This is a genomic window from Candidatus Kryptoniota bacterium (assembly GCA_036567965.1).
Classification (GTDB): domain Bacteria; phylum Bacteroidota; class Ignavibacteria; order Kryptoniales; family JAKASW01; genus JAKASW01.
Genome location: DATCTN010000006.1, coordinates 57672 through 173014 on the forward strand (window position 1 = coordinate 57672; position 115343 = coordinate 173014).

At 50.3% G+C, this 115343-nt stretch carries 87 protein-coding genes and 3 tRNA genes (2 of these 90 cut by a window edge); 23 read left to right on the forward strand and 67 right to left on the reverse strand.

What is annotated here, in order from left to right; translation table 11 throughout:
• The 5 genes from VIS48_01030 to sdhC form a co-directional block, all read right to left on the reverse strand.
• On the reverse strand, positions 1-3230 hold the 5' portion of the coding sequence (locus VIS48_01030; GenBank protein ID HEY9164723.1) for a tetratricopeptide repeat protein. It extends 283 nt beyond the left edge of the window; 3230 of the gene's 3513 nt are visible here — the first part of the coding sequence; its start codon is at positions 3228-3230; its stop codon lies off the left edge, out of view.
• A gap of 150 nt (positions 3231-3380) precedes the next feature.
• Positions 3381-4088, reverse strand: coding sequence for a succinate dehydrogenase iron-sulfur subunit (locus VIS48_01035; protein ID HEY9164724.1), 708 nt, complete (start codon positions 4086-4088; stop codon positions 3381-3383).
• 32 nt (positions 4089-4120) lie between these two features.
• The gene (gene sdhA / locus VIS48_01040; GenBank protein ID HEY9164725.1) at positions 4121-5905 is read right to left on the reverse strand and encodes a succinate dehydrogenase flavoprotein subunit; all 1785 of its coding nucleotides are present in this window, start codon (positions 5903-5905) and stop codon (positions 4121-4123) included.
• An 18-nt stretch (positions 5906-5923) separates the two neighbouring features.
• Complete coding sequence (gene sdhD, locus VIS48_01045) at positions 5924-6274, reverse strand: succinate dehydrogenase, hydrophobic membrane anchor protein (protein HEY9164726.1); 351 nt, start codon at positions 6272-6274, stop codon at positions 5924-5926.
• Positions 6275-6277: 3 nt separating this feature from the next.
• On the reverse strand, positions 6278-6694 hold the full coding sequence (sdhC, locus tag VIS48_01050) for a succinate dehydrogenase, cytochrome b556 subunit (GenBank protein ID HEY9164727.1): 417 nt from the start codon (positions 6692-6694) through the stop codon (positions 6278-6280).
• 268 nt (positions 6695-6962) lie between these two features.
• On the opposite strand from sdhC, the gene VIS48_01055 reads away from it, so the two are divergent.
• Together VIS48_01055 and odhB are read left to right on the forward strand one after the other, a co-directional pair.
• Positions 6963-9755: a 2-oxoglutarate dehydrogenase E1 component gene (locus tag VIS48_01055; protein ID HEY9164728.1), complete on the forward strand. Its 2793-nt coding sequence runs from the start codon at positions 6963-6965 to the stop codon at positions 9753-9755.
• A gap of 22 nt (positions 9756-9777) precedes the next feature.
• Positions 9778-11037: a 2-oxoglutarate dehydrogenase complex dihydrolipoyllysine-residue succinyltransferase gene (gene odhB / locus VIS48_01060; protein HEY9164729.1), complete on the forward strand. Its 1260-nt coding sequence runs from the start codon at positions 9778-9780 to the stop codon at positions 11035-11037.
• A gap of 28 nt (positions 11038-11065) precedes the next feature.
• Here the strand turns inward: odhB and galT are convergent, their stop codons facing one another.
• The gene (gene galT, locus VIS48_01065) at positions 11066-12067 is read right to left on the reverse strand and encodes a galactose-1-phosphate uridylyltransferase (GenBank protein ID HEY9164730.1); all 1002 of its coding nucleotides are present in this window, start codon (positions 12065-12067) and stop codon (positions 11066-11068) included.
• Positions 12068-12187: 120 nt separating this feature from the next.
• Positions 12188-12874 carry a DNA alkylation repair protein gene (locus VIS48_01070; protein ID HEY9164731.1) on the reverse strand — a complete coding sequence of 229 codons (687 nt, stop codon included), beginning with the start codon at positions 12872-12874 and terminating at the stop codon, positions 12188-12190.
• Between the two features lie 219 nt (positions 12875-13093).
• Here VIS48_01070 and carB (VIS48_01075) point away from each other — a divergent pair, with 219 nt between their 5' ends.
• The 6 genes from carB (VIS48_01075) (at position 13094) to VIS48_01100 (ending at position 23941) form a co-directional block, all read left to right on the forward strand.
• A complete protein-coding gene (gene carB / locus VIS48_01075) occupies positions 13094-14575 on the forward strand; it encodes a carbamoyl-phosphate synthase large subunit (protein ID HEY9164732.1) in 1482 nt (493 codons plus the stop codon).
• 43 nt (positions 14576-14618) lie between these two features.
• Positions 14619-16415 carry a carbamoyl-phosphate synthase large subunit gene (carB, locus tag VIS48_01080; GenBank protein ID HEY9164733.1) on the forward strand — a complete coding sequence of 599 codons (1797 nt, stop codon included), beginning with the start codon at positions 14619-14621 and terminating at the stop codon, positions 16413-16415.
• Positions 16416-16475: 60 nt separating this feature from the next.
• A complete protein-coding gene (locus VIS48_01085) occupies positions 16476-18236 on the forward strand; it encodes a POTRA domain-containing protein (protein HEY9164734.1) in 1761 nt (586 codons plus the stop codon).
• Positions 18237-18254: 18 nt separating this feature from the next.
• Positions 18255-19076 (forward strand): geranylgeranylglycerol-phosphate geranylgeranyltransferase, encoded by an 822-nt coding sequence (locus VIS48_01090; protein ID HEY9164735.1) that lies wholly within the window; start codon positions 18255-18257, stop codon positions 19074-19076.
• Positions 19077-19118: 42 nt separating this feature from the next.
• Positions 19119-21539, forward strand: a complete 2421-nt coding sequence (locus VIS48_01095) for a M1 family aminopeptidase (GenBank protein HEY9164736.1) — start codon at positions 19119-19121, stop codon at positions 21537-21539.
• A gap of 161 nt (positions 21540-21700) precedes the next feature.
• Positions 21701-23941 (forward strand): DUF5916 domain-containing protein, encoded by a 2241-nt coding sequence (locus tag VIS48_01100; GenBank protein ID HEY9164737.1) that lies wholly within the window; start codon positions 21701-21703, stop codon positions 23939-23941.
• Between the two features lie 30 nt (positions 23942-23971).
• On the opposite strand, the gene VIS48_01105 is transcribed toward VIS48_01100, so the two are convergent.
• From VIS48_01105 to VIS48_01140, 8 genes are all read right to left on the reverse strand, one after another.
• The gene (locus tag VIS48_01105) at positions 23972-24169 is read right to left on the reverse strand and encodes a PspC domain-containing protein (GenBank protein HEY9164738.1); all 198 of its coding nucleotides are present in this window, start codon (positions 24167-24169) and stop codon (positions 23972-23974) included.
• Positions 24170-24329: 160 nt separating this feature from the next.
• On the reverse strand, positions 24330-26420 hold the full coding sequence (locus VIS48_01110; protein ID HEY9164739.1) for a response regulator: 2091 nt from the start codon (positions 26418-26420) through the stop codon (positions 24330-24332).
• Positions 26421-26555: 135 nt separating this feature from the next.
• A complete protein-coding gene (gene phoU, locus VIS48_01115; protein ID HEY9164740.1) occupies positions 26556-27221 on the reverse strand; it encodes a phosphate signaling complex protein PhoU in 666 nt (221 codons plus the stop codon).
• Between the two features lie 56 nt (positions 27222-27277).
• Positions 27278-28330 carry an ATP-binding protein gene (locus VIS48_01120; protein ID HEY9164741.1) on the reverse strand — a complete coding sequence of 351 codons (1053 nt, stop codon included), beginning with the start codon at positions 28328-28330 and terminating at the stop codon, positions 27278-27280.
• Complete coding sequence (locus tag VIS48_01125) at positions 28327-29010, reverse strand: response regulator (protein HEY9164742.1); 684 nt, start codon at positions 29008-29010, stop codon at positions 28327-28329. Before VIS48_01125 ends, VIS48_01120 begins: the two co-directional genes overlap by 4 nt.
• Positions 29011-29076: 66 nt before the next feature.
• Positions 29077-29149 (reverse strand) — tRNA-Cys (locus VIS48_01130).
• A 78-nt stretch (positions 29150-29227) separates the two neighbouring features.
• Positions 29228-29300 (reverse strand) — tRNA-Gly (locus tag VIS48_01135).
• Between the two features lie 352 nt (positions 29301-29652).
• Positions 29653-29727, reverse strand: a tRNA-Pro gene (locus VIS48_01140).
• Between the two features lie 167 nt (positions 29728-29894).
• Here VIS48_01140 and tilS point away from each other — a divergent pair.
• The 4 genes from tilS (at position 29895) to VIS48_01160 (ending at position 34602) form a co-directional block, all read left to right on the forward strand.
• Positions 29895-31271: a tRNA lysidine(34) synthetase TilS gene (gene tilS, locus VIS48_01145; protein ID HEY9164743.1), complete on the forward strand. Its 1377-nt coding sequence runs from the start codon at positions 29895-29897 to the stop codon at positions 31269-31271.
• Positions 31252-31815 (forward strand): hypoxanthine phosphoribosyltransferase, encoded by a 564-nt coding sequence (gene hpt / locus VIS48_01150; GenBank protein HEY9164744.1) that lies wholly within the window; start codon positions 31252-31254, stop codon positions 31813-31815. Before tilS ends, hpt begins: the two co-directional genes overlap by 20 nt.
• Positions 31816-31830: 15 nt before the next feature.
• Positions 31831-33849: an ATP-dependent zinc metalloprotease FtsH gene (gene ftsH / locus VIS48_01155; GenBank protein ID HEY9164745.1), complete on the forward strand. Its 2019-nt coding sequence runs from the start codon at positions 31831-31833 to the stop codon at positions 33847-33849.
• Between the two features lie 78 nt (positions 33850-33927).
• Positions 33928-34602 carry a dolichol kinase gene (locus VIS48_01160; GenBank protein ID HEY9164746.1) on the forward strand — a complete coding sequence of 225 codons (675 nt, stop codon included), beginning with the start codon at positions 33928-33930 and terminating at the stop codon, positions 34600-34602.
• Here the strand turns inward: VIS48_01160 and VIS48_01165 are convergent.
• The 8 genes from VIS48_01165 to VIS48_01200 form a co-directional block, all read right to left on the reverse strand.
• Entirely contained in the window at positions 34587-35228 is a 642-nt protein-coding gene (locus VIS48_01165) for a DNA-3-methyladenine glycosylase (protein HEY9164747.1), read from the reverse strand. The two genes, VIS48_01160 and VIS48_01165, sit on opposite strands and share 16 nt — an antisense overlap.
• A 45-nt stretch (positions 35229-35273) precedes the next feature.
• Positions 35274-36386: a Holliday junction branch migration DNA helicase RuvB gene (gene ruvB, locus VIS48_01170; GenBank protein ID HEY9164748.1), complete on the reverse strand. Its 1113-nt coding sequence runs from the start codon at positions 36384-36386 to the stop codon at positions 35274-35276.
• 62 nt (positions 36387-36448) lie between these two features.
• Complete coding sequence (locus VIS48_01175) at positions 36449-38650, reverse strand: adenylate/guanylate cyclase domain-containing protein (protein ID HEY9164749.1); 2202 nt, start codon at positions 38648-38650, stop codon at positions 36449-36451.
• 25 nt (positions 38651-38675) lie between these two features.
• Positions 38676-41108 (reverse strand): hypothetical protein, encoded by a 2433-nt coding sequence (locus tag VIS48_01180; protein ID HEY9164750.1) that lies wholly within the window; start codon positions 41106-41108, stop codon positions 38676-38678.
• 39 nt (positions 41109-41147) lie between these two features.
• Positions 41148-41837, reverse strand: a complete 690-nt coding sequence (locus tag VIS48_01185; GenBank protein HEY9164751.1) for a FecR family protein — start codon at positions 41835-41837, stop codon at positions 41148-41150.
• A gap of 10 nt (positions 41838-41847) precedes the next feature.
• Positions 41848-42951, reverse strand: a complete 1104-nt coding sequence (locus tag VIS48_01190; protein HEY9164752.1) for a hypothetical protein — start codon at positions 42949-42951, stop codon at positions 41848-41850.
• Between the two features lie 68 nt (positions 42952-43019).
• A complete protein-coding gene (gene rseP, locus VIS48_01195; protein ID HEY9164753.1) occupies positions 43020-44324 on the reverse strand; it encodes an RIP metalloprotease RseP in 1305 nt (434 codons plus the stop codon).
• A 22-nt stretch (positions 44325-44346) separates the two neighbouring features.
• Positions 44347-45522 carry a 1-deoxy-D-xylulose-5-phosphate reductoisomerase gene (locus tag VIS48_01200; protein ID HEY9164754.1) on the reverse strand — a complete coding sequence of 392 codons (1176 nt, stop codon included), beginning with the start codon at positions 45520-45522 and terminating at the stop codon, positions 44347-44349.
• A 217-nt stretch (positions 45523-45739) separates the two neighbouring features.
• Here VIS48_01200 and VIS48_01205 point away from each other — a divergent pair, with 217 nt between their 5' ends.
• From VIS48_01205 to VIS48_01220, 4 genes are all read left to right on the forward strand, one after another.
• Complete coding sequence (locus tag VIS48_01205; GenBank protein HEY9164755.1) at positions 45740-46414, forward strand: hypothetical protein; 675 nt, start codon at positions 45740-45742, stop codon at positions 46412-46414.
• Between the two features lie 4 nt (positions 46415-46418).
• Positions 46419-48080 (forward strand): methylmalonyl-CoA mutase family protein, encoded by a 1662-nt coding sequence (locus tag VIS48_01210; protein ID HEY9164756.1) that lies wholly within the window; start codon positions 46419-46421, stop codon positions 48078-48080.
• A 154-nt stretch (positions 48081-48234) separates the two neighbouring features.
• A complete protein-coding gene (locus tag VIS48_01215; protein HEY9164757.1) occupies positions 48235-50400 on the forward strand; it encodes a LysM peptidoglycan-binding domain-containing protein in 2166 nt (721 codons plus the stop codon).
• Between the two features lie 7 nt (positions 50401-50407).
• The gene (locus VIS48_01220) at positions 50408-50974 is read left to right on the forward strand and encodes an LOG family protein (protein ID HEY9164758.1); all 567 of its coding nucleotides are present in this window, start codon (positions 50408-50410) and stop codon (positions 50972-50974) included.
• Positions 50975-51010: 36 nt separating this feature from the next.
• Here VIS48_01220 and miaA read toward each other — a convergent pair whose 3' ends face one another.
• The 5 genes from miaA to folP form a co-directional block, all read right to left on the reverse strand.
• Positions 51011-51937 carry a tRNA (adenosine(37)-N6)-dimethylallyltransferase MiaA gene (gene miaA / locus VIS48_01225; GenBank protein ID HEY9164759.1) on the reverse strand — a complete coding sequence of 309 codons (927 nt, stop codon included), beginning with the start codon at positions 51935-51937 and terminating at the stop codon, positions 51011-51013.
• The gene (locus VIS48_01230) at positions 51930-52601 is read right to left on the reverse strand and encodes a protein-L-isoaspartate(D-aspartate) O-methyltransferase (GenBank protein ID HEY9164760.1); all 672 of its coding nucleotides are present in this window, start codon (positions 52599-52601) and stop codon (positions 51930-51932) included. Before VIS48_01230 ends, miaA begins: the two co-directional genes overlap by 8 nt.
• Positions 52594-53265, reverse strand: coding sequence for a glycosyltransferase family 2 protein (locus VIS48_01235; GenBank protein HEY9164761.1), 672 nt, complete (start codon positions 53263-53265; stop codon positions 52594-52596). The genes VIS48_01230 and VIS48_01235 overlap by 8 nt, the downstream gene beginning before the upstream one ends.
• On the reverse strand, positions 53258-54073 hold the full coding sequence (cdaA, locus tag VIS48_01240; protein ID HEY9164762.1) for a diadenylate cyclase CdaA: 816 nt from the start codon (positions 54071-54073) through the stop codon (positions 53258-53260). The genes VIS48_01235 and cdaA overlap by 8 nt, the downstream gene beginning before the upstream one ends.
• 79 nt (positions 54074-54152) lie before the next feature.
• The gene (folP, locus tag VIS48_01245; GenBank protein HEY9164763.1) at positions 54153-55010 is read right to left on the reverse strand and encodes a dihydropteroate synthase; all 858 of its coding nucleotides are present in this window, start codon (positions 55008-55010) and stop codon (positions 54153-54155) included.
• Positions 55011-55146: 136 nt separating this feature from the next.
• On the opposite strand from folP, the gene rpsU reads away from it, so the two are divergent.
• The gene (gene rpsU / locus VIS48_01250) at positions 55147-55341 is read left to right on the forward strand and encodes a 30S ribosomal protein S21 (protein HEY9164764.1); all 195 of its coding nucleotides are present in this window, start codon (positions 55147-55149) and stop codon (positions 55339-55341) included.
• A 193-nt stretch (positions 55342-55534) separates the two neighbouring features.
• Here rpsU and VIS48_01255 read toward each other — a convergent pair whose 3' ends face one another.
• From VIS48_01255 to VIS48_01410, 32 genes are all read right to left on the reverse strand, one after another.
• Entirely contained in the window at positions 55535-55819 is a 285-nt protein-coding gene (locus VIS48_01255; protein HEY9164765.1) for a hypothetical protein, read from the reverse strand.
• A 124-nt stretch (positions 55820-55943) separates the two neighbouring features.
• Positions 55944-57440, reverse strand: a complete 1497-nt coding sequence (locus tag VIS48_01260; protein ID HEY9164766.1) for an NADH-quinone oxidoreductase subunit N — start codon at positions 57438-57440, stop codon at positions 55944-55946.
• Positions 57441-57519: 79 nt separating this feature from the next.
• Complete coding sequence (locus tag VIS48_01265) at positions 57520-59124, reverse strand: NADH-quinone oxidoreductase subunit M (GenBank protein ID HEY9164767.1); 1605 nt, start codon at positions 59122-59124, stop codon at positions 57520-57522.
• 124 nt (positions 59125-59248) lie between these two features.
• A complete protein-coding gene (gene nuoL, locus VIS48_01270) occupies positions 59249-61345 on the reverse strand; it encodes an NADH-quinone oxidoreductase subunit L (GenBank protein ID HEY9164768.1) in 2097 nt (698 codons plus the stop codon).
• A gap of 111 nt (positions 61346-61456) precedes the next feature.
• Positions 61457-61771 (reverse strand): NADH-quinone oxidoreductase subunit NuoK, encoded by a 315-nt coding sequence (gene nuoK / locus VIS48_01275; GenBank protein HEY9164769.1) that lies wholly within the window; start codon positions 61769-61771, stop codon positions 61457-61459.
• Positions 61771-62298, reverse strand: coding sequence for an NADH-quinone oxidoreductase subunit J (locus tag VIS48_01280; protein ID HEY9164770.1), 528 nt, complete (start codon positions 62296-62298; stop codon positions 61771-61773). Before VIS48_01280 ends, nuoK begins: the two co-directional genes overlap by 1 nt.
• 1 nt (position 62299) lies before the next feature.
• Positions 62300-62971, reverse strand: a complete 672-nt coding sequence (locus tag VIS48_01285; GenBank protein HEY9164771.1) for an NADH-quinone oxidoreductase subunit I — start codon at positions 62969-62971, stop codon at positions 62300-62302.
• A 14-nt stretch (positions 62972-62985) separates the two neighbouring features.
• Positions 62986-64011, reverse strand: a complete 1026-nt coding sequence (gene nuoH, locus VIS48_01290; GenBank protein ID HEY9164772.1) for an NADH-quinone oxidoreductase subunit NuoH — start codon at positions 64009-64011, stop codon at positions 62986-62988.
• Positions 64012-64086: 75 nt separating this feature from the next.
• Positions 64087-65205 (reverse strand): NADH-quinone oxidoreductase subunit D, encoded by a 1119-nt coding sequence (locus tag VIS48_01295; protein ID HEY9164773.1) that lies wholly within the window; start codon positions 65203-65205, stop codon positions 64087-64089.
• 128 nt (positions 65206-65333) lie between these two features.
• A complete protein-coding gene (locus VIS48_01300; GenBank protein ID HEY9164774.1) occupies positions 65334-65813 on the reverse strand; it encodes an NADH-quinone oxidoreductase subunit C in 480 nt (159 codons plus the stop codon).
• Positions 65814-65817: 4 nt separating this feature from the next.
• Positions 65818-66336 carry an NADH-quinone oxidoreductase subunit NuoB gene (gene nuoB / locus VIS48_01305; GenBank protein HEY9164775.1) on the reverse strand — a complete coding sequence of 173 codons (519 nt, stop codon included), beginning with the start codon at positions 66334-66336 and terminating at the stop codon, positions 65818-65820.
• Positions 66336-66767, reverse strand: a complete 432-nt coding sequence (locus VIS48_01310) for an NADH-quinone oxidoreductase subunit A (protein HEY9164776.1) — start codon at positions 66765-66767, stop codon at positions 66336-66338. Before VIS48_01310 ends, nuoB begins: the two co-directional genes overlap by 1 nt.
• 445 nt (positions 66768-67212) lie before the next feature.
• Complete coding sequence (locus VIS48_01315) at positions 67213-68274, reverse strand: hypothetical protein (GenBank protein ID HEY9164777.1); 1062 nt, start codon at positions 68272-68274, stop codon at positions 67213-67215.
• Entirely contained in the window at positions 68271-70832 is a 2562-nt protein-coding gene (locus VIS48_01320; GenBank protein ID HEY9164778.1) for a hypothetical protein, read from the reverse strand. The genes VIS48_01315 and VIS48_01320 overlap by 4 nt, the downstream gene beginning before the upstream one ends.
• A gap of 6 nt (positions 70833-70838) precedes the next feature.
• Positions 70839-71951, reverse strand: coding sequence for a DNA methyltransferase (locus VIS48_01325; protein ID HEY9164779.1), 1113 nt, complete (start codon positions 71949-71951; stop codon positions 70839-70841).
• A gap of 725 nt (positions 71952-72676) precedes the next feature.
• Complete coding sequence (trpB, locus tag VIS48_01330; GenBank protein HEY9164780.1) at positions 72677-73900, reverse strand: tryptophan synthase subunit beta; 1224 nt, start codon at positions 73898-73900, stop codon at positions 72677-72679.
• 119 nt (positions 73901-74019) lie between these two features.
• The gene (locus tag VIS48_01335; GenBank protein HEY9164781.1) at positions 74020-74637 is read right to left on the reverse strand and encodes a phosphoribosylanthranilate isomerase; all 618 of its coding nucleotides are present in this window, start codon (positions 74635-74637) and stop codon (positions 74020-74022) included.
• 142 nt (positions 74638-74779) lie between these two features.
• Complete coding sequence (gene trpC, locus VIS48_01340) at positions 74780-75577, reverse strand: indole-3-glycerol phosphate synthase TrpC (protein HEY9164782.1); 798 nt, start codon at positions 75575-75577, stop codon at positions 74780-74782.
• Complete coding sequence (locus VIS48_01345) at positions 75574-76854, reverse strand: hemolysin family protein (protein HEY9164783.1); 1281 nt, start codon at positions 76852-76854, stop codon at positions 75574-75576. Before VIS48_01345 ends, trpC begins: the two co-directional genes overlap by 4 nt.
• Positions 76851-77864, reverse strand: a complete 1014-nt coding sequence (gene trpD, locus VIS48_01350; GenBank protein ID HEY9164784.1) for an anthranilate phosphoribosyltransferase — start codon at positions 77862-77864, stop codon at positions 76851-76853. The genes VIS48_01345 and trpD overlap by 4 nt, the downstream gene beginning before the upstream one ends.
• 1 nt (position 77865) lies before the next feature.
• The gene (gene bshC, locus VIS48_01355; GenBank protein HEY9164785.1) at positions 77866-79491 is read right to left on the reverse strand and encodes a bacillithiol biosynthesis cysteine-adding enzyme BshC; all 1626 of its coding nucleotides are present in this window, start codon (positions 79489-79491) and stop codon (positions 77866-77868) included.
• Position 79492: 1 nt separating this feature from the next.
• The gene (gene ugpC, locus VIS48_01360; GenBank protein ID HEY9164786.1) at positions 79493-80602 is read right to left on the reverse strand and encodes a sn-glycerol-3-phosphate ABC transporter ATP-binding protein UgpC; all 1110 of its coding nucleotides are present in this window, start codon (positions 80600-80602) and stop codon (positions 79493-79495) included.
• 2 nt (positions 80603-80604) lie between these two features.
• Positions 80605-81891, reverse strand: a complete 1287-nt coding sequence (aroA, locus tag VIS48_01365) for a 3-phosphoshikimate 1-carboxyvinyltransferase (GenBank protein HEY9164787.1) — start codon at positions 81889-81891, stop codon at positions 80605-80607.
• Positions 81892-82028: 137 nt separating this feature from the next.
• On the reverse strand, positions 82029-83132 hold the full coding sequence (locus tag VIS48_01370) for a hypothetical protein (GenBank protein ID HEY9164788.1): 1104 nt from the start codon (positions 83130-83132) through the stop codon (positions 82029-82031).
• Entirely contained in the window at positions 83116-84066 is a 951-nt protein-coding gene (locus tag VIS48_01375; GenBank protein ID HEY9164789.1) for a hypothetical protein, read from the reverse strand. Before VIS48_01375 ends, VIS48_01370 begins: the two co-directional genes overlap by 17 nt.
• A 33-nt stretch (positions 84067-84099) precedes the next feature.
• Positions 84100-85194, reverse strand: a complete 1095-nt coding sequence (locus VIS48_01380; protein ID HEY9164790.1) for a hypothetical protein — start codon at positions 85192-85194, stop codon at positions 84100-84102.
• Positions 85184-86125 (reverse strand): hypothetical protein, encoded by a 942-nt coding sequence (locus VIS48_01385; GenBank protein HEY9164791.1) that lies wholly within the window; start codon positions 86123-86125, stop codon positions 85184-85186. Before VIS48_01385 ends, VIS48_01380 begins: the two co-directional genes overlap by 11 nt.
• Before the next feature lie 117 nt (positions 86126-86242).
• Complete coding sequence (locus VIS48_01390) at positions 86243-87220, reverse strand: isoaspartyl peptidase/L-asparaginase (GenBank protein HEY9164792.1); 978 nt, start codon at positions 87218-87220, stop codon at positions 86243-86245.
• A 1-nt stretch (position 87221) separates the two neighbouring features.
• A complete protein-coding gene (locus VIS48_01395; protein HEY9164793.1) occupies positions 87222-88760 on the reverse strand; it encodes an amino acid permease in 1539 nt (512 codons plus the stop codon).
• A gap of 179 nt (positions 88761-88939) precedes the next feature.
• Positions 88940-91321, reverse strand: a complete 2382-nt coding sequence (locus tag VIS48_01400; GenBank protein HEY9164794.1) for a T9SS type A sorting domain-containing protein — start codon at positions 91319-91321, stop codon at positions 88940-88942.
• 60 nt (positions 91322-91381) lie between these two features.
• Positions 91382-94432 carry a TonB-dependent receptor gene (locus VIS48_01405; protein ID HEY9164795.1) on the reverse strand — a complete coding sequence of 1017 codons (3051 nt, stop codon included), beginning with the start codon at positions 94430-94432 and terminating at the stop codon, positions 91382-91384.
• 524 nt (positions 94433-94956) lie between these two features.
• A complete protein-coding gene (locus VIS48_01410; GenBank protein HEY9164796.1) occupies positions 94957-98208 on the reverse strand; it encodes a S41 family peptidase in 3252 nt (1083 codons plus the stop codon).
• A gap of 537 nt (positions 98209-98745) precedes the next feature.
• Here VIS48_01410 and VIS48_01415 point away from each other — a divergent pair.
• The gene (locus tag VIS48_01415) at positions 98746-99192 is read left to right on the forward strand and encodes a VOC family protein (protein HEY9164797.1); all 447 of its coding nucleotides are present in this window, start codon (positions 98746-98748) and stop codon (positions 99190-99192) included.
• Positions 99193-99253: 61 nt separating this feature from the next.
• Here VIS48_01415 and VIS48_01420 read toward each other — a convergent pair whose 3' ends face one another.
• The 3 genes from VIS48_01420 to VIS48_01430 form a co-directional block, all read right to left on the reverse strand.
• Complete coding sequence (locus VIS48_01420) at positions 99254-100618, reverse strand: alpha-L-fucosidase (protein HEY9164798.1); 1365 nt, start codon at positions 100616-100618, stop codon at positions 99254-99256.
• 128 nt (positions 100619-100746) lie between these two features.
• Complete coding sequence (locus VIS48_01425; GenBank protein HEY9164799.1) at positions 100747-101241, reverse strand: hypothetical protein; 495 nt, start codon at positions 101239-101241, stop codon at positions 100747-100749.
• A gap of 429 nt (positions 101242-101670) precedes the next feature.
• Entirely contained in the window at positions 101671-103896 is a 2226-nt protein-coding gene (locus VIS48_01430) for an aryl-sulfate sulfotransferase (GenBank protein HEY9164800.1), read from the reverse strand.
• Positions 103897-104343: 447 nt separating this feature from the next.
• Here VIS48_01430 and VIS48_01435 point away from each other — a divergent pair, with 447 nt between their 5' ends.
• Positions 104344-105894: a glycosyltransferase family 39 protein gene (locus VIS48_01435; protein ID HEY9164801.1), complete on the forward strand. Its 1551-nt coding sequence runs from the start codon at positions 104344-104346 to the stop codon at positions 105892-105894.
• Between the two features lie 319 nt (positions 105895-106213).
• Here the strand turns inward: VIS48_01435 and VIS48_01440 are convergent, their stop codons facing one another.
• The gene (locus VIS48_01440; protein HEY9164802.1) at positions 106214-106606 is read right to left on the reverse strand and encodes a helix-turn-helix transcriptional regulator; all 393 of its coding nucleotides are present in this window, start codon (positions 106604-106606) and stop codon (positions 106214-106216) included.
• Between the two features lie 461 nt (positions 106607-107067).
• Entirely contained in the window at positions 107068-107619 is a 552-nt protein-coding gene (locus VIS48_01445) for a carbonic anhydrase (protein HEY9164803.1), read from the reverse strand.
• A gap of 323 nt (positions 107620-107942) precedes the next feature.
• Between VIS48_01445 and VIS48_01450 the strand changes: the two genes are divergently transcribed.
• From VIS48_01450 to VIS48_01465, 4 genes are read left to right on the forward strand one after another with little or no spacing between them, the layout of a single operon-like run.
• Positions 107943-108368, forward strand: a complete 426-nt coding sequence (locus VIS48_01450; GenBank protein HEY9164804.1) for a rubrerythrin family protein — start codon at positions 107943-107945, stop codon at positions 108366-108368.
• 56 nt (positions 108369-108424) lie between these two features.
• The gene (locus VIS48_01455) at positions 108425-109693 is read left to right on the forward strand and encodes an anaerobic glycerol-3-phosphate dehydrogenase subunit C (protein ID HEY9164805.1); all 1269 of its coding nucleotides are present in this window, start codon (positions 108425-108427) and stop codon (positions 109691-109693) included.
• A gap of 42 nt (positions 109694-109735) precedes the next feature.
• Positions 109736-110341 carry a DUF3501 family protein gene (locus VIS48_01460; GenBank protein ID HEY9164806.1) on the forward strand — a complete coding sequence of 202 codons (606 nt, stop codon included), beginning with the start codon at positions 109736-109738 and terminating at the stop codon, positions 110339-110341.
• Positions 110342-110371: 30 nt separating this feature from the next.
• A complete protein-coding gene (locus VIS48_01465) occupies positions 110372-110764 on the forward strand; it encodes a transcriptional repressor (GenBank protein HEY9164807.1) in 393 nt (130 codons plus the stop codon).
• A 130-nt stretch (positions 110765-110894) separates the two neighbouring features.
• Here VIS48_01465 and VIS48_01470 read toward each other — a convergent pair whose 3' ends face one another.
• Together VIS48_01470 and VIS48_01475 are read right to left on the reverse strand one after the other, a co-directional pair.
• Positions 110895-112175: a glycosyltransferase gene (locus VIS48_01470; GenBank protein ID HEY9164808.1), complete on the reverse strand. Its 1281-nt coding sequence runs from the start codon at positions 112173-112175 to the stop codon at positions 110895-110897.
• Positions 112168-115343: the 3' portion of a polysaccharide deacetylase family protein gene (locus VIS48_01475; GenBank protein ID HEY9164809.1), read on the reverse strand. It continues 751 nt past the right edge of the window; only the last 3176 of its 3927 coding nucleotides appear in the window; its start codon lies off the right edge, out of view; it ends in the stop codon at positions 112168-112170. The genes VIS48_01470 and VIS48_01475 overlap by 8 nt, the downstream gene beginning before the upstream one ends.

Sequence of the window (115343 nt, forward strand, 5' to 3'; positions counted from 1 at the left end):
TGGTAGTCACGGTTAGCATCCTTTGCCAGATTCTGAAAAGTCAGCAGCGCCTGATCGAAATATTTCAGCTCCTCGTAGAGGATTCCGATCTTTATCCTCATATCCATTATCGACTTATCATCCGGGAACATTTTCACGAACTTGCGGCTTATTTCGAGCGCGCCGTCGAACAACCCCAGCGATTCGTAGGAACTTACCAGCCTGCTCATCGCGTCTCTGACCAGCCCGCGATCCGCGAGAGAGTCGAGATAGACCATCCTGAAATTGTCGGCCGCCTCCTGATATTTCTCCTTCGCATATAAAATGTTTCCAAGCTCAAGATGCCCCTCAAGGGCAGCGGCACTTGCTGGAAACTTTGTGAGAAGCTCCGTCAACGTCGCTTGAGCCTTGTCGAGGTCCTCCTTCTCAACGAAGACCCGCGCGTGATCAAGGAGGGAAACCGGATAGGCCTGCGTGTCTTCGTAATCGCTTTTAACATCGTCCAGAAGTTTTTCTGCTTCATCATACTTCTTGTTGTCAATCAAATATTCCGCCTTGTCCACCAGGAAACGGGCCAGGTACTCGCTGCTCCCGTCTTTGTATGATTTCCTGAACTTAGCGGCCTTCGAGTCCGCCGATTTTACATCTCCATCCTTGTAATCAATCTCGATGAGTCTTGCGACACAGTACTCTTTTACCGAATCACTCTTCGTGGAATTTTGGAGCTTACCGTATATTTCTTGCGCATTTTCGAAATCGCCCAGCTTGAAATACGTGTCACCGGCATTTACAAGCGCGCCCTCGTCGCCCGAGCCCGCCTTTTCATAAAAGGCGGCACTCATCTTGCTATCGCCAAGGTTCCTGTAAATACCTCCGAGTTGAAGAAAAGAATCATTTCTTAATGACGTGTCGGACGCTGTCGACGCAACTTGCTGGAACAAGTCCCTGGCGCTCTCAAGATCGCCTGTCTTCAACATGCAGTACGCCATTTTGTAATTAAGTTGTGAAGATGTCCGGTGCCAGAGCTCGTCCTTCCCGATCAGATCGTAAACAGAAAAAGCTGAATCGTATTTCTCCGTAGAGTAAAGGAAATCGGCGTATTGAGCAGCGACGTTGTCCTTGACCTTCGACGGAACGAGGTTATCCAGCAGGTCGATATAAGTCTCCCCCGCATCTGCATTCGTTCGTTTGAGGAGCCCGATATACACAAGCTCGCCGCGTATCAAGGATTCTTTGGGAGGATCGCTATTCATAAGATTCTCGAGAATCGATTTTGCATTATCAAGAGAGTCAAGGGCAATTTCCGACTTTGCAAGAATCAGCGCAGCCGCAGGGAGCGGGGTAGCCAGAGACGCCTGCGCGACTGCGTCATGGTACGCTCCTGAGTTGAAGAGTACGGTGGCGAGAAGACAACATGCTTCGGGCAGGCGAGGTGAGGCAGGAAAGCGTTTCACAAAACTTAATGCCGAATTCTCAGCCGCTACAGAATCACCAGACGATGCTTGCAGCTCCATGAGCTTGAAAAGTGATCTTTCTGCGATCGAGTCGGCGGCGGGTTCGGCAGAAAGCTGCTGATATATGTCGAATGCTTTTGAGTTCCTGTCTGTCTTCTCTTTCTCATTGTTTTCGAGCGCCGATGCGAGAAGATAATTTGCCAGACGCTGGTTGCTGCCGGTATCGGTGGAAGCCACTTCCTCGAATATCCTCGCAGCTTTCGAATGATCCTTCAAAATGTTTTCGTATAAATTCCCGAGACGCATCAGCGAGTTGGTTTTATCTGATGACGAGAGGCCCTGCTGCATGAGAATGTCGGCAAGCTCTACAACAGCGTCGCGATAATCGAACCCCTTTGAATCAGCTATGATATCAGACAAACTGTCGGCGGCGGAAAGATAGTCCGATTCGGGGAAACTCTTCTCGAGTTCCTCAAGTTTGTCGGACGCGTCGCCGTAATCCTCGGAAATTTCATCGTCTATCGCACCATAAAACAGGAGCGCGTCCGGCCTGTCCTTCAGGTAGTCGCGATAGCGCGCAAATGTCGCTCCGACTTTTTCACCGTCATTGAGGATCATTTTCTCGATATCAAGCAACTTCACTATAATTCTGGGATCCGGGCTCTTTGAATCCTGGATCGAGAGATGAAGCAGCGAATCGGCGAGACTCATTTTCCCTGCGCGATAGGCGAGCTCCGCATAAAGATCCAGAGCAGAACTATCGACACCCTTCGCCGGAAGATTCTTCATCACGGCCAGACCCTCGGAGTACTCGCCCTTAGTCTTTAGAAGCGAAGCAATCCTGATCCGACATTTCCAGGGCAGGACTTTTATTTTAGCGGCGTTCTTCCTATAAATCGAATTATTGCCGAGCGCAAGCTGCGCGTAGTTGATCTCGTAATCGAGCTGTTCTCTCTCCTCCGATGTAAGCTTCGAGGACTGAAGGCGGTTTGCGTCTTCGAACCCGTGCGAATAGTTACCCGCCTCGAGATCGATTTCAATTGTTTCGAGGACAGCATCTGTGCTTTGTGGGAAAATGCCTATCTTCGCTGCTTCTGCGAAATACTGCTCAGCCGATTGGATCGAGCCTGTCATCTTATTTAGTTTGCCGAGGGCGAGCAATCCCATCACCCGGACAGAATCGTTGTCCGAAGCGAGGAGCGCTTTGTATTGGTTTTCTGCTTTCTGAAGTCGGCCCGAATCGAAATACAGGTTGCCGAGCTGGAATGTCGCCTCAAAATAACTCGATGTAGAAGTATAATCCTGGACGATGGAGAGTAACGAAATCTCGGCCCGGGCAGTATCGCCCGACATGTTGAAGAATCGTGCGGCTTCCAGGAGCGCCGCAGGTGCTTGAGGATCCTTCGGATAAAAGACCTTCAGTCGTTCATATGACAAACCGGCGTTCGCGAAATCATTTCCCTTTGCGAAGGCGTCACCCGCATTCATCCAGGCAGAAGGCGCCTGCGGGTCGTTCGGATATTGGATTGCAAAAGTCTGGAAGTTTCCTGCGGCATCAGCATACTTCTTCTGGTCGAGCTGGGAGAGGGCGAGATAGTATCGCGCCTGTCCCGCGGACGGAGATGCCGGGTATTGCTGGAGAAATTTGTTGAACTGTTCTTCGGCAAGATCGTACATCTGATTCCTGAACAGCTCTATTCCGAACTTCAGGTCGGAGTCGACCTGAGTTTCCTGAGCAAAAAGTTTTACCGACGCGCAGAAGACTACCACGGATACTAACAAAATTCTTTTACGCATACTTAAATATAAAGTCTATTTGTCAAAGATTATGCGGATAAATCCCGAATAACCGGATTTGCTGCCTCACAGAACTCCACAAGCGGCCATCTAAACGCAAATGGCGGGCAATGCATCGCCCGCCATCCGTGGTCCAGATGAACCGGAAAACTAAATTTCCCTTTCGGAGAGGCGTTTCTTCAACTGGGATATGTGCCATGTAAGGTTGATTTCCTTCGGGCACGCCTCCACGCAGTTGAAGATTGTGTGGCATCGCCAGATGCCGTCGGGTGTATCGATAACGTCCAGGCGCTCATCCGCCGCGTCATCGCGAGTATCAAAGACAAATCTGTACGCCTTGAGCAGCGCCGCAGGCCCGATATAATTCTCGTCGGACCACGACGATGGGCATGACGTGGTGCAGCAGGCACAGAGGATGCACTTGGCTGACTCGAAAAGTTTTTCCGCATCGTCGTTGCTCTGGAGCCTTTCATGTTCCGGCGCCGGCGAGTTAGCGACAAGATATGGCTTAACCGCCTCGTACTTTTTGTAGAAATCCGACAAGTCTACAACCAAATCCTTCACGACCGGTAAAGAAGGAAGAGGCTCTATGACGATTGCCTTTTTGTAGTTCACATCCCTGAGAAGCGTCGAGCAGGCGAGCCTGTTCCTGCCGTTTATGCGTATTCCGTCCGATCCGCAAACCCCGTGAGCGCATGACCGGCGGAACGTAAGCGTGCCGTCGTACTTCCACTTCGCCTGGTGAAGAAGGTCAAGAATTCTTTCCTTGTCGTCACCCGCTTCCAGAATAAATTCCTGGTAATAAGGTTCGGTATCTCTTTCAGGATTATAGCGTTGTACTCGCAGAGTAACCTTCATTTATTCTCCTTTCCCGATGAATACGGGGTGGATCAATACTTTCTCTCTTTCGGTTGGAACCGCGTTATAGAAACCGGTTTAAAGTCGATCTTAGGTTCAGCTTTCCCTTTCGCTCCAGACCTGACACCGTCTGCCTTATAAATCAGTGTATGCTTGAGCCATTTTTTGTCGTCTCTCTTCGGGAAGTCTTCCCTGGAGTGAGCGCCCCTGGACTCTTCTCTTGCTAGGGCGCCGTAAATAATCGGCTCGGCGGTATCGATCAGGTTTCCAAGTTCGATCGCTTCCATGAGATCGGTGTTAAAAATTTTACCGTGATCGTCTATCGCGATGTCCTGATATCTTTCACGGAGAGTCCTTATTTCGGTGGTCATCTCTTTAAGATCTTTTTCGTTTCGGAAAATCCCGACCTTTTCCATCATCTTTTCCTGAAGCTCCACGCGGAGAGCGCCGACTCTTTCCTTTCCCCTGGAATTCATTATCCTGTCGATCTTCTCAAGCGAACGATCCGCTGCATCGGCCGGGAGAGGAGCTAACTCGGCGTCCTTAATGAAATTGGCGATGGCTTTTCCCCCTCTGCGTCCGAACACTATGAGGTCGAGAAGTGAATTAGTGCCGAGCCGGTTGGCGCCATGGACAGACACGCAGGCCGCTTCCCCAGCGGCGTATAGTCCGGGCACCACTGTGTTCTTTTTGTCTTTCGTTACTTCTGCATCTACCGTCGTCGGGATTCCGCCCATCGCGTAGTGACAGGTTGGTTGTATCGGGATGGGTTCTTTCGTGGGCTCCACGCCTAGATAAGTCCTGGCAAATCCCGTAATCTCCGGAAGCTTATCTTTGATGACCTCTTTTGACAGATGAGACACATCGAGGTGAACATAGTAAGTTCCGTCGCTTCCTTTGAACCCGCGGCCTTCCCTGATCTCGGTGAGAATCGCTCGCGATACCATGTCGCGCGGCGCAAGATCTTTCACAGTCGGGGCGTACCGTTCCATGAAGCGTTCGCCTTTGCTGTTCAGAAGTATTCCGCCTTCACCTCGCGCTGCCTCGGAGATTAAAATTCCGAGTTTCCAGAGACCGGTCGGATGGAATTGCACGAACTCCATGTCCTCAAGTGGAAGACCGTTGTTGTAGATGAAAGAAAATCCGTCCCCTGTCCCGACGTGAGCATTGGATGTTATCCTGTAGACTCTGCCGTAACCGCCGGTTGCCAGCATGACGGCTTTGGCATGGAAGACATGTACTTCACTTGTGGCAATATCGACGGCAACGATGCCGGAGCAAACTCCACCGCTCATCACCAGATCGGTGACGAAATATTCCGAGAAGAAGTGGACTTTCTGCTTGATGCAATTCTCATAGAGCGTATGGAGCATCACGTGCCCGGTCCTATCTGCCGAATAGCACGATCTACGAACGGCGACTCTTTTGGAATCCGGATCAGAAGGATTCTCGGGTCGTGTGTGTCCTCCGAAACGGCGTTGCGCGATCTTACCTTCATCGGTTCTTGAGAACGGCATTCCCATGTGCTCCAGCTCGATAACCGCCCTGATTGCGTCCTTAGTCATGATTTCTATAGCATCCTGGTCGCCGAGGTAATCGCTTCCCTTCACCGTGTCGAACATATGCCATTCCCAGCTGTCTTCCTCCTCGTTTCCGAGTGCGGCACCTATTCCACCTTGCGCGGCGCCCGTATGTGATCTGGTCGGAAAAACTTTTGAAAGGACGGCGCATGTAAATCCTTCCGGGACTTCAATGGCCGCGCGAAGGCCCGCTCCACCCGCTCCCACAATGATTACATCGTACTGATGCTTTACCATTCAGATTGCCTCTTCGATTTAGAAAGAAAGTATCGTGTTGACGCCGAGAACCCAGAAAGCAACTCCCGACATTATTATTATCCCGTATATCGTGAGACTGACGGCGGGTTTCATCTCATAGTCGCGGAAGATCCCCCACGTGCCGTTCAGTCCATGCCACAACCCGACAGTTATAAAAGTAAGGTCGAACATTTTCCAGAAGGGGTGATGCATTCTCTCAAGCACAGCAGCATATGAATGACCGCTCTCGGGATTTGCGTGCATGACAAAATAATGTGCGAGCAGGACGACTACGAGGAGGACTCCAGTAATTCTCTGGAGCACCCAACCTGGAGCGCCGCTGCCTCTAGAGCCCGAATGTTTATACATAGATCACCTCGATGAAGCAAACATGTTTGCGATTGGTTCACGGAACATCAGATATCCCATCGCGAAGAATAATATAATTCCGAGTATGTACACGGCTGACAAAATCTTCTTGTGGTACCTTGCACCGTTTGCCCAGTCCACGAGCACGATCCTGATCCCGTTGAAAGAATGATACAATACGAGGATGAAGAGAAGCCACTCGAGTATTCTGAAGACGGGAGACATGAATAGTTTCATCTCGTCGTCGAAAGCCTTCTCACCCTGGGTAAGCGTCGTCAACGCGTAGATGTGCAAAAATATGTACGCCGTCAATCCGAGTCCGGTAACGCGATGAAGAATCCACGCCCAGCTCCCGCTATGCTTGTAGTAATTCAGATTTGTCTTTAACCATCCCTCTGGTGGTTTGGGTTGGTAAGCCATGGTCATCTCCTATTGAAGATTAATGTACGAAATTTAAACAGGGGCGTGTTTTTATGCAATGTTAAAATCACAACACGCCCCATCCCTCCGTGAAAAAGTTGAGGTTTCTTGCTATTTTGTTTGCGGACGAAAGCGAATGGAACCGAAATCAGAGAACACCTGACCGATGTTTTGCGTTTAGTATTTGCGCCCATTTGTAAAACATCTCCGTCAAAGAGGTAAGGTGTGCTCGATCGGCCAATAAATGAACATCCAAATAAAATCTTAAATGAATACTATAAACGATTTCTTCGGACCAAACGCCGGCTACGTACTCGAGTTATACGATAGATTCCTGAGGGACCCTTCCTCAGTCGACGCCGTCACAAGAGATTTTTTCCGAAACTGGAAACCGGAGGGAGTTGAGACTCCTGTCATCGGCAACTGGGGAACGATTGTCGCAGCCGTGACTCTTGCCAGAAACCTGAGGCAGTCGGGTCATCTCGCCGCACATATCGATCCGCTCGGCTCACTCCCTTCGGGCGACGCGACATTGACTAAGGAGCATTACGGACTGACGGACGCTGTACTCGCAGAGCTCCCGGCAAGTGTGGTCGGTGGACCGCTGACAGAAGTAACCGGCTCTGCGCTGGAGGCGATCGGAGAGCTCGCGTCGATTTACATGTCAAGCATCGGTTTCGACTTCGAGCATGTTCATTCTCATGATGAAAGAGAATGGCTGCGCGACGTCATCGAGGGGAAACAGTTCATTCCCCCGAAGATGCCTTTCGACGACGAAGGGATTCTTGAAAAACTTACCGCGATCGAAGTCCTCGAACAATTTCTTCAGCGGTCGTTCCCGGGAAAATTCAGATTCTCGATCGAGGGCGTCGACATGCTTGTCCCCATGCTGAGCGAGCTGGTCGCACTCACTTCGAGGCTGTCGATGCGGTCGATCGTAATAGGAATGGCGCATCGTGGACGTTTGAACGTCCTTGCTCATATCCTGCAGCTTCCTTACCAGGCGATATTTGCGGAATTCAAGGATCCGGCCAGGAACAGGAATTCTCGTGCGGACCTCGACTGGACGGGAGACGTGAAATATCATAGAGGCGCATATAAGATACCGAGCACCGATTCGACGGAGGGACTGAGCATTTTCCTCGCGCCAAATCCAAGTCATCTCGAAGCCATCGGCCCCGTGATTGAAGGAATGGCACGCGCCGCGGGAACGTCTGTAGAGGGCGGTGGCAAACCCGGGTTCGATGCGGACGTAACGCTGCCGGTTCTTATCCACGGCGACGCTTCCTTCCCAGGCCAGGGAATTGTGGCAGAGACTCTGAACATGTCCAGGCTTGACGGGTATTCGACCGGCGGCACTATTCATATCATCACGAACAACCAACTCGGATACACGGCGGTGCCGCATGAAACGAGAAGCACCCGATACGCAAGCGATCTGGCAAAGGGATTCGAGGTCCCGGTCATTCATGTCAACGCCGATGATCCGGAAGCATGCATCGAGACGATAAGGATTGCGTCCGCATACCGTGCAAAGTTTCACAAAGATTTTTTGATCGACCTTGTCGGATACAGGCGTCACGGTCACAATGAGAGCGATGAGCCGACGTTCACTCAACCATTGATGTATGATCGGATCAATAAACTTCCGACGGTTCGGCAGAAATGGGCGGAGACCCTGGCCAGGCGGGGATTGATATCGCAAGCTAAGGCGGATGAACTCGTCGCTACAAACTTCGGGAAATTACAATCGGCATTGGCGTCGCTAGTCCCTGAAAACGCGCTAATTGAGCAGCGCGCCTCGGTTCCACCGTTCGGTGCGGCTAAGAAAGTCAAGACGAGCGTCGATGTTGATAAGCTGAGGAGCTTGAACGCAAAGCTTTTGTCGTTTCCTCAAGGCTTTTCCGTTCATCCGAAATTGGAACGAGTCGCCGAGAAGCGCAGACATGCCTTCGACAATCCCGACTCGGCTACCATCGATTGGGCCACAGCCGAAACGCTCGCCCTTGCTTCGGTCCTGGACCAGGGAATCCCTGTAAGGCTGACCGGCCAAGATTCGGACCGGGGTACATTCAGTCACAGGCATATTACCTATCACGATGTCGGGAACGGCAGTCAGTACACGCCACTTCAATCCATCACCGAATCTCAAGCCGCATTCGAGATCCACAACAGCCCGTTGACTGAGAACGCTGCAATCGGATTCGAGTACGGATACAATGTTCAAGAGCCAGAACGCCTCGTCATATGGGAGGCACAGTATGGAGATTTCATTAACAACGCACAGATCATGGTCGACGAATTTATAACATCGGCGCGGGCGAAATGGGGTCAGACTCCTTCTCTTGTTTTGCTCCTCCCCCACGCTTACGAAGGTCAGGGTCCCGATCATTCGAGCGGTAGGCTGGAACGTTTTCTCGAATTGGCAGCTGAAACAAACATAAGGATCGCTAACTGCACAACTGCCGCACAATATTTTCATCTTCTCAGGAGGCAAGCTCTTCTGCTGAAAACCGATCCGCTTCCTTTGATCGTAATGACACCCAAGGGACTTCTGAGGCATCCGCGCACTGCGTCCGTCCCTCGTGAACTGTTCGAGGGGAAATGGCAGCCAGTTATTGACGACCCGAAATCCGATTCGCTTACCAAGACCGCGGAACGCCTCATACTTTGCAGCGGAAAAATATTCGTCGATCTGATCGACAGCACATACAGGCAATCGAACGAATCGAACGCAATAATAAGAATTGAACAGCTCTATCCGTTCCCTGCGGAGGAACTGGAAGATCTTTTGACCAATTACCAGGGTATCAAGGAACTCAGATGGGTTCAGGAAGAGCCACTGAACATGGGTGCGTGGACATATGTGCAGCCTCGTCTCATCGAACTTGCGGGTGACGAGGTGCGAGTCACTTGCGTGGGACGTGAAGCGAATGCGAGTCCCGCCGAGGGATCCACCGCACTCCACGCCGCTCACCACGCGGAACTTGTCAGCAGAGCGTTTAAACTCGAAGGCAACATGGTACACGATACGACACTGAAATCCGAGGATAGCATATGAACACAAAGGATCTGGAGACGAGATGAAAAGCACGATAACCGTACCAACTCTCGGAGAGTCCGTGGTTGAAGCGAGGATTACCCGATGGTTGAAGAAAGAGGGCGACAGCGTCGAAATCGGCGACGGCCTCGTTGAGCTGGAGACTGAAAAAGTAAACGTCGATGTCTCAGCTCAATCGGCCGGAATTTTGAGCAGGATTTTGGTCGGCGAAGAACAAACTGTCCACATCGGAGACGTCATAGGAGAGATGGAGTCTTCACCGACGGCAGTGGTAGACACAACTGCCGAGAAAACCAAAAGCGAAGTGCTCCCTCAGGAAAAGGAGACAGATACAGCATCGCGTCCGATCGAAGAAGGAAGAGAACCGGAACTTCAAAGGCAGCAGCACGACAAGGCGACACCCGTGGCCAGGAAAGTTGCCGATTTGACCGGACTGAACGTATCGGAAGTCTCGGGAAGCGGGACAGGCGGGAGGGTTACGAAGCACGATGTAGAATCCTTTATTCGATCAAGGGATCGATCTCCGGAACCGGGCAACGGTAAATCGGCCGGCAACCAGCCGATATTTCACGGAAGAGACAGCCAGCGTCGTGAAGAGCGCATGAAGATGTCCCTTCGAAGAAAGACGATCGCGCGCAGGATGGTTGAAGCCCAACAGTCAGCTGCGATGCTTACAACATTTAACGAGATCGATATGAGCCGCGTAATGGAATTGAGAAAGAAGTACAAAGAGCGGTTCAACGAAAAATACGGGATTAACCTCGGCATCACTTCGTTTTTCGTGGAGGCGGCAGTCGGAGCATTGAAGGAATTCCCCCGCTTGAATGCCGAGATCGACGGCGACGACATTATCTACAAATACTACTACGACATCGGAGTCGCAATCGGCGCTGAGGAAGGACTGGTGGTGCCTGTAATTCGTGACGCGGAATCGCTATCGTTCGCGGAAATTGAATTGTCGATCAGAAACTTCGCAGATAAATCGAAGAACGGCACACTCACACTTGACGATCTTCGTGGCGGAACGTTCACGATAACGAACGGGGGAGTCTTCGGTTCGTTGATGAGCACTCCGATATTGAATCCGCCGCAGGTTGGGATCCTCGGTTTGCACAAAGTTGCTGACAGGGCCGTCGTTGAGGAAGGACAGGTCGTCGTGAAGCCTATGATGTACGTCGCGCTCACTTATGATCATAGAATTGTCGACGGCCGTGAGTCCGTGCAGTTTCTAACCAAGGTAAAGGAATTCATCGAAGACCCCGCTGCAATGGTGCTCGGCTAAGTCGAGACGATCGGTCGTTCTTCGCCTCTTATCCAGGCAGCGCTACATCTCTCAGGAACCCAGCACTCTCCTCCGGTAAGGCGGTGTTAACATACATTCCGCTTCCCAACTCAAACCCTGCGGTCTTTGTCACTCGCGGTATTATGGTCAGATACCAGTGAAAATACTCCACATGAAGCTCCCTGGTCGGAATTGACCTGATCGAGTAATTGTAGTCAGGATTTCGCAGTCCGTGATAAAGTTTCGCCAGGACTGTTCTCAAGCATCGCGCGAGGTCTTTCACCTCCACATCGGTTATCTCGTCGAATGACGATGCATGTCTCAGAGGAAATATCCATGTATGAAAGGGAGACAGCGCAGCATACGGAATGAACGCGACAAAATTTCTCGTCTGAAAGATTATTCTCTCTTTTGCTTTCAATTCGTCCTGGACGGTCCTGCAACACGCGCATTCCCCTGTGTCGTCAAAATACCTGATCGCTTCATCCATCCTTATCCTGACCTGCTGAGGCACGACAGGTGTCGCGACAAGCTGTGAATGCGGGTGAACGAGCGACGTCCCGGCACCTTCGCCATGGTTTTTAAAAATAATAATTGCCTCGACGCGGTCGTCTCTTCTTACGGTGCGGTATCTTTGCCGGTAGACTTTCAGGATGTCCGTAACCTGGTCGTCCGTCATGAGCGCCATGGTCATGTTGTGCGCCGGATGTTCCACAACGACCTCGTGAAACCCGACCGCTGTCATAGAACGATAGATGCCGTCTACTTTTCTTACCCTGTCACCAGATCCCGACAGGGCCGGAAATTTGTTCGCGATCACCCTGACACTCCACCCGTTGCCCGTCGAGACCCTGTAAGACTCGTCGAGAGTATACTTCTCATTCCCTGCACAGAACGGACAATCCGACACGTAATCCGGCATTCGAGGCCGCCGATCCTTCTCGCCGGCGAATTGATCCGGACGCTTTGACCTCTCTGGTGTGATGATTACCCACTCCCGGGTGATTACGTTTTGTCTAAGTTCCGCCATTGCTGCCTCCTGACTTTCGTTCTCGTCGGACCTCTCAAGGCGACGATTTCAGAAGAATATAATCACTAACCCCTCAAGAACTAACGACCTTCTCCGAGTTATCCGACTGATTTCTCTGAATCATTTCTTCAGTCTCGTCAGAACTGCTTCCCCCGTCAGTTCCCGCAGCGCGTCCGACGCGATCCACTTTGCGGACTTCGAATCCAACCGTTGAATTTCTTTTGCAGTCTTCACAGCGGCCCGGTTTAGCTTCAAGTTCCTCTTCCCTATCTGTCGAAGCGCCCAGTTGACTGCCTTCCTCACAAAATTCCTGTCGTCCGACGAACCGCGTTTGATGATCGGAAGAAATGAAAGAAAGAGTTTATCGTCAGCTTCTTTGTTATGCACAGCAAGTGCTGCCATGAGGACGAAACCCGCCCGTTTAACAAATTCTGCATCTTTCTTGCTCCACTCGATCACCTTCTTCGTTGCGAGTCTTGTCTCGTCGAAAAGACTGCTGCACACTTGATCGCAAACGTCCCAGGAGTCGAATGACTTCACCCACTTTTCCATCTGCGCGTTTGTAACCCGTTCGGGATCGTCGACGAATCCGGCCAGCAACCTCGCTTCATGAATCCCCGTCTCCCAGAGTTCGAGTGCCAGAGAATGATTGGTGCCGATCTTCCGGGCGACATCGCGTATGACAGGGATCGATACTCCGAGAGTGTTCGTTTTACTGATTCCAAATCGCGCCATGCCCGCCACATTTTCCGGACTTGAGAACCTCCTCAGGTAAGAAAGTATTTCACTCGCATTCGTCAAATCCATTTTCATTCCCCTAACCTGCACGTTCTTGGTTCAGCAAGAATATTTGACATTTGAAAACGGAAACATCTCAACATTCAAAAGTTAGTACATACAGGCGCATCGGACAATCAGACGCACGGTCGATGCAATTCATGTTAGCCCTTTAAACTTTTCATAAATGCTTGATTAGACCTCCGGTGAATGTTAACTTTTACCCCGACAAGTAATGAGCAGTCCTTATTGCCTAAGCGCACAGATATAAGATCCATCCTGATAATCGGGAGCGGTCCGATCGTAATCGGGCAGGCTTGTGAATTCGATTATTCCGGAACTCAGGCATGTAAAGTCCTCCGCAAACTCGGCTACAAAGTAATCCTCGTCAACAGTAATCCCGCGACCATCATGACAGATCCGGAACTTGCCGATGTCACGTACATCGAGCCGCTCACGCCTGAATTCGTTTCCAAAATTATTGTCAGAGAAAAACCCGACGCAGTCCTTCCCACGATGGGAGGTCAGACGGCGTTGAACATCGCCGTGAGTCTTGCAGAATCAGGCCTCTTGAAGGAGTATAATGTCGAGATGATCGGCGCTAATCTTGAAGCGATTAATAAGGCTGAAGACCGAGAGTTGTTCAAGAACACCGTTACTTCTGCCGGACTCGATGTGCCCCGGGGCGGATTTGTCAGGACAACGGAAGAAGCGATGGCAATCGTTGACCACGTGGGGTTCCCGGCGATAATCAGGCCGTCGTTCACACTGGGCGGCATGGGCGGCGGTGTAGCATACAATGTCGAGGAATACCGCGAAATTACAGAACATGGCCTATCAGTCAGCCCGATAAGCGAAATCCTGGTGGAAGAATCTGTTCTCGGTTGGAAGGAATTCGAGCTCGAAGTAATGAGAGACAAGAAGGACAATGTGGTCATTGTTTGTTCAATCGAGAATTTTGATCCGATGGGAGTCCACACCGGCGATTCGATAACCGTCGCGCCTGCACAGACACTGACCGATCGTGAATACCAGAAGATGAGAGATTGGGCAAAGAAGATAATCCGTGCGGTGGGAGTTGAGACCGGAGGATCGAACATACAATTTGCGGTCGATCCGCACAACGGGAGAATGGTTGTAATTGAGATGAACCCGCGGGTGTCGAGGTCCAGCGCCCTTGCATCGAAGGCAACGGGTTTCCCTATCGCGAAGATCGCGGCCATGCTCGCGGTCGGTTTCACGCTCGACGAGATTCCTAACGACATCACAAAGAAGACGCCCGCTTCTTTCGAGCCGGCAATAGATTACGTGGTCGTGAAGATTCCGCGGTGGGATTTTGAGAAGTTCAAGGGAGCCGACGATACGCTCGGTGTCCAGATGAAGTCCGTGGGCGAAGCTATGTCGATCGGAAGTACATTTAAAGAATCCCTGCAGAAAGCGCTGAGGTCATTGGAGCAGGGTCGTTTCGGACTTGGGAGTGACGGCAAAGATATTTACGATTTTTCACGGATGAAACCCGCAGCCCTGAACGAGGCCAAGCGAACGATCACAAATCGGCTCAAGAGACCCAAACCCGATAACATTTATTATCTCAGGTACGCCATGCAGGCCGGACTTTCGGTCGAAGAAATTCATGGGCTTACCAAAATCGATCTCTGGTTCCTTAAGAATCTGAAGGAGATCACAGATTTCGAACACGAACTCCGCGATGGATACTTCGTCGGGCCGTAAGGCTTATGAGAAAAAAGAAAATGGATTTTCGCGAAATAAATAGATGATGAAGAAGAAACAGCTTGACCGCGACACGCTGCTAAAAGCGAAGCAGCTCGGTTACTCCGACAGGCAGCTCGCCGACATATTTGGTAATACCGAATCGGCGATCCGCGAACTCAGGAAGAGGCTCGGAGTTGTGCCGGTTTACAAAACTGTCGATACGTGTTCCGCGGAATTCGAAGCTGAGACACCTTATCATTTTTCGACTTACCAGGAAGAAGATGAGGCGGTCCGCAGCGAAAAGAAGAAAGTGATAATTCTCGGAAGCGGACCCAACAGGATCGGCCAGGGTATCGAATTCGACTACTGTTGTGTACACGGAGTCATGGCTGCGCGTGAAGAGGGCTTCGAAGCAATTATGATCAACTGCAACCCCGAAACGGTCTCCACAGACTACGACACGGCAGACAAACTTTATTTTGAACCGCTGACTTTTGAAGACGTTATGAACGTGATTGAAGCTGAGCAGCCTCACGGCGTAATCGTGAGCTTTGGTGGGCAGACTCCTCTGAAACTCGCGAAACCACTTGAAGAGGCGGGCGTCAGGCTGCTCGGGACGAACTCAGAGGGAATTGATATAGCCGAAGATAGAAAGCGCTTTGGCGAGCTGTTAAGGAGATTGAAAATTCCCCATCCGGAATTCGGCACGGCTTATTCCGTCAATGAAGCGGTCGATGTGGCTTCGCTTATCAGATATCCCGTGCTCGTGCGGCCGTCTTACGTACTCGGCGGACGCGCGATGGAGATTTGCTACAATGAAGAATCGCTCAGCCATTACATGCAGACCGCAGCGGACGTTTCTCCCGACAAGCCGGTCCTTATCGATAGGTTTTTGGAAGACGCTTTCGAATTCGATGTCGACGCGGTTGCCGACGGAGACGACGTGGTGATCGGCGCGATCATGGAACACATCGAGGAAGCAGGGATTCATTCGGGTGACAGCGCAGCCGTTATTCCTCCGTATATGATTACCGAAAAGTGTCTGAAAGAGATCAAAGAATACACCGTCATGCTCGCAAAAGGTTTGAAGGTAGTCGGGCTGATGAATATCCAATTCGCGATGAAGGAAGATGTCGTTTATATTCTCGAGGTCAACCCTCGCGCCAGCAGGACCGTTCCGTTCGTCAGTAAAAGCATGGGGCTGCCGCTGGCAAAGATCGCCGCAAAGATCATGCTCGGAAAGAAGATCAAAGAGCTCAACCTCACTGGCGTGAACAACAACTTTCACCACATCGCGATTAAAGAAGCAGTGTTCCCGTTCAACAGGTTTTCCCGCGTGAAGGTATTCCTCGGACCGGAGATGCGTTCGACAGGGGAAGTGATGGGTATCGACTCCAACTTCGGTTCCGCTTACGCGAAATCGCAGGCCGCCGCCGGCAACCCCCTGCCGAAATCCGGAGGAGTTCTTTTCAGCGTGAACAACAACGATAAGAACAAGACGACACGCGATCTCGTCAAAGACTTCATCGACCTCGGATTCAGTATCATCGCAACAGAGGGAACGTCCAGATTCCTGACGGAAAACGGAATAGAGAACGAAAAAATATTCAAGGTTAGCGAAGGCAGGCCGAACATAGTCGATTACATAAAGAACGGCAAGATTCAATTCATCGTGAACACGCCGTACGGTGAAGAAGCGAGGTATGACGAATACGCGATCGGATGGGCCGCGATAGAACACAGAGTGTCGTTTGCCACGACTCTCTCCGCAGCATCGGCAGCGGTGAAGGCAATAAGAGAACTCCAGGCCGGCGAGATGGACGTCAAACCCCTTCAGGATTTTCACTCCACTCACTAACCCCCTGAACCGAAGAATTGCCTGTCTCTTCTCCCCCACAATTCTTATTTTTCATAAGCAATGAAGTCTCCATATTTCTTTCTCTTCATCCTGATTTTCATCGGAGAGTACGCGATAACGGATGCCCAGCCGAAAATATCGCGAATCAGGATCGTCGGTGCGGAGGCGTTCAGCGAAAACAACCTAACTGATAATTTCAAGCCTCTGGGTTATCAAATCGCCGATACCTCACGGATCAGCACCGGCATCTCGAACCTCGAGGAAGAATACTTCTCGCAAGGCTACTTCCTCATCAGGTTAGATTCCTCACGGATCCAGATAGACCCCGACTCATCGGAAGCAACCCTCATTCTGTTTCTGCACGAAGGTCCGCGGCTACTCGTCGGAGAAATCCTGACTGAAGGGAACGAGTTTTACAGCAGATCCGACTTGTTGAGCGATTTCAACACCATACCGGGCCGGACCTTCAACCAGGGCGAGCTCGAAGACGATATCAATTTTATCCTGAAGAAGTACAACGATAGCGGTTTCCCCCTTGCAAGGATCAGAATAGACAGTATATTTATTTACGGCGGCAATAATACGGATTCTCTCGGCGTTGCGTTGCGTATTGAAGAGGGAAAAAGAGTGAAGATTGAAGCCGTGCGCGTGGAAGGAAACACGAAGACTAAGGATTATGTTATCATTAGAGCGTTGAAAATCCCTGCGAATACTTATTACAGTGAAGATGAAATACAATCCGCCAGACAGCGTCTGCTCAAACTCGGTTTCTTTCAATCGGTCGACGAGCCGGAAATTTTTGCCAGCGGCGATACTACGGGGTTACTTGTGAAAGTTGCCGAAGGAAACACCAGTACATTTGATGGAGTAATCGGATACGTGCCGTCGCAGGTCGGACAATCAGGGTACTTTACAGGCATGATTGACATTTCAATATCAAATCTGTTCGGGACCGGTCGGAAATTCCGCGCGATGTGGCACCAGGAAACGAACCTCACACAAGAGCTTGAGGTCGGGTATGCCGAACCATACATATTTGATTCCCCGGTGAACGCGGAATTCGATTTTTCACAACGTCAGCAGGACACGACTTCAGTCACAAGAAATCTCGCAGCCACAGGCACGTTCACGTTCAGCGACAATTTCAACGCGAACCTTTCGGTCGGCAACTTATCGACCACTCCCCTTCTCAACGCGAACAACAACTACTTTGTTTACGAAAGCAGCATTCTGAATTTAGGTGCGGGGATAACATACGATACGCGGGATGATATCTACAGTCCGAGGTATGGCGTATTATACCAGACACAGTTTCAACTTGGACTGAAAAAGATTTATGGACCCGCTCAATTGATAAAGCAGAACACGAGACTCTCGAATTATACTCAACATCTAAGTGTGGATCTATCCTTCTTCCACGAACTGTTTCCGAGACAAATCGTTGCTCTGGGATTTCATGGCGCACAAGTTACCGGAACCGAGCTGGATCAGACGGATATGTACCGTCTCGGAGGCACCAATACTATACGAGGGTACATCGAGAATCAATTTATCGCCACCAGAGCCGCCTGGACAAGCATCGAATACAGGTTCGCGAGCGGGCGCGAATCCTATTTCTTCACCTTTCTGGACGCGGGATATATTTACCGACAAAGCGACCCGGTCGCCAACGTCCCCCAGATTATTCTCTCGGTCTATGGATATGGGGTCGGCGCGCAAGTCGAAACCGGAATAGGAATCCTGAAGGCAAGTTACGCACTGGGAAGAGGCGACTCGTTTGTCGAGGGAAAGATTCATTTCGGAATCGTGAACCAGTTTTGATACCAAATTGAAAATTAAATGAATGCATACCTGAGACTATCGAGAATCGGAAACGTAATCATCGCGTTCTTAAGCGTGGAATGCGCAGGCATATTGACTGGAGTAAACATCATTTCAAGCCTGCCGGTGTTTGCGGCCGCGATTGCCGCTTCATTAATAACGGCGGGAGGGAACGCGGTGAACGACCTGTACGATATCGACATTGACACAATCAACAGGCCTGAGCGGCCACTTGCTTCCGGAAGCCTGACCATAGTCGAGGCAAAGGCATTCTACATTGTGGTTACACTTGGCGGGCTCGTAATCTGCTTTTTCATCAACCTCAAAGTTCTCGCAATAGCTGTTGCAGCAGTTCTGCTAGTGTTTCTTTACAGTTTCAAATTCAAGAGAATGGTATTCGTCGGAAATTTCGTCGTCGCAATCGTCACCGGGCTGGCCTTTGTCTTTGGAGGTGCCGCGGTAAATAATTTCTCCGATGTTTACCCGGCAGCCATTTTCGCCTTCATCACAAATCTGATCCGCGAAATCATCAAAGATGCTGAAGATGTTAAGGGGGACGGGACAATCGGCATCCGAACCATTGCCACGAAGTTCGGAACACGAACTTCTGCCGGCATCTCGATCGCGCTGGCATTCGTACTTCTCGTTATGGTGAGTGGTGCTTACTTGCTTCACATCCTCCCGATACAGTTCCTCACTGTCTGCGGTTTGACGATCCTTCCGATAGGCGTCTACGTTACTTATCTTCTTATTTCGCGCCGGGGATTCTCCGAGGCAAGCTTCGGCTACAAACTCATGATGATCTTCGGTTTGATCGCCCTGATCGTCGGTAAAGTCTAGAACCTCCTCTAGTAATGAAATAGTAAAAGGAGATGTCATTAGATGAAGGCTCTTGTCTTCCCACTATTGTTGTTCTTCGGACTGATGGATGCGGATGCTCAGACTCCTCCCCCTTTGCGTCATGCGCCCGACAGAGAGTTCCATATGTCCAACATCGTACTGAACTTAAAATTCGATATTGCCGGCAAGACCGTCAGAGGTCAGGCAATAGAAACGATCATTCCGTTACGGGCCTCGTTGGACTCGCTTCATCTGGACGCGGTAGGTATGCAGATCGGCGGAGTCTCAATTGGCGGCAAAGCTGCGGGATACCGGTACGATGGCAGAATTCTGACCTTCGCACTCGACAAACACTACGGCCTGCAGGACAAAGTGACATTCACGATATCGTATTCCGCTCAACCATCACGCGGACTGTTTTTCATTTCGCCTGACAAGGCTTACCCTAAAAGAAATCCTGAAATTTGGAGCAATAATGAACCTGAAGACGCCCGGTACTGGTTCCCTTGCCACGATTATCCCGATGATTTCACGTCCAGCGAGATAATCGCGACAGTCCCGTCCAACTGGACCGTAATCTCAAACGGCGTCCTGAAGAGTACTGTTCCGTCTCCGAACGGACGGACTAAGAATTACGACTGGGTGGAATCTCAACCACATGTCGTCTATCTGATTTCCATTGTCGCGGGGATATTCAACTCGTTCCAGAGCAGCTACGGGAATATTCCGATTTACTATTATTCCGATCCATCTTTCCGAAACCAGATCAAGCAGAATCTTTCTGCCATGCCTGACATCCTGAAATTTTACTCCGACATCACCGGGCAGCAGTACCCATGGGAAAAACTCGCACTGACGACCGTTACCGATTTCACATGGGGCGGCGAGGAAAATGTTTCCGCCATCACCCTGACGGACCGAACGCTCCATGACGCGAACTCGGAACCTCAGGTGTCGAGTGTTGGTCTCATCGCGCACGAGACCGCGCACCAGTGGTTCGGAGATCTCCTGACCACGCGCAACTGGAACAACATATGGCTCAACGAAGGGTTTGCAACTTACTTCGAGGCACTCTACCGCGAACACGCTTACGGCGAATCTGAGTTTCAATTCGAGATGAGTCAAAATCATGCGGACGTTATCAAGGCAGACGACATTGAACGCCGTCCTACTGTGTATGATCGATATTATGATCCGGTCGAAATGTTCGGCGCATACGTTTACCCTCGCGGGGCTTCGGTGCTTCACATGCTAAGGTTCGTTCTGGGTGACGATGAGTTCGACAAAGCCATCCAACATTACGTCGCCGAGTTCACGCACAGTAACGTGGACACTCGCGATTTTTCAAACTCTGTCCGCGAAGCGACAGGCATTAACGTCGACCAATTCTTCAATGAATGGCTGTACATGGGCGGCCATCCTGATTTCAGAATAAGCTATCAATACGTCCCCACTGCACACAACTTGCTCCTTCACGTCGAGCAGACTCAAAAGGTCGACAGTCTCACGCCAGTGTACCATACGCCTGTAAACATTTACATAGTTACGCCGACAACCAAGGAAACAAAACGAATAACCATCGACTCAACTTCCGGTACCTTTTCAATTCCGGTGCCCGACAAACCGTTGATGGTCAATTTCGACGAAGGTCATTGGCTGCTTGACGAGGTTGATTTCAAAAAAACAATTGACGAGCTGGCTTACCAGCTTCAAAACGATCCTGATGTTGCAGGAAGGATCTGGGCAGCCCATCAACTCTCTGGCTCCAGCGATCAGGATGCGGAATCTTATATCATCTCCGGATTAACCCACGACTCTTTCTGGGGAGTCCGAGAGGAGTGCGCGAAGCTTCTTGGAAATTATTCAAATGAAGATTCGAAGAACTCGCTGGCGTCAGCCACTGACGACCGGGACAGTCGGGTCGCGACTGCGGCAATCCGGTCGCTTGGTAGATTCAAAAAGGACAAAAGTATCGAAAGACTCCTCACTCATATCTTCTATTCAAGGGCAAATTACTTTGTGAGGGCCGCCGCGGTCACGTCGCTCATCGATGTGGATTCGACGAAATCTGTTCATGTGCTGTACACGGCGCTGGACAGGAATTCATACAACGAGGTCCTGCGGACAGCAGCATTGAACGCGATGGCGAAAGCAAGACCTGCAATGGCTTATCGGATCGCAATGAATTATTCAAAGTACGGTCAGCCGGGAAATCTCAGGACTGCGGGCATTGCCGTGTTGGCAAAGCTGGATCAGGACAAGGATCAAACGATATCGGTCCTGACAAAATATTTGAAGGATCCGTATATCTGGGTCCGCGCAAGCGCGATAAACGCGCTAGGGAAAATCGGAGACAAAACAGTGCTCCCTCTTCTGGAGCAATGTGTAAAAAATGAGCCGGACGGCCGTCTCGTAGAGATGGCGAGGCGAGCTATGGAAACGATCACAAAAAGAAAAAGTTGACAAGTCCATTCGCGTCACAGGCGGACACCTCTGGATTTACCTTTGCCTAAGAGAGCAAATGCTGACCTGCGCGAAAAATGGGAAGCGTGAAATTCCGGGGTTGTAACCTGTAACGATTCTTCCACATCCCCGTATTTCAGTCGAAGAGATGGAGGAGCACATTGAATAACGCACTACAAGTTGTTGTCACAACCCTGACCCTCTTGCCCCAAGTTGCAGCCGCCGTTTCCGATTCCACAAACGCAACCAAGTACGTCATCAAAGCCGCGAAAATTCAGGGCGATATCTCCCTCACAGGGAAACTCTCGGATCCAAGGTGGGCACACGCCTCACCCGTTCATCTCGGATTCGAAGTGCAACCCGGCGACAACCTCCCTGCCACACAAAGAACTGACGTGCGTGTCCTTTACAATGATGAGACCTTGTATCTGGGGTTCATGTGTCATGATACAGACCCGAGCCGGATCAGAGCGCACATTGCAGACCGCGACAATATGTTCGATGACGACTACGTCGGAGTCATACTCGATACTTACTCAGATCACCAGCGAGCATACGAATTCTTCGCAAATCCATACGGCATACAAGGCGACGGCATTCGAGATGCGAACAACGAGGATATGAGCTGGGATGCAGTCTGGCATACGGCAAGTTCGATTATCGACAGCGGGTATATTGTCGAGATGGCGATCCCTTTCAAAAGCATCCGGTTCCCCGCACTGCCGATCGAGAATTGGAATCTGGATTTCCTGCGAAATCTGCCGCGGCAAAGCCGCTATCAGTATTCCTGGGTCAGACTTGATTTGAATGACCCATGCCTATTGTGCCAGGGCGGAACTCTCGAAGGACTGACGAGCATAGATCCGGCGGGGACATTCGGACTACTTCCATATGCAATGGCCCTAAAGAGCGATGGAAAAAGTGATCCCTCCGATCCAAACTCATCCTTTAGCAACGGTCGAGTCACGGGAAGACTCGGACTTGGGATTCAATACAATCCTAATCCGAGTCTCACAATCGAAGGAGTAGGAAATCCCGATTTCAGCCAGGTGGAATCCGATGCGGCACAGATAAGCGTCAACTCTTCATTCGCGCTCTTTTATCCGGAAAAGCGGCCGTTCTTCATGGAAGGTAACGATTTGCTGACGACCAAGACGCAAGCGTACTATTCACGCATGATAAACAATCCGTTGGGAGGAATGAAGCTCATGGAGAACAGCGGCGGATTTTCTCTCGGATACATTGGCGCCGAGGATAGGAACACACCTTTCATCGTAGCGGGCGAAGAAGCCAGCAGCACGTTAGCGAGTTCACATCAATCAGTCTCAAACATCCTCAGAGGAAAATACAATTTTGGGAATCAATCATTCGTTGGCTTTCTGGGAACGGCAAGGAATTTTTACAACGCACATAACTATGTCGAAGGCGTGGACTGGAATTATTTTTTCAGCGGCAATTATACGTTCGATGGGCAGGTGCTCTATTCCAACACTAAGGAACTAAACGATACCAATCTCATATCCGACACGTCGCATTTCGGAAGCACGAGATTCACTCGCGCTTTTGACGGCGAGGAATACGGAGGCATGGGATCGGTCGTGGAATTCCGCAGGGATGCGAGAATCTACAGCTTCCGCCTGACATACCGAGACTTCTCACCCACATTCCAGGCCCAGAACGGATTCGTGTTTCAGAACGACCTCCGAACTCTGGACATGGACCACAATGTGGAGTTTTATCCGAACACCGCTCTGATCGACTGGTGGGTCTTCGATGTAGAATCCTTCCTGCACTTCAATTATGACAACAAGCGAAAAGAGCGCTGGATCGTCCCCACTGTCGTCGCTCAACTGAAAGGGCAAACGCAGCTCCAGGCAACTTACTTACTTTTGAATGATGAGCTCTTCCGGTCCGTTGATTTTAGAGGCGTACATCGCTGGATCTTCAATATGTACGCGCGACCCTTCAGCGCAGTAACGTGCAGTCTCAACGTGCAAACCGGCAGGTTCATCTATCGCGCCGACACTGCGAGGCTCGGCACAGGGTATAACATCTCGGCCGAATTAGTTCTCAAGCCCACTGACAGATTATCTCTAACCGCCGACTACTCAGTGTCAAAACTTTTGGACATCGTCGGCGGGACTCTTTTTTATGATGGATATATCGGAAGACTTTCGACGATCTACCAAATCAACAAACGAATCTTCATAAGATTGATCGGACAGTACGACCAATTCAACCAGGCAATTGAGATCGATCCGCTTTTCAGTTATAAGCTTAATCCGTTCACAATCTTTTACGCCGGCTCAACACACAGCCTGACGGACTACGGTGAACCGTTTGGGATCGAACAGACATCGCGAGAGTTCTTCATTAAACTGCAATATCTCCTGAGGGATTAGGGGAATATCCCTAACCTGATTTCCGGAAAATCAGGCCTGTCCGTAGTTCGGCGGAACGACCCACCATGCGATAAGATACGTCACGACGACTGGGAACACTCCCGTTATGAAGCAAAGGAAAATGAGACCGAGCCGCACCAGCGTGGGATCTACATCGAGCATTTCTGCGACACCGCCACAGAGACCTGCAATCTTCTTTTCGCGCATCGACCTGTAGAACTTCTTCATGACTCCATCTCCTTTCATATGAAAGACGACGCATCGTTAACGCGTTAGTTACAACAGATTTTATGACGGGAAACTACATGAGCTGCATGAGCGCGCCGCGCACAAACCATTCCCGGGCTTACGTTTTGCAGACTTCAATAAGAGATATCCTAAGGGCGGGTTAATCACTCTCTCTGAGAGAGCGATATTTCTTCAGCTTGCCTTCGACAACGGCTGCAAGCATATCCGGGTCGACCGGTTTTGTGAGGTAGTCATCCACACCAAGCTGAATGCCCGTGCGGACAAAGAAACTCTCATGCATTCCACTCATCAGGATAAACGGGACCTTCTTCAGGTGCGGCACCTTCTGCACTTTCTCAAAGAAGGAGAATCCGTCACCTTCAGTTCCGGAAAACATGACATCGGAAATGATGAGATCGACGTGAGTGGTCTCGAGAAGTTTCAGACCATCTGACGGGCTGAGTTTGGTCAAAACGCTGTAGCCATATCCTTCCAGGACGGCGCGGACAGTCTCGAGAAACGACGGCTCGTCGTCCACCACCAATATTACAGCTTTCATTACCGCGCGCTGGAAAGCAGCGAGAATATGCGGCTCGAGTTTTGTCGACTCCTCCTGTGTTATCTGGAACCGATGCTTCAAATCCTCCAGGGCGCTCTGGTCGTTCGGTTTGATCTTCCCTTTTCTAATTTCCTTCTCGACTTCCGTCACATAAACCTGGAGCCTGATATCGCTTTCGCTTTCAAGATGGTCCTCAAAAGTAAGACCAAGCACATCTCGTAACTGCATTAATTCCCTTGCCAGCTCCGGAGTTACGGGCGGTGTTGCCCACGCTTCGCGCAACCTCGTCATGTATAATCGGAGCTTCTCCTCACGTGTGTCGGGAAGCTTAACGCCAAGGAGTTTCAGCCGCTCTTCATAGTCAGCTTCAGCTATGGACTTTGCGTCAAGGATCCGCTTCTCAAGCTCTTTGTCCATCTCTCCACGAAGGTGGTATCTTCTCTCGTCGAGTTTCTTTTGCTCCTCCTCGACAACCTTCTTCCGATCGCCTTCGATTCGTGACTGATGCTCTTTGAGCTCTCTTTCTATTCTACTTTCTACCTTTTCGCGTTCGGCGGCGAGTTCCGACGAGAGCTTGTCCCTGTATTCCAATTCGAGTTGTCTCCGAAGCTCAGATTGTTTCTGCTCGAACTCCCTCCGCTCGTTGTGCCTCAGTTCGTCTAGCCGTTTGTCCAACTCCGACTGGGTCTGTTGTTCCAGCTTCCGGTAACGGTCTTCGTAAGTCCTTTCAATTTCCCTTTGACGATATTCTCGTTCTTCTTCAATTCTCCGCTGGTTTGCCGCGAGCTTTTCCTCGTATTCCCTCTGAAGCCTTTGACGGATCACCTCCGTGTGTTGGTCGCTCTCCTTTTCCTTTTCCACAACGCCGCTGGCTTTCATCTTTTCAACTTCCGTCGAGACTCTCTTATCGAGTTCCGCTTCCATTTGCCTACGGCTATCCTCTATGGCCGTGCGCTCCTTGTCGAGAAGGCTCTTCTTTTCCCTTACTGCGGATTCCTTCAATTCGAGCATGGATTTTTCGTAGAGGGCGCTCATTTCGGAACGCGTCTCTTCTTCGGCCTTCTTCCTTTCTGAAGCAAGTTGCTGCCTGTAAGTGGCCTCCATTTTGCCGATTTCCATCTCGAATTTTTCTTTAGACTGCTTCTCGAGCTCTCTCCTGAATTTCTCTTTTTCCTTCTCGAGGTTTGCAATCAGAGATGCTCGTTCTGCTTCCTGCCACTCGCGTTCCTTCTTTAGGGCTTCGGCGATTCGCTGCTCGGCTTTCCTGATTTCATCTGTGAAACGTTTATTGTACTCGCTCTCAAGTCTCTGCTCGATCTCGGCACGTATGGCCGATTCGCCAAGGACTTCCTTCGCAAGTTCAGGCGGCTTCACCTGGGGAGCTTGGGCGGGAGTCTCTACGATGACTTCTGGTTTGGTTTCCAGTTCTTCTGGAGTGGGAGGTGCTTCTGCAGCCGCTGCAGTCTTCAGTGCTGCTGATTCAAGGGCTGTTCTGCGTTCTTCCAAAGCTAGCGCATAAACGTTGTTCGGATCAATTGCCCTGACAGCGTCTAATTCCTCTCTGGCATCAACGTATTTCCCCTCTTTGATGAATTTGTCGGCAAGACGCAAATGAGACGCGATCTCTTGCCGTGCATTCTCGGAGGCTGTTGGTGCCGAAGATTTGATGTTCTGAGTTTTTTTGAACAGCATTATGGCTCCGGAAGATCTAGAAACAAGTTATTAAAGGGAACCTTCATTAGCAATAAGCCAAGAACCCCCTTCCGGGTAGAATTCCCCCTGCGTACAAAAAATCGAGCCGCTAACCGACTGAAGTGAGTGCCGGTTTTACTCCTGTTCACCCGCATGGTGTTTGATGACCTTCGCGTCGACAAGGAACACTACATCTTCAGCGATGTTCGTCGCATGGTCGGCTACGCGCTCTGTATGCTTGAGTGCTACAATAAGGTGCGCGCCCGGCTCAACCAGGCCGGAGTCCTTTTTCATCTCGCCCACTACAAAATGAAACTTGTCCCTGTTCATGTCGTCGACGACATCGTCCTCTTTGCAGACACGCCGGGCCAATTCCGCGTCGCCATGGATGAAAGAATCGAGGCTGTCATGAACCATACTTCTGGCCACATCGCCCATTTCCAGAATTGCGGTTCGCCGGACGAAATCTTGAAAGTTAAGAAGCGGTTCGACTCGCTGCGCTATGTTCACCGCCACGTCGCCGATTCGTTCGAGTTCATGGTTCATTTTAATTGCAGATACAACAAGCCTAAGATCAGCTGCGACGGGCTGTTCAAGTGCTATTATATCGTCAACCTGCTGATCAAGCAGGTTATCGAAATCGTTGACCTTTTTTTCATTCTCATACACCTTCTTGACCGCCTCCATGTCACTGTCATGCAGCGCCCGGAAAGCGCGCTCCAGCTGACTGTCAACAAGGCTTCCCATCTTGATCAGGTTCGACCGCAAGTCTTCAAGCTGATCTTCAAAATGTCTATGCATTCTCCTCACTCCGTTCTGACGATTTACTATTTCTTGTCACGAGATACTCCTCAAATCTATTTCTTTAAGGTGAAGCTGAACTCCGAGCCTTTACCGGGCTCGCTTTTCACTTCTATTCTGCTTTTATGTGCCTCGACAATGTGTTTAACAATAGCAAGCCCCAACCCCGTTCCGCCCACACTCCTGCTTCTGTCCTTGTCGACTCTGTAGAATCGCTCGAAGATACGCGCAATGTGCTCATCTCCAATCCCGCAGCCGGTGTCTTTCACAAAGACCCTGACATGGTCGGGCGTATCAGTGTAACCGACCTCGATCTTCCCGCCCTCGTCGGTATACTTCACCGAATTATCAATCAGGTTCCACATTACCTGTCGCAGCCTATCCCTGTCGCCAAGGACCAGAATTTCATCGGGTTTCATGCATACCGACAGCGTGAGCGATTTTCTCTCCGCCTTGGGTTTCAACTCCTCTATCACATTCGCGAGGAATTCAGTTATATCGAAATACCGGAAGCTCATCCTCATCTCACCGCTCTCAATCCTCGATATTTCGATCAGATCGTTGAGCAATGTGTTAAGTCTTTCCGAATGCTGGTACGCCTTCATCAGGAATTCCCTGTTCACTTTCGGGTCATCCATCGCCCCATCGATCAGAGTCTCAATGAATCCCTGTATGCTGAAGATAGGCGTTCTGAGCTCATGAGAGACATTAGCCAGGAATTCGCTCCGCACTTTCTCTAGTTTCTCAAATCTGGCAATGTCGCTCTGCAGGTTTCGGACTATCTGATTCGTGAGCTTACTGATTTGTTTCAGATCGTCAGCACCGGTTTCCGGAAGCTGAACGGACAGGTCGCCCGCACTTATCCGGCGTAATGCCTCGACGATCGTGTTCAGGATATTTGATTGCCTCTTCCGAATTGAAGCAAACGATTCAAGAAATATATAGGTCGCCAAGCCGCAAACCAGTGCGATCACAAGCACATGGTTTTCCTGCAGAGCGGACCGAACCGAAATGAATGCCTGGATCGAAATGAGAACCATATATATCAGAATGCCCGTGACACAGGCAAATACAATCCTTGACTTATACGAGATCAATAGCCTTCTCATTCAACTTTCAGTTTATAACCCACTCCCTTTATTGTCTCGATCATATCTGCGTGGTCGCCAAGTTTTTCTCTGATCTTGCGGATGTGGACGTCGACTGTCCTGTCGCCGACATAAACATCGGAGCCCCACACGCGGCTCAAGAGAGTTTCCCGCGATATGACTTTCCCTTCGTGAGCGGCGAGGTAGTATAGTATTTCGAACTCCTTGCGAGGGAAGAAAACCTGTGCCCCCCCAACCCTCACCACGTAGCTTTCCCGATCTATGATTACTTTTCCAAGATCGATGTTCTTACCTTCGCCTCCCTTTGTCCCTTCGGCTCTCCTGAGAACTGCACGGATTCTTGAGATCAATTTCCGCGGACTGATAGGCTTAACGATATAATCGTCCGCACCAAGTTCAAGACCAAGCACCTCATCAAACTCCGCGCTCTTCGCAGTCAGAAAGATGACCGGAATGTTTGCAGTCCTCTCTGACTGTCCAAGGGACTTCATGACTTCGTAACCATCTTTGCCAGGGAGCATAATATCCAGGAGTATGACATCGGGCTTGATGTCGGATGCTTTGACCAGAGCCTCGTTCCCATCGGATGCGGACTCGACTCTGAATCCCTCGCGCTCCAGATTATACTTTATGAGCTGCACGATGTCCTGTTCATCATCAACCACTAAGACGGTCTTCATTGAGATCTCCTTTCGTTGTCCACAGGGACTCTTCGGGCGGGAGCAAGAGAATGGGGGCGTATCGTGAGGCGACGGGCGGATTCGAACCGCCGCATAAAGGTTTTGCAGACCTCTCCCTTAGCCACTTGGGTACGTCGCCGTGTAGAACCCGCCGACTAAATCCTCGAGGCACTCCGGCGGGTGCAACATCCATACTTGTTTAGTTACACTGAAGTTGAGCGGGAAACGGGACTCGAACCCGCGACATCAACCTTGGCAAGGTTGCGCTCTACCAACTGAGCTATTCCCGCGTTGCGCTGAAAATATAGCCGTGAACGGAAAGAAAGTCAAGGTTGGCGTGGCTGAGCGAGATTGACCATTTCAGAAATCGCTCACACATGTTCGTTGTTGCAGGAGATGTGCTAGCACCACTGAGGTCTGTTTGGGGAAACGTTGCTTGTTCTGGTCATATGTTCCACAATAGTGCGATCGACATGAACCGGAATCTTCGACCCTCTATTTGTAGGAGCGGTAGGATTCTCCGCCCGAGGCGGATCCTCCGAAGGAGTCTCCCGAAGGGATCCCTTCGGGACTTCGGACCTTCGGGAGAACCCACGACCTTGGCACCTAAAGCGTCACGCTTTAACCGAACCACATCCTTTGTCGGGGCGGTGGGATTCGAACCCACGACCTCTTGGTCCCAAACCAAGCGCTCTAACCGGACTGAGCCACGCCCCGTGATCGACATACGTCGGCAGGATTGCCGCAACCGTTCAATATAACAGCGAAGGTGCCATTGCAGCAAGACGATCATGTCCAAATTGGAAATCTTAGACGGGTATAATAACTTTTTCAAATAAACCCGCCTTTCAATCGTCGAAGAGGAAGGCATCTTCAAAACGATCATGACGCACGATTTTCTCAATAAATTCGAAAGATTCGTCAGGAAGCACCAGCTCATTTCAACGGACGACAAGCTGGTGATCGGCGTATCGGGTGGAATTGATTCGTCAGTGCTCCTCGATCTGCTCATGGAACTACGCGAGCGGCTTGGTCTTGAGATCGCGGTCGCGCATATCAACCATAAACTCCGTGCAGAGGAATCTGAGGAAGACGAGAGATTCGTGAGGGAGACAGCTGATCACTATGGAGTTGAATGTTACGTCCATGCGGCGAACGTAAAGGCGTTTATGGTGGAGCAAAAAACTTCACTCCAGGTGGCGGCAAGAGAGATCAGGTACAGATATTTCGAGACAGTGAAGGTTCTAAAGAATTACGATAAGATCGCAACCGCCCACAATGCAAACGACAACGCAGAAACCGTCTTGATCAATCTGCTTAGAGGAACAGGAGTGGACGGGCTCGGTGGAATCCCGTTGAAGCGGGGAGATATTGTCCGCCCCCTCCTCTTTGCCGACCGGCGCGAGATCGAGAACTATGCAAGGTCAAAGGGGCTGAAGTTCAGGGAGGATTCATCAAACACGAAAGAGTACTACACGCGCAACTTCGTCCGGCTCTCACTTATCCCGCTCATCCAGGAAAAAATAAATCCGGGTGTGGTGAACACCTTGAACCGAAACGCGACAATCTTCCAGGAACTAAGCACGTTTGTCAATAATGAAGTCCGCATCCATTACTCGAATCTTGCGCGGGAGTTTGACGGCGAAAGACTTGTCCTCGACATTTCGAAACTGAAAAATGCTCTTCTCTTCATTCAGGAAAACATTCTCATTAATTCGTTGAGACAATTCGTTCGAGGAGAAATCGACCATCATAAAGTGGACGCGATAATCGATTTGTTAAACTCTGAGTCCGGGACTTCTATCGAAGTAGGGAACGAAGTGGTAGTTTACAGAGACAGGCATAACCTGGTCTTTATCAGGAATCCCAAGGAGGCTCCGGAATTCGTTGCCGAGATAGTCCCCGGCAAGAAGTACGAATTTGACGAATTCTATATCACAAGCGAAGAGACAAGCCGCCAGGACGTGCACTTTTCACTCTCCCCTGTTGTTGAGTTTATTGATGCTGAACTTGCAGGAGAGGCGTTGACATTAAGGAGTTGGCATCCTGGAGACTGGTTTACACCGCTCGGAATGCAGGGGCGAAAAAAATTAAGCGATTTTCTTGTAGACATGAAAATTCCGGTCTATCAAAAGAATAACGTTATGGTTCTGACCAACAAAGACGGCATAATCTGGGTTTGTGGATTGAGAGTTGACGACAGGTTCAAGTTAACTGAAAACACAAGGAGAGTTTTAAGAATTGAATTCGGCTATAAATGAACGGACACAAACTGTAACCGTAAACAACGAGCGCTTCAGGATGCTCATTGCCGAGGAAGAGATAAAGAAAAGGGTGAAAGAACTTGCCGCTAATATCAATAGGGACTTTGCCGGGAGGACTCCGACTTTTATCGGCGTATTGAACGGCTCCTTCATTTTCTTCTCGGATCTGATTCGGGAAATCACGATCGACTGCGAGATAGATTTCCTTAAGCTTTCAAGTTATGGTGACGCTAAGATTTCCACGGGGAATGTCCGCCTCATCAAAGACCTGAATTGCGAGGTAACTGGAAGAGACATCATTATCGTGGAAGATATAATTGATTCCGGTCTGTCGATGGATTTTATTAAGAGACTGATCACCAAACAGAATCCAAAGACGCTCACAGTCGTCACCCTATTGTATAAGAGAGATTGCGTTAAAATCGATTTAGCGGTAGATTATATAGGTTTCGAAATCCCTAATCATTTTGTCGTCGGATACGGACTGGATTACGCTCAAAAAGCTCGAAATCTCAGATCAATCTACGTTCTGGATAAATAGTTAAGAGGAATTTGGATGCCAAATTTGTCTAGCGATAAAAAAAATGGTTCACCTAAGAGAAGAGTAGGTCCGCCGAATCTGAAGCGGAAACCAAATCAGCCTCCTGAAGACGATTTCAACTGGAGGACCGGTAGAATAATCATCGGCTGGGCCGCGATAATACTTGCGGTCTTTCTGGTGATGACACTTTTCCGCGGAAGCGACAATCAGGAAACGGAAATAACATTTTCACAGTACCAGGCACTTCTTGATTCCGATCAGATAAAGGAAGCAATAATAAAGAAATCGGAAATTAACAATTACGATTTCCACGGAGTGTTGAAAGAGCCGCAGGAGATAACGACCGAATCGGGAAGCAGGAAGAAGATCGAGAAGTTCGTCGTATTTCTGCCGGAAGCTGCGGACCCTTCCGTCGTCGCTCAGTGGCAGAAGGCTGGCGTGAAATTCAATTTCGTGAAGGAAAGCGATCAGTGGCTAAATAGTCTCATAAGCGTTCTGCCGTGGGTCGCGCTCCTTGTGTTCTGGCTGGTATGGATGCGGCGAATGCAGGGCAACAATACGAAGGGGATATTCAGTTTCGGAAAGAGCCGTGCGAAACTGATGACCGAAAGCCAGATCAAGGTAACGTTCCAGGATGTTGCCGGCGCCGATGAAGCAAAAGAAGAGTTGAGTGAGATCATAGAGTTTCTCAGGGAGCCTGCCAAGTTTCAACGGTTAGGCGGAAAGATTCCGAGAGGAGTGCTTCTCCTCGGGCCGCCCGGAACCGGCAAAACGCTTCTTGCCCGCGCGGTTGCGGGGGAAGCAAGTGTTCCCTTCTTCTCGATAAGCGGCGCAGATTTCGTCGAAATGTTTGTAGGAGTCGGAGCCAGCCGGGTACGCGATCTTTTCGAAACTGCCAAGAAGAATGCTCCGTGTATCGTTTTCATAGATGAGATAGACGCAGTCGGACGCCATCGTGGCGCCGGCCTCGGCGGTGGCCATGACGAACGCGAACAGACGCTGAATCAACTCCTCGTCGAGATGGACGGCTTCGAGCAGAACAGCGGCGTGATTATAATCGCGGCAACAAACCGTCCTGACGTGTTGGATCCCGCCCTGCTCAGACCGGGAAGATTCGACAGGCAAGTCGTCGTCGATCGTCCGGATGTAAAAGGAAGAGAAGGAATACTGAAAGTTCACACTCGCAATATTCCACTGTCTGCTGATGTGAATCTCGCAATAATCGCGAAAGAAACACCGGGCTTTGCGGGCGCAGAGTTGGCGAACCTCGTGAATGAGGCCGCACTTCTTGCGGCGAGGAGAAACAGCATGAGCGTCAGCATGCCCGACATGGAAGAAGCTAAAGACAAAGTAATGATGGGACCGGAACGGAAAAGTACCATAATATCGGACGAAGAGAAGAAGGTTACGGCTTACCATGAATCCGGCCATGTCCTGGTGGCCCGGATGGTGCCTGAAGCTGACCCCGTTCACAAAGTCACTATCATACCGAGAGGCAGAGCTCTCGGCGTCACTACATATCTTCCCATCGACGAGAAGCACACATATTCCCGGGAATACCTGCTGGCGATGATCACATACGCGCTTGGAGGACGTGCCGCAGAGAAAATCATTTTCAAGAAATTCACTACCGGTGCGGGAAATGATATCGAGAAAGCAACCACGATTGCCAGGAAGATGGTTTGCGAGTGGGGAATGAGCGAGAGGCTCGGCCCGCTGACATGGGGAGAAAATGAACAGGAAATATTCCTCGGCAGAGAAATCACCAAGCACAGAAACTATAGCGAGAAGACGGCGATCGAGATCGACGAAGAGATAAGGTCGCTTGTCTTAAAGAGCATGACGCGGGCAGAGGAAATCATCAACGAGCACCGCGATGCGCTGGACAGACTGGCGTCAGCGTTGCTCGAGCGCGAAATCCTCGACGCCGACGAGATTGAGAAATGCATCAAGGGCGAAGAACTCCCGCCGGTGGCAAAACCAAATGGCGACGGGAAGAACGAAGCTGTCTCTGTTCCGCAGGCAAAAGGCTGAATCTGAATCTATCGTGCGTCTAAATAAAATCTCCAGCTGCATAACGTGCGGCAACGGTCGGTTGAATAACGGAATTTGATGGATCAGGCTCTGAGCGACAGCGTCGACTTCAAAAGCGAGCTCGTAAGAAAAGCCATCCACCTTTTCTCTCTCGCCATACCTGCCGTGTACTATTTCATTCCAAAGACACTCGCACTTGAGCTGATAATTCCGGTTACCGTGTTGTTTGTGACTGTGGACCTTGCACGTTATGAAATCCCGCAGGTGTCGGGAGTCTTCTATCGGTTTTTCGGTTTTCTTCTCAGGAGACACGAAGTCGACGAGCGGCGGCACGCGCTCAACGGGGCAACTTACATGCTGATCTCTGCCGTGATTTGTATTTGGGCGTTTCCAAAATTCATCATGATAAACAGTTTTGTTGTCCTCATACTTGCGGATACCGCATCGGCACTTTTCGGAAAAAGATTCGGGCGCCACAAGATCTTTCTAAGCAGAGAGCTGCCCAAGAGTTTTGAGGGAAGCCTCGCGTTCATTATTGCAGGTATCGCTGCAGTCGCTCTCACGCCCAAGGTCGATTATCTCTTCGGGGAATACCTGCTGGGTGTGGTTGCCGCTCTAGTGGCCTCTGTCGCAGAGGTCTTATCCTATGAAATTGTAGATGACAATATTGCTATACCTATCTCGTTCGGATTGAGCGCGTGGGCAATGTACATAATATTCCTTCCTCAGCTCAACGTCTACTTCCTGGGCTGACGCCTGCTCAGAAACTCATTCCCTTTCAAGAAGAATCGCCACTTCAGGTTCTTCCCTTCCCGTATACCGATTCTCGGCGAACTCTCTATTGCGTCGCTTTGAACTCTGAATCCGTCGTCACAAATATAGAGCTCAGTCCCGTCGAGTCTCACGCCGTTGAGAGAGCGATCGATTCGCATCGCCTGACAGAGCCGTGCAGGCCCGTTTGTGAGATTTGTCGACCGACCGCCTCCCCTTCTATGTTTCATCTCCTTTAAGCCCGCCATCGGCTCGAGAGCACGAACCAGGAAAGCGGCAGCCGAGCCTTCGGCCTCGGTGACGATATTGAAACAGAAGTGCATACCGTACGTGAAATAGACATACGCTACCCCACCTCCTTCGAACATCACCTTGTTCCGCTCGGTCATTCCGCGAAATGCGTGGCTCGCCGGGTCGTTGCTGCGATACGCCTCGATCTCCACGATACGGCCGGCGAGAATCTTACCTCGTATGTTTCTCACCAGAATTTTCCCAAGGATGTCAGGTGCCAGGCTCAACGTTTCCCTTCTGTAATATGACAATGGCAGCGGCTTGAGCTTCGCCACACGCGCCGATTCATCTCTCCAAGGTTTAATGGACTGGGTCATTTGCAGAGACCGCAGCGACTTCGCCGGGTTGATGATTCCACCCGGTCAAGAGTCCGGTTTCGTCCCTCCGTTGGTAGGATCGCCCGAATTTGAATTGTCAACTGGAAGTTCTATTTGCATCGAGCCAGGTTTCTTCGATTTCCCCAATAGTTCGTACGCGCGCTCCGTAGCTTCCCTTCCACGCAACGTGCGCCGCAGATAACCCTTCTGAAGGAGGAACGGCTCGTAGACTTCCTCGATCGTGCCGCTGTCTTCGCTGACGACTGCCGCAATTGCTCCCACTCCTACGGGCCCGCCGCCATAGTAGTCAATTATCGTGGAGAGAATCTTCTTGTCCATTTCGTCTAGACCGGTTTTGTCGACCTCGAGCCTGTCCAGCGCGTCCCTGGCTACAACCAGATCAATGGAGTCATTGCCCTTGAATTCAGCGAAGTCACGAGTACGACGCAGGAGCCGGTTTGCAATGCGGGGAGTGCCGCGGCTTCGCTTGGCAATTTCAACTGACGCGCTTTTCTCCACTCTGGTTTTGAGAATAGAAGCGGATCTGACGACAATTTTCTCCAGGTCCTCGTCGTCGTAATATTCGAGTCGCTCGATGATTCCGAACCTCGACCTGAATGGGTTGCTCAGGAGTCCGGCGCGGGTAGTTGCCGCGACAAGCGTGAACGGATTAATGTCAAGTTGCACGCTTCGCGCACCCGGTCCCCTGTCTACCACAATTGAAAGTTTATAATCTTCCATCGCGCCGTACAAGATTTCTTCGACTGCGGCTGGTATTCGATGAATCTCGTCGATGAAAACGACTACGTCTTTTTGAACCGATGTCAAAATACCCGCCAGGTCGCCGGGTCTTTCCAACGAGGGACCTGTTGTCGAGACTATTTCTGTCCCGAGCTCATTTGCAATAATATTCGCAAGTGTGGTCTTGCCAAGTCCCGGCGGTCCCATAAGGAGAACATGGTCGAGAGCTTCCTTTCGCTTCTTAGCGGCGCCGATAAAGACTTTCAGCTTGTCTACAATCTTCCTCTGGCCGACAAATTCGTCGAGAACCTTCGGCCGCAGAGCTCTATCAAACTTTGCATCGTCCGATACTTGCTCGGGTGCGATTTTCCTTTCCTTGCGGACTTTTTCGGTGGGGATCGATTTTCCCTTTTTCATTTCAACAATTTAATCCTGCTCGAAGTGAAACTCAATTTGGCGATAAATCTCCCGGCGGGATGCTACTTTGTCTTCATTATAAATACGCCGTCCCAGTCGGCCGAGGGCGGCTCAAGCGCGTACAACCTGCTTCTCTCGAGATAGACCCTGGATGGAACATCGGCGGGTTTGACAGAGAGGGCTTTTTCGAAATGACCCGCCGCAGCTTCCCAATCCCTTGAGCGGTATTTTTTCAAGGCGTCGTCGTACAAACCCACAAAGACCTTGACCTCTTCCGCGACCATCGCGGCGTCATCCGAGATAAGCTCGAAAATCTTCACGGGCTTCGTCTTACCCTTGACTACGATCAGGTCGAGCTCACGGGCGAAGACCCGCCCCTTGACCAGCTCATACGTAAATTCGCTCAACATGATCCGCGTACCATACACTTTGTTGGCTGTCTCGAGGCGTGAGGCAAGGTTCACGTTGTCGCCGATGACCGTGTAATCGAATCTCTCTTTTCCCCCGACGTTTCCGACGATCATTTCGCCCGAGTTAATTCCGATCCTGAAATTGAGGAGCGGTTTCTTTTCTTCAGTCCATTTCGTGTTGAGTTTGTCAAGTTGCCGGGTCATCTCCATTGCGGCCTGGCAAGTCCGGTACCCGTGGTCCTCGAGTTCCAGCGGCGCACCCCAGAATGCGATTATCGCGTCTCCGATATACTTGTCAAGAGTCCCGGCGTGTCTGAACACGACTTCTGTCATAGATGTGAGGTACTCGTTCAAATGGGCCACGAGCTCTTCAGGTGCCAAGCCTTCGCTTATGGTAGTGAAGTTCGCAATATCCGAAAACAATACGCTCATCTTCTTTCGTTCACCGCCGAGTCTCACAAGTTCAGGATTATCGACAAGCTCGTTTACGACAGATGGGTCGACATACCTACTGAATAGGGACTTTATCGCGGTTTTCTGCCTCCGCTCCGAGACAAATTGATACACTACCGTCAAAACGTAACTGAACGTAAATGCCATCGCCGGGTAAACGATGTTCAGTATGAGTCTCTTATTCGCAAAGAGAATGAATGCTGATTCGAATGATGCGAATATGACTGCAACCGTAATCAGGAACGGTACAAATATAACGAGGATCATTCTGGGATGCTGTGCCGATTTGAAAAAGAAAGATGTAAGAGAGATCAGTAGAGCGCCGATCAACATTTCGAGGAAGTCCTGCCAGGCACTCGTGGGGACGAGAAATTTTTCGTCGAGCACAGTCTCGATCGCGCTGCCGTGTATTTCGACTCCATAAGCCAGGCTGCCGGTTTTCGAGCCCCTGTCCCCCGTAAACGGAATCGGCTTCAGATCGTTCGACTCCGGATAGGCGGCACCGACGAGAACGACTTTATCCTTGAAGACGCCGGCACTTTTCAAATCATAGTAGCCGTTTATTTCGACGCCGTTGTCCTTTTCGTCCCGCGTCTCAAAAGAAGAATCATCGAGGACCTGCCAAACGTCGTACACGGGAAATTCTCCAGTCGGACCCGAATAATTAATGAGCATCGACGTTTGATCATACTTCGGTATCTCGACGCTTCCGAGCTGGAAGGATGAACTGAGATCCTTTGCAATCGCGTTGCCGAGTCCAAGGTATTGTGACAGGACCGCGAAACCGAATGAAGGGATCGTCCTGTACTCGTTGGGGCCGGTCTGGAAAGCGTTGAATGGCATGTAGCGTCTGTACACACCGTCGAGGTCGTTTCCGACAAGAACTATTCCGATCGCACTGTCGACACTCAGAAAAACATTGTGGTAATAGTCTTCACTTTTCAAAATCTTGTACCGGCCGGAAAGGTCGATATCGTTTCGTCCCGCGAGCACGACCGATTTATACTTCCGCAACGCGGAGGACAAGGCGCTGTCTTCCTTGGGTGACTCCGATGGTTCATCCATTATGATATCGATCCCGATCGCTTTCGCGCCCGCGGCATAGAGGTTTCTGATAAGCCTGGCGTAATAACTCCGAGGAAAAGGAAAACTCACCGGGAGGACTTGGTTGGATTGGTCCGTTATCCCGACGATGACGACTTTCGATTTGTCCTTAATGTTCTCTGCGCCGCGGTACTCGAACCGCTGATCGAGAGTTTTTAATTGCGCAGTTCTCAGAAAACTTACTTCTGCCGGAATATTCCTGGAAAGAAGGAAGGCAATTATCGCGGAGAGGAACCCGATAACAAGCGGCACGATGAGATTGTTCAGTCTGGAAAGTTTGCCGCGGACAGCTTGCATTTAGCTTAGGTTAAGCCATCACGATCTAAAAATCCACCGCGTAAACGAGCGAGCCGACAAAATCGCTCGACCCGGACAGCGCAAAGTAGTTGAGATTGAGATTGATGGATTGCGACTTGGCAACTCGATAGCTGGCGACGAGACCGTAACCAATCCTGGAGAAGTCTCCGAACGTGGGAGTAAAATTGACCCCGACGGTAAAATTATCGTTGAGAAGTCCGTACGATGCGCCGATCGTGAGAAATGTGTAATCGAACGTTTGGATTTGCTCTACTACTGCCTGAGTGCTATCGAGCCCCTTCTGGGAATTCTTGTTCCCGTTGATGTTAAACCCGAGTGTTGTCCTCAAGGGGATATCGACGAAATCGGAGTTTACGAGGAATGCAAAATTAAAATTGTTGAGGTTGGTGCCCAGCTGAGTGCGATCGTTCGTGTTGCTGATCCCGAAATTCAGTGAGATGTTGTGCCTGATGATGTAAGTGAAGGCGTAACTCGATTCTACGTAATACCGCAGTGTAGAATTGTCAATCGCCTGGTGGAGAGTATCCTCCGTTGTAGGTATTGAATTGGAGTTGGAGTATGTCGCGAACCCCAGTGTGAAGGTAGGCATACTGACCATCGGGAAATATGATGCAGCAAGATTCGTGTTGATGAAATTGGTCGTAGCATACTTGTTCTTTTGCAGGTTATCAAAGAGATTCTCGTAGGAGAGCGTGAGGAGAACTTGATTGCTCAACAGCCGCGGTCTCAACAGGAAATTAAAGCCGCGGATGTCAGTTCTGATATATTGCTGGCCGAAAGAAGTGTAGTCCGGTCCGCGATAGACATATCCCACTTTCGCGTAGGTGTTGAAGTAATTTAAGTTCACTCCCACGTCCCATGACAGAGATGAGAGTTTGGTAGGATCAAGAGGAACAAGGAACTCGTTGATCGTGATGATCTTCGAGAGAGTCGACAACGGGACCACTTTGTCGATCTGGTCGCCCGCATCCGAGTGCGATATGGAATCTATGTCTGCAGCGGTTCTGTTGCCGACTGCAGTATTCTGGTTCAACATGCTTACCGCCGATTCGGCGAGGAAGTTTATATGATGGTTGTCGAAGTTCATCGAGAAGTCGGTCCCAAGCACCACATTTTGATTCGGATCGCTCCCAAGACCGATGGAGCTGATTGCGTCAGACGACTTGAGGTATGTAAATCCCAGTTCGACGTGACTTCCGAAGTCGAATGAGGGCCTCACGGCAAACAGGTTTCGAGTGTATGTACCGTAGTTGAGGTTGACGTAAGTTGAATCGTTAAGCTTAAGATAATTCGACCCGATCAATCCTTGCGTCTGCTGCGAGACGATGACTGTGTCGAGATACTGCCCATCGATTCCACGAATAGTTTGGCCGTAAGCGGCTTCAAGGTTGAAGAACCCCGCGGAGAGTTTCCCTGAAATTCCGCGCACTCGCATTCCGTTCATGATCAGGGGACTGAACGTCGGGTAGCTGTCGCCAAGCTTCACGCTCAACCAGGAAGTTCCTAAGAGAAACCCGTAGCGGTCCTGCGGCTGCCTGTAAGTCTTTTCCTCGGAGGTCAAGTCCAGATTTGCGCCTAGAGTTATGCCGTACACCGTGCTGCCGAGATTCAGGTATCCACTGTTGTACCACACCGAACTCCCCGCCAAGTTCTCGTTGCGGAGCTCCAGCTGGCCGTTGCCGCGATAGGAAAAAGTCTCTGCGGCCGCCTGCTCACCGGCGGTCACAATATAGAAACTCCATTCGAGGCTTCGATATTCCGATCCGTCGGTCTTGTACAAGACTATTTTCGCTGTGTGAAGTCCGCGTGAGATCTCCCGCGGAAAACTCGCCGGAGAATACACGATAACGTCACCGCTCACGACAGCGTTTGAGGTGACGTCCAATCCATCGAAGTAGACTTCTGTCTTCCTGCGGTCCACGAAGTCAGGCGCGTATAACATTGAAGCAGCTATCATCAAATCGTCGACAGTCAGCTTCTGATCCCGTTCCGGACTTATGACTATAATGTCTTGCTGCTCGGGTGATGAATTCACGGCTATCCTCACAGGATTTTCGGTAGGATTCTCTACAGGATAGGTCTCGCTTGTTCCGTCTCGCTTGATGAGTCTGATGTAGACTTCTATGAACGGACTCACGACATAGGCACCCGGGACCGTTCCGTTCAGGCTCATCGATGATTCGTCAAGTGTTAGGTCCGCCTGCTGAAAATCCGAAGATAGGTCGTTTCGATAAAAAAGAATCCCCTGTGAGATGCTCGCAAAACTTCTCACATCCGCCTTGATCGTGACGGGTTGGTTCTCGATCACCGTGGAAGTTGCGGAAACGTTAATCACAAGCCCTTGCTGGGCGTATAGTGAGGATAGAGAGGGTATCAGGACCACCAGCAGCGCGGACGCAAATCTCCGCCCTGCCTTCCCTCCAAGTCGCTTTTTCACGTTCCCTCCGACGAAAGCGGATATTTCCGAAACAAAAACCTAGCGCTCAGTCTCTATAATTATCTCGTGTAATTTGCCGTCGCTCCCTCTGAACCACATTTCGAGCTTGTGTTGCTGCTGATTGAACTGGTTATCGAGTTGCGTCAGCTTGTTGAGTTCATCCTGGGTCGATTGGTGGATTGACATGTCGCCGTTCTTGGAAGATTCGCCGGTCTGACCTGCACTTACATCGATCCCTTTATTGGAAATCTTATTAGCAAGATGGACAAGACCTTCGACGATCGTCAGAAAATCGGTTCCGTCAACTTGAACACTAAGTATTCCCCCTGTGCCGCGGATCGACGCAACGCTGGTTGGCGTGGTAAACTCAAACTGACCGGTCGTTCTCTTGGTCATGGTAAAACCCACGTCGCCGCCATTGACCGCTGTACTTTGTGGGTTCTTTTCGCCGTATACCTGCACCTCGGCGTTTGATCCGAGCCGGAGTGTGCTCGCATCGTTAAATTTTATGAGCGTGAATGACTCTTGCTGGGTCCGCACATAATCGCCCCCGTAGATAAAATCACCCTTCTTAGCTTTCGTCCAGTCTTTGTCCTGCTTCTTTACCTCGACGCTGTTCTTGATCACCCAAAACAGCGCGATATTATTCGGAGCGGCCGCCATCTTGAAAGCGACAGACGCCGCAAACGCAAAGAGTGCAAACAACAGAACTTTTTTTCGCATCTTCATGGCTGGCTCCTCACTGTATGGTGACGTTTATGATTTTTGACTTGTCCAGTCCCTGCAAAATATCGATCAGGTCCTGCGTTCCGATAGACGACCCGTCGAACGAGGCTGTACCATTTAACGAACTAATTTGTGAGAGGAGTCCCTGGTATTGCGTTCCTGTAAGAAGATTTATGAGAGCTTTTGTCGCAACGTCGTTCAAGTTGGCAGAGTTGCCGGAGGTCGTGTCGGTACCTGAGACCGTAAAACTCCAGATGTCGCTTCGAAGACCGGCTCCCCGGGTTGCTGAAGACGGGATGTCCACAAACCAGTAATAGGTTTGTCCCGTCGCGAGAAGTCTGACACCTGGTCCGGATGGCGGATAGTTGAATGAACCACCAACCACACTTTGCTGGAGGAACGGCACGCCTGATACGACGTCCTGTGGGCTCGTCTGGTTTGGAAGTTTTTGGTAGACCGACAGCACGACGGAATCCACATTTGCCGACCACTGGAAATGAGGAAACAAGGTCGTAATGTTCCCGCCGTCCATCGGAAGGACAAGATCGATTCGGCTCGGATTGGTTACGACGATTTGACCTTGAGCAGAATTGGAGACAGGGGTATTATTCACATCGACACAATTCAACATGAACGCATAAGTTCCAGCTGGCGCTTTCCCGGTCGCGAGCGCTACATTCTTTATTTTGTCAAACTGTTCCTGGTCGTAGCTGTATGATTCCAGGTGAATGGGCGGATTGTCACCCGACAAATCGACATTTGTAATTACCTTCATTTGTCCCGGCTCCAAAGTCAGCGGTGTACTTGTAGCTTGCGCGATCTGGAAGGGCGCCTGACCTACAAGCGTGATCACAACCGAAAGCGTCAGCTTAATGTGAATCTCAGTCGGAGCGAGCGACTTCAGAGCCGCACTGAATAATACTCCTGTGCTCTGAGCATGCTGGATGTCGAGGTCCGCGACATATATCTGATTGTATTGTGGTACTGAAATCGAGAGGTTGACGAGGTTCTGCTGCGCCTGCGACGAACCGGCGAAGGACAGTATTATTAGCGCCAGGAGCGTTTTGCTGATTTGATTCATAAATCCCTCCTCTTTCACAGCTAATTTAAGCCTCATTCCGGAACTCCTACTTTGACCACTATCACCAACGACACCGGTACCAAGATAAGGACAAGCGGATCAACTCAAAAATGGGCGATGTCGTTATAAATAACGAATGCCATGAAGAGCAGAAGGAGCGCGAAGCCGAACTGTTGGGCATACAGTTTAATCTTTGTCGGAACTTCTTTTCGAAAGATCGATTCATAGACAAGAAAAGCCAGATGCCCGCCATCAAGCGCGGGAATAGGAAGTATGTTCAGTACGGCAAGACTTATGCTGAGCAACGCCATGAAACCCAGAAAACTGACAAGTCCCAATTCAGCACTTTGAGTCGCAAGTTGAGCAATCTTGATCGGTCCGCCCACAGATTTTGTAAAAGAAACTTGTCCTGTGGCGATTCTAGCAATCGATTCGATGAGAAGCTTTGTCGCGCCGACTGTCTGGTCGTAGCCGGCGGGAATGGCACTTATAACATTGTAGCTGAAAGTCTGAACTGGTCCCGTATACTCGCCTCCGATACGTATCCCGATCAATCCATCGGAGTTAGGTGTAACGCTTATTTGCTTGGTCTCCTTTTGACGCTGCACCTGGATAGAGACCAGTCTCCCTTTGTTCTGCTTGATCATCTCGGCAAGTTGACCGCTTGAAGTAATCGCCTGGCCGTTTATGGAGCTGACGATGTCACCCGGTTTCATGCCGGCCTTCGACGCGGGCATCGCAAGATCGACCGCGTCGATCACCGCCCGCATGTGTGCAGGAAACAAACCGATTGGTTCTTCAGGCTTGACGGCGCCTTTCGCAACGGTCAACGCCACCGGGTTTCCGTTTCGAATGACGCGGACGGCCAGCGGAGATGCCACGTCCTCAAGATAAAATTGGGATTCAACATCTTCCCAGTTACCTACACTCTTCCCATTTATTGAAACCAGACTGTCACCCGACAGAAACCCGGACTTTCCTTCGACCGATTCGGGGTTGACATAACCAACGACAGTAGTCGAGTGAAATATTTTTCCGTTCGAGAGGTTTATCCCGTAGAAAACTGCGAAGGTCAACAGGAAGTTCATGAACACTCCGGCGCTCACGACGATCATACGCTGGTACATCGGTTTCGATCGAAACTCGTTCGGTTGGGGCGGATTGTTCATGAAATCGGTGTCGAAACTCTCATCGACCATCCCTGCGATTTTTACGTATCCTCCGATTGGAATCCACGATATGCAGTAGTCTGTCTCGCCTATCTTTTTCCCGAACGCACGTGGAGGGAATCCGATGGAGAATGTGTCCACCTTCATCCCAAAGCTTTTAGCGGCAATGAAATGGCCGAATTCATGGACAAGGACTAGAATTCCAACTGTTATAATGAAGTACAGGATGTATGTCAGCATACTATGATTTCAACACCTTTTGCTATTTGGATTGTTCCAATTTTGCGTGCACGTAATTTCTCGCCGCACGGTCGGCTTCAAATATCTCCTCGATTTCAGGCGCATGCTTCGGCTCTATCGCGTTGAGGGCGCCATCAACCATCTCGGCGATGCCGGTAAACCTTATCTTTTTCTGGAGGAACAGTTCCACCGCGGTTTCATTCGCAGCGTTTAAGACAGCGGGAGCCGTTCCACCACAGCTCAACGCGTTGTACGCCGACCTTATCAGCGTGAATTTGTCAAGATCCGGTCGCATAAACGTCAGCTGTGTCAGCTTGCCGAAATCAAGCCGTTGATAATTCGACTGCACGCGCTCGGGATAAGTAAAGGCATATTGAATCGGGATCTTCATATCGGGAACCCCGAGCTGAGCTTTTATCGAACCGTCTATGAATTCAACCATCGAATGGATGATGGATTGCGGATGGACAACTATTTCGATTTTCTCAGGCGGCAGATCGAACAGGTAGTGAGCTTCAATAACCTCCAGCCCTTTGTTCATAAGAGTTGCCGAATCTATCGTGATCTTGTTCCCCATTTTCCAGTTCGGATGATTCAGCGCTTCTTCCACCGTGACTTTCCCGAGTTCCGATTTGTCCTTATTGAGAAACGGTCCACCGGACGCCGTGAGAATCAATTTCGCGATAGAAGTTTTGTCTTCTCCTGAGAAGCATTGGAGAATCGCGCTGTGCTCACTGTCTATCGGCACCAGCGGCGCTCCATGTTTCTTCGCTGTCTCATTTACGATTTCACCGGCGACGACAAGCGTCTCTTTGTTAGCAAGTGCTACCGTCTTTCCAGCACGCAATGCCTCAAGAGTCGGACGGAGTCCGACAAATCCCACGAGTGAACTCACCAGGACATCAAACTCGCCGCGCGCCATAACTTCCATCAATCCCTTCTCTCCCGAGAAGATCTTGAGATTTTCACCATTCATGAGTGAGCGGAATTGCACCGCACGTTCCTCGTCTATTATCACGACTCCGCTCGGCTTGAATTCCTTAGCTTGCTTGTAGAGAAGCTCGATATTTCGGTTAGTGACGAGATATGAGACGGAATAGTCTTCGCCATTCTGATTCATGCTCGTCACAACGTCCAATGTGCTCTTCCCTATCGAACCGGTCGAGCCCAGGATTGCAATACTCTTCTTGTTTCTCATTTGGTGTGCTGATCATTAATTTAAACAAGGCGCTATGCCAAATCAAGAAATGCTGAGCCCCTACTGAGATGCCGAATCAGCGTGAACTCATTGAGATTCTCGAGAATTGAAAATCAGTCGCGCCTTTTTGAAATTGAATTCAGAAATCGTCCTTGAACTGAAGCGTGTCAGATATTGAAGGAGAATATGCATCCGGAAGACTATCCATAATGATCGTATGAAAAGAATAACGGCTGTATCGATATACGCGATCGCGATGGGATACCTTGAGGCGGCAGTTGTAATTTACCTGAGGCTGATGGAATTTGGTGACCCCGCCCATGTCTTTCCTATGAAGCTGCTCGGCTCCCAGACCGGCATCATAGAGCTCGGGAGGGAGATTGTGACTATCGTAATGCTCGGTGTGATCGGCTTACTGGCCGGGAAGTCGCGTCTGCAAAAATGTATGTACTTTATTTTTTCGTTCGCGATCTGGGACTTAACGTATTACATTTTCCTCAGGATGCTGACCGGCTGGCCGCCATCACTTTTTTCATTCGATGTATTGTTCCTTGTTCCGGTTGTTTGGATCGGGCCTGTTGCCGCACCAATTCTAATTGCGATCCTTCTTTTGGTTTTCTCGTCAAGCATGATTCTCATATCCGAAAGAAATTTGGAGTTGAAAATCGGGATCGGGAACATCTCGATCTTCGGCCTTAGCTGCATCATAATTTTGTTCTCGTTTACACGGGAGATTTTTCATATTTTGTTATCCGACGGCCCAAAAGGCCTCGATAATTATTCACCTCGGTCTTTCGAGTGGATGACTTTTGGAGTAGGATTCGTTCTGATGTGCTTTTCAGCCGGAAAGATTGTCATGGATTCTTATCAAAAATGGTATCCGAAAAGGTGACAGAATGAAAGACGATATAAAAGAAATATCTGAACGGAAGTCAAAATGGACGCGAGAGGCATCCAAAGGTGCGGTTCGACCGGTAAAGTTCACGACAGTCAGCGGTGAACCGATTGAGATACTGTACACCCCCGATGACATTCAGCATATAGATTTTGAGAATGAGATCGGTTCGCCTGGAGAATTCCCTTTCACTCGTGGAATTCACCACACAATGTACCGTGGCAAACTTTGGACGATGCGCCAGTTCGCAGGTTTCGGAACTCCGGAGGATTCTAACAAACGCTATCATTACCTCCTTGAGAACGGTCAGACCGGTCTGAGTGTGGCGTTCGACCTTCCGACTCTTATGGGACTCGACCCGGACGATCCGGCTTCACAAGGAGAAGTCGGAAACTGCGGAGTATCTGTAAGCTCTCTTGCCGATATGGAAATACTATTCAAGGGGATTCCGCTCGGCAGGGTTTCGACTTCAATGACAATCAATGCCCCCGCGGCAATGATGCAGGCGTTTTACGTTGCCGTCGCTGAGAAGCAGGGCGTAAAACCGGATAAGCTTCGCGGGACGATTCAAAATGATATACTTAAAGAGTACATCGCTCAGAAGGAATGGATCTATCCTCCCTTGCCGTCGATGAGAATTATTACAGACATGTTCGAGTACAGTGTAAAGGAGATGCCGAAATGGAATCCGATATCGATAAGTGGTTACCATATTCGGGAGGCCGGCTCGACTGCCGCTCAGGAACTGGCTTTCACGCTGGCTGATGGATTCGCATATGTCGAAGCAGGACTTGCCGCAGGATTAGACATCGACGAATTCGTGCCACAGCTATCGTTCTTCTTCAACTCACACTTAGACTTCTTCGAGGAGATAGCGAAGTACCGTGCCGCAAGAAGAATTTGGGCGAGAAGGATGCGAAACAAGTACAGCGCAAAGAGCAAGCGGACATGGATGCTGAGATTTCATACCCAAACCGCGGGATGTTCACTGACCGCGCAGCAACCGGAAAACAACATTGTACGGACCGCGTATCAGGCTCTAGCAGCAGTACTGGGCGGTACGCAATCACTTCACACGAATTCGATGGATGAGACACTGGCGCTTCCCAGCGAGAAAGCTGCTACCATTGCTCTTCGTACCCAACAGATACTCGCCTACGAGACAGGCGTAGCGAACACCGTGGATCCGCTAGCCGGAAGTTACTTTATAGAAAACCTGACAAGCAGGCTGGAAGAAGAAGCCGAGCGATATTTCGAGAAGATTGACTCACTCGGTGGCGTAATTCCCGCTATTGAGCAAGGCTTCTTTCAGCGAGAGATTGCCGACGCCGCTTACAGGTACCAACGAGAGCTCGACAAGCGCGAGAAGATTATCGTCGGGGTGAATGAGTATGTACAAGAAAACGAGCAGATATCGATCCCGATCCTTGAAATTGCCAAAGATGTCGAATCTAGGCAGCAGAAGAGACTGGCTGAAGTCAGATCCAATAGGAGCACTGTCACGGCGAAGAGCGCAATCGATCACCTTCGAGAGGCCGCTGAGGACGGGACAAACCTAATGCCGCGACTTCTCGAAGCAACCAGAGCGTATGTAACTCTTGGCGAGATGTGTGAAGTGCTCAAAGAAGTCTTCGGGGTATACGAAGAGCCGGTGGTATTCTAGTTCCGGCTCCCTCTGTTCCACCTTAGCCTTCCCATTCTTCTAAGGGTAAGTTGTGATTTATCCGACAGTTTCATGGGACATTTAAACTTTTACTTGACAAATCTCGAGTATGGCCATATATTAATAGTTGCTTTTCACGAAATAACAGAGGCAAATGCGACAACTTAACATACAATCTCTCCTTCTGGTTGTCCTTGTTTCGGCAATATCATTTTCTTGCAGTTCGAACAAGGGGACCTTGAAATCGGAAGAAATAGCGTTAGCAGGTCGGAACGCGAACGAGCAACCGGATTCCGCCAGTATCAGCAGCTCTATTGAGAAGAGCAGAGCAGAAATCAGCAGGCCGTCCAGCCTCACCATGCTGGATGGAGTGGACTCGATCCTCACTGACGGCGAAGCGGTTTCGAAGCTTATGGAGTCAGCGAGAAAGCATTACGCGGCGGCGATCAAGTTGCAGAAGGAAGGACAGCAAGATTCTTCCGCGATCGAATTTGAGAACGCGATCGACGTAATGAATGACCTCAGCTACTATCCCGATATTGAGGAGAATAAAGACTTTGTAGCGCTGAGCCAGAGCATAATTAGCGATTACGAGAAATATATTTCGTCCGTCCAGAACCTTGGACCGGGCACCTCAGTATTTGCCCTTGAAGAGAAGCTGTCTCAGATTGTCGATACGATAAATGTTTCGGGCACAAATTTCCCTACCGCTCAGATCCCAAAGACAACCGTTCCTCTAGTTATGAACAGGTATGTTGAACAGAATATTGAGTTCTTCACGACTAAGGGAAGATGGCATATGCAGGACTGGATTCGCAGGTCCGGCTTATACATCCCTCTGATGAAGAAGGTATTCCGAGATGCGGGTTTGCCTGAGGAAATCGCGTACCTGTCTTTGCCGGAAAGCGGTTTGCATCCCACAGCACGTTCATGGGCGCGAGCCGTAGGGCTGTGGCAGTTCATCCGATCAACTGGCAATCTGTACGGCCTTCACTCGAATTGGTGGTATGACGAGCGGAGGGATCCTGTAAAGGCCACCGAGGCGGCGGCAAGCCATCTTAAAGACCTTTATGAGTACTACAACGACTGGTATCTCGCAATCGCCGCGTACAATTGCGGGACAAGACATATTGACCGCGCTATCCGTCGAAGTCACCACATAAGAGATTTCTGGAAGATCAGACGACTGCTTCCGAGGGAAACGCGGAATTATGTGCCGCAGTATATTGCGGTGACCCTTATAGTCACAAATCCGAAGGAATATGGATTTAACGATGACACAGAGACGTCGACTGTCACATGCGACACGGTTAAGATCCCTGACAGTGTTGATTTGAAAGTTCTAGCAGACGCCACAGGAGTGGATCTCGACACTTTGCGTGATTTGAATCCACAGCTGGTGCACGCAGTTACACCTCCGAGTTTTGACGGACAAGAATATCCTCTCCTCGTTCCGGCAGGCACAGGACCTGCATTTGAGGCAGACTATCAGAAACTCCCCGAGACGGTGAAACTCACATGGACCTTCCACAGAGTCATACGCGGGGAAACCATTTACGGGATAGCAAGGCGATATCGGGTAAGCATGGCGTCGCTCAAGTTTGCGAACGACCTCTCACGTCGAACCCGTCGCGTGCGTCCGGGAACCCTTCTCATTATTCCGGTGAAAAGCTCTTACTATGCCTTGAGCGGAAAGAGCAAAACATCTGCGATTGATATCGGATCAAACATTGCGGAGACCAGATACGACAGTTCTCCAATTCACGTCGTCAGACGCGGCGAGACATTGAGTGAAATCGCAGAGGAGCATGGGACAACGGTTCGTACATTGAAGAGACTGAACAATCTGAGCACCTCGAGAATCAAACCCCGGATGAGGCTATTCGTTACATCCGCCGACACTGATAACCATGCGTCTGCACCGCGGTCAGCAGTGAAAGTTGCAGCTAAAACTCCCTCGCCGGCGCCGTCTACCACCGGTTCCTATGTCTATCACAAAGTCAAGAGACACGAGACGCTCGGCAGAATTGCGACGATTTATGGAGTCAACGTATCCGACCTGAAGAATTGGAACAATCTCCATTCAACTAGAGTCAGGCGCGGTCAGCTCCTGATGATCATGTCGCCATCGATAGGCAATCAGAAGGGCGACAATATGATATCGGAGACTTCCGACTCGAGGATGATTTACAGGGTCAGGCGAGGTGATTCGCTCTGGAGCATCGCACACAAGTTTGGAGTGACTATCGACCGGCTCCGGAAGTGGAACACAACTGCGGAAGATCTTCGGCCGGGCCAGCGGATCATTATTTACAACTGATCCTTTGGTGGACCCGAAGCTCTCGATTCCCTCCAGAAAATCAAAAATTGTCACAATTTTCGGCAGCAGCCGACCTAAGGCAGGTTCTCCAGAGTACGAGGACGCGCTGCTTCTCGGCAAGAAGCTATCCTCCGCGGGAATTTCAATTTGCACGGGCGGTTACGGAGGAATCATGGAAGCTGCTTCGAAGGGAGCAGAGGGGTCAGGTGTCCAGATCATCGGCGTGACTACCTCCATCTTCTCGCCCACACCTAATGAATACGTGAACGTCCAGGTCCACACGCAGTCACTTTATGAAAGACTGGAGAAGCTAGTACACTTCGGAGACGGCTATATCATACTAAAAGGCGGAACGGGTACACTCGTAGAGCTCTCGCTCGTATGGGAGTTAATGAACAAAAACATCATCAACGAAAAGCCCATCCTCACGGTGAAAGATTTCTGGAAGCCGGTCATAGAGTTACTTGATAAAGAGCTTGCCTACGAAGGCAAAGAATCCTGTTCGCGATTTGTAAGAGTGGCGGCCGATGCTGGGGACGCAGCGAATAAGATGATAGACGCACTCGCGGGCTAGTATTTCATCCCTCTTCTTTGACGGGGCCCCGGAAATTTATTCCGCAGAGTAGCTGCTTACAATTTCCTTCGCGACAGAAACGGGATCTCTTCCTGTCGACTCAATCCATATGATCCGTTTGTCTTTTCTGAACCAGGTCATCTGGCGTTTGGCGTATCTTCTAGTATTCATTTTGATGAGGTCTACCATATCCTCGTACCTGATGTTTCCCTGCAGGTAGCGTATCGCTTCCTTGTAACCAACTGTTTGAAGCGAATTGAGTTCAGGGTCGAACCCCTTCCTCAGAATTTCCTTAACCTCATCGAGAAGACCTGAGGTAATCATGTCGTCGACCCGCGCCTCGATCCGCCTGTAGAGGGTCGTCCTATCTACAAGAATTCCAAACTGTATAGTTTTAAAGTCAGGTCGAATTGGAGAATCAGTTCTCATTTCAGAAATCTTCCTGCCGGAGGCATGATAGACTTCGAGCGCTCTGATAATTCGTTTGTAGTTCTGCGGTAAGAGTCCTTCAGCTGCTTCAGGGTCAACGTGTTTCAACTCATCGAGTAGTGCTTGCGGTGTCTCGGTATGAAGTCGATTGCGCAACCGAGTTTTGATTTCCCTGCCGACTTCAGGAGCGTCGAAAAGCCCGTCGACAATTGCACGTACGTAGAGACCCGAACCGCCCACGATAATGGGTGTCAGATTTCTTGAGAAGATGTCTCTCGCGGCGTCCCAAGCGAGCTTGGCATATACGCCAGCACTTACCTCATCCTCGGGTGAGAGGATGTCGACTAGATGGTGCGGAACTTCCGCGCGTTCTTCGAGTGACGGCTTTGCTGTGCCGACATTTAGAACTCTGTAAATTTGTCTCGCGTCTGCCGAAATAATCTCGCCGTTTGCAAGTTTCGCGAGTTCGATCGCTATTTTCGTTTTCCCCGCGCATGTCGGTCCGACGACGGCGATCGCCAACCGGTCAGCCATTCGTGTCTCGCCAGCCTTCTTTCCCTATCAATGGCACAAATTTGAAATCGGCTTTGTCCACTAGTTCGAACTCATTGTTAGCATTGATCTTCGTGACCTGTTTCATTTGCTGGAAATCGTGCGAGCCGACCGGAATGATAAGTCTCCCGCCGATCTTTAGCTGCTCGACCAGCGGTTTCGGGATTTCAGGCGCGCCGGCCGTCACCACGATTCCGTCGTACGGCGAGAATTCCCTCCAGCCGATCGTGCCGTCACTTATTTTCGAAACAAATCTGACGCCCAGACTCTCAAGGACCTCTCGAGCAGACTTCAGGAGAGACGGGATTCGTTCGATCGTAAATACTCTGATTCCCATTGCAGAAAGGATGGCGGTCTGGTACCCGCTTCCCGTCCCGATCTCCAGAACTTTTTCGAGCGGCTGAACATTCAACGACTCTGTCATTACAGCCACCGTATAGGGCTGCGAAATAGTTTGCCCTTCTCCTATGGGAAGCGCTGCATCGTCGTACGCGTGATTCCTTAACGGAACCGGGACGAAGAGCTCCCGTTCGACCTCCGCCATGGCCTTAAGAACACGCTCGTCGGAAATTCCGCGCTCCTTGAGAAGTCTTATCATATCTTCTCTCGCTTCAGAATATTTGTCGAGCAGCTTCCGTTTAGCCATGACGGATCACGAAAGATTTAATAAACACTTTTATGAAACGAAGGATGTCTACGACACGAATCGAGCTCTTCGAGTCGTTGTAAATTGTTTTAACCGGAACCGACCCGATTGAGAATCCTGCAATGGCAGCTTTGATCAGCATATCCGATTCGTACTCGAAGTATTTCGCGCGAGAATCGATTCGTTTCAGCACTCTCGATCTGTAAAGCCTGTAGCCGCACTGACTATCGGCTATGGTTACTCCTGTGCGCCACGAGATCATCCTGGACGTTATCGAGTTCGACATGAACCTGTGGAACGGCATCTTGTCTGAAGAAATTGTTCGCCGGCCGACGACGATGTCATATTTCTCAGACGCGGAAATGAAATTAGGGATTTCGGATGGGTCGTGCTGCAAATCGGAATCCATCGTGATGAGGAGGTTATAATCGAGGTCGAGTGCCTTTTTCACTCCGTCCCTGAGGGACACTCCCTTACCTTTCCTGCGGCCGTGGCGGAGGACCCATGCGCCGTGCTCTCGCGCCATGAGTTCCGTTTGATCAGAAGAGCCGTCATCCACGACAAAGATATCTTCCCGGGGAACATAATCCGACACCCTGGTGATTACATCCCCTATTGACCTGGCTGCGTTGTACGCCGGAATGACCACAGCGATTTTAGGCATCCTCGGCCGCGTGCCTCAAAATAGATTTAGACTCCTTATCCGTAGGACCGGGGAGAGTTTCTTTGAGTCGTCTCCTGAGACCTTCCGGGGAGAGCCCGCGGGTGAGGACGCCGTTCTCTGCGACTGAGATCGTGCCGGTCTCTTCCGAGACTATCACAACGAGTGCGTCGGATTGTTCGGATATTCCGAGTCCCGCCCGGTGACGCATCCCCAGCACATAGCCGCTGATCTTGGTAGTGGAGCTCAATGGCAGGGTGCACCTCGCCGCGTCGATGATGTCGCCCCGCACGACGACTGCGCCGTCATGGAGCGGAGCCTTCGGATTGAAGATCGATACGAGGAGTTCCTTGGACACCTTCGCGCGGATCTCATCGCCGGTTTCGATTGTCGTTCTCAGCGCACTTCCTCTTGCTAGAACGATCAGCGCTCCGTGCTGCCTGTTGCTCAGCTCTGCCGCCGCATCAGCGATTTCGTCCACCGTCTCGCTAATGTCGATATGGATGAAGAATCTTACAAAACTGTTTTTGCCGAAATATAAGAAAAGCCGCCTCAGCTCGGGCTGGAACAGAACTATGAAAGCGATAACCCAAATATTTGTCAAGGTACCGAGCAGCCATCCAAGAGCTCTCATACCCAGTGCCTGCGCGATAAATGAAAGGGCGAGTATCATCAGAAGGCCGATAAATATCTGTGCTGCGACCGTCCCCCTCATGACCTGGTACAACTTGTAGAAAATAAACGCAACAATCGCGATGTCGACGATGTCGAGGAGGGTTACAGTAATGAATCCGATTCTAAAAAGTTCCATCTGTCGATCTTATTCTACGACCAGCCTGCGCCGCAGACTCGAAGTGAATCGCCCGGGGCGATCGATGCTGAAAGTGAGGTCATAACCTTTGTCTTCTGATCGCGTCGGCTACGAGTGCTACGCGCCTCATCTCGCGCACATCGTGGACCCTGACAACGTCGACGCCATTTAAAATGCAGGCAGCGACGGCCGCCGCCGTGCCTTCCAGGCGCGACTCCACGGGCGTTTCAAGTATCTTTCCAATGAAAGACTTTCTGGACACTCCTACCAGGATCGGCACACCGATTCTGCGAAACTCCGACAGCCGTCCGATCAGTTCAAGATTGTGGTCCGGAGTTTTGCCGAAACCGATTCCTGGATCGATCATAATCTGATTGATTCCCTTACCCTTGGCGAACGAAACGGCCTTCGACAGGTACTCGTAAATTTCTCCGATCAAATCATCATAATGCGGATCGGACTGCATGTCCTTCGGAGTCCCTTTGATGTGCATGATGACCACGGACGCGCCGCATGACGCGACCGTGTCGGCCATCTTCGGATCGAAGTGGAGACCGCTGATATCGTTGACTATGTTCGCACCGGCTTTCAGCGCCTCGAGAGCGACCTGCGACTTATAAGTGTCGACGGATAATGCTACCCCGCTACGTTGGCGCAGCTTCGACACGACCGGGACAACTCTTCTAAGTTCCTCGTCGAGCTGGACTATGTCTGCTCCAGGCCGGGTCGACTCTCCGCCGATATCGATAATGTCGGCGCCATCTTTCAACATCTGGAATCCATGCAAGACCGCATCGGTTTGGGCAAAGTATCTTCCACCGTCGGAAAATGAGTCGGGAGTTATGTTCAGGATGCCCATGACAAATGTGCGCTTCCCGAATTCGAATGTAGTATCGCCGAATTTGTAGACTAAGTTTGCGGGAGTGGATTCAGTCATTATGAGTAAATATAAGCAGAACAGTCGGTATTGTCATCACTTACAAAGGCGGACTTTGCCGACCGAATCTTGTTTTTGGGGCTGCCGATGATTAGCTTATTCGAAAGTTCATTTAAAAAAAAGGAAGGTGATACTATTGGTCGGCGTCATTGTTCAAGAGAATGAGCCGATCGACAGAGCACTGAGGCGCTTCAAGAAGAAGTATGAGCGTTCCGGAATTCTGAAAGAATTCAAAAAGCGAACTTACTTCACGAAGCCTTCGGTCCGCAAGCGGATGAAACGCGTAAAAGCTATACGCCGTTCCCAGAAGCTTGCATCGGAACTCGGTTGATACGGAAACCGTCCCGGCAGATGAATTCACTACCGGGACGGTTCTTTTTTAGGGGCACGTTCCAGAATAGCAAGATTGATTCTCTTCTTAGATCCAATCCCCCTGCAAGATTTCAATAATCAGCCAATGCTGTGGCGTACTCCGAATAAGTCAGTCGCTGAAACATGAATAGTTCCGCCCGGGGAAGGTGACGTTAATTCAAGATGTAGATCTGTACTGCGTCTGGCGTCACGGCTGCATAAGCTTTCACGTTCTGACGATTGTTTGAGCCGATCTCCACGCCGTAACCAGAAATGTAGATGACTTGTGCAGGCGAAGCGGTGGAGGCAATACTTGCCCTAACACGGTCCGGGCCAGAAGGTTTCGTTGTGCCGACCGCATATGTCCCGTCGTCATTTTCCGCGTCAGCGATCGTTAGGCCGAAATTCTGGAAGTCCTCTCCCCCGCCCGCCATCGACTTCGGTGCACACACGATCATACTCGCGACTCTTTCTGGAAAAAGGAGAGACAATCACCACGCGTCGATTTAGAAAAGGATCTTAAGAGCTAGAAGGCGAGGAAAGTAACCGTCAGTTGCAGTTGAAAATTGAAATCCTTATTGGCTATCTCAGTCCAAACATGCTGACGGAGTATTGCGCCCAACTCAGGACCGGCGAGAAGTAGAGCATCAAACCGATATTGGGAATCATGAGGATGCTCATGACAAGATTTGACGCGAAACCGAAATTCACGCGCGATGTGTCAGCCGGCTGGGCGAGATACATATTCCGGACAACCTTGACATAGTAGTACAGCGACACGACACTGTTCAAGACTCCAACTATGGCGAGCCAAATGTAATGACTGCTGATCAAAGCAGAGAAAAGATAGAACTTCCCGATGAAACCGAACGTTGGTGGAATACCGGTGAGCGAAAGGAGAAAAACGGTCAGCGCGAAAGCGGCGTACGGCGATCGGTACCCGAGTCCTCTATAGTCTTCGACATTCTCAGTCCGATATTTGTTTGCCACGAGCATCACCACGTAAAATGCCCCGAGGTTCATAAGGAGATAGGCGACAAAGTAAAGTAGCATCGCCGAAATTCCCTGGTCGGTCAGAGTAACGAAACCCATGAGGATGTAGCCTGCCTGCGCGATGCTCGAGTAAGCCAAAAGCCGCTTCATATTCGATTGCCACAGCGCGACGAGATTACCCAGTGTCATGGTTAGGACGGAAAGTACAGCGATAATGTCGGTCCAATTGAGATTTTTGAAAACCTCCCACGTTCCAGTAACGACAGGCTGCGCTGAAACATCTATGAAAGCGATCTTGAAAAATCTGATCAGCATTGCGAAGCCCGCCGCTTTCGAGGTCACCGAGAGGAACGCGGTTACCGTAATCGGCGCGCCTTCGTAAACGTCAGGGGTCCAGAAATGGAACGGCACCGCGCTGATTTTGTACCCGAACCCGACAAGCATCAGGACAATCGCGAGAAGAATGGTAATCCTCGGCGCCCCGCCCGCGGCTATCGACTGGTTCAGGGCATAAATGTTCGTTTCACCAGTGAGACCGTAGAGGAGTGAGATGCCGTAGAGCATCAGTCCTGACGAAAACGCTCCGTATATCACGTACTTGAGCGATGCTTCGTCGGCCCGCGCGTTTTCTTTCGTGAAACCGGAAAGTATATACGATGAGATACTGACGAGCTCCAGCGAGAGATACATCATGAGGAGGTTTGTGGCGCCGGCCATGAAGAAAGCGCCAATCGTCAGCGAAATTATGAATCCGAAATACTCGGCATACTTTGTTGAGACTGTTTCGAGTTCTGTGCTCTGCAGCGAAAAAATTATGACGAGGACTCCAGTCGCAAGGAATATCACCTTGAAGAATTGGCTGAACGGGTCGACAGCATACATACCGCTGAATACCAGATCGTTCGAGCCGGCCTGCTTCGATACGAACCAACCTGCCAGCGCGAATCCTGCAAGTGCAGTTATGGCGGGAATGTATTTGCTCCTCTTCCTTCCGAAAATGGAGGTAAGGAGAGTCAGGACGAAGAAAACGGAGAGCACCGTCTCCGGAATTACGTAGCCCAGACTCTCATATATGCTCTGTACCATTCTTAAAATTCTCTGCTGTTAATTCTTGAATTCAAATTCCGCCTCTCGCAATTGACAAACTTAATCTCGCGATCGCTGCTCACTTCATCGCCGGCATTCCGGCACCGACTTTCTGGACGAAATCGACGAGGTGGTTAACTGTAGCGTTCATCGGGTGCAACAGGATGGACGGGAATATCCCGAGAAGTATCACTACCACGATCAGCGGAACGAAGGCGACCATCTCGCGGCCGCTTACATCGGTTAGTCCCTTCCACTTTTCGGGAAGCTGACCGAGGAATACTCGCTGAAGTGTCCAGAGCATGTAGCCTGCCGTCAGGACAATTCCGACGCTCGAGAAAATCGTAATCCATCTAAAAGTCTGGAAAGCACCGAGATACGACAGGAGCTCGCTGACAAATTCGCTGAGACCCGGCAGCCCGATCGCCGCAAAGAATGCCACCGTCATCACTCCGGTGTAGACCGGCATCTGATTCGCAAGACCGCCGAAGTCATTGAGTCCTCTTGTGTGCGTACGATCGTAAATTACGCCCACGATTAAGAAGAGCATTGCAGTGACGACACCGTGGTTAAACATCTGAAGCACCCCTCCAGCCACGCCTTGAGTATTCAGGGCGGAAATTCCGAGAAGCACGACCCCCATGTGGCTGATGCTTGAGTAAGCGATCAACTTCTTGAAATCCGTCTGGGCCATCGCGCAGAGTGCGCCGTAGATAATGTTGATGAACCCGAGAACTGCCATCGGGAACGCATACTTCAGCATGGCATCGGGGAAAATCGGAAAGCTGACCCTCAGGAGTCCGTAAGTTCCCATTTTCAGCAGGACACCTGCGAGGATCACGCTTATCGCGGTCGGCGCTTCCACATGAGCGTCCGGCAGCCACGTATGGAACGGGAACACTGGTACTTTAATCGCGAATCCGATGAAGAGCCCGATAAATGCGACATACCTCCAGTAGGTTCCAATTCCGCCCAGAAGAGAACCCGCTTCGTAATTCTTCGGATCCATCATCGCGAGCATGTTGAACGTGTGCATGCTCTGCCCGGAGGCCGGATCGGTCACCCGAACGCTGAAGTAAAGTCCTAGCATGACAAGTAAAATCAGAACTGAACCGAGAAGTGTGTAGAGGAAGAACTTGATAGCCGCGTATTCCCTCCTGGGTCCGCCCCAGATCCCGATGAGGAAGTACATCGGAAGAAGCATGAGCTCCCAGAATACATAAAAGAGAAACATATCAAGCGCGACAAAGACTCCCATCATGCCGGTATCAAGGAGAAGATAAAGTGTGAAGTATCCTTTCTGCGCTTTCTCGATGTTCCATGATGCGATAACGCCGACGAAGGAGATGAGAGCCGTCAGCATAACCATCGGGAGGCTCAGCCCGTCGATGCCCAGGAAATAATCGACCGCGACGCGTCCAAACCATGTCACACCCTGAAGGTCAATCCAGCTCGTTTTCTCGACGAATTGGAAATTGTTAGGATCGTTGATCCCGGTGAGTGGCGCGCTGTAATTCATCCAGATAAGCGCGGCAAAGGTAAGCTGCAAAAGCGTCGCGCCAAGCGCCACCCACTTCATCACCTTCGTACCCTTTTTTGGAATGAGTAGTACCACGGCCATTCCCAGGACGGGCAGGAATGTTATCCATGTCAGATACCCGATTCCAAGAAATTGATGAAACATTAGACCTCCGACAGTAATTCTAAATTCTCAATTTTCAATTCAGTACTTCTCCTGCACCAACCTCCAGCGAAATTCATCCGATCCTTCAATTCAAAATTCGAAATTAACCATTCAAAATATTCTTTTAAAGTTGCCTGAAAGCAAAGAACAAAATTATCACACCAAGAAGTGCGAAGACGATGTAAGTCTGGACCTTTCCGGTCTGGATCTTTCGGATACCCGCGCCGAAAAGGCCGGTTATCCACGCCACAAAATTTACGATACCATCCACGATCACGTTGTCGAACTTTCCACTGAAAGTGGACCAGCTTCTGGTAACAGAACCCGCGCCGTCGACAATCCCGTCTATGACGTGAGAATCGAACCACGCAGACATCCTGCTAATCAGAAGGGTTCCGCCGATCACGGTCGAGTCGTAGAGCTCATCGAAATACCATTTGTTAAAAAGGAAATTGTAAACCGGTCTGACTCCCTGCTTCAGTTTCTCCCCGTCAATCTTCTTCCACTGGTAAACGAGGAATGCGGCAAGAATCCCGAGAAGCGCCATCGTCAAAGAGAGTCCAATCCCCGGCAAATGCGTCTTTTCAAGGACGATATTGTAGGGATTGGTATGAGTGACAGTACTCGCCTCGCCCGCTGCGTGGTTCTCCACAATCGTAAGCTGCAAATAATCCCACGGGTATTTCTGATAACCGGGCACAATCGTCGCAGGTTTTGGGACCGACTTCATAACCCAGCCATCTTCCGGACTGAACGGGTTGAAGCTGTAAAAAACAAAAAGGGACAGTGACGCAAGGACGACGAGTGGTATCGTCATTACAGCGGGCGACTCCTTCGCGTGCTCAAACTTTTGCTGGTCGCGCGGCTCACCGTGAAACGTCATGATAAGGAGTCTGAACATGTAAGCTGCAGTAAGGAAGACGACTCCGTACGCGACGACCGGTATCAGGTAATTTCCCGTCAGGAACCCGTAAGTAAGAGTTCCCGCAAGTATGCTGTCCTTGCTCAGGAATCCTGAAGTGAACGGTATACCGGATATTGAAAGAGTAAAGATCACGAAGCACAAATAAGTTATGGGCATCTTCTTCCTCAGCCCGCCCATCTGCCTCATATCCTGCTCGTGGTGCATTGCGAAGATGACCGAACCGGAGCCGAGGAACAATCCCGCTTTGAATGCGGCATGCGTGACCAAATGGAAGAAGCCGGCCGAGTACGCGCCCACTCCGAGTCCCATAATCATGTAGCCGAGCTGGCTTATCGTGGAATATGCCAGGACTTTCTTGATATCGTTCTGCGTGAGAGCAATTGTAGCGCTGATGAAGGCAGTCGTCACGCCGATATAAGCGATCACCGTCAGCGCGTCCCCGGTAAGCATTGGGTAGACCCTGGCGACCAGGTAGACGCCTGCTGCGACCATCGTAGCCGCGTGGATCAACGCGCTGACCGGCGTGGGGCCCTCCATCGCGTCGGGGAGCCAAACATGGAGAGGAAATTGGGCGGACTTACCGACTGCCCCGCAGAAAATGAGAATCCCGGCCGCTGTAAGCCACGTCCCCGAAAGTTGACCCCTCGCGATGCCGCTGAAAATATCTCTGAACAGGACGGTATGAAGCTGTGTAAAGAGGATCATGATTCCGATGAAGAATCCCATATCGCCTATGCGGTTGACGATAAATGCTTTCTTCGCCGCATCGCTCGCAGATTTCTTCTCGTACCAGTGACCGATCAAAAGATATGAGCAGATCCCGACAAGCTCCCAGAAGATGTACATCATCAGTATGTTGTTCGCCAGTACGATGCCGAGCATTGAGAAACTGAAGAGCCCGAGATAGGCAAAATACCTTGAATAGCGAACATCGCCCCGCATGTACGCGAGAGAGAACATGTGAACAAGTGCGCTTATCAAAGTGACGACGACGAGCATTATGGCCGTCAAATTGTCTATCGCGATTCCAACATCAAGCACGAACCCCTTTACGCCGAGGACCGGGCTGAGGTCGATCCAACGCAAAGTGAAATCGATGGTCGGAACAGCGAGCAAGAAAACCTTTTCGACCATTATAAAGACGGACAGCCCCAGAGCAACAAACATAATTCCCGTCTCGAAGATGTCCTGTCGCGGTATTGCTTTGCTGAAGAATATGAGCATAGCAAATCCCGCCAGCGGAAGAAGAAGTACCGCGAGCGCCAGGTTTATCAGCGTGCTTTCAATTGGAGACATTAATCAAATTCTCAATTGTTAATTTTCAATTCTGGTATCACAAATTTCATGCTGCAGTTACTTGATCTCACCGCATCAACTTCGAGACTCAGAATCAAGCGGTCCTCTCGTCTAGTTCTTGAGTTTGTCAACATCGTCGACATTGACTGTGTTTAGCTGCTGGAAAATGTTGAGCACGATCGCGAGGAGGATCGCAGCTTCAGCCGCCGCAAGTATTATGACAAAAACTGCGATAACCTGACCGGTTAAATTCATCATCCCGTATCTTGTAAACGCGACGAAATTTATGTTCGCGGAATTGAGTATCAGCTCTATTCCCATCAAAACCATTATCGCGTTTTTTCGCGAGACCACTCCATATATCCCGAGCGAAAAGAGGATCGCGCTGACAACAAGGAAGTGGTAAAGCCCGACGTGAAGTGACATTACTGCGCCCTCCTTTCTCCCGAGACTCTGGGGAGCTTCTCTCGCCGCGCAATGATTACAGCACCGATAAGTGCGACAAGAAGAAGGATTGAGGCGAGTTCAAACGGCAGGACAAACTGCGTCATAAGCAGTGCGCCGATCGGCCTTGCGGTCTCTTCATATGGTGCCATGTTGACGGTCGGCCATTTTGTCGTGGTCAGGATTCCGACGAGTGTTCCCGCAACGGCGCCAACAATCAGGACAGCCGGGATAGTCTGGAGGACGCCGCGTTTCATCTCGACATCGTACGCCCTCGAGGTCAGCATAACTCCGAAAATTATCAGAACCATGATGCCGCCGACGTATAATAGTATCTGCGTTATCGCGATAAAGTCGGCGGCGAGGAGAACGTACAACGCAGCAACACCGAAGAAAGCGAACAGCAGCGCGAATGCGGCGTAAAGAATATTTCTTGAAAAGACAACCCCCACCGCGCTGACGATCGTCAGCGCAGCGAATGCATAGAAAACGAGGTCGTACCAGTTCATTTCAACTCGTCTTATTTTCGTTTTGATCGGCGGGTTTATCCGGTGCCGGTGGAGCGGGTTGAGGTGCCGGTGCTGGACTAGGCGGTGTTGCTTGAGGAGCAGGCTGTTGAGCTGCCTGAGCCGCTTTCTGTGCCGCTGCCGCTGCAGCTGCGGCGGCTTTCTTTGCGGCCGCTTCCCGCTCCGCTTCTTGAGCTTGCTTCAGCTTGGATGAGGCCTCCTCAGCCGTCAGCGTCGTAAAATTGTAATTGAGATTTGTCCTGTCATACTCAGAGAATTCGTAAACACTTGTCATGTAGATGCATTCGGTCGGACACGGCGGAACGCACAATCCACAATAGCAACACTTCGCGAAATCGATGTCGAATTTCGTTACCCAAAGGCGTTTCTTCTGACCCGTGGAAGTCACACCAAGATCCTCGGTCGGAAGAGATTTTGCGGTTTCGATCGTGATGCAGTTGACCGGGCATGCCATCGCACACTGGTCACAGCCGATGCAGTCGTCCATGTTGACGTACAGCCTGTTGCGCCCGCGCTCAGGGATGCCCATCCTCTCGTCGGGATATTGAATCGTTACAGCCGGAGTGAAGAGGTGTTTCATCGTTATCTTCATTCCGATGAGTACCGTCCAGAAACCTTTTCCTATATTTTTAAAATACTCTGCCACCGAATTCATCTCGAGTTCTCCATTTATCCGCCGAGTACCATCCAGAGACCCACTGCAAAAATATTTACGAGCGCAAACGGGGTGAGGATCTTCCAGCTGAGATACATTAGCTGATCAACACGAAACCGCGGAAGGGTCCAGCGGAGCCACATCTGCACGAAGATCAGTACCATTCCCTTTGAAAGGAGCCAGAACGCGCCCCACACGGGACCCGACATGAAAGTACCGAACGGGCTGTTCCATCCGCCGAAAAAGAGGACGGACGCTACGGCCGCAACGGTGAACATGTTCGCGTACTCGGCGAGATAAAAAATCGCGAACCTCATTCCGCTGTACTCGGTATGGTAACCGGCGACCAGCTCAGACTCAGCTTCTGGGATGTCGAATGGTGATCTATTCGTTTCAGCGAGCGACGCGATGAAATAAATAATGAACGTGATGAATAGAAACGGAAATTTCCCGAACACAAACCAATTCCAGAACCATCCGTGCTGCGCCTCGCAGACGTCATTCAGATTGAAACTTCCGACCACCATTACAACTGCGAGCACCGCTAGAGCCGAAGGTATCTCGTAGCTGACAAGCTGTGCCGCTGTCCTCATTGCGCCGAGGAGGGACCATTTGTTATTCGAAGACCATCCCGCCATCAGTATTCCGAGCACCACGATCGCGCTTATGGCGATGATGTAGAAAACTCCGAGGTTGATGTCGGCGCCGATGTAAGCCGGGCTGAAAGGTATCGCGGCATAAGCTGCATACGAACCCATGAACACCAGTATCGGCGCGAGAATGTAGAGCAACTTATCCGCTGCAGAAGGAATTATGTCTTCCTTCTGTAGAAGTTTTGTCATGTCCGCCAGTGGTTGGGCCCAGCCGTGCCACTTACCCGTGCGCATCGGGCCGAGCCGGTCCTGCATGTGTGCGGAGATTTTTAGCTCCAGCCAGATTGCCACCAGGGCGTAGGACAAGATCCAAACGAAAGGCAGGATGCTTGATATCAGCGATCCCCAGAATCCTGTCCCCAAATAATATGTAATGAAATTATGCATGTAAGTAATTTTGAATTTTCAATTTCATATTTTCAATTTGAAATCCATTTCCTGACAATTCAAAATTCATTTGCTCTACCTATCAACCTCCCCGAGGACTATATCGACGCTCCCTATAATCGCTATCATGTCGGCAATAAGATATCCTCTGGAGATTTCCGGAAGGAGACTCAGATTAACGAAAGATGGGCCGCGCGCCTTCACCCGGTATGGGTTTCCCGATCCGTCGCTGATGATGTAGTAACCGAGTTCACCCCGAGCGGTTTCGCTTCTCACATAGACCTCGCCGGCAGCGGGTCGAATCCGTTTCGGGATCGCCGCTTGAACATTTCCGTCGGGTATAGCGTCGATAGCCTGCTCAATTATCCTGAGACTCTGTTCCATTTCCCAAACGTGTACCATATACCTGTCCCAGCAATCGCCGACCGTTCCCACATCTCCTTTTCCCACCACGACTTCAAAATCGAACTTGTTGTAGATCGAGTACGGATCGTCCTTGCGAAGATCCCATTTCACACCCGAACCTCTGAGGGTGGGCCCGCTTGCACCGTAGTTTATCGCGACATCAGCCGGGAGGACGCCCACATTCGCCGTGCGTTTTACGAAGATTTCGTTATAGCTGAGAAGATCATTGAGTTCTTTGATTGTCGGCCGAAAGTGCTTGATGAACGCCTTGGTTTTCTCGGCGAAACCAGGAGGAACATCATGCGACAGCCCGCCCGGCCACATATAATTGTAGAGCAGCCTCGCGCCGCAGGTCGTTTCAAAAATATCCAGGATCATCTCGCGGTCGCGGAAGCAATATAGAAACGGGGTGAACGCACCGATATCGAGGCCGTACGTGCCGATCGCGACCAGGTGGCTCGCGATTCTCTGGAGCTCAGCCATTATGACGCGGATGTACTCGACCCGCTCGGGGATCTGAACGTTGAGAAGCTTTTCGACAGCGAGAACATACCCGAAGTCATTTCCCATTGAAGAGAGATAGTCCATCCGGTCGCAATACGGTAGTACCTGCTGGTAATTCATCGCTTCGGCATGTTTCTCGAAGCACCGGTGGAGGTACCCGATGTGTGGTACGGCATCGACGACCACCTCGCCGTCGACGACAAGCTGTACCCTGAGGACGCCGTGCGTAGAAGGATGCTGCGGTCCCATATTGAGGACCATTTCTTCAGTACGCAGCTCTGCCATTTATACCTCTAAATTTTCTTAATCAGAAAAATATGTTCAGCTACTCGCTCGGGGGGATATGCGGGCGGCATCAAAGACTTGCGTCGCCGCCAATTTTCGATTCTAATGGAAGTGCCTTCTGCTGCCATTCAGTATGGCACTTTCATTCCCTGATAATATTCCTGTACTTTGTAATCCTTCCTTAGGGGATAGCCCTGCCAATCGTCCGGCAACAAGATCCTCCTCAGATCGGGATGATCGATAAAAGTAATTCCATAAAGGTCGAAAGCTTCCCGCTCGTGCCAGTTGGCCGTCTTCCAGATAGATTCGACGGAAGGGACCTCAGGCTTGTCTTTCGTAACTTTTACTTTCAAAACAATCTTGTGCTTGTGTGACATTGAAGCGAGGTGGTATACGACCCCGAGATTCCCGTCGTTGAAGTCGACTCCTGACAGACACATCAGGTAGTCCAGCTTCAGCGATTCATCTGCTGCAACAAACCTCGAAATATCCTGGATGAGGTCGGGACGGACGTATATAAACGGCTGTATGACACCTTCAGATTTAAACTCGACAATCCCGTCGGGAAATTTCCCTTTTAATTTGTCGTGTATCTCGGACGCGTTCATCGACTCAGGCCGCCTTCACGGTTTCAGTAGGTGTAGTCTTCGGTCTCACCCTGCTCTCACGTCGTATCTTATCCTGGAGTTTCATTAATCCTTCGAGGAGTGCTTCAGGGCGAGGAGGGCATCCCGGCACATAGACGTCCACCGGTATCACTCGGTCCACACCCTTCAGGACATGGTAACCATGCTCCCAGTACGGTCCGCCGCAATTCGAACACGAACCCATCGAGATCACGTATCGCGGCTCGGCCATCTGTTCATAGAGTCTCTTGATTCGTGTCGCCATTTTCAGCGTCACAGTGCCCGAAATAATAATAACATCGGCCTGGCGAGGCGTCGCGCGCGGGATGACCCCGAACCGCATTATATCGAAGTGCGACGCTGAGGCGGCCATCATTTCTATCGCACAGCACGCGAGACCGAAGTGCATCTGCCACAGCGAAGAGAGCCGCGCCCAGTTGAGAAGATTATCCAGAGAAGTGATTACAATATTACCGTCTTCGAACTGTTTATCGAGCAATCCCATTATTTCACTCCGGCATGGACGGAAGTTGCCTCCGTCGTCCTGCTCCGCACATAATCGATGTAGCGCGGATGTGGTTTGTCCCAATCGAGATCGCCCTTCACCCAAACGTATATGTAACCGGCTACGAGCACGGCCAGAAAAATCATCATCTCTACGAACGCGAACATCCCGAGTTTCTGGTAGACGAGCGCCCACGGAAACAGGAACACGACTTCAACATCGAATATGAGAAAGATGAGGGCGATTACATAATACCTGACGTTAAACTTTACCCAGCTCTCGCCAACCGGTTCTTCACCACACTCATATGTAGTGAGTTTCTCCGCGCTTGGTCTGTGTGGCCTCAGCAGTCCCGCAGCAAAAATGGCAACGGCAACGAACATCGCTGCAACGATCAAGAAGAGAAGTATTATCCCGAACTGAGAGAGCATTAACAACTCCGAAAAATTTTCGCGTTCAATTTAAACCTCGATGGAAGGAAAGTCAAGGAAGGTCAGGCAGCAACAAAGATATTAAAGTTCCTGGATCGAGACTTACTCTAAACAATTTCGACGACACACAACCACATCGCTATCTATATCGGAATCCTTTGGCAACATTTGAGGGCGGTAGTGACTCAACTTATCGCAATGCATCATGCTTAACTTGGATCATCATTTATTTCTAGAGCCCGAAGCACGCCCGTACCGGAATGTTCCTATCCAGTGTTCGGGGTGACACTAAGAATTGAAATTGAGTCCACCACTTTGAGGCCAGACATTTTCTCTTCCGATCATGACGTTTTGTAGTCATTAGCATTGCGGAGAGTAACGACAACGAGAACTATTTTCAAGTAAGTACCTCTTTGTGTCGCGCAGCAAGGCTTCACACCAACCGCTAAGACGATTTGAGACTGTTCGACTCTCTTAACTCTCTCAACGACGAAGAGAAGTTTTGAAAACCCACCTCGTGAACCATTCTGATTCCTTTGCTCATCCCAGTGACGTAGTAGCTGTCAGGAGTGGGATATTCAACGTGAGTATCTGGATGGATCATCTTATGAAGGTACAGTCCAACAGTCTGCATCTTACCTCCTGTCGCGGCGATGATTAGCCGTTCATGAAAGCCGTATACATCATAGACATTCTTGAGCACTTGAACCGTCTCACGATAATCCAAAGTGCTCACTGTCCTCGTCAACCTGCCTTCTTCATCTAACGGATTGTCAACCGAATATTGCTCGATGAGCTTGGAGTGAATTTCCTGTGTTGCCAGCTCACGCCATTTGAAGTCTGCCCTCGCAGGTCGACCGTTCAGGAAGATGAGCCTGTGCGGCGTTAATGTTCCCAGCATATGTCTAACGAGTTGCTCATTGAAAGAAGTAAAAGCCACCATTGTGACGGGTTGACCCTGCATCCTAATGCTGCTCAAGCATCTTGCTCTCAAGATTGATTCCGATCCGCGACTTGGAAACTTCGCGATTAGACCCATCTCGGATCTGGATTTTGTGTATTCGCTTTCTGAAGGGGCATATTCCTCAGCTTCTGAATAAATAATCCTTAAGGTCTTCTCATAAGGGGCAAGACCGCACAAAAGAACCAAAATTAGGAATTTAGTCATAGCGGTAATGTCAACGATAATCTCTTCAACATCTTGGAGGACGGCTGCCAATTTCTCCCCGATCGTGTCCTCTATACCCATCGGACTCAGCACATCATATTTGATTTCACCGATTTGGGAACAGCCCAGACTTGAGAGAATATCCTTGACTTCGTTTACTCGATTCTTCCCTTTTGCATGTATATACCTAAACATGATGGCACTGTTTAGAGGGATGGCATGATCCTTCGCCAGTTTAGGCCACCCGAGCGCGCGGTCCTCGAAGCCGTAAGCACCGATAAAAAGCCTGTTGAGTTTTGAAAAGTCCGTGGTAGCGGCAAGCAATGCTGGCAAATTCATTTTCTTTTCTTCTTCGACAATTGCAAACCAGCGATCTCAAGTTGAGGCGAGCGCTTCTTCATATCTTTGCCGGAATGTGCCTTCCCATGTGATCCTTTCCTCTTTTTGTGTCGTTTCCAAGCGTCGAAGAACTCATTAGGATTGACCAACAACTGCTGGAATTGTTGATTATTCAAATGGATGTGGTCGTGGCTAGAGAAGGTTAGCTTCGAAAAAGGAATCAGGACTCTGTTCAAATAAAGTCGTGGTGTCATCATTCCTCTCACGCTTTTCCCGCGCCAGTCTTGCAAAAAGACGTGCCATCGAACAAGCCCTTCATAGAAAGGAATGGAAGCGGAGTTGAGATCGAACTTATCAATTATTTCCAACCTAAATGCCTGTTTAGGATTCATCCTACCTTGATTTGAAACAAGTGGACCCTGAGTCATCTCGTACCTTGAGACGTTCACAAAAGCTTCCACTATGTTCTTCAACTGAACTCCGAATGGTTCACCTATCTTGGTAGAAGAAGGTCCCTTTTCCCAGAGTGTCGGGTCTCTGACAGACTCAATAAAAGTAAGGAGTTCGCCGCCAGCGGACCGAAAAACCCGATCCTGGATCTCAGAGTCTACTTTGGTCTTGCCCTCCCTTAGGTTTCCATTCGCCTCCCGAAGAATATCAACCAACATTTGAATCATTATTCTGACATCACTCGACCACATGCCTATGAATGCCTCAAATCCATGGTAATGGATTGTCTTCTTCTTTCCCCTCTGGGTTGCTTCCCTCATAAGAAATGCCAACTCATTGTTTGAAATTGACATTTTCCCCAGTACGTTCCGGAGGCCCAAACTCTTTCCCTTCAGACTGGGGTGGCGATCGATTCGTGGCTTGAAGATCCTTTCAAGAAATTTCGCCTTCGATTGTGGATCCTGGTGAATGCTTTCGGTCGCAAGATCTATCAACTCAAAATCTTGATGTAGCTCGAGTGGCTTCCCCTGTAAACCCTCCCTTGAAAAACTATTGGATGATTCCGTTGAAACCTTGAAAAACAATTTGCTGCGACGTTTGAAGATAATCGGATTCAATGCTTTCTGAACATCCTTAACAACTGTGGGAATAGTGTAATCGTCAAGGAACATATACATGGGCTTTTCTCCTACCCAACGAGCATTGGCCTCCAATTGTGCTTGAAGCAGGTCCAAGAAATCAAGTCTAGCAAGCGGCCAATTCTGTATTCCTTGATACTTTCCAAATTTTGTAATTCTGCATCGCTCTTTTTCATTTTCAATAAAAGCTCTCACGTGGTTCAGAACGTTCGCATTCTCCGGCAAAGTTGCGTACCTATTCCCGAAGCTTCTTGACATAAATAAATTCAGCCAGTCGTACTTCTCAATCTGTTCAATTCCGAACTGCCCCATAGTCTTCGTCACTTCAGATAGCCATGCTAAGTGGAAGTACTGAATCAACTGTTGCTCGATGGCTGGTCCAATTTTCTTCGGAAGCCAAGGGAAAGCCTCAACAAACTCCCGACAATTAAGATAGAATCCCACAAATTGATCTGAGCCTTCAACTTTGGATGGCTCTCCAATCACTTTGTCCATGAATACTGTAAGCCGTCTAAAGGACATTGTCTTTCCGCATCCGCGCGCACCGGTTAGCACAACGTTGTTTCTACTCAATAAGTCTTCGGCGGCGGGAAACTCAGGAACAAACAGATCCTTCCATTCCTCGACTCTATAACCTAACGCTTCGGCAAATAGATAATCCCCAGGAGTTTTGATGTCTTCCTTCTTCGATGCCGCAGCCGATTCTCGATCGGCATCAATAGCGAGCGCTTCAAGTTCATTTAGAAGCAACTCAACATTACCCTCATAGGCACCCTGCGTTGCATCCACTTCCAGCAGTCTCTTGTTGATAAAGCCGTACAATTTCTGCAGCATTAACTTATCTCTCGCATCGAGATCCGCCTGCTCCAACCTGCCCATAAGACTCGCCGTGATCGAGAACAATTGACGAAAATCGTCCTTCGGCACGACCTTATTGTGTGATCCACCGTATCCGAAGTCCGAGATCCAAATCGTCTTAGGGCTGTTGGGAATTCGCTGATCTGGGTCTCGAATAAGGATGTTCCCCTCATGGAGATCACCATGGCTGATACGAACTGCTTTACACGCGTGAAGAACCTTGAGAATTGTCTTTAGAATTTCTTCGACGAAAGCCAAATCAAGCGGCCAACTGGGCGCGGCCAGATATTCCCTTAGATTGAGCCCCGGGATATAGTCCCAAAGGATCCAATAAAAAGGCCTGTTGTTCTTGTCAAAGTTTGAACCATGCGCGTGGTAGGGAACGACATTGGGGACCCCCCTGAGTAGGATGACCTTCTCCAGCTCTCGTTCCCAACCGTACCTTAGATCTCCTTCCGCAATCACCTTACACGCAAGCCGGTCGTTTTGCGTGAGGCCTTCTGCTAAATAGATCTTTCCAATACCACCCCTATTGATGAACTTCGCTATCGTATAGGTCTCGTTGAGCTTAGTCCCAACGTAAGCGTCGTCGGCTGACTCAGTCTCAATCATCTTGATCTACGCTTTCCGCAAGACAATTATTGTCTCAGTTTTGTTACCTGAATAGCGTCTTCTCACTCTTCGATCAGCTGGTATTTCATCAGTCTGCCGATAAACTAATCTGTACCCTGAAACATCCTTCTTAGCTATTTCTAGGACAAGATCAGGCAAAGTCATGCCATATGAGCGACTATAGGAGTCCCCCAGCACTAAAATACAGTAGCCACGCGGTGTGATAATCTCGTGCCAATATGCCAGCGAGTGTTTCATCAAGGAGACAAACTCACCCTCACGCGGTGAAATCAAGTTATCCAGTTCCTTCCAATCGGAGTACCCGACCAACCAGAGCCTGAGCCTGTTGTCACGCGCGTAATCCAATTGCCGCATGTAAGGCGGACTGGTAATAATTGCATTGACCTTACGACTCGGCGAAAAGCTTCGGGCATCTCCTAACTCACATTGTCTCGACAAGCTGAAGTCCAGTTCTGGAACCCGTTTAAGAGCACGCTCCACCTTCTTCCAAAGGCGTTCCATTACATGCCGCTGGTCATAAAGCTTAGGATATTTCGAGGGAGGATATTTTTTCTTTCTTAGGTACGGAACAGTGTGGCTGCTGGGAAAGGACAAAAAGCCTGGCCTTTGGTGGTGGAGAATCCCTAAGAGGCACGAGAGCAGAAAGTCATTCTTGTTCAGCGCTTTTCTCCATGCCATAACTTCTCTCAGAGTTTCAGGATGGAAAAAAGACCTCACCCAAGTGGGAATTATTCGCAAATCTACGGAGAGTTTCATCTTATCGATTCTTCTTTCCATCCTGTCAAGCGTTGAGTGAGCATCTTCCAGAGTGTCAGGCGGAAAGAGCTTCCCTCTCCCCAGTGTGACTGCGTACGGATTTCGATCTACTCCAACAACGTTTCTTCGCTTCAACCAGCCCTCCAAAAGAACCGTACCAGATCCACAGAAGGGATCATAAAGCAGTTCTCCCACCTTAGTGAATTCTTCAATCAAACTTCCCGCCATCGACGACTTCATCTTTCCGATGTAGGGCGATAGCTGGTGTAAAGATGATTCTTTTGTGAGTGCGCTTCCGCTCCAGTCACTCAGTGTGGGTCTACGCGATCCGTCGTTTCTCATAAGTCACTTTATAAGTTTCCTCATTGGCTTCATCTCTCTTTCGAGGCGATTCGCTTAGACGTATCCGGTAAATGTAAACGTGTGCTTAGTTCTCACTAAACACAAAGAAGAACGTATGATTCGAAAAATATCACAGCAAGTGTGTCCGCTGAGGATTGATGATGGACAGCGCGGCGTTCCCTGGACAAGCTCGCGACAGTCCTGTTAGCACCCTAATAAAATGCCTACTTCCGGCTTGCCGCTCATAGTCGCCGCAGACACCAACGCCCGCAGAACCGCTCTAATTTCATAAGAAAAGAAGAATGATGCAATGTGGCCCTTTGCAGTTGATTTTGCGCATTCTCGATTGATATGGAGCGCTTGATAACTTTCGATTGGAGATCGCCCTGCAAATGCCCGAGTGCTTTGTATAGCCTCCATCGTGCAATTGCTGTCAAGCAAGATGCAATGCCCCGCGCTCAGAATACATTGATGCGCCTTGCCTCGAGAATTCTGCCATCTTGTCCTCCTATCCTTTTTCTTTCTCAACTCCCACACCTGCACTCCCCGTCATGCCCGCATGCTTGTAGCGGGCAGCTCGCGCCCGCCCCTCGAGATTCCCGCTAATTACGTTCCGGAATGACTGATGTTGGAAAAAAGCCTTGCGCTTCTATCTCTTCACTTGCCATGCCCGCATGCACTCAGCGGACATCTCCGAAGAGTTTCAGAGACTTCGGTGCGCGTTGCTATCCGTCAAGCTTCAATCTCTTCGCCACGCTGTACATATCTTTGTCACCTCTACCTGAAAGATTGATCAGTACATCTTTTCCTTTCCCTTCACCTCGAGCGAGCTTGCAGGCGTAAGCAACCGCGTGCGCGGATTCCAGCGCAGGTATTATTCCCTCGAGTTGAGAGAGCTTCTTGAACGAGTCGAGTGCTTCATCATCTGTCACGGATTCGTATTTCACCAATCCGGAGTCCTTCAGGTAAGAATGCTCCGGCCCGACTCCGGGATAGTCGAGTCCGGCTGAAATCGAGTACGCGTTCAGGACATTGCCATTTTCATCCTGCAAAAGGTATTGCATCGAGCCATGAAGCACGCCGGGCTTGCCCAGCGAGAGCGACGCGGCAGTCTTTCCGGTATCCAGTCCTTCGCCTGCGGCCTCCACACCGACAAGTCTCACCGACGGAATATCCCTGACGAAATCATAAAAAATACCTATCGAGTTGCTGCCACCACCGACACATGCAATCACAAAGTCCGGCAATTTGCCGTATGTCTCTCTGAACTGTTTCTTCGATTCGCGGCCTATCACAGTCTGAAAGTGTCTGACCAATTTCGGATAGGGATGCATACCGACGACCGAGCCGATTATATAAAACGTGTCGCGGACATTTGTAACCCAGTCTCGAATGGCTTCACTCGTCGCTTCTTTGAGGGTCTTCGTACCGATGGTGACCGGGACGACTTCCGCACCGAGTAATCTCATCTTAAATACATTCGGCTCCTGACGGTGCATGTCCTCTTCGCCCATATAGACGATGCAGTTTAGTCCAAGCAGCGCGCAGACCGTTGCGGTCGCCACTCCATGCTGTCCTGCCCCCGTTTCCGCGATTATCCTTTTCTTACCGAGCTTTTTCGCGAGGAGAGCCTGACCGATCGTGTTGTTGATCTTGTGCGCGCCTGTATGAAGAAGGTCTTCGCGCTTCAGATAAAATCTCGACCCGTATTTCGCACTCATGCGTTCCGCAAAATAAATGGGAGTCGGTCTCCCCGCGTAGTTCTGAAGGAGGTAGTTATACTCCTTGTCGAAATCCGGATCATTCTTAAGCGATTCGAAAGCTTCGTCCAGTTCTGCCGCGGCCTTCACGAGTGTCTCGGGCACAAATGAGCCACCATAAATACCAAAGTGTCCCGCGGAATCGGGCAGCTTATAATATTCGTCTATCTTTTTCTTAAGATCTTCCATCTGATTTCCCATGATCAAATAAGAGAATAAAATTCACACTACGTCCCAACGCGCATCGGCGAATAGCGCCAGTTCGCGCGTGGCTTCCCGGGTTTCCAACCGTGTCACACCCGCTTGCATCATCCGCATTCCTTGGCGTCCGAGACAAACTTCTTAATCTTCGCGTGATCCTTTTGTCGGGGTGATATTTCAACACCCGATGCGGTGTCGACGCCGTATGGCCTGAGTTTCAATATTGCCTGGCACACGTTCGAATCGCTCAGACCGCCGGAGATGACGAACTTCATCGACAGGTCGACCCCACTCTCTGCTATTTTGTCCCAGTTCGAGCGCACGCCTGTCCCCCCGTATTCACCCGGGACGTACGTATCGAGAAAGACAAGGTCAGCGCCAAGCCTCGACGCCGCAGTTACATCTGCAGATTCTTTGACACGGACCGCGCAATACAAAGATTTCTTGAACTTGAAATCGCCGAGATCGAAATTCGGATCGTAAACCTGCACAGCGTCCACTTCTGTCGCCTCGAATGCCAGGGCGATATCTTCAAGTGTGGGCTCGACTAGGATTCCGACGGTGTTCACATACGGTGACACTTCCCTAACGATGGCGGCTGCATCATCGAATTGAATGTACCTTTTGCTCCTTGTATAGAAGTTCAAGCCAATGGCATCGGCTTGATATTCAACACACGCATAAGCGTCTTTGATATTTGTTATTCCACAGATCTTGACGAACAATTAATCCTCAAATGTCAAACTTCAAAAGGATAGAATTACAAGTCAGAACCAAACGGTGGAACAGAAGTAAACCGGGAACACTTAATTGATCAGGTACGGTCTTTTCTTTCGACCTTTGACATTCTCCGGATCTGAAAAGACCTCAACGGCTCCTCCCGCCCGTGAATCGCTTCACCTCTGCCACCCTGTCGGCTGCCCTCATGAAGTGTTCACCTATCAATACCGCATGATAGCCCATATCGGCGGCAGCACTGAGTTCTTCCGGATCATTTATGCCGCTTTCGCTCACGCTGACAACGTCTTTCGGAATATTGCGTCCGAGTCTCTCGGAGACGTCACGTGAGACTTCAAATGTCGTGAGGTTTCTGTTGTTCACACCGATGGTGTCTGCTCCGGCTGAGATTGCGGTGTCCAGCTCACCCATATCATGCACTTCAACAAGCGCTCCGAGCGAGCTGCCTTTCGCAATCCGGATGAATTTCTTCAATCTATCCGCGCTTAAAGCCGCTGCAATAAACAGTACCGCATCGGCACCGATCAACAGTGATTCATGAATCTGGTACTCATCGATGATAAAGTCTTTCCTCAGGACAGGAATCTTCGGTACCGCATCGCGTACGCCCTGCAGATCCTTAGTTGATCCGCTGAAAAAGTTATTCTCCGTCAGGACAGAGACTGCTGAGGCGCCTCCGGCCTCATAGTCTTTAGCTATTGCTACCGGGTCAATGCTGGCAGCGATGATGCCCTTCGACGGGGACGCACGTTTTATTTCAGCAATAATCTTCACACGGCCGCCGGTCTCCCTGGAGATACACTTCCTGAAATCATTCTTAGGCCTAATTTCGGATACCAGACTCATCAGGTCGCCGGGAGTAAGAACGCCTTTCGATTCCTCGACGTTGATCCTTTTCTGGCGAACGATCGTCTCCAGGAAATTCAATGCCTCTTCTTCCCTTTCTTTGATTGCGGTGGACGGATCGCTTTCCTTCCAACTGTAGGCACCTTCTTACGTGGGTGTTCCGTTTTCTTTATGGTGACCGCCTCACTATTTTTCGTTCGGACCGCTGCACCCGGATAAGGCGCCTCAGCCGATACACCTTTTTTTATGCGATCATTCACCTGGAAGGGGTGTTCTCTGTAAGAAACCTTGAGCCGTCTAATCCTATGCTTAAACAATTCCTCGACATGGAACAGCATTTCATCATGGTTAAAAACCTCGCCTTCTTGCGGGAGACGGCCGGCAAGTTTTTGCACGAATCCAGCCATCGTATCATAGTCTTCACCCTGAGGCACCTCGCATCCGAGAAGCTCATTGAACCTGCTGACGGTCATCGAACCGGAAAAATGGATGTCTCCGTTTTCGTCCTTCACTATTTCGGATAACGACTCGTCATACTCATCCTGAATTTCACCGACAATCTCCTCCAGAACATCTTCCAGAGTCACGATGCCCTCGGTGCCGCCGAACTCGTCCACGACCACTGCGAGGTGGACTTTGTTCTTCTGCATGTCACGAAGCAGCTGGCTTATCTTCTTAGATTCCGGAACGTAATAAGGACTTCTCACGATGTCCTGAAGAACGATGACTCCGCCATCTTCGACCATCGTCAATAAGTCTTTCGCGTAGATCACACCGACAACATTATCAACAGACCCGCGGTAGACCGGGAGGCGCGAGAAACCTTCCTCGATTACTTTTCTCAAGAGCGGTCTCGGATCCTCGTCGATGTTGATTGCGACAATGTCTCCTCTGGGCACCATGACTTCCCTGACTATCTTGTCGTTAAATTTCAGAACGCTCTCGAGAAGTTCTCTTTCGAGGACGTCTATTTCACCGCTTTTGGCAGATCTCTCGAGAATTTGTTCTATAATTTCAGACCTGTCTCCGTCTTTTCCCGATGGCGCAAACATCTTTTCGATGCTGAGGATAAAGGCCGAGGTCTTTGGAACCGCGCTCAACGCGTAACCGACGCCTAGAGACGCGCAGAAGGTCAGAGCAAATGTGGCGGAGGCAAAAGTGAAACTTATTCGTAGCATGGTTTCCGCGAGTCCTTCTAGGAGAAATACGGAAGCCAGGGTAGATATAATCACCGAGCAGACCAAGAAGAGGAAGAGGTTTTTCTTGGCAAGCTTTACGGCGTCGAAGGAAAACACCAGCCCCCACGAAAGTGATGCAGCAACAAACAGCACCACAAAGATCAGGTAACTCCCGATCATACGGATGTTATCTCGATGAGGGAGCGGAGTTTCTTCTCGGCAAGTCCTTTTGTGATCACGTCCCGCGCCCTGTCTATCCCGGTTTTTATATCACGCTCGATTCCTGCCACGTAGATTGCGGCGCCGGAATTCAGGAGAACAGCATCATGGAACGGCGACACCTGTCCGCGGATCGCCATCATGAAAGCCTCCACCGCTTCTTCCTGGTTCCTTACGACAAGCTCGCTCAACTGAACCCGTTTCATGCCAAAGTCTTCCGGCTTGATTTCGTATCGTGTCACAACTCCAAGCTTGAGTTCGGCAACGATCGTTTTACCGCAAAGAGAAACCTCGTCCATGGTCGGCTCTCCGTGGACAACAAGGGCTGCCTCGCTCCCGAGATCCCTCAGCACCTCTGCGACGGGACCGACAATCTTATCGCTGTAAACTCCCATTAACTGGCGGTTTGCGCCTGCGGGATTTGTCAGGGGCCCGAGGAGATTGAATATAGTCCTCACGCCAAGATCTCGGCGGACAGGTGCCGCGAACCTCATCGACTTGTGATGGAGCGGAGCAAAGAGAAACGCGATGCCAATTTCTTTAAGAGCCCTCTCTGTCTTCTGTAAGTCGAGCCCGTCGAGATTCAGTCCGAGTGCTTTGAGCACATCGGCACTACCTGATTTGCTGGAGACAGCGCGACCGCCGTGCTTAGCGACAGTGGCCCCCGCGGCAGATGCGACGATCGCAGCGGCGGTGGAAATATTAAATGTCCCCGCGTTATCGCCGCCCGTCCCGCACGTATCCAGAACTATTTCTTTGTCAACGCGCAGCTTCTCCGCTTTCTCACGCATGGCCATAGCACTTCCCACTATCTCGTCGACAGTTTCTCCCTTCAGCCTCAGGGCGACGAGGAAGCCGGCAATCTGCGACTCAGTCGCCTCGCCGTTCATAATTTCCAGCATCGTCCTGTAAGCTTCATCGCGCGCAAGACTCTCGCCCGCGATTAGTTTCGCTATCGCCTCGCGTATCATCTTATACCGTCAACACGTGGTGAGACCGCGAGAAGCCGGGCAGCTCGCGGAAAAGAAAATCTATGAAATCCCCACCGTACTTGTTATAAAAGTAAATAAAGTTCAGGACTCTTTCCTGGAGGTCGCGGTTCGGGAATAGCGACTGCTGGAATTTCCTTGTTTGCTGAACGACCTGTTCATTCTTCCTGTGGTATGCAGCCGTCGTCTTTTCCTCGAAATGATGAAGATGATGGATCATCCTTGATATAGTGGAATCCATTACTCCTTTCAGAGTCGCGTCGACACGCAGTACAAGCGGTTCAAGTCTCTCTATCGCCTTCCGGACATCGTCAGTCGTCTTTTCGAATTCACCCGGAATGTTTTCCGGATTGGCGGCCGCAAGTGCCTTTTTCATGACCGTCTCGAAATCGGAAAACGCATCCGACAACTCGAGTTTGTATTTCTCCATCACCTTCATAACCCTGTGTTCCAATATCGTGGCACTCGCACGCGGAAAGAGGGGCGGCATCTCGACTTCGAAGTGCTCATACACACCCTTGAGTTGGGCAAAGTATGCGAGCTCTCCCGGCCCGGCGACATAGGCGGCAGTGGGAAGGAGATAATCCTGGCACACCGGTCTGAGAACGACATTCGGACTGAAAGATTCGGGTTTGGTCTCGAGAAGCGTTCTAATTTGTTCCGGCATGAGTTTTCTCTTCGTCCCTCTGAGAGAGAAACCTGCTCCTACAGGTTCGAGTCCGCGACGAAGTCCGCCTTCGATGTAGAACAGGTTTACAACACGCGGTTTCACCTGAACGTGATAATCCTCTTCGAGTCCCGCGCTCTGCTTTATGATTTCCTCGCTGGTCTTCGGGAATGTCTGGAATTCTTTCTCGAAAATCGGCTTAAGCAGGCTCTTCGCCTCCGGCTCGTACGGATCCAGAACCACAAGAGGATGCGTTCCGACGATTCTTGTGAGAAGCCGGGAGAAAGCACTTGTGTAAGTCTCGCCCTCCTTGTAGGTCTCCGTCAACATTTTCATCAACGCAGGCTTGAAGTCGGACGAAGGTAGTAACGCGTCTACCTGTTGGAAAACCTGTTCAAGCGACCCATCGAATCTTATCTCGCTAAGGGGACGCAACTGCTCGTCTCCATTATTCGTCACAATCGCTTCCACACGCACGACTTCCGAAGACGCGTTCAAGAGATGGACGTGATTCGATTCCTCGAAATCATGGTCGTCGCCCTCCAGCCAGAACACGGGCACAAATTCGAAATCAGGAAATCGATCCTTCAGGTCGCCGGCAAGCTTTATCGCACTAATCGTTTTGAATAGAGTGTAGAGCGGCCCGCAGAAAAGTCCGACTTGCTGACCGGTAACTACGCAAAGCGAATTGTCCTTCTTCAGCAGGTCGAGCGCGGCGGAGTATGAGTCGGACGAATTCAGGCGAGAGTTCTGGCGGCGCAGGAGATCCACGAGCTTCCCTCTCCTCGGAGCGAACGCGGCGAGAACCTTCGAGAAATGACCGCGCAACTCATCGTCATTGGAAAAATCGACGCTATAGTACTTCCTGACCTTCTCGTAATCATACAGGTAGTCGGTAAACAGTTTCGATTGTTCCGGTAAGTTTCTAAATGAAGTTTCCATATCAGGCTATAAAAAGCGACCTTTCGTCATCTTTGTCGAAAAAGTGCGCGTGTGTTGTGTCGAAATACATCTTCAAGTCCGTTCCCGGTCTTGGATCAACAGAATTTGTGACCCGCGCGACAATTTGAGTTGTATTTGAGCTAAAATAGAGGAAGACTTCGTTACCCATCGGTTCGGAGATGTCGACGCGAAGTGTGGCGGTAGAGTCGAGTTCGCTACGCTGCGCCTCTTGAATGGAAATGTGCTCCGGTCTCACGCCCATGTAAAGTTTCTTATTTGAGTAAGCGGCGAGCACCGCGTCATGCGAGGATGGCAGCTCGAGTTTAAGAGCGCCGCCGAGCTCGTAGAAATAGAGTTTACCGTTCTTGCGTATCTCGCCCTCAAAAAAATTCATTGCCGGGCTCCCGATAAAGCCGGCGACAAATTTGTTTACCGGGCGGTTGTAAAGATTGAGGGGCGTATCGATCTGCTGGACGATACCGTTCTTCATTACGACAATTCGGTCGCCCATCGTCATGCCTTCGACCTGGTCATGGGTTACGTAAATCATCGTGGCGCCCAGGCGCTGATGGATCTTCGAAATCTCAGCGCGCATTTGTACTCGCATCTTCGCGTCGAGATTCGAAAGAGGTTCGTCGAACAGAAACACCTTCGGTTTCCTGACGATCGCGCGGCCGAGTGCAACACGCTGGCGTTGACCACCCGAAAGCGCTTTCGGTTTCCTATCAAGGTATTCGGAGATACCGAGGATCTGCGCGGCCTCCCTGACACGCGTGTCAATTTCAGGCTTCGGGAATTTTCGCAACTTCAGTCCGAACGCCATGTTTTCATAGACAGTCATGTGAGGATAGAGCGCGTAATTTTGAAAGACCATCGCGATATCCCGGTCTTTGGGCGCAACATCGTTCACAAGTTCGTTCTCGATATACATTTCGCCGTCCGAAATCTCCTCGAGTCCGGCGATCATTCTCAACGTGGTCGACTTGCCGCATCCTGACGGACCGACAAGCACAACAAATTCCTTGTCGGCGACTTCGAGGTTTACGTCCTTTACCGCCACGACTCCGCCCTCGTAAACTTTGGAGACGTTACTCAGCCTTACACTCGCCATATTCAATCCCTCACGACTAGCTTTTCAAGTGTATGAAAAAATTCAGGATAAGAAATCTCGGCCCATTCAGAATTCTTAACGACAGTATTTCCATTTGCGGCTAGTCCGGCGACGGCAAACGCCATGGCGATCCTGTGGTCCTTGAAGGAGTCAACCTCCGCACCGCGAAGGTGTCCCGTTCCGGCGACGATGAACCCATCGTCCGTCTCCGACACGTCTGCGTCCATTGCCTGGAGGTTATCTACCACCGCGACGATGCGGTCCGACTCCTTTCGCCTGAGATCATGTGCGTCGCGCACGATCGTTTCGCCGTTTGCGAATGCCGCCATTACACCGATCACGGGAAGCTCGTCGATAAGTCGGGGGATCATCTCTCCGCCGATCTCGACGCCGTTGAGTTCTGAATGCGACACAGTCACATCGCCGACAGGCTCGCCTGTGGTTTCACGTATATTATTGATTTCCACTTTTGCGCCCATCATTACGAGAACATCCAGAAAACCCGTGCGCGTCGGATTGAGAGTGATTCCGGCCGCCGTCACGGAAGAATTCGGGAGAATTGCCGCTGCCGCCATGAAAAAGGCGGCGGAAGATATATCGCCTGCTACGTCATACTCAGCGGGCTGGACAACGTAATCAGACGAGATCTTTGTCTCGAACCCCTTGCTAGTCTTTGACTTTGCAAGTCGCAGCATTCTTTCCGTGTGATCCCGCGATTCAACAGGTTCGACGACAGTAGTCTCGCCTTCGGCAAAGATTCCGGCCAGGAGGACAGACGATTTGACTTGTGCGCTCGGAAGGGGAAGGACATATCTGATGCCGTGAAAATTCTCGGACGGAAAAATCCTGAGAGGTGCGGTACCGCTCGCAGTTGCGGAGATGTTCGCGCCCATTTGAGAGAGCGGATCTATTATCCTCTGCATTGGTCTGCGTCTCAAGGTTTCGTCGCCCGTGATTGTCGACCCAAATTTCTGTCCTGAAAGAACTCCGCTGAGAAGTCGCATTGTGGTCCCGCTATTGCCGGCATCGAGTGCGCTTCTGGACTGACCTAACGATGACTTCCCCTTTCCGGAAATTGTTACGTGACCGTCCTGCCGGACGATTAGTGTTCCAAGTGCTGACATACAGGAAATTGTACTATTGACATCGGCGCCGCTGGAAATGCCGTTAATTACTGATTGTCCTTTTGCCAACGAGGAGAAGATGACTGCTCTGTGGGAAATCGATTTGTCGCCCGGTACTTTGAACGCTCCGCTTACAGAGGAAGCTCCTCTCACCTCATAATTCATTCGTCCTCAATTCATTTTATAGGGGCCGGACGTCAGACTACAGGAAAATCGACAGCTGACGTCAATTCAATATAAATTTGAGGGGGTGATTATGCAATAACGGGGGGAAGGAGGAGAAAGGAGACAGGAGAGAGGAGTTAAGGACCGTCGAGCTGGAGCTTGACAAGTGCGGCAGTTTGAGCATCCCAAACCCAGAAGTGAGTGCCATCCCAAACTAATTGCATGGGCTGATACACCGGAATATCAGTAGAGTCTGCGATGGCACCAGTAGAAAAATCAATCCTCCCGATTCGATTATATGTATCGGGGGAGGAATAAGAAACCCACAGAGATGTGTCCACATAAGCCATAGCGTTCGTGTTCAAGACCCATATCCTCGGAATGTTCACTGAGTTCATTAGTTTCCCCGAAGAGACGTCATATTCATCGACAACTAATGTTTGTCCGATTGATGGCCACCAGATTACGCCGATTTTTGAGTCGCTCACTGCAATCGCTACAAGATTACCATCGCAACGCTCAAGATAGAAGTTAGAATCGAGAGAGATGGTGTTGATGTCGCACTTCAGCATCTGAACCGATTCACCTTCATGATAATTCCATAGAATGAAATATGCGGTATCTTTGTTGAATGCGATCGGGTTCCACCAGAAGCGGCCGTATTGACTAGGCAACTGGAACTGAGAAAACACATGCGATGCACCGTTGGATGTATCCACGCTCCACCAATTTTCTGTATACGTGACAATCGATCCGTTTTCGAACCAGAGCTGACCAAAATACTGAGGGAAGGTCGGAATGATAGACTTAACTATGGATCCTTTCACTATGGATGTCAAAACGATGGTGTCTTCAGAATATCTCCTGACTCCATCATGGTAATACGTTGCTAGTCTTACCTTGTAGTCTGTCCCCATCTGCAGAATTCCTCCGGACTCAAAATTTCCCGGAGAGTCATGAAAGTAGACATTCGCGTAGCAAATTGTGTTGTAAGATGTATCTCCGGACAGTGGCCTCACTTGGACGGCACAGCTGTCGATGTTCCGGATAATTGCATCCCCCGGAGCAATGCCAGTCACCCCGCGAATGCGTTGATAATTGTTGTAGGTGATTGATATCTGAGGTGTCCAGCTGTCATCATTAGAATACAACGCCTGAAGAGGAACTTCTTTTGTGCATCCCTGGAAAACCAAAGATGCTAATGCGGGAATGAAGAGGGGTAATCTATGGCCGATATTCAATTCCTAATTCTCCTCCAATACCTGACAACTCAAGGACAGCGTTTCTGGTCGGCACCTCGTAGTAATTTTGACTCCACGCGTAGTGAGGATAGTATGCTTCGTACGCACTTGATTCGAGGAGGACGCCAAAGGAAGCTTCTTCCGAAACAAGGCGCGCGTTGTATACGTTATTCGAGCTAGACAAGTTGATAGGGTTCGACACGAGAGCTTCTCCCAAGCGGCCGGTCCCCGTAAACTCACGAAATCTAAGGAGACGGTAGTCAATCGAGCCCACCACACAGAAACCAGGCAGGACTTCCATTTTCAGCCCACCTCGCAAAACGCCGGCCCACGCGGTGCTCGAGAGATCGGCGCTCGACTTCTGCACGTACCAACTGGTCGAGCCATATTCGAAGTGCATTTTTCCGAAAGTCCTATAAGCTGAAATAGAGCCTACTGCTGAAAAGACCTTTGAAAGATGATGTTCGTATTGGATGCCGGGACCAATCATGTAAGTCCGCAGACTGAATGCATCCTGCAGGGTTATAGTGCTTGTGGGATCGACCACCTGATGAAGATTGAAATCAGACCTACTCGAGAAGTATGATCCGCCTACAAGTAGGCTCAGTCCCTTCATAATCTCAAATCCAACCGCCGCTTCGAACTGGTTATCTCCGAAGATGTTTACGGCCGAACCCGAAGGATTCCTGAGTTCCGGATCCAGTTGAACTTCATCCCGGACCGCGTTGTGGTCAGCGTTCAGATCTTTCCATGGCGCGTAGTGATAGCTGCCGGTTAGAGAAATGGAAAACCTGTCGAGAAATGAGGTAGAATCAGGACTGTCCTGAGCTAGTGCGGAGGGGAAAGCGACAATCATGGAAGCGAAAGCTATCCATGTCGCCAGCAGGATGGAACACACGTAATCTTTTCCACGAACCGACGTCAACTGTACCATCACGCCGAAGCGCTCTCTGTGTTCATGACACTCCTACTGACCTTCAAGTTGGAGCTTGACAAGGGCTTTCCTCTCTGCGTCCCAGACCCAGAAGTTGGCACCGTCCCACGCGAGGCCGACCGGGGCGTACACTGGAATGATCTTGATATCAAGCAATTCACCAGACGAGTCTACTCTGCCAATTGCGCTGTTCCCGTTAGTAGAAATGGTCCATACACTCGTATCCACATAGCAACTATTATACGAAGATGGGTAGGTGTAGAAGGAATATCCAGAGTTGAGGAGAGTTCCAGAATGAATGTCGAACTCTCTGAAAATGTCGCCGACGCCGGAGTTGAACCAGGTTAACCGGATCCTCTCGTGACTCGCTATGATACCTTGGAGAGTAAATTCCGCAGTCCCAAAGACCAGACTGCTGTCAAGCCATCCGTTAAACGGATCATAGCGGAGAAGAGGAAAGGGCTGTCCGACGGAAATCTGTTCGGACCCAAAATAGACGGTATCACCGCTGATGGTAACGGAAGTCATATAATAAGAGTACTGCGATGCAGATGGTAAGACGGGGCCAGAACTGACGAGTGATGTATTGCCATTAGAAGTATCGATCATCCACATGGAGAAAGAGCCATCGCAAAGAAGAATACCTCGACGACTAAATGAGAACGCTATTGGGTAGGTACCTGCGGGAGTCAGGATTTCTTTCAGAACTTTTCCCGGAACGACCGGCGATACGATCGTCGTGTCCGTTGAGTACCTGACAACACCGTCCTTGTAGTAGATTGCGATCCTCACTGCATAGGTCGCTCCCATCTGTAGAACCGGGCCAGTCCAGAATCCGCCACCTCCGTATGTGGTTGGATTCTCCGCAGTAACCACGATGCTAAACGTATCCTCAATGGCAGGTTTTATCTGGACCACGCAACTGTCAAAGTTATTCACGAGACTTGCCCTGGGTACCTTTGAAAAACTCCCGGAAATCCTCTGGTAATTATTATAGCCGATAGTGAAACTTGGAGTCCAGTCATCCTCACCCGTGTAAACAGGACCGAGTGGGACTGTTTTTGTGCAGGCGAACGACACAAATACCGCAGCAATAGAAAGAAGGACCGATGATATCCTAGAATTCATACTCGACTCCTATGCTCAGTCCGAATCCGGATAAATCCAGAATTGCGGGCGTCTCAGGGCCAGGAATATCATCGTAGTAATTGGTGTGATAATAGGGGACGTACCGACTTGAGTACGGGGTTGCATGCGTGTTAATAAAGTGGACACCGAAATACGGGTCGGCCTCTATCAATTTGACCGGTGAAACTAGCGAGTCGGCCGTCACCGTGGGCAATCCCCAGTTATGAAGCTTGAACAGATAATTCCCCGAACCTTCAAAATCACGGAACTTGAGATAACGATAATCGACAGAGCTCAAAAGACTTATCGGCCCGTATAAACGAGCCCGGACTCCGACTGACGCGACTCCTCCCCAGGTATTGGCGCTCATATCAGCCGAGGCGACGAAATTGAAATAGCTGTTTGTACCAGCATACTCGAAGTGGAGTCTCCCGAACGCTCGTTCTCCGAACGCTTCACATATGATTGATACTCCCTCCGTGATATTGAGATGGTACCGGACTCCCACGCCTACCGAGTATGATCTCAAGCGGAAGATTGTTGATTCATTTGTGAATTCTCCTATATCATAGGTCTGCTCAAAATAATTCACGAGATTGTCACTTGCTGTGGACTGAAGCATTGCGCCCGTCGCCACCAGATCTATCCCGTTCGTCATGGAAAAGTAGACCTTAGCCTGGGAAGCACCGTCTCCAATACCTTGCTTGCACCAGCCGGAGGTTTGCTGGTAAAGCGGATCAAACTCAATCTCGCTTTCCAACACCGTAAGCGAGTTGTTGAATCCCTTCCATGGCGCATAATGATAACTGCCAGTTAGAGAAACCGAGAGCCTGTCTAGGAATGATCCCGTAGCAATGCTATCCTGCGCGAGCAGTCTGCCGCCCGCGATGAACATCAGGGGAAATACAAACCATCCAAATCGCTTACCCATTGCCCTTCCCTTGCATCGGAAAAGTATATGGGACTCAAGTCAGATGCAAGTCAAAATTGGAGTTTTCGTGATAGACTTGATTTCGGGGAACCATTCTACAGCGATGAACGCCGATCCTTATTTCCAGATTTCTACTTCGAATACTCCCGACGAGGTTGCGACACCCCGAAACATTCCGGAGGTGTTGAAGTCCATCGCGTAATTGCCGTCCTTGTCGACAGCAATCACGCCGCCGTCGCCAGGATCGAGCACACCATGGATCACCTGGTGAACGGCATCTTCTAGAGACATACCTGCGTACCTCATCATCGCTGAAATGTTGAATGCCACGGCGTGCTTGATGAACTTCTCGCCCCAGCCTGTTCCGGAAACCGCGCACGTCTGATTGTCCGCATATGTACCATCACCGATAAGAGGTGAATCGCCGATCCGTCCGGGTAATTTTCCCGTCATTCCGCCCGTGGAAGTCCCTGCCGCGAGATTGCCGTATTCATCAAGCGCGACACATCCTGTCGTGCCGTGCTTTCCTTCTTTTTGTTCTTTCAGATATTCCTGAAGCTGTTTCATCCTAACCACAGTATCAAAATAACTGTTCGGCACCAATTCAACCCCGACACTTTTCGCAAAGTCCTCGGCTCCCTGGTAGGCAAGAAGTACGTGCGGAGTCTTCTCCATCACAAGTCTGGCAAGTGATATCGGATGTGCGATATGCTCGACTCCCGCAACAGCGCCGCAGGATAGATCGCGCCCGTCCATTATCGCGGCATCGAGCTCGTGCGTGCCCGCGGAAGTGTAAACCGCTCCTATTCCGGCATTGAAATGAGGATCTTCCTCGAAGTACCTGAGGACTTTCTCGACTGCGTCCAGACTGGTGCCGCCGTTTCGAAGCACGTCCCTACCGATATCGAGCGCTTTTCTCAACCCCGCATAGTATTCCTGTTTGATGGAATCGGGCATGGATTCCGGAATTGTTCCAGCGCCGCCGTGGATGACAATCGTGTACCTTTCACTCTTTTCCTGAGCCGGCGAAGAAACACTGCCGAATAAAAGTAATGCGGCGGCTATCGCCGCGAAGAAAATGATTCGTGATTTCATTTTATTTTCCTTCCGCCCGGTTGGTCGCAGCAGATTTTCCAAGCCTGCTGTGCCATCTCCCGTAAGTAAAATATATTGTAAGTCCGATTACGAGCCACAAGACAAATCGGATCCATGTGATAAGAGGAAGTCCCGCCATCAGGATCAGACATCCGGCGACGCCGAGGACCGGAGTGATAGGTACAAGGGGCACGCGGAATTTCCTCGGCCGGTCCGGCTCTTTGACCCGCAGTATCATTATGCCGATGCAGACCAGGACAAACGCGAAGAGAGTCCCGATATTTGTGAGCTGGACAATTTCATCTATATTCGCAATTGCGGCAAAGAAAGCCACGAAAATTCCAGTCAGAATCGTCGTGACGTGCGGAGTGCGATACTTAGGATGTATCTTGCTGAACCACGGTCCGAGGAGTCCGTCTCTCGACATCGCCATCAATATTCTCGGCTGCCCGAGCTGGAAGACCAGCAAAACGGCGGTCATCGCTATCACTGCGCCAAACGCAAGGATGCCCGCCGCCCAGTCTTCCTGTGCGAAGTGAAGCGCCGCCGCCAACGGATCGGCAACACCGACGAGTTTCGAGTATGGGATCATCCCCGTCAGCACAAGGGCCGACGCGATATACAAGATGGTACAAACCAGAAGTGACCAGAGAATTCCCCGCGGCATGTCTCGGGCCGGGTTCTTGCATTCCTCCGCCGCTGTAGACACCGCATCAAAACCGATGTACGCGAAGAATATCAGGGACGCACCCGTCCAGACTCCGCTCAGCCCCCCGGGGAAGAATGGATGCCAGTTTGCCGGTTTGACGTACATTGCCCCGACGGCGACAAAAAACAAAATTGTACAAACCTTGAGAACGACGATTATGTTGTTGAACCTGGCAGATTCCTTGACGCCGATTACGAGGAGCCAGGTTATGAAGGCCGTGATAACAATTGCGAGAAGATTACAGACTATGGGGATTCCGAATAGGATGGGGTGATTGAGATACGCCTGGTAAGCAATCGTTGCCTCAGGGCCGAGCGACGAGATGCCCGATTCTGCGACCGCCTTTGCGGCGAAAAGTGTAGAACGATAATCGGTCGCCATCCACGCCGGAATGTGAACTCCGAATCCTAGCATTAACTGTCGGAAGTACGCCGCCCAGGAGATTGCGACCGCGATGTTGCCGACGGCATATTCGAGAATCAGGTCCCAGCCGATGATCCAGGCGATGATCTCGCCGAGAGTAGCATAACTGTATGTGTACGCAGATCCGGCAATGGGTACGAGGCTCGCGAACTCGGCATAGCAGAGCGCACAGAAGCCGCACGCTACCGCCGTCATCAAGATCGAAATAGAAACGCCCGGACCTGCGGGGGGAATACCGTTGCCGCCGGCCGTAGCGGAGCCGAGGACCGCGAATATTCCTGCACCAATAATAGCGCCGATTCCAAGAGCAGTCAGGTCGACTGCAGTAAGACTTCTCTTGAGTTTGTACTCGGGTTTCTCGCTGTCTGCGAAGATGTCATCAAGATTCTTTGTACGGAATAGACTCATCTAAAAACCTCGCGCATTACGGTGCTCCTCTCATGGCCGACAATCTATGGACAGAAGCGTATAAATGCAATTTCACTGCGTGCTGAAATGGAATAACATTCCGAGCGCGCTAATAAAAAAAGGAAGGCCGCCCCGAGGGCGGCCTTCCCGTTCATTTGTGGTGCATGCCGAAAGTGGGGTTATTTCAACAAAAGCATTTTCTGTTTGAACTCCCTGTCTCCAGCATGGAGAATCAGGAAGTAGACGCCGGATGAAAAGCGGTCCGCATTGAAGACGGCCTTGTAGTTACCGGGTTTCATTTTTGCGTCCATCAGCAGCGCGACACGCTGGCCAAGCACGTTGTAGACTGCGATATGTACCTGCGCATCCTTTGGCAGACCGAATTCAATCGTGGTCGTCGGATTGAACGGGTTCGGATAGTTGTTGCGCATGTAGAAGTCTTTCGGAATTCCGTTCGGTCTGTCTTTCACAGCGACGATAATCGTGTGAATAACCTTATTCGAATCGACCGGCACGATCTCATATCCGCCGGTCACGACGCTCGCGCCGGAAGAATACTGGTTGACTATGCCCGTAATCCTTACAGGATACGCGCGCTCAAGCGAGGCGCCGACATCTGTGCTGCTATTCAAGTAAACAGCCGCAGTGTCACTGCTGTCGGCATCGACAAACGAGAGGGTCTGGCCCGCCCCCCAGGTTCCTGCGATCTTGTAGAGCGTATCGACCGTGATCAGCTCTCCTTCATACGAATCAGGAGCCAATAGATACTGATGCAGTGTTACGACCTTCGGCTGAGGCGCCGCTGCTCCGTGCTTCAGGTATCCAAAGTACACCGAATCCGGCTGGAGCGGTATTATTTCTGTTAAACCTCTGTATTGAGCCACTGTCCCGACGACAGAGACGGAATCGCCGACGCTGAAAGACCGACCGAGCGTTCCATTATAGAACACATCTATTCCTGCCCCGGCGTCCTGTATGAAGTATGAAGTCACTGAGGCCGAGAGGTTCGGAGAAGTTACAACTCCATAAACCTGCAGTGTGTCGCCCAGGTTGTCGGGGATCAGATCGCTGTTGGCATCCTTTCTTGCGTTGGCAATCGAGGAGACGGGCTCCTGTGGAGCAATCACCCCGTTGAACGACCATCTCGGATCGCCGATGACTTTTCCGTCCGTCCCTGCCGCTGACAGATTGATGTCCGCGGTGTAGGAACAATTGAGAGTATCGAAGTAATACTCGACGTGGTGACGCTCGAAATCGTAGGTCCAGTTCCAGATCGGGCTGACATTGAGAGTCGGCTTATTCTTGTTGTCCAGACTCTTGTTTAGAACCCATCTGATCAAGTCTGTCATGAGTGCGGGTGCCTTCGTGAGATGCACCTGACTGATGGGGATGAATGTCTTGACAGTGTCTTTGCCCTGTGAAGCCAGGAGCGCATTCATATTCCAGGTCAGGAAAGGCGGTCCCTGTCTGTGGTAGTACGGTCCCGCATAAACAGCGTCGTTCGGCGGACCGAGCGCAAGCATTGCCGCGCCAGAATCCGTGGAGGTATAATAATTATTCTGGATGTTCCACACCGCCGCGTTGTTCTTGTTTGTCATTACCCATGTCATTCTCGGGAGATTGTTAGTCGGATCGTTCTCGGCAGGATCACTGAATTCAACCTGTCGGACATAGGCAGTGTCTTCTCCAAGCGCGAAATGATCGATGAGAAGATTGTTTGTTATCTGGAGAGTACCGGTTCCAGACGAATCGACGGTCCCGAGAGAAAGGAATCCGTGATACGACATGTCATTGATGACGGTGTTGTGATCAAAGATGAAATTCTTGATGCAATTTGCCGAGGTTGCCTGGTAGTGGCGGATCACCCGGTCATACAGATTTACAAAAGTGCAGTTCTGGATCATGACGGTGTCGGCCCTTACGTTTCTCAGGTCAATGAATTTCCCTGCTCCAAAGTTGGACGTCGGATGCCCCATGTCGGCAAAAATAGAATTTGTAATCTTGATATAACTCGTCGCTCCTTCGGTCCGAATAATCTGGCCTGCAATGGTCTTCATGATGCAACTATCAATAATGATGCGATTGTTCGTACCGGTCGAAAGTGTCCTCAGGATCATAGTGTTTGAGTACTTGAGAAGTGTGTCGATCGACTCCTCGTACCCTGTTACTATGATGTGGGTCATCTTGAGTGTGGAATTACCGCTGAGGTTCAACATCTGGCCGGGCGGATTTGTCGCACTGGGAGGAGCCGGGAAAAAATAGACCGTAGGATCGTAATGCCCTGTCCCTCCGTATTCCGCGCGGAAGCTGACATTTACTCCGGCGGAAAATGTGAATGCGGCATTGACAGCGTAGACCCCGTCTTTGTGCAGCACGTAAACTCTTGTGCCCGCCTTGAACTCCGCGCTGCTCGTGTCGCTTGCGATTACGGCGTTGAGGAATTGACCTGCGCCGAACCCTGACGTGGCGTAATAGTCCTCGATTACAAGATCCTGGCTCCTTACAGTTACCGGTAAAGTAAGGAGCAACAGGATGAGCCAATAGTACCTTCTGCTAATCATTTAGTCCTCCAGTTTTGAATTATGTGGTTAGTCGGTTCAAATGAGGGGTCTTCCGGTGGATCATATCGATATCCTTACCCCGAAATCGGCAGACGTTCCGTAAAGTTCCTCCGTCCTGAGGAGATCCCAGCTCATCGGGACATCCGAGTAAGAAGTTCTCTCGCGTATGTTCGTGATGTTGTCGACGTTGAGATAAAGCGAGAACACCGAAGACAACTGTTGTCTCAGTGCAAGATCCCACTTCATGTATTGTTTGACATGGATATCCGATTGGTCGTAAGGACTGTACTGCTGAACGTAATCACCCTGATAGAAGACTGATAGTCTGGCTGAGAAACCTCCCAGATCATAACCGAGCGCCGCATTACCGTAGAGGTACGGTTGGTTCTCCGACAATCTCTTTGCGTCGACAGCGACGTTGACAATTTCCGCTTGCCTGCGCGGCACTCCACGAACAACCACCGTCACGGTTTCAACTTCAGTTTGAGTCTGGACTATATAAGTCTGTGATTTAGTCAGTGACAGGTTGTACGAAAGAACCAAATTGCTGAGGAAGCCAGGAAGGAAATTGAAACTTAACTGGTGTTCGAATTCAAGTCCCCACACATAGGTTGGATGATTTGAATTGTAGGGGACATACAATGCGTAGTTACTGTTCTTGGCAAGCAAGGACTTGAATGGTTCGGCATTTTGCCATGTGACGCCGACGGCAGTTAGCAGCGAATCGAATCCCTCACTCACATTCAAGCCGACCATTTGATGATAGAAATCGTCAATCCTTTTGAAGAACGCAGAAACGGTGAAGAGGCCGGTGATGCCCGTGTACAATTGAGAATTCAATTCAAAATTCCAAGCTTTTGCGTCCCTCAAGTTCGGATTACCGAGTGTAAGGGGGATTGCCTGGCCTCCTCCGGAAGATCCGCCCGTTCCAAGAATGAACTGAGGCAGGCGCAGGTTGTAATCCGGTCTGGCAAGCGCCCTGTACGCTGCTAACCGAAATGTAAGAAAGTACGAAGGCCTCAAGATCAACTGAGCGTTTGGAAGCCAGATGGTTTCGGTGTGAGTTGTGGTCGTATCGACGATACCAGATGGGGCCGATATAATGGTTCCGATCGACTGGAGTCCGCCGGGAGAGAAGTTGGCGATGTAGTCATTTTGTTCCCTCTCAACTCTGACTCCCGTTATCAGTGTCGCCTCCTGGCCGAAATCAAAAGTGTTCATGAGGTAACCGGCGGTCACAGCTTCATCCACACCATAATCATCCAGGATTGCCTGTGCATTGGGGTTGTATTCGTGAGAAGAGCCGGAGACTCCATTCTTATTGAGATTGTACCATAGCTTCATCGCGTTCACGTCGATAAGCGGACTCATTGTAGCCCAGGTCAGAAGATTCCTGCTTGTTGCCGGCTGGTTCACGAAGTCCGCAAGTTCTGGTGAAATGCCTGATCTGCTGTTTAAATAGTCCTCGAACCTCGTCCCTGTGAGAACGATGGGGGAGCCGGACGAATCCGTCGCATAGAATCCGTGGAGATAAGAATTATCGTCTAGTTCGTAACGATTCATCCATCTCGATCTCGCTTTGTACTTTCCGCCTCCTTTCAACTCTCCCGAAACAAAATCGGCAAGCGAATATTTTCTGGAAATATTAAGGAACGCGGTCCTTTCACGCTGAAAATTCTGCTGTTGATAGTAGACTGCACTGCTGCAGGCCGCGGCCGCGTAATTATTGGCCGCGATTGTGAGGAAGAGTTCGGGATGATCCTTGAACGATGAGGGAAGACTTGCATCAGGTTTCGCACCCGCTGGCTCGTTGAATATCATCTCGTAGTCAAAAGGATCGTCCACTCTCGAATCGGCGTAAGAAGCGCACCAGTCGATCTGGAAACCCGCAAAGAAGTTCTTTCCTTGAAGCGACGCGTTAGTTGTGCTCGTCGCCTGTTCTGTCGTCCGGTAATCATAATCCCAGACAATCCCCGGACTCCCCCCGGGGTAAACTCGATCGTAAAGATTGTACTGTCTTTGAGTCCTGCTATACAGTCCGCTCAGTTTTACCGAGCCGCTGTCAGGAGTGTTCACGTCCAGAATCATCTGTCCGCCGTTTCGTTTACGAAGCTCGTCAGTGAAATCAACTTTCAACTGGCCGTAATTATAATCGTTTGCAAAACCAAGCGGATCATAGTTTGGCGCAGATGGATTAAACGAATACCTATAACCATATGTGACGTCTTCCCTGCTTCTGATTTTCTGTTCAATGTTGCCTTGGAGTTGTAATCCAATGACATCATCGAAGAACCTTTCGCCGTATCTTCCGGAGACATCGTACTGCCCCGCTGAATTCATGAGGCGGTTGTAGTTGCCCCTGAGATCAAACCGCAAGAGTCTCTCCGACGGAGCTTTCTTCGTCACCAGGTTGATCGTCCCCGCAATGGCGTCTCCATCCTGATCCGGAAGGAGAGCTTTGTACACTTCAATGCCTGCAAGAGATCCCTGTGAGATCATACTTAAGTCGACATCTCTTGTTGTTGAATCGGTGCCCGGAATCGAAACCCCGTCTATGGTGATGTTGCTGAATCTGGAACTGAGTCCGCGGAGCACCACTCTGCTAGCTTCACCTCCGCTTCGGATTATTGATACGCCGGGCAATCTGCCGATTGATTCCGCCGCATTGGCATCGGGAAGTTCCTGTATTTTTTCTTCGGAGACTACATTGACGATGGTCTTCGCCGATACTTGTTGGTTTATCGCAGCGAGCTGTCCCTTCATCTGGGCTGTGACCACCACTTCTCTCCCGCGAATCTCCTGGGGAGACAACATAACGCTCAGTGCAGTTGCTTCGTCATCTCTGATTGAGATTGATATTACCTTGCTAGTGTAACCAATGTACGACACTCGAAGTGTGTACCTGCCCTCAGGAACATTGACCAGTTTATAGTGACCGTCAATGTCGGTCGTCCCCCCGATAGAAGTCCCGACTAAAAAAACATTCGCCCCGACGAGTGGAGCAGCCGTTGCGGAATCGGTTACCAAGCCCTGCAGCGAGCCCTGGGCAAATGATATGGTGGTACACGCCACCAAAGAAGCGAGGCACAGGAGGAGTCGGAGCTTTTTCATTTTCATTCCTCAAATTGCGTAAGAAGAAATTGCTCGAGGTACTTCGCATTCTCTTCAGCCAGAATGCAGGAACAAAATCTCTTGAAGTGCTCCGGAAGATCTGATGAAGGTTCTCTCAGCATCTAACCGGCGTCTCTGTGTGTTGACTGCCGGCTTTTGGTCCCTGACACTTTCGAAAGCTCTCACGACTTGCGTTCGACACAAGCTTTCGATTAAACGGCAGAAACTACTTAAGCGATTACTTTACCGTTTATGCAATTGTAATTTGCACAGATTCGATACATAATGTCAAGTCTTTTTTTAAAGTTCTGATCCTTCGGTATCCAGAGACCATCAATCCTCACGAGAGTGTGTATTATCTGTTGCGAAGACGATGAAGCCGGTGTCACACTGGCCGCAAAGCACGGAGACAAATGCAAACCCGATGTCTTCGTCAACGAATGTAAGGTTATTAAAAAGTGAAGCCCCGGCAGGACCGGGGCTCACTAATTCAAATCACTCAAAAGATTCTTCTTAAGCTGTCATCAGTACTTAACAGCCTTGTCAGGATACTGTGGCGGAGGTGGAACCGGAACGGGCTGTTCCTGGATTTCCTTTCTCAGATAATTTATCGCCGCTTCCAGTTGCGCGTCTTTCCCCTGGAATGTCTGATACGGGCCATTGTCGACCACCAAGTCCGGGTCTACTCCGTGTCCCTCGATCAGCCATTTCCCTTCCGGTCCGTAGACTCCGGTTTCCGCTGCGGATGCAATACCCTTGTCGCGGAGCCAGTTGTCGAACGACAGCCAGATCTCTCCGCCCCACGTGCGCGTTCCAATCACCTTTCCGAGTCCGAGGCGTTTGAAACCTTCGGTGAAAGCTTCACCATCGGACGCGGTGAACTCATTGCACAAGACAATGATGTGCCCGCGGAACGCGTACTGCATATTCCAGCTCGGTTTCCCGGTCCGTGGTTTCCAGTACATCCAGGCTTTTCTCATAAGCTTCTCCAGAATCCAGCTGTCAATGTTACCGCCTTGATTATTACGAACGTCGACAATGAGCCCATCTCTGTTAAACACTGGATAGAATCCCTTGACCCATTCTGTGAAATTGCCGCCGCCCATCGCCCGGAGGTGAACATATCCGATATGACCTTCGCTCTCCTTTTCGACGATCATCCTCCTCGAATTCTCCCAGTCACTGTACTTGAGGTTCGAGGCGGCAGATTGAGAAATCGGAACCACTATTGCATCGATTTCTTTTCCGGATGCTGACGACCTGACATGAAGGAGTACTTGCTGTCCCACCTTGCCTTCGAGCAACATCTGCATAGATGGAACGGACAGGGTATTGGTACCGTTTACCGACAGGATAACATCTCCATCCGCAATATTGACTCCCGGCTTGGCGAGCGGAGACAACACATCGAGGTAATCCGGATCGGGTCTGTAGATATGTTCAACCATGTAACCACCGCTCTTATCGTCGCGCGTAACGAGGGCACCAAGCGAACCGATACTGATCTGGTCGGTTGCAGTCCTGATATCTCCCCCGACCACGAAAGTGTGGAGCGCCGACAGCTCTGCGACGATTTGGCCGATCAGATCATTGAGCTCATCTCGGTCGGTTACCCTGTCTACGAGCGGAAGATATCTGTTCAAAGTCGAATCGTAATTTACCCCCTGCAGGTGAGGATCGTAAAAGAAATCTCGTTCCAGCCGCCAGGCGTCTACGAACATCTGTCGCCATTCCTCTTTCGGGTTGAATGAGAATGTCCAGCTGGCAAGATTGACGCTCGCTTTAGAAATCTCAGACGGCGGAGAAGAGGAGGCATCGATCACATATATCCCGCCATCCTTTCGAAGCTCGATCTTCTTACCATCCCCGGAAAGCTCATAGCTCTCAATGTCGTCCACAAGTGTCTTAGCCAAAACATCTTTGTCTTTGATCTCGACTGCCTCGAGCTTCGTTTTGGACCCGATCCCGGAAGGGTGTTCGGCGACGAAAAGATCTTTTCCGTTTACCGAGAGGTTAAAGTAATCCCCAGCCGGCACCGGAACTTCCTGAACTCTCGACCCGATTCCGTCGAAGTCTATCTTGACCTGGACGGTCTTTTCTTCTTTGCTCTTGTCGTTCTGGTCGTCTTTACTTTTCCCTTGTTCACCGCTCTGAAGCTCATTTGGAGGTGTGAAAGGAAATTTTTCGTCCTTCGCCAGTGCTATTCCATAAATCTTCGTCGTCTTGTCGTAGAAAGGTTCAGGTTCACGCGATCCCCACGGGCTGTACACGCTCGACTGAAATGTCCTCTCGGAGAGAAAGTACATCCATTTCCCGTCCGGGCTCCAGGCGGGGTTGTAGCTGTCAACACGGTCGTCGGTAAGCGTATGATTGGCCGCCGCCTCAACGTCGTAAACGACCAGCTGGGAATAAAGATTCGCGGCCGGACCTGAGTATGCGAGCCACTTACTGTCAGGAGACCAGGTCAGATCGGAATAACCGCCGTATTCAGATGTCCCCACCACGGTCTGCTTCTTGGATTCGAGATCATAGATCACCAGCCTGTCGTCTTTTTCAGTGTAGGCAAGCATCTTTCCGTCGGGTGACGGGATCCCCTCATTCCTGTATCCTCTGCCCTGGTTTGAGAGCTGAACTCCTTCTCCGACACCGTTGGAGGGATATTTCCAAAACTCGATTTCACCACTCTCCTCAGATTGGAGAACGACGGACTTCCCGTCCGGCGTGAATCTCGCGTTGCTGTAACGAACGCCGCTCTTGCGAGTAACCTCGACAAGCCTCCCTTCGTTTACCGGAACGACAAAGACTTCTCCGCGAGCTGTCAGAACGATCTTCTCGCCGTCAGCAGAAATGTGATCTGCAGTCAGGTAGTCCATCGGCTTCTTGACCCACTTCGTGACTTCCTGATCGAAATCGGAGGACAGAGCAATCTGAAGTTGACTGTCATGCTTCGTCGCGATGTCGTAAAGATAAAGATCTGCTCCATCATGGTACACTATTCTACCGCCATCGAGAGATGGGGTGCTCACGTCAAATCCCTTATGAAATGTTTCCTGGCGGACGTCGTCTCCGTCGCCGGTCATCGACCAGATGTTCATTGTTCCGTCGCGGTCGCTCACGAAGTAGACGCGGCCATTCCACAACACGGGATTTTTGCTTGTTCCGGGATAATCGCTTGTAATGGGCGTCGCTTCGTCCTGGCCCTTAATGTATCTCCAGATATTTTGTGCCGTTCCTCCGGCGTATCGTTTCGTGTGACTCCCCTGAAAAGGAAGGCGCGTGAAGTAAAGTGTGTCACCCGATTGCGTGAACACGCCTTCACTTGCCTGAGCAAGTGGTATCAGGTTCCTTTCGCCGGTAGCCAAATCCAGAGTTGCAAGCTGCCTGTTTGGAAGAGTCGAGAAGTAGCTCGTGCTGTATATTACTTTTCCGTCCGGCGTCCACCCGGCAACGAGAGCCGTGCCGCCTTCGTAAGTCCTTCTCACAGGAAGACCTCCGTCTATGGACATCGTGTATACCTCCGTCGGGCCCTCGTATTGCGCCGAGAAAGCAATTGTCTTGCCGTCAGGAGAAATGGCAGCATACGATTCGGTCCCGTGATTCGTTGTGAGTCGAATCGCGCTTCCGCCTGATGCACCGACAATCCAAAGGTCACCCTCCGCCGTGAAGACGATCTTGTCGCCGTGAATCGCCGGGAAACGATAATACCCTTCTCGTTCCGTACCGAACGCATACGACGAGGAGAGAACAACTAACAGAATGATAACTGAACGCTTCACTTCTTCCTCCGCAGTTTGGTTTACAGACTTGTTGTGTTGAGTATAATATTAGTGAAACCCGAAGACTTCATTCTATGGTGTACCAACTCCCGCTGAACTAAATGTCCGCCATCGTCGAGATGACCGGGACTCTGGAGTAAAGTCCCTATGGTATAATCCCCGGAATTGCTCCAATACCTTAAGCCGGCCAAACTCACCCGACGGACGGAGTTGTGTGATAGCAGTGAAGCCGCTCCTGAACTCCCACCCTGTGAAACTCAAATCCAACCTCTCTTCTTCCTGAAAGTCTACTTCCTTTGGACGATATTTCGTCGCATGAGTTTCGACAACTCGCCTGAGAATATAGGCGGGCGGCTACGATCTATCAAATGTGCTCGAATGTGCCATTTTGCGGGCATTTGGGACAATCGATGTCTGAGCTTGACAAGGAGCCGACTGACAATTAAATTCGCATTGCACATCGACCGTCACTTAAGCAATTAGTTGTACGAATTGTAAATATTGTCGCACTTAAACAACTCAATGCAGGGAGGAAAAATGGCAGCACCCGTCACACACTTTGAGGTGAACGCTAAGGACGCAAAGCGGGCACAGGATTTTTATTCAAATCTTTTCGGATGGAAGATCGCAGTTGATCCGACGATGAACTACGGACTTGTGGATACCGGCGTCAAAATGGGAATCAATGGCGGGATCGGTCCGGCCATGCCGAACGCCCAGCCAAACGTTACCTTTTACGTGCAGGTAGAAGACGCTCAAGCATATCTTGATAAGGCAGTGAGTCTAGGTGGAAAAGTAGTTTTCCCCCTTACCGAGGTGCCGGGCATGGTAACCTACGCGCAGTTTGCTGATCCGGAGGGGAACGTGGTCGGCATCATTAAGGGACCTCAGACACCTCCGAAGGAAGCGAAGCCGAAGAAGACTGCACCCAAGCGGAAGAAGGCAGCGAAACCGAAAAGGAAAGTCAAGAGAGGCAAAAAGTAAAGACGCATTCGGCTCTCTTAGAATTTAATGGCGCCCTCGTGGCGCCATTTTTTTGTCCGATCTAATACTCTTTGCCCTCAACTGGGACTGAGCTTCTATCTTTTATCTCGAGACTTGCCACGGGCTTATCAAGCTCTAGCTTTATGATAGTGTCGGTGGCATCGTGTTCTCTCTCAGGCATCCTAACAATTGTGCTATCCAGGCGTAGGTCGATTGACACCTTTCCTCCGGTCAAGACTGAAGTGGACAGTATATTTGCCTTTAGCGGTGGCAAGTAAATTCGTTCACCTCTCCATTTCTGAATGTGCAAGTATATAGTTTTTCCTCTGAAGGTTGCACCGCCCCACTCGCCATTGCGGAACGGACCGCCCCGCGTGTCGTAAACACTCTCACCGTATTTCCTAAGCCAGTCACCGATTTCTTCCAGTATCTTCACCTGCCGCAGCTCAATACGGCCGTCAGGCATCGGGCCTACATCGAGAAGAAGATTGCCGTCACCTGTCACACACTGTATCAGAATACCGATGCACTCCGATGATGTTTTAAGCGAGTCACCCGGTTTCCATGACCATTGTGTGCCCAACGTCATGCATGTCTCCCACGGCATATTATTATTGAACAGGCCGATCTGCTGCTCGGGAGTCGCATAATCGGCGTACGGACCGATCTGTGTCTTCACGTCGTAAAGGTCGCCGGTTGGAATGTCGAGCCTGTTGTTTATTATTATTCCAGGTTGCAACGATCGCACGAGATGGTACGTGCGCGGTTGATCCCAAACTGCAGGTCCGCCTTCGGTATCGAACCAGAGTAAATCGATACGGCCGTAGTTTCCCAGGAGCTCTGAAAGATGGGTCTGCATGCGCTGAACGTAGGCCGAGTTCCGTTCGGTGCGACAGTCGGGATCGCGCCAGTCCATTGGAGAATAATACCAACCTATCTTCATTCCCGACTGATGAGCTGCTGCGGCCAATTCTCCGCACACGTCACGCTTGAACGGTGTGCTGCCGATGTTATAGTTGTCCACTTTTGTGCGCCACAAACAAAAACCGTCACAGTGCTTAGCGGTGAGTACCATGTACTTCATTCCTGCCGACTGGGCTATCGCGACCCATTCTTTCGCGTCGAACTTGACCGGGTCGAATCTTTTGTAGAGGTTGTCATAAACATCGACCGGTATTTCTCCTGTTCCGGTTTTCTCGATGCCGCGTCTCAGACCTCCACGTGACCAGCTGATCTCCATGCCGACAAGGCTCACGGGGCCCCAGTGAATAAACATCCCGAAACGCGCCTCTCTCCACCATTGAAGTCTCGCATCTCTGTTTTTTATAGCTGCTTCAAGCAGCGTATCAGTCTGCGCGACTGCGCCGGACGACAGAACAAAAATAAGCATGAAGCCTATCGCAGCGGAGACTCTTTTCAATTCCATGGCCTATCTCCCTTCCAATTATGTGTGACGCATCCGCGTGCCGCAATATAAGCCGATGCACAGACACAACGGAATCTTATCGATAGTCGAGACTTGCGGATCGATTCACTCGGCGCACCAACAACTTCCTACTCGACAACTATTGGAGGAGTCGTCACCTCTTGATTTGATGCTCGAAGAAGGTAACTCATTCCTTGGGAGTCAATCAATCTGACTACAACAGTCACCTTCGTCCCTACTGCCATGACAGGTCCGCCCCGAAATGTGCCTGAGACGCAATAGAGAGAAATTCTGGCCCGCATGGGAGACAGCCATGATTTCCACACTTCACCATTCCCCATGATTATCCAGACCGCGTCGACTGACAAGATCGGATCAAGTGAAATCGAATCGACGGATGTCGCGTAGACGACGCCGAAGAGCGAGTCGTACCCGCCGGGTCCTGAGAATCGATCTTGCTGTACCCAAAGGTACGCAGTCAGGTATAGCCTGGGTCCTCCTAGAGCGAGGGTATCGGGGGAGCTACTCAGCTGAACATACGGAATATCGGGAGGTGTGGTGCTCCTCTCACCTAGGCAGCCCGCGAAGAGAAGAAGTAAAGACATGAACAGTCGCAAATTCATGATCGCCTCCTGTTTGAAAAGCAAACAAGCTGACTCATGTTTACTCAACCCTTTCCTAATATAGATGTTCTGGCTCAGAAGTCGAATTCAAAATCCAAGCTGGTACAAAGATCCGCTGGTTTTGTGCCGCAAGCGTGATTAGTCATAGACAAATGGTATCGAAGTTTCTTTTAAAATTCTTCCGGATTTGCCTGCGTCATCTGATTATTGCCCTCTTGCGAATTATTCTTTTTGGAGATCAATTTGTCGGCGTGACGTGCAAATTGCTTCAGCAGAAAACGAAAAAGTCAGGAGGACGAAATGGAAAGAGTAATGCGCCGCGGGATAAGAACGCGATTACCCATCACCGTCGCATACTTTTCGGTGACGGAATCAAGACCACGCTTGTGGGACCGGCTGGAATCCGCACAAGTGTGAGTTGCTATATTACTACTTTACCAACACCATCTTCTTCGCGTCCGAGAAATTTCTACCGTCGGCTCCGAGCACGGACACTCGATATAGATACACTCCAGTCGGGTAACCTAGCATGTTTACGCTCTTGTTGTAGGTACCTGCGTCCATTTTACCAAACTGAAACTCTTTGATTCGTCTTCCGAGAATATCAAAAACCTCCAGTTTCACTGTCGAGGTTTCGCTGAGGGAAAATCCGATTACGGTCGACGGATTGAATGGGTTTGGATAATTGTCCATGAGCACAAAGGAATGATTCTCCCCCGAAAGACTCGTGGCCGAGGTGACTCCGGAGAGAAGCGTAACGGAGTGGCTCACGAATGACAGCCCCATGTCCTGAATCCCCGACTCTCTTACGCCGATTCGGAATGACGGGACGGTAAAGTGCGGAACGCGCCACGTAACGGAATCGGTTGCTGCCGGAAGATTGCGGGTGATGTCCTGCCAAGTGTTTCCGCTGTTTGTCGAATAATCCAGATCGACAGTGTCGACTCCCGAAGATTGCCACTTTATCGTTATTGACGAATCAGCCCGAACGCTGTCCATGTGCACCGGAGACGTAATGAGGATATACGGAAATCGATAAGCCCTGTAACTCCAGATCGAGTCAGGAAGGGTCACCTCAAACACGGTACTCCCGTCGGCCGCGACTTCGGTGACGGAGGGATTGGTCAACCCCCACCCGATCACCGTGTTTCCGTTCGCGAGTCGCTGGACATACCCTGTGGCGAAACCATATAAGTCCGGGGTATGCCTGTATTGCCAAACAAGAGTAGCTGTCTTGTTGACCATGTCGAGTTTATATTCCACTGCCCGCGAAAAAGGAGGAGTATGATAATTCCCGTTGTCGAACAGAGTTATGTCCCCGTTCGTGATTCGTCTTACTGCGTGCTGGTGCGAGAAGCCTATGCTATCGTTCACGAAAGTGAACTGGTTGTTTTTCCCGCCAAGTCTCCACATAATATCTCCCGTTTCGACATTTATCTTCGTGATCTCGTCAAGATGCCTTGATGACAATATCACGTTACCGTCAGTATCTACTTCGATCGCGTTTGCGTGTACGTAGTCTATGGTATGAGCCTGAAGGTTTTCGTGAGTTGCGTCCGTGATGTTGAAATGGTCCCAACTACGCCACTGGAATACCACATGCCTGCTTTTATCAAGTTCCTGGATTATGTTCCCCGTAACCAGGGCCGCCGGATCACCACCCGACACTAACTTGCTCATGTCTACTAATTGGTAGTCGTCGCACAGAAGAAGAATGTGTCCGTCCGGGAGTATCCTCAAATCGTGGTCATCGTTGAAATAACCGTTTGTGCAGCTGATACTATCGATCACCTTGAACGAAGTGTTCATCACATAATGATAGTCGCTGTTCTGGTCGAAGTATGTTAACGTACCGTCCGGTTGAATCTTGAAATCAAGAGACGATTTCGACCCGACGTTCTTGAAGTATACCGGTTTCCCCTGGTTGTCAGCCATCAAGAGATAATTTCCATAATTATTAGCGCTTGAGCCGTTGAGCGTAGCAAGAAATACGTATCCTGGCGACGGATTCACCGATTTTGTCACGGTCAAGAATGGAAAATCGGCCGGAAGACTGTCCTGGCCGCCTGCAAGAGCTCCAAGAGCCGCCACGCCGGCGGCTTTGCGTGCCTGTCCCCGCACGTCCACATTGCGCGCGTTCGCTTCCTCCTCCTGCATCCGTATCTGCGACACCAATCGTGCGTCAGAGTCAATGTCGGTCCCGGAGACTGTGAACGAAAACGGGTCGACGTGGACACTGTCGCCGTCAGCCGAACGGATCGCGCCGTCCATCGAGACGGACACCTTTTCTCCGAGCTCAAACTTCTCCGCCGGCTGAAACAGCACTGTACGGTTATCGTCGGACAAGAGTACGGTTCCATCATGACTACCGCTCGAACTCCCGACCACCCTGAAGCGAGCGAGAGCGACATCAGCGGGATTAAGAACGATGTCGCCCCTCACTATTATATTAGACCCCGGAGTTGCCAGCGTGGCACCTGGTAACGGAGAGAGATAGATGACATGCGAACCGAGCTCGTACGTTTTGGAACTCGTCCTGACCTTGGATTTATACAGACGTCCGAGCGTAGGCGTCCCGCCGTAAATGCCCCGCGCGCACATCAGACTCATTATCAGAAAAAGATAGTAATGAGCCTTGGTAATGGATAGTTGCATCTCTTGTAGCTCCTAATGTTACTTGATTTAGACCTCAAACCTTTGAGTGGATTCTTATCCTGCGGGTTTAATCGACCCGGCTACACCAACTCCGCGATATTAGTCCCTACTCGATTACGACAGGAGGAACCTCGACCTCCTGGCCTGAAGCACGTAAGAGTCCCCTCATCCCTTGGGCGTCTATCAATCGGACTACGACGGTCACTTTCGTGCCCACCGCCACGACAGGTCCGCCGCGAAATGCTCCTGAGACGAAATAGGGAGGAATTCCAGATCGAATAGAAGACAGCCATGATTGAACGGTGATAAAACCCCTTCTAAAGATTTCGCAGAGCTGCCTGAAGTATTTGATTATTGCCCTTTCGCGATTTATTCTTTTTTAAGATCAATTTGTCGGCATGACGTGCAGATTGCTTCAACAGAAAACGAAACAGTCAGGAGGCAAGTATGGAAAGAGTAATGCGCTGTGGGATAAGATCCCGATTGCTCGTAATCATCGCAGGTTTTTCGGTAATAGAATTGCTCCTTCATCTATATACGAACATGTTTGCGGGTTACGGAATATTCCGCGACGAACTTTATTACATCGCGTGCAGTAAGCGACTCGCGCTCGGATACGTAGATCAGCCGCCTCTATCGATTTACATTTTGACGTTCAGCAGGTTTCTTTTTGGCGATTCAATTTTTGCAATCCGGTTTCTTCCAGCGGTCGCGTCCGCCTTCACGGTTTTCTTCACGGGATTGACTCTGAACGAGCTAAAAGCAAACACTGTCGCGGTGGTTGCCGCATCTCTCTCTCTGATATTCTCACCCATATTCCTCGGAATGTGCACGATCTTTTCGATGAACGCGTTTGATTGCCTTGCCTGGTCCGCCCTTTTCTACCTCACCGCGCGTTTGATCAACACCGACAATCCAAAACTCTGGATCGCCATCGGATTATTAATGGGGTTAGGTCTACTCAACAAGATAGATATCTCGTGGTTCTGCGCCGGTTTGTTAATCGGGCTTCTGCTTACCTCACAGCGAAAACATCTCGCGACATTTTGGCCTTACCTGTCCGGTCTGATTGCCTTATTAGTTTTCCTTCCTTACATCATTTGGAATGCGACTCACAATTTCGCCGACCTGGAATTCATCAGGAATGCGAGCGCGCTCAAATACGCCTCTGTGACCCGCCTCGACCTCATAACCGGACAGATTCTCGAGAATGGTCCGTTAACCCTACCTGTGTGGGTCGCCGGAATTTATTTTTACTTTTTTACCGGTATCGGAAATAAATTCAGACTCATCGGGCTGATTTTCCTGACCACATTCTTGATTCTCTTTTTGAACGGACACAGCAAACCCGAATATCTCTCCCCCACAATCACTGTTCTGTTTGCCGGAGGCGGAATGATGGTAGAAAAGTTAACGGAGATGAGATACGCTCGCTGGACCAGGACAGCGGTTCCTGTATTCCTGCTGGTAGGGGGAATCATCGGGGTTCCTGCTGCGCTCCCAATCCTGCCGGTTGATACATACATCAAATATGAAAAGGCGATGGGGCTAAGACCTTCGACACCCGAGGCACATCATCTTGAAGAGCTCCCTCAATTCTATGCAGATATGTTCGGCTGGGAAAACATGGCTCGATCTGTCTCGAATGTTTACACTTCTCTTCCGGTTGACGAACAGAAGCGTGCAATTGTTTTCGCAATAAACTATGGCGAAGCGGGCGCAATCGACTTCTTCAAGAATAAGTATCCGCTTCCCAATGTCATTTGTCCGCACAACAATTTTTGGTACTGGGGATACGGCGACACCACGAAAGACATCGTGATCGCTTTCGGCGCAAGTAGAGAGGATTTTCTCAAGTCCTTCTCATCCGTGACACCAGCCGCAACTATCCAATCTGAATACGCGATCCCTTATGAGAACAATCTGCCGGTTTTCATTTGTCGGGGAATCAGAGTCGACATAAAAGAGGTTTGGTCAAAGATCAAATTCTTTATTTGACTTATTAGTTCGCTGCCCGCGTAGAGACTCAGTGACCTTGCAACATCAGGGACAGTACCGGTTCCGGACACTCCGCCAAATTGGACCTCGCTCTGATGATTCGCCGGGAATTGCCGAATCCTAGGGTGTACGCTAACCATTTGAAGGAGTAAGAGCTATGAAATGCTGGGAATTCGAGTCGGGACTCGGGAAGGTGCAACCATTTACACCAGCTCAAGAGGAGGTCCTCTTGACGCAATTCCTATATCATTTCTCTTCATTCCATCTTCGGCGATTTCTGAGTACGTCGAGGTAATGTCCGGCAAGCTACTGGCGGAAGTCACTCGCCGCAGTTGCCACAACGGAGTGAATCGCAACCTTTCTGAGAAGTCCTGACATCTACCACATTATTCTCTACTTGCGATTTGACAGTGCCCGGAGTTGTTCCGTAAACACGTTTGAAAGCGTACCTGAACGCCCTGGCACTCCCATACCCGACCGATCTCCATACGACTTCTACAGTTTGTCCTGATCTGAGAAGCTGAAATGCCCTCTGCATGCGCACTCTGCGCATGAATGAGTGTGGACGCTCCCCGAAATGGCGGGCAAAAGATTCCCGAAGATTTGTTTCGCTCACCTTCAGCGCCAATGCCAGCTGCGCAACTCCGAACCCGGGATTGGAGAGGTTTTCTGCTATCAATCCCGCTGCTGCCTCCAAATGGATGCTATCCATGTTACCCCCTTTTGTTTTGATAACGGCAGCGCGTATCGATAGATCAACAGTTTTGTTGTCCGGGGGACTCGGTATTTCTTGACGTCTTATGGTAGGACTCTGCCCACTATCTCGACTTAACTAACGTCTCCCTTCCCGCCTGGCGGGACACTCGATAATGATCTTCCATCCGTGAGGCAGCCTTACCCACCGCCTCTCTGGTAAATTTAATACTCAGCATGGATCGGAGTCAAGTACGGTTGGTCTTTAGACTCAAAGTCGGACTGGTAGTAATGAACTGTATCTTCTCGGCGGGCACCTCGCACTTTCGGTGTCAACTGGCTTCTGAAATATTACATCTACTCTTGGCGGCGAACCGCCTCAGAAATCGCGCAGGCAGTTGGGTTGACCTGGCAAGGTTCCGATGTATTCCTGGATCAAACTTTAGCCGCGCTAAGGCAAGTAGCGGCGTGATTTCGAGCTTACCCTCCGTGATTCTCCTGAATGAGGAACAGTCGGCCGCTCTCGATCCGGTATATTAATGGCGCGACGAGGATTTTCGGGTAACGGAGTCTGAGACGATTGACTTCACTCAATGTAAAGTCTATTTCATTTCCGATTTCAAACATGGGTGCGAACTGCATGAAGTGATCCTCCGCTGCCTGTCGTTTCCAACCGGCATTGTTTACAAGTCCCTGCAGGAATTGCTCCTTTCGTGCGACAAGATTTACCATTCCGCACTGGTTGTGTCCGATGAGGGCGAGACTCCTTACCCTTCCAACTCCGATGGCATAGGATACCTTGAATTCGCTGTATCTCAGGTTCGCTCCCCCATCCCTGATTATGAAGGCGAAATTATCGGGGATCCTAAGACGCTTTCTGTTATCCATGCACATCCCAATCAACAATTCCGCACTGGTGTAAACATCGCGCGGCCTGTCCAGATTGTGGTACTCCAGCAACAAACCGATCGGCGTGTCCCGATATCGAGTCGGAATGTCGTCTTTCGATTCTATCGGAATTAACCTATTCATTCAGACTTAATCTCGTAATTGAAACCTCGTCTCATTTTTACTCAACCATGGTTGTGTTAATTACTCAAACACATTTTCAGGATTTCAAATTCCACTTGCAGCACGCGAGCCATTTGTCCTGAAATAATGTCCGCGGCAATCTTGTGACAATCCATTCCGTCGCCGCCAAGTTCCAATATTGGAAGAGAAAGGATATTGTCCAGGCTGCCTCACGTACGACACGCAAAAGTACGGCAGTTATTTTTCCGCTTGACAATTTCAGGCTGCTAATTTAAATTAGGAACGATTACTATTATTATAATTAACTGACAGGAGGAATTAAGATGGCAAAAACACTCAAGGGAACGAAGACTTACAACAACCTCAAGGAAGGTTTCGCGGGTGAGTCGCAGGCGAACCGGCGGTACCTTTATTTCGCGCGTCATGCAGACATCGAGGGCTATCCTGATGTCGCAGGCGTGTTCCGCGATACCGCCGAAGGTGAGACCGGGCACGCGTTCGGTCATTTCGATTTCCTGAAGGAGGTCGGCGACCCGGTGACGAACGTTCCGGTCGGCGACACGAAGGCCAACCTGAAATCTGCCGTCACCGGCGAGACGTATGAGTACACGGAAATGTATCCGGGATTTGCCAAGACGGCAAGGTCGGAAGGTTTCGAGGAGATCGCAACATGGTTCGAGACTTTAGCGCGAGCGGAGAAATCGCACGCGGGGAGATTCACGAAAGCTCTCGACACGCTTGGAAAATAATTGAGGACGGGGAGTCCGCCCGCGCGGACTCTCCCCTTTTACCAGGAGGCTGACTCATGGCATTTGATTTCAACTCGACAGATTTCTACGACAGCGTCTCGTTCGAAAAGGAGACCGGACGAATCTTCGACATTTGCAACGGCTGCCGACTCTGTTTCAATCTCTGCCCTTCTTTCGATTACCTCTTCAAAAGAATCGACCAGCTTGACGGGGAAATGAAGGACGTGAACGCAAGTGACACTGAAAAAGTGGTCGAACTCTGCTACGACTGCAAACTCTGTTATCCGAAATGTCCCTACACGCCGCCTCATAATTACATGCTCGATTTTCCGAGACTCATGCTGCGCGGAAAGGCGATCGCCGCAAAGAGCCACGGTGTTACATTTCAGGACAAGCTCCTGAGCCGCACAGACCTTCTCGGACAGATATCGACCAAGGCCGCGCCGCTCGTGAACTGGTCCATGACGCTGAAGCCATTCAGAATCTTGATGGAGAAAACGATCGGGATTCACAGAGAGAGGAACCTCCCCAGATATTCGAGCAGGACATTCACATCGTGGTACAAACATCACAAAAAGTCTGAACCCGTTCGATCCGACCCGCCTAAGGTGGTATTGTTCCACACTTGCTCGGTGAACTACAACGACACAGACACGGGAAAAGCCGCAATTCAGGTTCTCGAGAAGAACGGTATTCGCGTTGAAGTACCGCAACAAAAATGCTGCGGCATGCCGTTCCTGGATGGCGGCGATATAGATGGCGCAAAAAAACATGCCGAGTATAATGTTAAGCGCCTCATCGATTACGTCAGGAACGGATATGACGTCGTCACTCCGGGACCGAGTTGCACTTACCTGATCAAGCAGGAATACCCGATGCTCCTCGAAAGCTCCGACGCAAAATTACTCGCCTCTCGCACCTTCGACATTATGGAGTATCTTGCGCGGCTGAACAAGGAAGGCAAACTTTCGACCGACTTCAAGACCCCCCAGGGTGAAGTGACATATCATCTTCCCTGCCACCTGAAAGTGCAGAATATCGGATTCAAATCGAGAGATGTCCTCGAGCTGATTCCCGACACGAAAGTGGAAGTGGTCGCGAAATGCTCAGGCCACGATGGCACGTGGAGCCTGAAGAAGGAATATTTCCCGCTTTCACTTGAGGTAGGCAAGCCGCTTTTCGAAAGGTTCACGAACGGCTCACTCGCAGCGAGCGATTGTCCCCTTGCCCAGCTCCAAATTGAGAAGGGATCAGGCAAAAAGCCGCGTCACCCTGTACAGATATTGAGGGACGCGTACGGTCTTGAGCGGGATCCTAAAGCATGACGGCAAGGAACAAGAAATAGTCAAATGTAAAGAGGTTGAAAGGTGAAAAAGATCGAATTTGATGAAATAAAAAACATTATTGAATACGAGAAATTGAGACTCCCTTTCAGGAGGAAGATCATCGCGATGAAGAATAAACGAAGACTGAAAGTCGGTGAACTCATAACTCTCACTTTCGAGAACCGGTCTACAGTCGTTTTTCAAATCGAAGAGATGATGCGCGTGGAAAGGATCGTCGACGATCGAAAAATCCGGGACGAGATCGAGACTTACAACGAGCTGATCCCGCGCGAGAACGAATTGAGCGCGACTCTATTCGTTGAGGTCGACGAGCAGGACAAGATAAGACCCGTTCTCGACTCACTTGTCGGGCTGAACACGAATTCCGTATTTCTCAGAATCGGGGACAAGTCGATTCCAGCCGTATTCGAGGAAGGATATGCAACAGATGATAGGATCAGCGCTGTCCAGTATGTAAGATTCAAATTTTCCGCGGAGGATGTCGCGGCATTTCTAACACCGCGAATCCCTTCAGAGATCGTCATCGAACACAAAAACTACAGAGCGCGCAGCGTAATGGCGGGCGAAATGCGCGAAGAACTAATTGATGACTTCAATAGCGGAGCGATGGCAAATGTCTGGACTTAACCACTGCAACTTACCGGAAAGCTCTGGAAAATGGTGAGTGATAATCATACGAGGAAACGAAGCAAGCAGCGTGAGAAGGTACTCAGTATCGTAAAGGCGACGAAATCTCATCCGACCGCAGACTGGGTGTTCCATGAGGTCCGAAGAGAAATTCCGCATATCAGCCTGGCTACCGTTTACAGGAACCTTAATCTCCTCGTGGAGTCGCGCGAGATAAATGAAGTGGTTTGCGACGGACAACTTCGATTCGATGCGAACAAGGAAGAACATTTCCATTTCATTTGCCGTGAGTGCAAAGGAATTTTCGATATAGATGAAGCGAGAGTGGAGTCCCCGGATTTCAAGCTTCCCCGCGGCTACGTGGTCGAGGACGTAAGGATGGATTTTTTTGGCAAATGTCCGTCCTGCCAGCCTAAACGCTGAAGCTCAGAATTCAGATTCTGGTGCATTGCACCTTGCTTACTGAGCAAGTCGACACTATTGCCACCGATCGGGCGTAAGATCTTCGTTTGACAATTAAAGAACTTCGGCAGAACCGCTCCTGAAGCAATTTTCAATCCGGGGGTTTATCTTCCAGCTCGAATCGAACCGTTTTCGACCAAGTCCGTTTCTCCCTCTTGATATAATCAAGATAAATTCCGCGCGCCACAACATAGATCCAGAACTGACAATATGTAAAATACATCAGGAGAACGAGAACGAGATTCTTGAATGTGTCCTGTCCTTCGTACGACAGGACGAGGAAGATTTCGAATATGAACAGGACAACCGCAAGTATCCAGACGGTAGTATATGGGCCCGGGAGAGGTACGGCGATTATATGTGATACGCTGAATATGAATATCAGATCGCTCACGCCGATCGCGAACAGAAAAACATAATACAGCGACAAGAGGTAAAGAATCTCAAATCCGAGAAATTTGTTCTCGAACTGCGTAATCTCTTTAAAGAACTTGCCGACGACATAGTTGTTGCCCCTCACCCATCTCGTCCTTTGTTTTGCCCAAACAGATAAGGTCTCCGGTTCCTGTTCCAGAGTAACTGCAAAAGGTATGTACTTAATCCTGAAGCCTTTCATGTAGACCCTGATGCTGAGCTCCGAATCTTCCGTTATGGCGTCTTCGTCCCAACCTTTCAGGTCGTCGAGCAGGTGTTTCCAAATCACGAAGTTTGTTCCGGGCAACGTGGACACTTTAAAGAGTGCCCATCTTCCGGCCTGAAGTATCGCCTGGAAACTGAGAGTCTCGATGCTTATGAATCGCGTGAGCCACGTCTTGTCTTTATTTATCGTCCTGAAATTGCCCAGCACTGCACCAAGATCCGGATGCAGGAGAAGCTCCGTCACGAGGTATTTCAGGGCATCCGGAAGCGGCTGATTGTCGGCATCGTACACCGCAATTACTTCCGCATCGGTCCTGCTAAGTCCGAGATTGAGAGCGCGCGACTTCCCTCTCCCTCCCTCTCCCTTCGGCACGTCATAACAGCGAACGCGACTGTCGCGGCTCGCAATTTCCTTAACAATGCTTCCTGTTTCGTCCGAAGACCCATCGTTTATCACCACGATCTCAAGCTTCTCTGAAGGATAGTCGAACTTGAGCATCGCTTCGAGAGTTCTGCGGATGACCTTCTCCTCGTTATGCGCCGGGATGAGCACGCACACCCGCGGATTCTCGAAATGGGTCTGGGCGTCGATCGCCCTTTTCTCTTTCGTCGAATTCCAATTGTGAAAGAATCCGGCAATTGTGAGGACGAGCTGGTACGCGATCATGAACCAGATGAAAATTACAGATAAGACAAAAAAACCGCCGAGAAGTGTGGTAACAAAATTAAACACGCGCCAGTGCTCTCCTCCTTCTGACCTTGAACACAAAGTACAGGATTATGAGAATACCGCCGGCAATGGATCCGAATATTGAAATTACCGCCGAAGACCAGAGGCTCGTCAGGTCAATTCCGTAAGATACGGTACTTTCAAGTATGACCAGAGCTTTGTGCTGACCCGGAGGAAGAATGATGCCGTAATGTTGTTCCTCGCGCGAAACGGAAAATGGGATCTCGTGATCGTCGAGAAAAACTGCGAATGGGATTTTGCCGAACGATACGGCACATCTGATCGGGGAATCGTATGTGAACTCCACGCCGCGCTGGAATGTGCGCTCGCTGAGAATGTTGCACGACGCCGCCTCGACATGCGATTGCATCATCTCGCTTTGAAACGGATTGACGTCTGCCGGCATTACTTTCACGACGTGGTCACCGGCCGGCATCACAAAGTAGCCGGGCTGGTAAGGATACACTGTGTTCCCGTCGACTGAGACCTCCTTCACTTCCTCACTCAATCGTATTGAAGTGGAGTATGGAGCGACAATCCTGTAACCGCCGTCTATGAGTTCCATCTGTGCCTGCGGTGCGATTGAGTAAGGGATATCTGCGAGGTCCTGAGGATAAACTGTAGCCTCGGAGTAAACGGTCATCCTGGGGGCGGCCTCGGCGGCAGACCTGAGCAGAAGATATGCCTCCGTACCGGTAGGTGTCTGGGTCGGAAAATTTCCCGTATAATTCGCGGCACGGAACGAGAGAATGTTCAGATCGATCAGGAGGTCAGATGAATCCGGTCCCAGCAACTTCCTGTATGTGTTCCCTATCCCGATATACCTGTGGGGATCAGTGTTCCAGTTCGACTGCGGGTCCTCAACCTGCAGGCTGAAATTGAAGTTTTTCCTCAGCTGCAGGATCTGGTCGACATCGACTCCGATGCTGGACCGCAGGTCTGGAAATGTTTTTTCATCGTGCACCGTCAGTATGATTTCCGTGCCCGGCTTGTTTTTGAAAGCGTCGGATGCAATGGTGAGAAAATGGGAAGTGAATTCAGTAATCAGCGAAGCGCGGAAATCCATGAAACTTTTCCAGTCCTCAGGTGAAGTCTTGTAGTAATGAATCGATGACGGCTGGAACAGCTGTACCGGATCGAAACCATATTTCTTTTTGAACATGTTCCTCGCGCTCGCGTCGAAAGGAGTGAGGAGCTGCGGATCCGCTGGTGCGCCTTCGCCGCCAAAATTTATTTCCGCGATGTTTGCGCCGTCCCAGTCATGAGAAGTGAGAAATTTATAAGTCCAGGTCGTGGCAGAATCCATACAAACGGTATCTGCAAGCGCTACTGGGTATCGCCAGTCCCATTGAACGTCCTCACCCTTGTAATTTTTCTCGTGCCATTGTGGATGGTCGTCATAAAATTTCTTGCTTATCTGGGGCGGCTCAATCCACACATCTACATTGATTCCGTAAGCGTGGCAGAGTCGGATAAGCCTGTCATAGTCATAACTGAATTTCGGATATTCGTGCCATCCCGCGACATGGATAACTCGAATTCCCTTTATGGCCCATTGTTTTACAAGAGACTCTACACTTTCCGTTCGTCGGAGGCCGGGATCAAAGTACATCTCAACGTAATCGCGTCTCAATGTTGGATAGAGGCTAAAATAGCTCTTGAGCCACTCCACGAGGTAGGGAAATCTGGCGTAACCCTCTCCTGAAATCGGGTCGAATCGAGAACTTATTGAAATGAATTTACCGTTTCCATACTTTCTTGCCACCGCGACCGGAGCATCGTTTACGTCGTTTATGCACACGACCTCGTCGTTCTCCTGGACATCGATTCTATATGCTGACTCGAACGTTCCCCAACTAAGCAGTTCCTCAGGAAATAGGGCGTCCCTGACCTTCTCGAGTCGCATCCCATTTTTGCTGAATTGTATCCCAAGGTCGAGGGCGACGGGATTCTTTGAATCGGTGACGAGATTTCCGCCGTTTGAGACGTACTTGTCGATCACTTCGAAGAGTGAATCCGGCAGTTTTTCCGCGGAGGGATAAGGCATAATGACAACGTTGTAATCTCCTATCATGGATAGGTCACTCACAGAGAGAGTATCGGTAGGTATTCCGACACTTTGTAATGTTGTGACAAAACTCGCCTCGTCAAGCTTTGCCCCGCCGGTCGCGGATGAGTCCCACACAACGGCTGCAACCGCCGGAATTATCGTTTTCTTTTGAGGAAATAACCCGTCCCAGAAATTCTTCATCGCTCCAGTAACGTTATCGATGAACGTCAGTTCTCTTTCACGAACCTCCGTGGGTTCCGCCGCGTATATCCATCCCGGCTTGAGATCGATATTTCTTGTAATGTCACCGGTGATCCGGTTCGGAGATATTTCTCTGCTGACGCGCTCCCCGCGTTCATTCAATGACACTTCTTTCAAAAATTGATCTTCGATTGAAATTTTGAACGAAGCTTTGCCGGATACGATCGCGCGATCAGGCAATTTTACAAGATTGTTTCCATCTCTTAAATCTATGTAAGTGTAACCAAGATCCCGGATTCCTTCAACAATTTCTTGAAGAAGATTGAGCGGAAGAAATGGATGAAAGAATGCAGTGGCATATCCGTCCCTGACGTAAAGCGCGGACTTAGCGCCCTCTATAATATCGCGGACCGCTTGCTCTTCCTCCTTGGGGGTCCCGAGAGGAACATATCCTACGTTCTCCGGCACAATCTTCTCGCCGTACATATCCTGCTTTATGACATATGGGAAGAACTGGCTGTAGTCGAGGTTGTTCATCACGATCCGCTGTTCAACTGCAGTCGAGAAAACTTTTGCAATGGCAGCGTAATCGATCTCAGACGCTCCGTAATGAGGTGTCTCCCAGGCAAGAGGGTAAACACCATTTCGCATCAGTTCCTCCACGCCCATCTCGAGCTTCTGCTGCACGTATCCCGGGTTATCGTCCTTGATGGGTCTGCTGTTCGCTTCGTCCCAGAATTCGAAATCGCTTGCTGTCACACCGTGATATTGATGGGTATCGCCATGCATCACGATTGTCGCGCCGTGGGCCTCCGCGTACCGCAGCGCGTCGACCATGTCTGGCTCGTCGGATAAAGAAACTCTTTCATTGTCCGACGGATCGATATAGTATGGAACGACAGCGATCAGGAACGGGACTC

Bases quoted from the DNA above. Each gene is read 5' to 3' on its own strand.
- VIS48_01035 (HEY9164724.1), bottom strand. From the start codon at position 4,088: ATGAAGGTTACTCTGCGAGTACAACGCTATAATCCTGAAAGAGATACC.
- sdhA (HEY9164725.1), bottom strand. From the start codon at position 5,905: ATGGTAAAGCATCAGTACGATGTAATCATTGTGGGAGCGGGTGGAGCG.
- sdhD (HEY9164726.1), bottom strand. From the start codon at position 6,274: ATGTATAAACATTCGGGCTCTAGAGGCAGCGGCGCTCCAGGTTGGGTG.
- sdhC (HEY9164727.1), bottom strand. From the start codon at position 6,694: ATGGCTTACCAACCCAAACCACCAGAGGGATGGTTAAAGACAAATCTG.
- VIS48_01055 (HEY9164728.1), top strand. From the start codon at position 6,963: ATGAATACTATAAACGATTTCTTCGGACCAAACGCCGGCTACGTACTC.
- odhB (HEY9164729.1), top strand. From the start codon at position 9,778: ATGAAAAGCACGATAACCGTACCAACTCTCGGAGAGTCCGTGGTTGAA.
- galT (HEY9164730.1), bottom strand. From the start codon at position 12,067: ATGGCGGAACTTAGACAAAACGTAATCACCCGGGAGTGGGTAATCATC.
- VIS48_01070 (HEY9164731.1), bottom strand. From the start codon at position 12,874: ATGGATTTGACGAATGCGAGTGAAATACTTTCTTACCTGAGGAGGTTC.
- carB (HEY9164733.1), top strand. From the start codon at position 14,619: ATGATGAAGAAGAAACAGCTTGACCGCGACACGCTGCTAAAAGCGAAG.
- VIS48_01085 (HEY9164734.1), top strand. From the start codon at position 16,476: ATGAAGTCTCCATATTTCTTTCTCTTCATCCTGATTTTCATCGGAGAG.
- VIS48_01090 (HEY9164735.1), top strand. From the start codon at position 18,255: ATGAATGCATACCTGAGACTATCGAGAATCGGAAACGTAATCATCGCG.
- VIS48_01095 (HEY9164736.1), top strand. From the start codon at position 19,119: ATGAAGGCTCTTGTCTTCCCACTATTGTTGTTCTTCGGACTGATGGAT.
- VIS48_01105 (HEY9164738.1), bottom strand. From the start codon at position 24,169: ATGAAGAAGTTCTACAGGTCGATGCGCGAAAAGAAGATTGCAGGTCTC.
- VIS48_01110 (HEY9164739.1), bottom strand. From the start codon at position 26,420: ATGCTGTTCAAAAAAACTCAGAACATCAAATCTTCGGCACCAACAGCC.
- phoU (HEY9164740.1), bottom strand. From the start codon at position 27,221: ATGCATAGACATTTTGAAGATCAGCTTGAAGACTTGCGGTCGAACCTG.
- VIS48_01120 (HEY9164741.1), bottom strand. From the start codon at position 28,330: ATGAGAAGGCTATTGATCTCGTATAAGTCAAGGATTGTATTTGCCTGT.
- VIS48_01125 (HEY9164742.1), bottom strand. From the start codon at position 29,010: ATGAAGACCGTCTTAGTGGTTGATGATGAACAGGACATCGTGCAGCTC.
- tilS (HEY9164743.1), top strand. From the start codon at position 29,895: ATGACGCACGATTTTCTCAATAAATTCGAAAGATTCGTCAGGAAGCAC.
- ftsH (HEY9164745.1), top strand. From the start codon at position 31,831: ATGCCAAATTTGTCTAGCGATAAAAAAAATGGTTCACCTAAGAGAAGA.
- VIS48_01160 (HEY9164746.1), top strand. From the start codon at position 33,928: ATGGATCAGGCTCTGAGCGACAGCGTCGACTTCAAAAGCGAGCTCGTA.
- VIS48_01165 (HEY9164747.1), bottom strand. From the start codon at position 35,228: ATGACCCAGTCCATTAAACCTTGGAGAGATGAATCGGCGCGTGTGGCG.
- ruvB (HEY9164748.1), bottom strand. From the start codon at position 36,386: ATGAAAAAGGGAAAATCGATCCCCACCGAAAAAGTCCGCAAGGAAAGG.
- VIS48_01175 (HEY9164749.1), bottom strand. From the start codon at position 38,650: ATGCAAGCTGTCCGCGGCAAACTTTCCAGACTGAACAATCTCATCGTG.
- VIS48_01185 (HEY9164751.1), bottom strand. From the start codon at position 41,837: ATGAAGATGCGAAAAAAAGTTCTGTTGTTTGCACTCTTTGCGTTTGCG.
- VIS48_01190 (HEY9164752.1), bottom strand. From the start codon at position 42,951: ATGAGGCTTAAATTAGCTGTGAAAGAGGAGGGATTTATGAATCAAATC.
- rseP (HEY9164753.1), bottom strand. From the start codon at position 44,324: ATGCTGACATACATCCTGTACTTCATTATAACAGTTGGAATTCTAGTC.
- VIS48_01200 (HEY9164754.1), bottom strand. From the start codon at position 45,522: ATGAGAAACAAGAAGAGTATTGCAATCCTGGGCTCGACCGGTTCGATA.
- VIS48_01205 (HEY9164755.1), top strand. From the start codon at position 45,740: ATGAAAAGAATAACGGCTGTATCGATATACGCGATCGCGATGGGATAC.
- VIS48_01210 (HEY9164756.1), top strand. From the start codon at position 46,419: ATGAAAGACGATATAAAAGAAATATCTGAACGGAAGTCAAAATGGACG.
- VIS48_01215 (HEY9164757.1), top strand. From the start codon at position 48,235: ATGCGACAACTTAACATACAATCTCTCCTTCTGGTTGTCCTTGTTTCG.
- miaA (HEY9164759.1), bottom strand. From the start codon at position 51,937: ATGGCTGACCGGTTGGCGATCGCCGTCGTCGGACCGACATGCGCGGGG.
- VIS48_01230 (HEY9164760.1), bottom strand. From the start codon at position 52,601: ATGGCTAAACGGAAGCTGCTCGACAAATATTCTGAAGCGAGAGAAGAT.
- VIS48_01235 (HEY9164761.1), bottom strand. From the start codon at position 53,265: ATGCCTAAAATCGCTGTGGTCATTCCGGCGTACAACGCAGCCAGGTCA.
- cdaA (HEY9164762.1), bottom strand. From the start codon at position 54,073: ATGGAACTTTTTAGAATCGGATTCATTACTGTAACCCTCCTCGACATC.
- folP (HEY9164763.1), bottom strand. From the start codon at position 55,010: ATGACTGAATCCACTCCCGCAAACTTAGTCTACAAATTCGGCGATACT.
- VIS48_01255 (HEY9164765.1), bottom strand. From the start codon at position 55,819: ATGATCGTGTGTGCACCGAAGTCGATGGCGGGCGGGGGAGAGGACTTC.
- VIS48_01260 (HEY9164766.1), bottom strand. From the start codon at position 57,440: ATGGTACAGAGCATATATGAGAGTCTGGGCTACGTAATTCCGGAGACG.
- VIS48_01265 (HEY9164767.1), bottom strand. From the start codon at position 59,124: ATGTTTCATCAATTTCTTGGAATCGGGTATCTGACATGGATAACATTC.
- nuoL (HEY9164768.1), bottom strand. From the start codon at position 61,345: ATGTCTCCAATTGAAAGCACGCTGATAAACCTGGCGCTCGCGGTACTT.
- nuoK (HEY9164769.1), bottom strand. From the start codon at position 61,771: ATGTCACTTCACGTCGGGCTTTACCACTTCCTTGTTGTCAGCGCGATC.
- VIS48_01280 (HEY9164770.1), bottom strand. From the start codon at position 62,298: ATGAACTGGTACGACCTCGTTTTCTATGCATTCGCTGCGCTGACGATC.
- VIS48_01285 (HEY9164771.1), bottom strand. From the start codon at position 62,971: ATGAATTCGGTGGCAGAGTATTTTAAAAATATAGGAAAAGGTTTCTGG.
- nuoH (HEY9164772.1), bottom strand. From the start codon at position 64,011: ATGCATAATTTCATTACATATTATTTGGGGACAGGATTCTGGGGATCG.
- VIS48_01295 (HEY9164773.1), bottom strand. From the start codon at position 65,205: ATGGCAGAGCTGCGTACTGAAGAAATGGTCCTCAATATGGGACCGCAG.
- VIS48_01300 (HEY9164774.1), bottom strand. From the start codon at position 65,813: ATGAACGCGTCCGAGATACACGACAAATTAAAAGGGAAATTTCCCGAC.
- nuoB (HEY9164775.1), bottom strand. From the start codon at position 66,336: ATGGGATTGCTCGATAAACAGTTCGAAGACGGTAATATTGTAATCACT.
- VIS48_01310 (HEY9164776.1), bottom strand. From the start codon at position 66,767: ATGCTCTCTCAGTTCGGGATAATACTTCTCTTCTTGATCGTTGCAGCG.
- VIS48_01315 (HEY9164777.1), bottom strand. From the start codon at position 68,274: ATGAATTTGCCAGCATTGCTTGCCGCTACCACGGACTTTTCAAAACTC.
- VIS48_01320 (HEY9164778.1), bottom strand. From the start codon at position 70,832: ATGATTGAGACTGAGTCAGCCGACGACGCTTACGTTGGGACTAAGCTC.
- VIS48_01325 (HEY9164779.1), bottom strand. From the start codon at position 71,951: ATGAGAAACGACGGATCGCGTAGACCCACACTGAGTGACTGGAGCGGA.
- trpB (HEY9164780.1), bottom strand. From the start codon at position 73,900: ATGGAAGATCTTAAGAAAAAGATAGACGAATATTATAAGCTGCCCGAT.
- VIS48_01345 (HEY9164783.1), bottom strand. From the start codon at position 76,854: ATGATCGGGAGTTACCTGATCTTTGTGGTGCTGTTTGTTGCTGCATCA.
- trpD (HEY9164784.1), bottom strand. From the start codon at position 77,864: ATGATACGCGAGGCGATAGCGAAACTAATCGCGGGCGAGAGTCTTGCG.
- bshC (HEY9164785.1), bottom strand. From the start codon at position 79,491: ATGGAAACTTCATTTAGAAACTTACCGGAACAATCGAAACTGTTTACC.
- ugpC (HEY9164786.1), bottom strand. From the start codon at position 80,602: ATGGCGAGTGTAAGGCTGAGTAACGTCTCCAAAGTTTACGAGGGCGGA.
- aroA (HEY9164787.1), bottom strand. From the start codon at position 81,891: ATGAATTATGAGGTGAGAGGAGCTTCCTCTGTAAGCGGAGCGTTCAAA.
- VIS48_01375 (HEY9164789.1), bottom strand. From the start codon at position 84,066: ATGGTACAGTTGACGTCGGTTCGTGGAAAAGATTACGTGTGTTCCATC.
- VIS48_01380 (HEY9164790.1), bottom strand. From the start codon at position 85,194: ATGAATTCTAGGATATCATCGGTCCTTCTTTCTATTGCTGCGGTATTT.
- VIS48_01385 (HEY9164791.1), bottom strand. From the start codon at position 86,125: ATGGGTAAGCGATTTGGATGGTTTGTATTTCCCCTGATGTTCATCGCG.
- VIS48_01390 (HEY9164792.1), bottom strand. From the start codon at position 87,220: ATGAAATCACGAATCATTTTCTTCGCGGCGATAGCCGCCGCATTACTT.
- VIS48_01395 (HEY9164793.1), bottom strand. From the start codon at position 88,760: ATGAGTCTATTCCGTACAAAGAATCTTGATGACATCTTCGCAGACAGC.
- VIS48_01400 (HEY9164794.1), bottom strand. From the start codon at position 91,321: ATGATTAGCAGAAGGTACTATTGGCTCATCCTGTTGCTCCTTACTTTA.
- VIS48_01405 (HEY9164795.1), bottom strand. From the start codon at position 94,432: ATGAAAAAGCTCCGACTCCTCCTGTGCCTCGCTTCTTTGGTGGCGTGT.
- VIS48_01415 (HEY9164797.1), top strand. From the start codon at position 98,746: ATGGCAGCACCCGTCACACACTTTGAGGTGAACGCTAAGGACGCAAAG.
- VIS48_01420 (HEY9164798.1), bottom strand. From the start codon at position 100,618: ATGGAATTGAAAAGAGTCTCCGCTGCGATAGGCTTCATGCTTATTTTT.
- VIS48_01425 (HEY9164799.1), bottom strand. From the start codon at position 101,241: ATGAATTTGCGACTGTTCATGTCTTTACTTCTTCTCTTCGCGGGCTGC.
- VIS48_01430 (HEY9164800.1), bottom strand. From the start codon at position 103,896: ATGCAACTATCCATTACCAAGGCTCATTACTATCTTTTTCTGATAATG.
- VIS48_01435 (HEY9164801.1), top strand. From the start codon at position 104,344: ATGGAAAGAGTAATGCGCTGTGGGATAAGATCCCGATTGCTCGTAATC.
- VIS48_01440 (HEY9164802.1), bottom strand. From the start codon at position 106,606: ATGGATAGCATCCATTTGGAGGCAGCAGCGGGATTGATAGCAGAAAAC.
- VIS48_01445 (HEY9164803.1), bottom strand. From the start codon at position 107,619: ATGAATAGGTTAATTCCGATAGAATCGAAAGACGACATTCCGACTCGA.
- VIS48_01450 (HEY9164804.1), top strand. From the start codon at position 107,943: ATGGCAAAAACACTCAAGGGAACGAAGACTTACAACAACCTCAAGGAA.
- VIS48_01455 (HEY9164805.1), top strand. From the start codon at position 108,425: ATGGCATTTGATTTCAACTCGACAGATTTCTACGACAGCGTCTCGTTC.
- VIS48_01465 (HEY9164807.1), top strand. From the start codon at position 110,372: ATGGTGAGTGATAATCATACGAGGAAACGAAGCAAGCAGCGTGAGAAG.